This window comes from Pseudomonas sp. MPFS (genome assembly GCF_022537035.1).
GTDB lineage: Bacteria > Pseudomonadota > Gammaproteobacteria > Pseudomonadales > Pseudomonadaceae > Aquipseudomonas > Aquipseudomonas sessilinigenes.
Window position 1 is genome coordinate 2,714,314 of the sequence record NZ_CP066123.1, and the last position, 110,200, is coordinate 2,824,513.

109 protein-coding genes, 1 pseudogene and 1 riboswitch (1 of these 111 cut by a window edge) are annotated in these 110,200 nt (G+C 64.2%); of the genes and pseudogenes, 63 read left to right on the top strand and 47 right to left on the bottom strand.

What is annotated here, in order from left to right:
* The 5 genes from I9018_RS12800 to I9018_RS12820 all read left to right on the top strand — a co-directional run.
* Positions 1-684, top strand: partial view of a DEAD/DEAH box helicase gene (locus I9018_RS12800; protein ID WP_241109669.1) — the end only. Its footprint begins 1,428 nt before the window's first position; only the last 684 of its 2,112 coding nucleotides appear in the window; the start codon falls outside the window, past its left edge; its stop codon occupies positions 682-684.
* Positions 677-1,867: a GIY-YIG nuclease family protein gene (locus I9018_RS12805; RefSeq protein WP_241109670.1), complete on the top strand. Its 1,191-nt coding sequence runs from the start codon at positions 677-679 to the stop codon at positions 1,865-1,867. Before I9018_RS12800 ends, I9018_RS12805 begins: the two co-directional genes overlap by 8 nt.
* A 54-nt stretch (positions 1,868-1,921) precedes the next feature.
* A complete protein-coding gene (locus tag I9018_RS12810; protein ID WP_241109671.1) occupies positions 1,922-4,141 on the top strand; it encodes a GNAT family N-acetyltransferase in 2,220 nt (739 codons plus the stop codon).
* Complete coding sequence (locus I9018_RS12815; RefSeq protein ID WP_241109672.1) at positions 4,134-4,553, top strand: ASCH domain-containing protein; 420 nt, start codon at positions 4,134-4,136, stop codon at positions 4,551-4,553. The genes I9018_RS12810 and I9018_RS12815 overlap by 8 nt, the downstream gene beginning before the upstream one ends.
* A 127-nt stretch (positions 4,554-4,680) precedes the next feature.
* Positions 4,681-5,133, top strand: a complete 453-nt coding sequence (locus I9018_RS12820; protein WP_241109673.1) for a hypothetical protein — start codon at positions 4,681-4,683, stop codon at positions 5,131-5,133.
* 360 nt (positions 5,134-5,493) lie between these two features.
* On the opposite strand, the gene I9018_RS12825 is transcribed toward I9018_RS12820, so the two are convergent.
* The 7 genes from I9018_RS12825 to I9018_RS12855 all read right to left on the bottom strand — a co-directional run bounded on the left by I9018_RS12825 (position 5,494) and on the right by I9018_RS12855 (position 11,334).
* Positions 5,494-5,775, bottom strand: coding sequence for a fructose-bisphosphate aldolase (locus tag I9018_RS12825; RefSeq protein WP_241109674.1), 282 nt, complete (start codon positions 5,773-5,775; stop codon positions 5,494-5,496).
* Positions 5,776-6,171: 396 nt separating this feature from the next.
* Positions 6,172-6,522 (bottom strand): YkvA family protein, encoded by a 351-nt coding sequence (locus tag I9018_RS12830; RefSeq protein WP_241109675.1) that lies wholly within the window; start codon positions 6,520-6,522, stop codon positions 6,172-6,174.
* Positions 6,523-6,729: 207 nt separating this feature from the next.
* Entirely contained in the window at positions 6,730-7,689 is a 960-nt protein-coding gene (locus I9018_RS12835; protein WP_241109676.1) for a DMT family transporter, read from the bottom strand.
* 40 nt (positions 7,690-7,729) lie between these two features.
* Entirely contained in the window at positions 7,730-7,918 is a 189-nt protein-coding gene (locus tag I9018_RS12840; protein ID WP_241109677.1) for a hypothetical protein, read from the bottom strand.
* Between the two features lie 403 nt (positions 7,919-8,321).
* Positions 8,322-9,149: a sulfite exporter TauE/SafE family protein gene (locus I9018_RS12845; protein ID WP_053128943.1), complete on the bottom strand. Its 828-nt coding sequence runs from the start codon at positions 9,147-9,149 to the stop codon at positions 8,322-8,324.
* On the bottom strand, positions 9,146-10,423 hold the full coding sequence (locus I9018_RS12850; protein WP_241109678.1) for an FAD/NAD(P)-binding oxidoreductase: 1,278 nt from the start codon (positions 10,421-10,423) through the stop codon (positions 9,146-9,148). Before I9018_RS12850 ends, I9018_RS12845 begins: the two co-directional genes overlap by 4 nt.
* Before the next feature lie 26 nt (positions 10,424-10,449).
* Positions 10,450-11,334, bottom strand: coding sequence for an MBL fold metallo-hydrolase (locus I9018_RS12855; protein WP_068578323.1), 885 nt, complete (start codon positions 11,332-11,334; stop codon positions 10,450-10,452).
* A gap of 253 nt (positions 11,335-11,587) precedes the next feature.
* On the opposite strand from I9018_RS12855, the gene I9018_RS12860 reads away from it, so the two are divergent.
* Positions 11,588-12,901 (top strand): sigma 54-interacting transcriptional regulator, encoded by a 1,314-nt coding sequence (locus I9018_RS12860; protein ID WP_022643956.1) that lies wholly within the window; start codon positions 11,588-11,590, stop codon positions 12,899-12,901.
* Between the two features lie 135 nt (positions 12,902-13,036).
* Here I9018_RS12860 and I9018_RS12865 read toward each other — a convergent pair whose 3' ends face one another.
* The gene (locus I9018_RS12865; RefSeq protein ID WP_241109679.1) at positions 13,037-13,567 is read right to left on the bottom strand and encodes an N-acetyltransferase; all 531 of its coding nucleotides are present in this window, start codon (positions 13,565-13,567) and stop codon (positions 13,037-13,039) included.
* A 178-nt stretch (positions 13,568-13,745) separates the two neighbouring features.
* On the opposite strand from I9018_RS12865, the gene I9018_RS12870 reads away from it, so the two are divergent.
* From I9018_RS12870 to I9018_RS12885, 4 genes are all read left to right on the top strand, one after another.
* On the top strand, positions 13,746-15,245 hold the full coding sequence (locus tag I9018_RS12870) for a helix-turn-helix transcriptional regulator (RefSeq protein WP_241109680.1): 1,500 nt from the start codon (positions 13,746-13,748) through the stop codon (positions 15,243-15,245).
* A gap of 135 nt (positions 15,246-15,380) precedes the next feature.
* Complete coding sequence (locus I9018_RS12875) at positions 15,381-15,632, top strand: CsbD family protein (protein ID WP_022643959.1); 252 nt, start codon at positions 15,381-15,383, stop codon at positions 15,630-15,632.
* A gap of 1 nt (position 15,633) precedes the next feature.
* Positions 15,634-15,894 (top strand): DUF1652 domain-containing protein, encoded by a 261-nt coding sequence (locus I9018_RS12880; protein WP_053128959.1) that lies wholly within the window; start codon positions 15,634-15,636, stop codon positions 15,892-15,894.
* Positions 15,895-16,039: 145 nt separating this feature from the next.
* Complete coding sequence (locus tag I9018_RS12885) at positions 16,040-16,657, top strand: trimeric intracellular cation channel family protein (protein ID WP_068578340.1); 618 nt, start codon at positions 16,040-16,042, stop codon at positions 16,655-16,657.
* 57 nt (positions 16,658-16,714) lie between these two features.
* Here the strand turns inward: I9018_RS12885 and I9018_RS12890 are convergent, their stop codons facing one another.
* Both I9018_RS12890 and I9018_RS12895 read right to left on the bottom strand, forming a co-directional pair.
* On the bottom strand, positions 16,715-18,106 hold the full coding sequence (locus I9018_RS12890) for a HAMP domain-containing sensor histidine kinase (RefSeq protein WP_068578312.1): 1,392 nt from the start codon (positions 18,104-18,106) through the stop codon (positions 16,715-16,717).
* Positions 18,084-18,767, bottom strand: coding sequence for a response regulator transcription factor (locus I9018_RS12895; RefSeq protein ID WP_053128966.1), 684 nt, complete (start codon positions 18,765-18,767; stop codon positions 18,084-18,086). Before I9018_RS12895 ends, I9018_RS12890 begins: the two co-directional genes overlap by 23 nt.
* A 180-nt stretch (positions 18,768-18,947) precedes the next feature.
* On the opposite strand from I9018_RS12895, the gene I9018_RS12900 reads away from it, so the two are divergent.
* The 11 genes from I9018_RS12900 to hcnC all read left to right on the top strand — a co-directional run bounded on the left by I9018_RS12900 (position 18,948) and on the right by hcnC (position 29,581).
* Positions 18,948-19,298 carry a hypothetical protein gene (locus I9018_RS12900; RefSeq protein ID WP_068578310.1) on the top strand — a complete coding sequence of 117 codons (351 nt, stop codon included), beginning with the start codon at positions 18,948-18,950 and terminating at the stop codon, positions 19,296-19,298.
* A gap of 40 nt (positions 19,299-19,338) precedes the next feature.
* A complete protein-coding gene (locus I9018_RS12905; protein ID WP_068578307.1) occupies positions 19,339-19,734 on the top strand; it encodes a hypothetical protein in 396 nt (131 codons plus the stop codon).
* An 854-nt stretch (positions 19,735-20,588) separates the two neighbouring features.
* Entirely contained in the window at positions 20,589-21,122 is a 534-nt protein-coding gene (locus I9018_RS12910; protein WP_346780101.1) for a spore coat U domain-containing protein, read from the top strand.
* Between the two features lie 49 nt (positions 21,123-21,171).
* A complete protein-coding gene (locus I9018_RS12915) occupies positions 21,172-21,687 on the top strand; it encodes a spore coat U domain-containing protein (RefSeq protein WP_124346573.1) in 516 nt (171 codons plus the stop codon).
* 55 nt (positions 21,688-21,742) lie between these two features.
* On the top strand, positions 21,743-22,225 hold the full coding sequence (locus tag I9018_RS12920) for a spore coat U domain-containing protein (protein WP_241110139.1): 483 nt from the start codon (positions 21,743-21,745) through the stop codon (positions 22,223-22,225).
* 20 nt (positions 22,226-22,245) lie between these two features.
* Positions 22,246-23,028 (top strand): molecular chaperone, encoded by a 783-nt coding sequence (locus I9018_RS12925; protein WP_241109681.1) that lies wholly within the window; start codon positions 22,246-22,248, stop codon positions 23,026-23,028.
* Between the two features lie 11 nt (positions 23,029-23,039).
* Positions 23,040-25,409, top strand: a complete 2,370-nt coding sequence (locus I9018_RS12930) for a fimbria/pilus outer membrane usher protein (RefSeq protein ID WP_241109682.1) — start codon at positions 23,040-23,042, stop codon at positions 25,407-25,409.
* On the top strand, positions 25,406-26,353 hold the full coding sequence (locus I9018_RS12935) for a spore coat U domain-containing protein (RefSeq protein ID WP_241109683.1): 948 nt from the start codon (positions 25,406-25,408) through the stop codon (positions 26,351-26,353). Before I9018_RS12930 ends, I9018_RS12935 begins: the two co-directional genes overlap by 4 nt.
* Before the next feature lie 258 nt (positions 26,354-26,611).
* The gene (hcnA, locus tag I9018_RS12940) at positions 26,612-26,929 is read left to right on the top strand and encodes a cyanide-forming glycine dehydrogenase subunit HcnA (protein WP_068578303.1); all 318 of its coding nucleotides are present in this window, start codon (positions 26,612-26,614) and stop codon (positions 26,927-26,929) included.
* A complete protein-coding gene (hcnB, locus tag I9018_RS12945; RefSeq protein ID WP_241109684.1) occupies positions 26,926-28,335 on the top strand; it encodes a cyanide-forming glycine dehydrogenase subunit HcnB in 1,410 nt (469 codons plus the stop codon). Before hcnA ends, hcnB begins: the two co-directional genes overlap by 4 nt.
* Positions 28,328-29,581, top strand: a complete 1,254-nt coding sequence (hcnC, locus tag I9018_RS12950; RefSeq protein ID WP_241109685.1) for a cyanide-forming glycine dehydrogenase subunit HcnC — start codon at positions 28,328-28,330, stop codon at positions 29,579-29,581. The genes hcnB and hcnC overlap by 8 nt, the downstream gene beginning before the upstream one ends.
* Positions 29,582-29,756: 175 nt before the next feature.
* Here hcnC and I9018_RS12955 read toward each other — a convergent pair whose 3' ends face one another.
* Entirely contained in the window at positions 29,757-30,977 is a 1,221-nt protein-coding gene (locus I9018_RS12955; RefSeq protein ID WP_241109686.1) for a multidrug effflux MFS transporter, read from the bottom strand.
* Positions 30,978-31,068: 91 nt separating this feature from the next.
* On the opposite strand from I9018_RS12955, the gene I9018_RS12960 reads away from it, so the two are divergent.
* The 3 genes from I9018_RS12960 to I9018_RS12970 all read left to right on the top strand — a co-directional run bounded on the left by I9018_RS12960 (position 31,069) and on the right by I9018_RS12970 (position 33,789).
* Positions 31,069-32,535, top strand: coding sequence for a PLP-dependent aminotransferase family protein (locus tag I9018_RS12960; RefSeq protein ID WP_241109687.1), 1,467 nt, complete (start codon positions 31,069-31,071; stop codon positions 32,533-32,535).
* 76 nt (positions 32,536-32,611) lie between these two features.
* Entirely contained in the window at positions 32,612-33,544 is a 933-nt protein-coding gene (locus I9018_RS12965) for a DHH family phosphoesterase (RefSeq protein WP_241109688.1), read from the top strand.
* 2 nt (positions 33,545-33,546) lie between these two features.
* Positions 33,547-33,789, top strand: a complete 243-nt coding sequence (locus tag I9018_RS12970; protein ID WP_241109689.1) for a hypothetical protein — start codon at positions 33,547-33,549, stop codon at positions 33,787-33,789.
* Between the two features lie 16 nt (positions 33,790-33,805).
* On the opposite strand, the gene I9018_RS12975 is transcribed toward I9018_RS12970, so the two are convergent.
* Positions 33,806-34,726, bottom strand: coding sequence for a MurR/RpiR family transcriptional regulator (locus tag I9018_RS12975; protein WP_241109690.1), 921 nt, complete (start codon positions 34,724-34,726; stop codon positions 33,806-33,808).
* A 309-nt stretch (positions 34,727-35,035) separates the two neighbouring features.
* Here I9018_RS12975 and iolC point away from each other — a divergent pair, with 309 nt between their 5' ends.
* From iolC to I9018_RS13040, 13 genes are all read left to right on the top strand, one after another.
* On the top strand, positions 35,036-36,973 hold the full coding sequence (gene iolC, locus I9018_RS12980) for a 5-dehydro-2-deoxygluconokinase (protein WP_241109691.1): 1,938 nt from the start codon (positions 35,036-35,038) through the stop codon (positions 36,971-36,973).
* A 68-nt stretch (positions 36,974-37,041) separates the two neighbouring features.
* Positions 37,042-37,947 (top strand): myo-inosose-2 dehydratase, encoded by a 906-nt coding sequence (gene iolE, locus I9018_RS12985; RefSeq protein ID WP_241109692.1) that lies wholly within the window; start codon positions 37,042-37,044, stop codon positions 37,945-37,947.
* Complete coding sequence (gene iolB / locus I9018_RS12990; protein ID WP_241109693.1) at positions 37,944-38,753, top strand: 5-deoxy-glucuronate isomerase; 810 nt, start codon at positions 37,944-37,946, stop codon at positions 38,751-38,753. The genes iolE and iolB overlap by 4 nt, the downstream gene beginning before the upstream one ends.
* Positions 38,754-38,783: 30 nt before the next feature.
* Positions 38,784-39,605, top strand: coding sequence for a TIM barrel protein (locus I9018_RS12995; protein WP_241109694.1), 822 nt, complete (start codon positions 38,784-38,786; stop codon positions 39,603-39,605).
* Between the two features lie 40 nt (positions 39,606-39,645).
* Positions 39,646-41,583, top strand: a complete 1,938-nt coding sequence (gene iolD, locus I9018_RS13000) for a 3D-(3,5/4)-trihydroxycyclohexane-1,2-dione acylhydrolase (decyclizing) (RefSeq protein ID WP_241109695.1) — start codon at positions 39,646-39,648, stop codon at positions 41,581-41,583.
* 33 nt (positions 41,584-41,616) lie between these two features.
* Positions 41,617-42,627, top strand: coding sequence for a Gfo/Idh/MocA family oxidoreductase (locus I9018_RS13005; protein ID WP_241109696.1), 1,011 nt, complete (start codon positions 41,617-41,619; stop codon positions 42,625-42,627).
* Between the two features lie 200 nt (positions 42,628-42,827).
* Positions 42,828-43,010 carry a hypothetical protein gene (locus I9018_RS13010; RefSeq protein WP_068595973.1) on the top strand — a complete coding sequence of 61 codons (183 nt, stop codon included), beginning with the start codon at positions 42,828-42,830 and terminating at the stop codon, positions 43,008-43,010.
* 52 nt (positions 43,011-43,062) lie between these two features.
* Positions 43,063-43,989 carry a sugar ABC transporter substrate-binding protein gene (locus I9018_RS13015; RefSeq protein ID WP_068578275.1) on the top strand — a complete coding sequence of 309 codons (927 nt, stop codon included), beginning with the start codon at positions 43,063-43,065 and terminating at the stop codon, positions 43,987-43,989.
* A 66-nt stretch (positions 43,990-44,055) separates the two neighbouring features.
* The gene (locus I9018_RS13020) at positions 44,056-45,603 is read left to right on the top strand and encodes a sugar ABC transporter ATP-binding protein (protein WP_103326107.1); all 1,548 of its coding nucleotides are present in this window, start codon (positions 44,056-44,058) and stop codon (positions 45,601-45,603) included.
* A gap of 70 nt (positions 45,604-45,673) precedes the next feature.
* Positions 45,674-46,696, top strand: a complete 1,023-nt coding sequence (locus I9018_RS13025; protein ID WP_068578214.1) for an ABC transporter permease — start codon at positions 45,674-45,676, stop codon at positions 46,694-46,696.
* A 353-nt stretch (positions 46,697-47,049) separates the two neighbouring features.
* Positions 47,050-47,454, top strand: a complete 405-nt coding sequence (locus tag I9018_RS13030; protein ID WP_022643977.1) for a TraR/DksA family transcriptional regulator — start codon at positions 47,050-47,052, stop codon at positions 47,452-47,454.
* A 314-nt stretch (positions 47,455-47,768) separates the two neighbouring features.
* Entirely contained in the window at positions 47,769-49,391 is a 1,623-nt protein-coding gene (locus I9018_RS13035; protein WP_124346590.1) for a methyl-accepting chemotaxis protein, read from the top strand.
* A 120-nt stretch (positions 49,392-49,511) separates the two neighbouring features.
* A complete protein-coding gene (locus I9018_RS13040; protein WP_068578216.1) occupies positions 49,512-49,730 on the top strand; it encodes a hypothetical protein in 219 nt (72 codons plus the stop codon).
* A 51-nt stretch (positions 49,731-49,781) separates the two neighbouring features.
* On the opposite strand, the gene I9018_RS13045 is transcribed toward I9018_RS13040, so the two are convergent.
* Positions 49,782-50,012 (bottom strand): hypothetical protein, encoded by a 231-nt coding sequence (locus I9018_RS13045; RefSeq protein ID WP_068578218.1) that lies wholly within the window; start codon positions 50,010-50,012, stop codon positions 49,782-49,784.
* A 660-nt stretch (positions 50,013-50,672) separates the two neighbouring features.
* Here I9018_RS13045 and I9018_RS13050 point away from each other — a divergent pair.
* Both I9018_RS13050 and I9018_RS13055 read left to right on the top strand, forming a co-directional pair.
* A complete protein-coding gene (locus I9018_RS13050; protein ID WP_083235648.1) occupies positions 50,673-51,143 on the top strand; it encodes a hypothetical protein in 471 nt (156 codons plus the stop codon).
* A 5-nt stretch (positions 51,144-51,148) separates the two neighbouring features.
* On the top strand, positions 51,149-51,346 hold the full coding sequence (locus I9018_RS13055) for a hypothetical protein (protein WP_083235649.1): 198 nt from the start codon (positions 51,149-51,151) through the stop codon (positions 51,344-51,346).
* A 187-nt stretch (positions 51,347-51,533) separates the two neighbouring features.
* Here I9018_RS13055 and I9018_RS13060 read toward each other — a convergent pair whose 3' ends face one another.
* A complete protein-coding gene (locus I9018_RS13060) occupies positions 51,534-53,669 on the bottom strand; it encodes a TonB-dependent receptor (RefSeq protein WP_241109697.1) in 2,136 nt (711 codons plus the stop codon).
* Between the two features lie 88 nt (positions 53,670-53,757).
* Positions 53,758-54,144, bottom strand: coding sequence for a DUF2946 domain-containing protein (locus I9018_RS13065; RefSeq protein WP_241109698.1), 387 nt, complete (start codon positions 54,142-54,144; stop codon positions 53,758-53,760).
* A gap of 93 nt (positions 54,145-54,237) precedes the next feature.
* Here I9018_RS13065 and I9018_RS13070 point away from each other — a divergent pair, with 93 nt between their 5' ends.
* Positions 54,238-54,675: a DUF3995 domain-containing protein gene (locus I9018_RS13070; RefSeq protein ID WP_068578227.1), complete on the top strand. Its 438-nt coding sequence runs from the start codon at positions 54,238-54,240 to the stop codon at positions 54,673-54,675.
* A gap of 40 nt (positions 54,676-54,715) precedes the next feature.
* Here the strand turns inward: I9018_RS13070 and I9018_RS13075 are convergent, their stop codons facing one another.
* Genes I9018_RS13075 through I9018_RS13100 form a run of 6 tightly spaced genes read right to left on the bottom strand, consistent with a single transcriptional unit; the run spans position 54,716 to position 60,788 of the window.
* Positions 54,716-55,084, bottom strand: a complete 369-nt coding sequence (locus I9018_RS13075; protein ID WP_124346593.1) for a Na+/H+ antiporter subunit G — start codon at positions 55,082-55,084, stop codon at positions 54,716-54,718.
* Complete coding sequence (locus I9018_RS13080; RefSeq protein ID WP_068578232.1) at positions 55,081-55,359, bottom strand: K+/H+ antiporter subunit F; 279 nt, start codon at positions 55,357-55,359, stop codon at positions 55,081-55,083. The genes I9018_RS13075 and I9018_RS13080 overlap by 4 nt, the downstream gene beginning before the upstream one ends.
* On the bottom strand, positions 55,356-55,844 hold the full coding sequence (locus tag I9018_RS13085; RefSeq protein ID WP_068578234.1) for a Na+/H+ antiporter subunit E: 489 nt from the start codon (positions 55,842-55,844) through the stop codon (positions 55,356-55,358). The genes I9018_RS13080 and I9018_RS13085 overlap by 4 nt, the downstream gene beginning before the upstream one ends.
* On the bottom strand, positions 55,841-57,529 hold the full coding sequence (locus I9018_RS13090; protein WP_241109699.1) for a monovalent cation/H+ antiporter subunit D: 1,689 nt from the start codon (positions 57,527-57,529) through the stop codon (positions 55,841-55,843). Before I9018_RS13090 ends, I9018_RS13085 begins: the two co-directional genes overlap by 4 nt.
* Positions 57,526-57,870 carry a Na+/H+ antiporter subunit C gene (locus I9018_RS13095; RefSeq protein ID WP_011060906.1) on the bottom strand — a complete coding sequence of 115 codons (345 nt, stop codon included), beginning with the start codon at positions 57,868-57,870 and terminating at the stop codon, positions 57,526-57,528. Before I9018_RS13095 ends, I9018_RS13090 begins: the two co-directional genes overlap by 4 nt.
* A complete protein-coding gene (locus I9018_RS13100; RefSeq protein WP_124346595.1) occupies positions 57,870-60,788 on the bottom strand; it encodes a monovalent cation/H+ antiporter subunit A in 2,919 nt (972 codons plus the stop codon). Before I9018_RS13100 ends, I9018_RS13095 begins: the two co-directional genes overlap by 1 nt.
* 198 nt (positions 60,789-60,986) lie before the next feature.
* Here I9018_RS13100 and I9018_RS13105 point away from each other — a divergent pair, with 198 nt between their 5' ends.
* On the top strand, positions 60,987-61,358 hold the full coding sequence (locus I9018_RS13105) for a hypothetical protein (RefSeq protein WP_241109700.1): 372 nt from the start codon (positions 60,987-60,989) through the stop codon (positions 61,356-61,358).
* Between the two features lie 10 nt (positions 61,359-61,368).
* Here I9018_RS13105 and I9018_RS13110 read toward each other — a convergent pair whose 3' ends face one another.
* Positions 61,369-62,391: a DMT family transporter gene (locus I9018_RS13110; RefSeq protein WP_241110140.1), complete on the bottom strand. Its 1,023-nt coding sequence runs from the start codon at positions 62,389-62,391 to the stop codon at positions 61,369-61,371.
* Between I9018_RS13110 and I9018_RS13115 the strand changes: the two genes are divergently transcribed.
* From I9018_RS13115 to I9018_RS13140, 6 genes are all read left to right on the top strand, one after another.
* The gene (locus I9018_RS13115) at positions 62,386-62,949 is read left to right on the top strand and encodes an XRE family transcriptional regulator (RefSeq protein ID WP_068578273.1); all 564 of its coding nucleotides are present in this window, start codon (positions 62,386-62,388) and stop codon (positions 62,947-62,949) included. The genes I9018_RS13110 and I9018_RS13115 overlap by 6 nt on opposite strands.
* A gap of 199 nt (positions 62,950-63,148) precedes the next feature.
* Positions 63,149-64,351 carry an SfnB family sulfur acquisition oxidoreductase gene (locus tag I9018_RS13120; RefSeq protein ID WP_241109701.1) on the top strand — a complete coding sequence of 401 codons (1,203 nt, stop codon included), beginning with the start codon at positions 63,149-63,151 and terminating at the stop codon, positions 64,349-64,351.
* Positions 64,352-64,362: 11 nt separating this feature from the next.
* Complete coding sequence (locus tag I9018_RS13125; RefSeq protein ID WP_241109702.1) at positions 64,363-64,824, top strand: acyl-CoA dehydrogenase; 462 nt, start codon at positions 64,363-64,365, stop codon at positions 64,822-64,824.
* Positions 64,824-66,254 (top strand): LLM class flavin-dependent oxidoreductase, encoded by a 1,431-nt coding sequence (locus I9018_RS13130; RefSeq protein WP_241109703.1) that lies wholly within the window; start codon positions 64,824-64,826, stop codon positions 66,252-66,254. Before I9018_RS13125 ends, I9018_RS13130 begins: the two co-directional genes overlap by 1 nt.
* A gap of 46 nt (positions 66,255-66,300) precedes the next feature.
* The gene (locus tag I9018_RS13135; protein WP_241109704.1) at positions 66,301-67,212 is read left to right on the top strand and encodes an acyl-CoA synthetase; all 912 of its coding nucleotides are present in this window, start codon (positions 66,301-66,303) and stop codon (positions 67,210-67,212) included.
* Between the two features lie 174 nt (positions 67,213-67,386).
* The gene (locus tag I9018_RS13140; RefSeq protein ID WP_241109705.1) at positions 67,387-68,820 is read left to right on the top strand and encodes an FAD/NAD(P)-binding protein; all 1,434 of its coding nucleotides are present in this window, start codon (positions 67,387-67,389) and stop codon (positions 68,818-68,820) included.
* Positions 68,821-68,876: 56 nt separating this feature from the next.
* Here I9018_RS13140 and I9018_RS13145 read toward each other — a convergent pair whose 3' ends face one another.
* From I9018_RS13145 to I9018_RS13170, 6 genes are all read right to left on the bottom strand, one after another.
* A complete protein-coding gene (locus tag I9018_RS13145; RefSeq protein ID WP_241109706.1) occupies positions 68,877-69,983 on the bottom strand; it encodes a Gfo/Idh/MocA family oxidoreductase in 1,107 nt (368 codons plus the stop codon).
* A 277-nt stretch (positions 69,984-70,260) separates the two neighbouring features.
* Positions 70,261-71,028, bottom strand: a complete 768-nt coding sequence (locus I9018_RS13150) for an SDR family oxidoreductase (protein WP_068578258.1) — start codon at positions 71,026-71,028, stop codon at positions 70,261-70,263.
* 38 nt (positions 71,029-71,066) lie between these two features.
* Positions 71,067-72,134: a phosphotransferase family protein gene (locus tag I9018_RS13155; RefSeq protein WP_022644001.1), complete on the bottom strand. Its 1,068-nt coding sequence runs from the start codon at positions 72,132-72,134 to the stop codon at positions 71,067-71,069.
* A gap of 170 nt (positions 72,135-72,304) precedes the next feature.
* Positions 72,305-73,261 carry a 2-hydroxyacid dehydrogenase gene (locus tag I9018_RS13160; protein WP_241109707.1) on the bottom strand — a complete coding sequence of 319 codons (957 nt, stop codon included), beginning with the start codon at positions 73,259-73,261 and terminating at the stop codon, positions 72,305-72,307.
* 15 nt (positions 73,262-73,276) lie between these two features.
* Complete coding sequence (locus tag I9018_RS13165) at positions 73,277-73,663, bottom strand: VOC family protein (RefSeq protein ID WP_241109708.1); 387 nt, start codon at positions 73,661-73,663, stop codon at positions 73,277-73,279.
* A gap of 128 nt (positions 73,664-73,791) precedes the next feature.
* The gene (locus I9018_RS13170) at positions 73,792-74,331 is read right to left on the bottom strand and encodes a cysteine hydrolase family protein (protein ID WP_241109709.1); all 540 of its coding nucleotides are present in this window, start codon (positions 74,329-74,331) and stop codon (positions 73,792-73,794) included.
* Between the two features lie 495 nt (positions 74,332-74,826).
* Between I9018_RS13170 and I9018_RS13175 the strand changes: the two genes are divergently transcribed.
* The 3 genes from I9018_RS13175 (at position 74,827) to I9018_RS13185 (ending at position 78,601) form a co-directional block, all read left to right on the top strand.
* The gene (locus I9018_RS13175; protein ID WP_241109710.1) at positions 74,827-76,107 is read left to right on the top strand and encodes a serine/threonine transporter; all 1,281 of its coding nucleotides are present in this window, start codon (positions 74,827-74,829) and stop codon (positions 76,105-76,107) included.
* A gap of 174 nt (positions 76,108-76,281) precedes the next feature.
* Positions 76,282-76,899 carry a ParB-like protein gene (locus I9018_RS13180; protein ID WP_068578267.1) on the top strand — a complete coding sequence of 206 codons (618 nt, stop codon included), beginning with the start codon at positions 76,282-76,284 and terminating at the stop codon, positions 76,897-76,899.
* On the top strand, positions 76,889-78,601 hold the full coding sequence (locus I9018_RS13185; RefSeq protein WP_241109711.1) for a SulP family inorganic anion transporter: 1,713 nt from the start codon (positions 76,889-76,891) through the stop codon (positions 78,599-78,601). Before I9018_RS13180 ends, I9018_RS13185 begins: the two co-directional genes overlap by 11 nt.
* A 4-nt stretch (positions 78,602-78,605) precedes the next feature.
* Here the strand turns inward: I9018_RS13185 and I9018_RS13190 are convergent, their stop codons facing one another.
* Together I9018_RS13190 and I9018_RS13195 are read right to left on the bottom strand one after the other, a co-directional pair.
* Positions 78,606-79,898: an FAD-binding oxidoreductase gene (locus tag I9018_RS13190; protein WP_241109712.1), complete on the bottom strand. Its 1,293-nt coding sequence runs from the start codon at positions 79,896-79,898 to the stop codon at positions 78,606-78,608.
* 53 nt (positions 79,899-79,951) lie between these two features.
* Positions 79,952-81,091 (bottom strand): tyramine oxidase subunit B, encoded by a 1,140-nt coding sequence (locus I9018_RS13195; RefSeq protein ID WP_241109713.1) that lies wholly within the window; start codon positions 81,089-81,091, stop codon positions 79,952-79,954.
* A 261-nt stretch (positions 81,092-81,352) separates the two neighbouring features.
* On the opposite strand from I9018_RS13195, the gene I9018_RS13200 reads away from it, so the two are divergent.
* On the top strand, positions 81,353-82,456 hold the full coding sequence (locus tag I9018_RS13200) for an AraC family transcriptional regulator (protein WP_241109714.1): 1,104 nt from the start codon (positions 81,353-81,355) through the stop codon (positions 82,454-82,456).
* Positions 82,457-82,659: 203 nt separating this feature from the next.
* Here I9018_RS13200 and acnB read toward each other — a convergent pair whose 3' ends face one another.
* Positions 82,660-85,269, bottom strand: a complete 2,610-nt coding sequence (gene acnB / locus I9018_RS13205; RefSeq protein WP_068583956.1) for a bifunctional aconitate hydratase 2/2-methylisocitrate dehydratase — start codon at positions 85,267-85,269, stop codon at positions 82,660-82,662.
* A gap of 408 nt (positions 85,270-85,677) precedes the next feature.
* Between acnB and I9018_RS13210 the strand changes: the two genes are divergently transcribed.
* The gene (locus I9018_RS13210; RefSeq protein WP_068583959.1) at positions 85,678-86,148 is read left to right on the top strand and encodes a DUF1289 domain-containing protein; all 471 of its coding nucleotides are present in this window, start codon (positions 85,678-85,680) and stop codon (positions 86,146-86,148) included.
* Between the two features lie 39 nt (positions 86,149-86,187).
* Here I9018_RS13210 and I9018_RS13215 read toward each other — a convergent pair whose 3' ends face one another.
* A complete protein-coding gene (locus I9018_RS13215) occupies positions 86,188-87,051 on the bottom strand; it encodes a universal stress protein (protein WP_241109715.1) in 864 nt (287 codons plus the stop codon).
* A gap of 230 nt (positions 87,052-87,281) precedes the next feature.
* On the opposite strand from I9018_RS13215, the gene miaE reads away from it, so the two are divergent.
* From miaE to I9018_RS13230, 3 genes are all read left to right on the top strand, one after another.
* Positions 87,282-87,887 (top strand): tRNA isopentenyl-2-thiomethyl-A-37 hydroxylase MiaE, encoded by a 606-nt coding sequence (gene miaE, locus I9018_RS13220; protein ID WP_068583968.1) that lies wholly within the window; start codon positions 87,282-87,284, stop codon positions 87,885-87,887.
* A 170-nt stretch (positions 87,888-88,057) separates the two neighbouring features.
* On the top strand, positions 88,058-88,768 hold the full coding sequence (locus I9018_RS13225; RefSeq protein ID WP_068583971.1) for a winged helix-turn-helix domain-containing protein: 711 nt from the start codon (positions 88,058-88,060) through the stop codon (positions 88,766-88,768).
* The gene (locus I9018_RS13230) at positions 88,769-90,061 is read left to right on the top strand and encodes an ATP-binding protein (protein WP_241109716.1); all 1,293 of its coding nucleotides are present in this window, start codon (positions 88,769-88,771) and stop codon (positions 90,059-90,061) included.
* A gap of 99 nt (positions 90,062-90,160) precedes the next feature.
* Here I9018_RS13230 and I9018_RS13235 read toward each other — a convergent pair whose 3' ends face one another.
* Positions 90,161-90,958 carry a MipA/OmpV family protein gene (locus I9018_RS13235; protein ID WP_241109717.1) on the bottom strand — a complete coding sequence of 266 codons (798 nt, stop codon included), beginning with the start codon at positions 90,956-90,958 and terminating at the stop codon, positions 90,161-90,163.
* A gap of 6 nt (positions 90,959-90,964) precedes the next feature.
* The gene (locus tag I9018_RS13240; protein WP_241109718.1) at positions 90,965-92,788 is read right to left on the bottom strand and encodes a serine hydrolase domain-containing protein; all 1,824 of its coding nucleotides are present in this window, start codon (positions 92,786-92,788) and stop codon (positions 90,965-90,967) included.
* A 178-nt stretch (positions 92,789-92,966) separates the two neighbouring features.
* A riboswitch (yybP-ykoY riboswitch) is annotated at positions 92,967-93,137 on the top strand.
* A 5-nt stretch (positions 93,138-93,142) separates the two neighbouring features.
* Between I9018_RS13240 and I9018_RS13245 the strand changes: the two genes are divergently transcribed.
* The gene (locus I9018_RS13245) at positions 93,143-93,715 is read left to right on the top strand and encodes a manganese efflux pump MntP family protein (protein ID WP_068583983.1); all 573 of its coding nucleotides are present in this window, start codon (positions 93,143-93,145) and stop codon (positions 93,713-93,715) included.
* Between the two features lie 80 nt (positions 93,716-93,795).
* Positions 93,796-94,029 carry a zinc ribbon domain-containing protein gene (locus tag I9018_RS32730; protein ID WP_277398113.1) on the top strand — a complete coding sequence of 78 codons (234 nt, stop codon included), beginning with the start codon at positions 93,796-93,798 and terminating at the stop codon, positions 94,027-94,029.
* A 15-nt stretch (positions 94,030-94,044) separates the two neighbouring features.
* On the opposite strand, the gene I9018_RS13255 is transcribed toward I9018_RS32730, so the two are convergent.
* From I9018_RS13255 to I9018_RS13305, 11 genes and pseudogenes are all read right to left on the bottom strand, one after another.
* Positions 94,045-94,611 carry a GNAT family N-acetyltransferase gene (locus I9018_RS13255; protein ID WP_241109719.1) on the bottom strand — a complete coding sequence of 189 codons (567 nt, stop codon included), beginning with the start codon at positions 94,609-94,611 and terminating at the stop codon, positions 94,045-94,047.
* 191 nt (positions 94,612-94,802) lie between these two features.
* Complete coding sequence (locus tag I9018_RS13260) at positions 94,803-95,132, bottom strand: hypothetical protein (protein ID WP_068583988.1); 330 nt, start codon at positions 95,130-95,132, stop codon at positions 94,803-94,805.
* Positions 95,133-95,185: 53 nt separating this feature from the next.
* Entirely contained in the window at positions 95,186-96,649 is a 1,464-nt protein-coding gene (locus I9018_RS13265) for an amidase family protein (protein ID WP_241109720.1), read from the bottom strand.
* 103 nt (positions 96,650-96,752) lie between these two features.
* A pseudogene (locus I9018_RS13270) lies at positions 96,753-97,860 on the bottom strand (polyamine ABC transporter substrate-binding protein).
* Between the two features lie 105 nt (positions 97,861-97,965).
* On the bottom strand, positions 97,966-98,997 hold the full coding sequence (locus I9018_RS13275; protein WP_241109721.1) for an AraC family transcriptional regulator: 1,032 nt from the start codon (positions 98,995-98,997) through the stop codon (positions 97,966-97,968).
* Between the two features lie 142 nt (positions 98,998-99,139).
* Positions 99,140-99,415 carry an Ada metal-binding domain-containing protein gene (locus I9018_RS13280; protein WP_068584000.1) on the bottom strand — a complete coding sequence of 92 codons (276 nt, stop codon included), beginning with the start codon at positions 99,413-99,415 and terminating at the stop codon, positions 99,140-99,142.
* On the bottom strand, positions 99,412-100,029 hold the full coding sequence (locus I9018_RS13285; protein WP_241109722.1) for a DNA-3-methyladenine glycosylase: 618 nt from the start codon (positions 100,027-100,029) through the stop codon (positions 99,412-99,414). Before I9018_RS13285 ends, I9018_RS13280 begins: the two co-directional genes overlap by 4 nt.
* 89 nt (positions 100,030-100,118) lie before the next feature.
* The gene (locus I9018_RS13290) at positions 100,119-101,036 is read right to left on the bottom strand and encodes an alpha/beta hydrolase (protein WP_241109723.1); all 918 of its coding nucleotides are present in this window, start codon (positions 101,034-101,036) and stop codon (positions 100,119-100,121) included.
* Between the two features lie 20 nt (positions 101,037-101,056).
* Positions 101,057-103,300 carry a TonB-dependent siderophore receptor gene (locus tag I9018_RS13295; protein WP_241109724.1) on the bottom strand — a complete coding sequence of 748 codons (2,244 nt, stop codon included), beginning with the start codon at positions 103,298-103,300 and terminating at the stop codon, positions 101,057-101,059.
* 121 nt (positions 103,301-103,421) lie between these two features.
* The gene (locus I9018_RS13300) at positions 103,422-104,759 is read right to left on the bottom strand and encodes a sensor histidine kinase (protein ID WP_124346621.1); all 1,338 of its coding nucleotides are present in this window, start codon (positions 104,757-104,759) and stop codon (positions 103,422-103,424) included.
* Positions 104,759-105,451 carry a response regulator transcription factor gene (locus I9018_RS13305; RefSeq protein ID WP_053130591.1) on the bottom strand — a complete coding sequence of 231 codons (693 nt, stop codon included), beginning with the start codon at positions 105,449-105,451 and terminating at the stop codon, positions 104,759-104,761. The genes I9018_RS13300 and I9018_RS13305 overlap by 1 nt, the downstream gene beginning before the upstream one ends.
* Before the next feature lie 194 nt (positions 105,452-105,645).
* Between I9018_RS13305 and I9018_RS13310 the strand changes: the two genes are divergently transcribed.
* The 6 genes from I9018_RS13310 to I9018_RS13335 all read left to right on the top strand — a co-directional run bounded on the left by I9018_RS13310 (position 105,646) and on the right by I9018_RS13335 (position 109,051).
* Positions 105,646-106,341, top strand: a complete 696-nt coding sequence (locus tag I9018_RS13310; protein ID WP_124346623.1) for a PAS domain-containing protein — start codon at positions 105,646-105,648, stop codon at positions 106,339-106,341.
* Positions 106,342-106,346: 5 nt separating this feature from the next.
* Positions 106,347-107,132 carry a PhzF family phenazine biosynthesis protein gene (locus tag I9018_RS13315; protein ID WP_241110142.1) on the top strand — a complete coding sequence of 262 codons (786 nt, stop codon included), beginning with the start codon at positions 106,347-106,349 and terminating at the stop codon, positions 107,130-107,132.
* 98 nt (positions 107,133-107,230) lie between these two features.
* Positions 107,231-107,875, top strand: a complete 645-nt coding sequence (locus I9018_RS13320; protein ID WP_068583819.1) for a hypothetical protein — start codon at positions 107,231-107,233, stop codon at positions 107,873-107,875.
* Positions 107,872-108,351, top strand: a complete 480-nt coding sequence (locus I9018_RS13325; protein ID WP_241109725.1) for a surface-adhesin E family protein — start codon at positions 107,872-107,874, stop codon at positions 108,349-108,351. Before I9018_RS13320 ends, I9018_RS13325 begins: the two co-directional genes overlap by 4 nt.
* 10 nt (positions 108,352-108,361) lie before the next feature.
* Positions 108,362-108,670, top strand: coding sequence for a hypothetical protein (locus tag I9018_RS13330; protein ID WP_241109726.1), 309 nt, complete (start codon positions 108,362-108,364; stop codon positions 108,668-108,670).
* A gap of 36 nt (positions 108,671-108,706) precedes the next feature.
* Positions 108,707-109,051, top strand: a complete 345-nt coding sequence (locus I9018_RS13335; protein ID WP_124346625.1) for a hypothetical protein — start codon at positions 108,707-108,709, stop codon at positions 109,049-109,051.
* Positions 109,052-109,096: 45 nt separating this feature from the next.
* Here I9018_RS13335 and I9018_RS13340 read toward each other — a convergent pair whose 3' ends face one another.
* Positions 109,097-109,651 (bottom strand): UPF0149 family protein, encoded by a 555-nt coding sequence (locus tag I9018_RS13340; RefSeq protein WP_068583826.1) that lies wholly within the window; start codon positions 109,649-109,651, stop codon positions 109,097-109,099.
* A gap of 71 nt (positions 109,652-109,722) precedes the next feature.
* Positions 109,723-110,124: a hypothetical protein gene (locus I9018_RS13345; RefSeq protein ID WP_068583830.1), complete on the bottom strand. Its 402-nt coding sequence runs from the start codon at positions 110,122-110,124 to the stop codon at positions 109,723-109,725.
* Positions 110,125-110,200 lie beyond the last annotated feature (76 nt).

Below are 110,200 nucleotides of genomic sequence, written 5' to 3' on the forward strand. Positions count from 1 at the left end.
GGCCAGTACCATGTCGAAATCAACGGCCTGACCACGCCGCAAAGTACAGAAGCCACACGCATCTGCAAAGAAGACTTGAACGAAGTAGTAACCAGCTTCCTGCAGGACAAAACTGTATTGGAACGCGGCCTATTCGACATGGAAAATACCCTGCCCGAAGAGCTGACCCAACTGCGCATGGGCAAGATCGTGCGCGAGCGTTACCCTGACTTGAGCGACGTCGACCAGGAAGCCATCCGCCAGCATGCCATTGCTGCCATGAACATTACCCAGCAGGCCAAGTTGATGTTGGCTCAGGCCGATACTAACGAGAGTGACACCTTACAAGGCAGTACCGCCCTACTGGAAGGCGTGCGCAAGTTCGTTAACGTGCGCGAGCTTGACATTGATCTGATCGACCGTATCAACCCTTTTGAAGCCGCCTATGCGGTGCTTGCTAAGGCGATGGATGAAAAATCCCTGCGCCAGGTGCAGACCAGCATTGCTGCCAAGAAGGTGAGCATTCCCGAAAACGAAGCACGAGACCTAGCAATGCGCGCCCTGCAGTTCAAAAACGAGCGTGGCCGGCTGCCAGACATCAACTCCGCCGATGCTTGGGAGAAACGAATGGCTGAAGGTGTGGTTGCGTTCGCACGTTATCGCGTCCAAGCCAAAGCGGCACAGGAGGAATCCACCAATGGCTAAAATGAACGATGACGACCTGCTAAATGCGCTAGGGGTAGAAGTACCCTCGCTAAAGACAGCCACTCGGACTCCTCGCGAAGAACGCATCATAGCTGGCTTCGAGGATATTCAGCGCTTCTATCAAGCCCATGGCCGCGCCCCACTGCATGGTGAAGACCGCGAGATCTTTGAGCAGTTGTACGCTGTACGCCTGGATCAGCTGCGAAAGTTACCAGAAGCACAAACCCTACTGGCAGGCTTGGATAGTCACGGCCTACTGTCAGGTGCTGCGCTAGCCGCGGTAAATGTGGATGATCTGGATGAAGACGCCTTGCTCGCCGAGCTAGGCATCGGCAGTGAGTCCGTCGACCAGGACGACATCACAGTGCTGCGGCATGTGCGTTCCAGTGCTGCAATAAAAGCGGCAGAAGAAATTGCCGCTCGGAATCCATGTAAAGACTTCGAGCAGTTCAAGCCTCTGTTTGATGAGGTGGCCGCGGGCCTCAAGCAACAATTGTGGGTAACCAAGCCCTTTGGCAAGAACGCCAGCATCGAGACCGGGGACTTCTTCATTCTGAGCGGACTCATTGCCTATGTCGCTGAGGTGGGTGACACCTACAAGACGCCGAATGCGGAGACGAATGGGCGCTTGCGCGTCATCTACTCCAATGAGACGGAAAGCGATCTGCTATTACGATCCTTGCAGCGGGCGCTCTATAAGGACAGTGACGGGCATGCCGGGTCTCGGCTCATCAAGGTAGATTCTGGCCCACTGTTCAGCGACATAGCCGAGCCGGACGACATCGAGACTGGCACTATTTATGTGTTGCGCAGCCTGTCCAACCATCCCTACGTAGCCGAGCATCGCGAGCTGATCCACAAAATCGGCGTGACCGGCGGTAAAGTGGAGGCGCGCATTGCTAATGCGGAAAAGGATACGACCTATCTGCTTGCCGATGTGGAGGTTGTCGCCACATACAAGTTGCATAATTTGAACCGAACTAAGCTGGAAAAAATATTTCACCGTTTGTTCGGTGGGGTTCAGCTCGACTTAACCATCGAAGATCGTTTCGGTCATCCGGTTAGACCAAGAGAGTGGTTCCTCGTACCACTCAATATAATTGATGAAGCGGTAGGGCGAATTCGGGATGGGTCGATTGCTGATGTGTTCTATGACCCCCGTTTGGCTCGCTTAGTCAGTTAAGTTTCTTGAGGAAGGTAAGTGGTCAATATGATGAGTGGTCAAGATTGTATGTGAATGACATTGATGTGGGTGGCACATTTGAAGTCTATTTTTGTATTTGTAAAAGATTTCAAATGTGCTCGTAGGTGGTTTGATTTTTTGTTAAATAAGAATGGATATTGGCTCGCAATGGAATATGCAATTTTAAAAAAATCTAATGAAACTTTAGGTTATGTTGCTCAGGTTTCTGCTATTGCGGATAAAAATAAGGGGGCTTTTGGTTTTTTATCCAATTCAGCATACGATCAAATGGCCTCGAAGGGGCAGTTGTGGATTGCCGTTAATTCTGCGGGGATGTTGAAAGGGTATTTAATGTTTGGTGGTACTATGCCAACCCTTAAGGTCTTTCAGATATACGCTTGTGAAACGACTAAAGGACATGGGGTTGGTAAACAGCTAATAGATGCATTGAAAGAATTTGCAGGTAGTAAAAATTATCACTCTATTGTAGCAAGAGTTGCCTCAGATTTACCTGCCAATAGTTTCTGGGAGAAAGTAGGCTTTTCAGTATATGGGCAGGTTAAAGGCGGGGAGACAACGAAGCGAATAATAAATATTAGGGGGTATGCGCTTGAAGATAACGATCTTTTTGGTGGGGTAGGTAAAGAGCAATCAGGTGTCCAGCCGATCGGGCCAGTATTAGAACGCCCAATTTATGCGTTGGATCTTAATTTATTGCTTGATGTGTTCAAGGCAAGACCTGGTTATAAGAAAGTAGTAAAAATAATGCAGATTGGTTTTCAGGGTGGATTCTCAATTTGTATTACACCTGAATTTAAAAAAGAGCTTGAACGTCAATCAGCTAACTTTTCAGATGATCCTATTTTGAGGTTGGCGGAGGTTTTTCCTGAACTGAAGGCCGATTTTGATATAGCTGGGATTGCCGAATCTTTAAAGTCCATTGTTTTTCCCGCGCGAGCACCGAATCGTAAGTCCGCACAGAATGATGAGTCTGACCTAATGCATTTGGGGTATTGTATATCGGCAGGCATAGGTGGTTTTATTACGCGAGAAAAAGCCTTGTTAAGGGCTTGTGATGAAATTAAAGATAAGTATGGTATGGCAATTATTTCTCCTGATGAGATCATTTTAGATGATAGTGAGTTGTCAGGTGTTTCCAGTCCATTAAATTCGGATTTTTCGTTTGCTATTTCATTACTGACGGATGAGGTGAAAGGCTTCCTTGGTGGCTTCTCGCTGCAAGATGCTATCGCTGACTTGTTAGTTTCTGCCTCTCCTATTAAGTCGGCAGCTAGTGTCTATGAAGCACGATTGGATGGTCGCCTATTTGGAGTTTACTTCTTTCAGAAGCCATTAAAGGTAAAAGGTGTTGCAGTGGCTGCTCTGTACATAGATGAAAGCTGCCCGCAATCTATTGCTGCTATAGACCATTTCTTGGAAATGGCTTTGAGATATAAGTGTGGGTTTTCTTACCGTTTGGATCTCTATATAGGGAAAGGTCAAGATCTAACAGAGGGAACTCTTCTAAAGAAAGGTTTTTTTAAGTCTTCTGATCACTTCGTAAAATTAATTAGTATTGTGTTTTTAGATGGAAAAAACTGGGGGCGCTTTACAAAAGATGTCAAGTCGCTTTGTGGTTTTTCTATGCCGGAAAAGCTTCCATCAAAAAAGGAGCTGCAAAATACTGGGATTTGCCTTGCTGACTCCAATAATAAAGTTGAAGTGTTTTCCTGGTTCGATTTTGAGAGTGTTATTGGGCCAAGATTTATATTGACCTCTGATCGAGACTGTATATTGGTTCCCATTCGAGAGAATTTTGCTAATGGCTTGATTGGGAATGTCAAAAATCAGCTATCTCTACTGTCTAGTCATGACAAAGTTCTTTTGCTTGAAAAAGCATACTTTCGCTCATCTATTAAGGCGTCAAGCTTTAAAAAAGGGGGGGTTGTTGCTTTTTACGTTTCTGGTAGTAAGAGCATTCAAGAACTCATTGGGTTTGCGCGAATCACTTACTCAGATGTAATTAGCATTGATGAGGCAACCGTTAAAGTGGATAGGCAGGGTGTCCTATCTCGTGGTGAGCTTGCTAGTATTGTTGATAGTTCTGGTAAGGTGCATGTGTTTACGTTTGATAATTTTTTAGAATTTGATAGAAGAGTCCCGTTTTTGAGGGCAAAAAAACTCGGGTTGATCAGTGATGCAAATCTTGTTTCTCCTGAAAAAATAAGCTTTGAAAAGTTAAAGGTTCTTATTGGAGAAGCTTTTAATGATTGATGCAATTATATCCATCAAGCCTAGACATGTGGAAAATATACTGTCTGGAAAAAAAACGGTAGAACTTAGAGTGAGGAGCATGAATTTGCCTGCTGGTTCTCGGCTATGGGTTTACTCTACGCTTCCTGTTGGTAAGGTGGAAATGTTTGCAGAGGTTGATTTTGTTGAGTTGCTACCACCGAAGGATATGTGGAAAAAATACGGAAAGAACATATGTATACCAAAAAAAGAATTCGATGAGTACACGAGGTCGCGTGACCTTGTGGCAGCTATAGGATTGAGAAATATAAAAATGCTGGAGAAAGATATTTGTTTGGAAACGATGCGAAAATATGAGAAGGGCTTCCAGCCGCCTCAGTTTTTCTCAAAGCTTTACCCAGGAAGGGCTTTATGCTCAGCCTTTTGTATATAGTCTATTTTTACGGCCAAACATTCATATTTACGCCGAATTATTAATTTATAGAGGCTTTTAAGGTAATTGTTCTGTTTCTATAGAGAGTGGTTTTGGGCTGATTAATGTTCATCAGTTGAGGGTGTACATGAAGGAATATTATTTGGCTCAAGGCTTTATGGCAGAAGAAAGGATGCAGTTCCTTGTTGAACTAGATGAACAGCTTCTTCAGGGTGGGGTAATAATATCAGAGTGGGCTGCTTTTTTGATAAGGGATGCAGATGTCGCTTTTGTTAATGAGGTAAATTTATCATGTGTCATTGTTTCCTTGGCTGCGATAGAAGCGTATTTGCGATCAGAAGATGTTTCTGGTAGTAAGCGATTTGTAGATTTAATTATTAGTTCCAATCTTGATGAAGAGATTAAGGCGGAACTGCATGAGCTGCGAAAATATAGAAATAAATTGGTTCATGTTGCTGCCCCGTGGGAAGATAAACTCTTGCTTGACTCGCCCGAATTATTTGAGAAAGAAGTCGAGCAAATAGCTCGTCGTAGTATAGTTGCTCTTCGTCGCACCCTTTATTCAAACCCCTTCATATAAGGTCTGAGATATCTGCACTGATCTGATGAAAGACTGGTCTGGCAGCAATTGTTATGCGAGAATTTTTTTAGCTCTTTACTTCCTGAGTTTTTGCTGGGGTGTTACAGATATAAGGGTGGGTCTAGTTAAAATATCAGTATTCAAGAGCTTCAGAATAGACCTGTGGTAAGCAGGTGGTAATAGTTTGTCGACTTCTCAAGTGTATGCTCATAACCTAAACGATATTTTCTCTGTGATAGCCATGAGGCCTAGATGTTACTGGGGAATTATGAATGTTTTGAGAAGCTTGGTATGACATTTGTTGCAATAACTTCAATAGAGCAAAAAAGCCGGCCAAGAGGCCGGCTTTTTTATTTCTGATCAGGTGAGAAAAGCTCGCGTCTCAATCACCGCCAACACATCCCGCACATCCTGCAGCAACAGTCGGGCGGTGTTGGTCACGGTGCCAATGTCCTTGTCGCTGGAGTCGCGCAGTCCAGCGCAGGCCATCAAATTCAGATAATCCAGCGTAGTGAGCAACCGCTCGCTGGCGCATGCATGCAGATCCTCTAGCGGGGCGTGGCTGTCGACAAACAGCACTGGTCCATCGCTGGCGATCGGGGTCAGGGGAATAAAGCGTTCAGAGTGATCCTGGGGATTCATGGTGTCGTCCTTTTCAAAAAATAGAAAAGTTGCCACCTACTGCTGCGAATCAATGGGGTGGCAGCTGTACGCGGGTTCGCAGACCGAGGAAAAGAGTAAACCCGGCAGGCCCGAAGGCCTCCCACGCACAGCCGCCATAAAGCGAAACGCAGGTGAGTGTGCCTGAGTTGTCATTGACGGTGTAGTTCGACTTTTCCGCTGAGGCTGCGAAACCCCATCACCGGCCAGGCCGGCGACGCCAAAAACTATAGGGATGCCGCGCACCAGGAACAACGGCGCCGCTGTAGGACGGATCCTGATTTGCGGTAGGGGCGGGCTGAGTTGCTGAGCTTGCCATGCATTCGATGCTGGCTCGCCTTGGCGCAGGTGCGGTGCGCTCCACTCCGCAGCGCCAGCTCAATCCCCCAACTCCCCAAACCACTCCACCAGCCGCCCAGCCGCTTGCTGCTTGACCTCCTGATTGATATGCGCCGCCACCGCCGCGATCGACAGGCTCAGCACGCCGAGGTCGTCGGCGTAGCCGATGCCGGGCAGTACGTCGGGGATAAGGTCCAGGGGCAGGACGAAGTAGCCCAGGGCCCCGTAGATGGTGCTTTTGGCCCAAGCCGGGGTTTCTGGGCGTTGGGCGGCGTAGTACAACCATAGGGCCTTGGTGATCAGGCTGCGGCCGACATGCAGGGCGTAGCGGCCGATCTTGCGCCAGAGGCAGCGGTGGAAGCTTTGTTCCAGGGCGGGGAGGGTGGCCATGGTGGACTCCTTGCGGGTAACGGGCGCCAGGTCATGGTGGCTGCTGCGTCTGTGCGCTGGCAGCGGAGAGGCTTTCCCTGGGAAGTCCCGGCAGCCAATGTTCTTCAGATGGATCTGGCGCAAGCCCGCTGCTGACTCTGTAGGTCCCGCGCCCATCAAAAACCGAGCCCCTGCGCCAGCCTGTTCACCGTGGGCGGCTGCTCGCCGCTAGGCCCGCACGCTCGCTCCCGCCCGTTGATGTTGCGCCATGACCCTGACGGCAATCGAGGCGCCGCTCAGCAAGGCGATGATGCCCAGGGTTTCAAGGCCCGTGGGTAAACGCTGCTCGGCGATCAGGCCAAACGCCGCGGCAAAGAGGGTTTCGACCGAGATCAGTTGGCCGGACAAGGCCATGGGTAACCGCTGGCTCGCAAAATTCCAGGCCCAGGCGCCACCCACGGACGCGACACAAGCCAAGGCCGAGGCGGCGGCGAGCACCGGCAGGGTATTGTCCAGGCGCCACTGTACATCGGGGGCGCTGTACAGGTTGAACGTGAGCCCGAAGGGCACGAAGAGCACCACGCTCAAACCCGCCCCCACCATCATCAGCCCGGTCCAGAGGCCTGAGGAAATGTACGGCAGCCGTATCAGGAGCACTTGGTTCAAGAGGCAGAAGATCAACCAGGACAGGGTGGCGCCAACCGCGTAGCCGACCGCTTGCAGGTAGGTGGACAGATCGCCGTCCAGTACCCCCGCGAAGGCGCCGTAGTTGGTGGCGACCAGCCCCAGCACCGCCAGCAGCACCGGTACGCAGAGGGCGCGCCAGGAGACCGTGGGCTCGATCAGGTTGCCGATGAGAGCGACCATGATCGGCGCCGCGCTTAAAAACGCTGGCGCGATGATCGCGCCGCCGTTGAGCACACTGCCCATGACGCACCCGATATACAGGGTGTAGCCCACCACCCCGAGCAGCGCGGCGGTGACCATGGCGCGTCCGTTCAAGCGCGCAAGGCCTTGCCGGTAGAGGCGCAGCATCGCCAGGCCAATGGCGCCGGAGACGATGAAGCGCAAGGTGATGAAGTCGAACGTGCCGAAGTCGCCCATCAGGTAGGGCGACAGAAAGTTCAGCGCCCAACTGAAGGTGGCGAAGAGGGCTGCGGCCACGCCTATGGCATAAGACTTCGACATTCCTGCTCCTCGAGGATGACTGACCACGATCGGGGCGTTGCTAGATAATCGGGCCGCAATGCCTGGAGGTGCGAATTTCCTCGCCGTCGTCGATATCGGTGAACGGCGAGCCGCAGGCCGTCTGGGTGGGTTTGCCCCAGTTGACGCCCATTCCCAGGCCGCCACCGCTTTCAGACTCTCCTTCGAACAGGGTTTTGTCCAGCCGTGAGCGCCAATCCAGAAAGCGCATGGTCACCGCCAACCGCGCCTGGAGTGGTCCCGGCAACAGCGGCTCGGAGCGGTGCCACAGGCATTTGCTGAAGAACAGTACATCGCCCAGCGCGAAATCGTCCTGGGTCTGATGTTCCTCGAATATTTCCGTCAGCAGGCTCGGTGTGTTGAAGATGCCTCTTAGGTGCGCAGAGAAATCCTCGACCTAGAGGTTAGCGGCCATCTTCCTTCACTAGGCAATGATCTGTGTCTTAAGTCAGGGCAAGCATTGTCGTCTCCTTTCGAATCTCCAGGCTCAAGGGTGCGGCATTCTGGGCTTGGCTATTAGACCCACGGCGACTGTTTTGCGCACTGAGGCGAATTTGCCGGTAATGACCGAGCCAGCCCGCCACAGGCCATCACCCGTGGCGGGCCGGGATGCTTCAGTGGGGCAACAGGCCCAGGGCCCCGCCGGCCAGGAGCAGGGCGGCGCAGATGCCGGTGACGGCGAACAGTTGCTGCAGCCGTGGCCCGGCCAGGTGGCTGGCGATCTGGCGGCCGAGCACCAGGCCCAGCACCGCGCCGAGGGCGAAGGGCGCGCCCACCGCCCAGTGCATCACGCCGCTGAGGCTCGCGGTAACCACGCTGCCCAGGGACACCAGGGCGATCACCGCCAGGGAGGTGGCGACGATGCTCTTGCTGTCCAGGTTGGTGTAGCGGCTCAACGCCGGGATGATCACGAAACCGCCACCGACCCCCAGCAGCCCCGAAAGCAGGCCGGAGAGCAGGCCGGTGAAGGTCAGCGCCCGGGCGCAGGGCAGGGTCCAGCGCAGTCGGCCCTGGGCCGGGTTGAGCACGCAGGGCTGGAACGCCGGGCGCGGCGCCGGCCGGCCCTGTTTCAGCTCCAGGCTGGCCTTGCGCAGAATGCGCCCGCAGGCGTACAGCAGCACCAGGGCGAACAGCAGGGCCAATGGCAGGTTCGGCAGGCGATGGGCCAGCCACAGCCCCAGCGGCGCCATGAGGATGCCGATACCGGCGACGAACCCCGCGGCGCGATAACGCACGATGCCCTGGCGCAAGCCGAGGATGGCCCCGACGCTGGCGGCCAGGCCCACCGCCAGCAGGCCGATGGGGGCGGCCTCGACCATACTCAGGCCGAGGCCGAACACCAGCAGCGGCACCGCGAGGATGCCGCCGCCGGCCCCGGTCAGGGCCAGGATCGCGCCGATGATCGCCCCCAGGCCCGCACCCAGCAGACTGTGTTCATTCATGCTTGGGAGGTGTCCGTGGCCAGGGTCGGGTGCGCGAGCCATTCGTGGCCCTTGAGCATGCCGCGCCAGTACAGCGGCGGCAGGATCATCTCCTTCAGCCACCAGGCGCGCCGGGTCGGCTGGCGCCCGTCCAGCAGCCAGGCGGGAAAGCTGGGGGCCAGCTTGCCGCCGTAGGTGAATTCGGCGAGGACGATCTTGCCCCGTTCCACGGTCAGCGGGCAGGAGCCGTAGCCGTCGTAATGTGCCAGCCGGGTCAGGCGCTTGAGGGCCACCAGCACGTTGTTGGCCACCACCGGCGCCTGCTTGCGCGCGGCCGCGGCGGTCTTGGCATTGCTGGTGTTGGTGGCGTCGCCCAGGCCGTGGATATTGGCGAAGCGCTTGTGGCGCAGGCTGTGGAGGTCGACGTCGACCCAGCCGGCGGCGTCGGCCAAGGGGCTCTGGCGAATGAAGTCCGGGGCGCACTGCGGCGGCACCACGTGCAGCATGTCGAATGGCCGTTCCAGGGTTTCCTGGGTGCCATCGGCCAGGGTGCGGACGAAGGTCGCGCGCTGGGCCGGGCCGTCCACCGCTACCAGGTTGTGGCCGAAGTCCAGGTCGATGGCGTACTTCTTCACGTATTCCATCAACGCCGGCACGTAGTCGGCGACGCCGAACAGTACGCCGCCGGCGTTCATGAAGCGCGGCTTGATCGCGCCCAGGCGGCCCTGGCGCAACCAGTGATCGCAGGACAGGTACATGGCCTTTTGCGGCGCGCCGGCGCACTTGATCGGCATCGGCGGCTGGCTGAACAGCGCCTGGCCCTGTTGCAGTTGCTGCACCAGCTCCCAGGTGTAGGGCGCCAGGTCGTAGCGGTAGTTGGAGGTCACGCCGTGCTTGCCCAGGGCTTGGGGCAGGCCGTCGATGGCTGCCCAGTCGAGCTTGAGGCCGGGGCAGACGATCAACTGGTCATAGGCCAGCACGCGCTCGTCGGCCAGCACCAGGGCATTGTGCTCGGGCTCGAAGCGGCTGACCGCCTGGCGCAGCCACTTGACCCCCTTGGGCATCAGCGAGGCCATGTCGCGGCGGGTGGATTCGGCGCTGAACACCCCGGCGCCCACCAGGGTCCAGCCGGGTTGGTAGTAGTGGGTGTCGGCGGGGTCGATGATCGCCACGTCCAGGTGGGGATCGCGGGACAGCAGGCTGGCGGCGACGGCGATACCGGCGGCACCGCCGCCGACGATCAGCACCTGGTGGCTGCCGTCGACGGCACGCGGGGCAGGGTGGATGGGACGCATGGCAAGGTCTCCGTATGGAGTAATCGTTATAGGGTGTTCAGGGGGATCTTCAGGTAGCTCACGCCGTTGTCCTCGGGCTCGGGGAAGTGCCCGCTGCGCATGTTGACCTGCACCGAGGGCAGGATCAGCACCGGCATGTCCAGGGTCGCGTCACGGGCTTCGCGCATCTTCACGAAGCTGTCCTCGTCAACGCCCTGGTGGATGTGGATGTTGTTGGCCCGCTGTTCGGCCACGGTGGTCATGTATTGCAGCTCGCGGCCGTTGGGCAGGTAGTCGTGGCACATGAACAACCGCGTTTGCGGTGGCAGGGCCAGGATCTTGCCGATGGAGCGGTACAGGGTTCGCGCGTCGGCACCGGGGAAGTCGCAGCGGGCGGTGCCGTAGTCGGGCATGAACAGGGTGTCGCCGACGAAGGCCACTTGCTCTTCGCCCACCTGCACCAGGTAGGTCATGCACGCCGGGGTGTGCCCCGGGGTGTGCATGGCCCGGGCGGTGAGCTGGCCAATGGCGAACTCGCTGCCGTCGGCCAGCAGCACGTCGAACTGGCTGCCGTCGCGGGCGAACACCGGGGCTTCGTTGAACAACGCGCCGAAGACTTTCTGCACGCGGGTGATCTGGTCGCCGATGGCCACCTGGGCCCCGAGCTGCTCCTTGAGGTAGGCGGCGGCCGAGAGGTGGTCGGCGTGGACGTGGGTTTCCAGAATCCAGTCGACCTGCGCCTCCAGCTCGCGGACCCGGGCCACCAGGCGGTCGGCGGACTCGGTGCGGGTGCGGCCGGACTTGGGGTCGTAGTCCAGCACGCTGTCGATCAGGGCGCAGCGGCGCGTGGCGAGGTCCATCACCAGGTAGCTGATGGTCCAGGTGTGGCTGTCGAAAAAGGCTTCTACACGCAGCGTGTCGCTGATGATCATGGGGCACTCCGGCAATGAAGGGCGAGGGCAGTCTGCGCTGCCGCTCCTGCCTTGGACTGTCAATAAACGTGCCAACCCGGCATAGCGCCGGCCGGCACCCGTTACTGGGTGTGCAAGCTTGCCAAGGCCCTGCTCCGGGGCTTTGGGCGGGGTGACTGTCACCCGCAAGTGGCAGTGAGTTGGCAGTGAGTGGCAGAAAATGGCAGTGGCGGGCGCCTTGCTTTAAGCTTTCGCCATTGCCCTGGAGCCTGTCATGTCCCTGATCGCCACCGACCTTGCCAATTCGCGGATGTCTGCCCTGGTGTCCTACCTGGAGCACGATCCTCAACCGAGCATAGTGCTGGACACCGACTACAACATCATTGCCGCCAACGCGGCCTACCAGCGCCAGTTCGGCGTGGCCGGCAAGCCCCATGTGGGCGCCAAGTGCTACCGGGTGTCCCACCAGTTCGCGGTGCCGTGCGACCAGGCCGGCGAGCACTGCCCGATGCGCAAGGCCCACGACAGCCGAGTGCCGGAACGCATGCTGCACATCCACCACACCCCGCGCGGGCCGGAGCACGTGGATGTGGAGCTGCGGCCGATCATCGATGCCAGCGGGGCGGTGGTGGCCTATGTCGAGCGCTTGAGTTCGGTGGCGGTGGCCTCGGTGCAGCCACAGCAACATGGCCTGGTGGGGCGCTCGCCGGCATTCAATGAAGCCCTCGGCGCCCTGCAGCGGGCGGCGCCGGCGCCGATCCCGGTGCTGCTGCAAGGCGAATCGGGCACCGGCAAGGAGTTGTTCGCCCGCGCCCTGCATGACGGTAGCCCAAGGGCCGGTGGGCCGCTGGTGGTGGTGGACTGCACCGGCCTGACCGAGAGCCTGCTGGAAAGCGAGCTGTTCGGTTACGAGAAGGGCGCCTTCACCGGGGCCCTGCAACGCAAGATCGGCCTGGCCGAAGCGGCCCACGGCGGCACGCTGTTCCTCGATGAAATCGGCGAGGTGCCGCTGGCGATGCAGGTCAAGCTGTTGCGGTTGATCGAGTCCGGCAGTTTTCGTCCGGTGGGCAGCCTGCGCACCGTGCATTCGGACTTTCGCCTGGTGGCCGCGACCCACAAGCCGCTCAAGGAAATGGTCGCGGCCGGCACCTTCCGCCAGGACTTGTACTACCGCATCAGCGCCTTCCCGATCCGCCTGCCGGCCCTGCGCGAGCGCAGCGACGACCTGCCGCTGTTGATCGACAGCCTGCTGCGCCGGCTCGACCCGGGGGCGATGCTGCGGCTCGATCCGCCGGCCCTGGAGCAACTGCGGCTGTACGCCTTCCCGGGCAATATCCGCGAGTTGCGCAATATCCTGGAGCGGGCGCGGTTGTTCAGCGACGACGGGGTGATCCGCCTGCAGGACCTGCCGCCGGAGCTGCGCAGTTCCCAGCCTGCGGCCCCGGTGGCCCGGCGTCGCGGCGGCAAGGACCTGGAGCAACTGGCCCACGCCCTGGAAGTGTTCGACGGCTCGCGCGCCGAACTGGCCAAGGCACTGGGCTTGAGCGAACGCACCCTGTACCGCCGGCTCAAGGCCTTGGGCCTGTAAGCCGCGAGACATCGCTTCGTGTAGCCGCTGCCGCAGGCTGCGCATGGGCGCGTAGCGGCCGTCAGAGGGTGGTTGGCCAGGCGCTGGCTGGAAGGCCCGGCGGGCCTTGGCGCAGCTTTGCAGGCTCAGCAGCGGCTACAGGCTGGGGGCGGGGAGGTCGCGGGCCATGACCCACATGCCGATCTGTTCCAGGTCGGTGCTGAAGGGTACTTCGCCAACCTGGCGCAGGCCGGCGCTTTCATAGAAGCGCCGGGCGCCGGCGTTGCTCTTGAGCACGTCCAGCCACAGGCAGCGCGCGCCGCCCTGGCTGGCCCGTTGCAACACGTGGTCCAGCAGCACCCGGCCATGGCCCTGGCCGGCCTGGGACTTGAGCAGGTAGATCTTCTGCAGCTCGGCCCCGATCCTATCGCTGCCGGGCATGGGCCGGTTCCAGTTGAGCTTGGCGAAGCCGATGGGCACCTGCTGCGCGTCCAGGGCCAGCAGCCACAGATGCTGGTGCCGGGCGGCCAGGGATTGCTCCAGTGCCTGGGGCGCGAAGTCCTGGTCGAGAAAACGCTGCATGCCCTCGGCGCTCCAGATCGAGGCGAAATGTTCGCGGTAGGTGGCGCGGCCTATGGTTTGCAGGGCTTCCAGATCGTGCTGCTCGGCTTCTCGGATGGTGATCATGCTGCACTCCTTGCCAGGTCGGGGTGGCGCAGCTTACTTCGAGCCAGCGTGCCAGGGCCAGAGTGATGGACCAGAGTGCCAGGGCGCAATGCCGGGGCACGATGGCGCCGGCCCGTGGTCGTAATGGCAGTTGCCCTTGTCCCTTGCCCGGCCATTGCCGTGGCCTTCAGGAGATGCCATGAGCCAGGCCGTACTTGCCACCGAAACCAATCGCCGCCAATTGCAGCAGATCATCTCGGGCCTGTCCGACGGGGTGATCCTGATCGAGACCGACAAGGCCAGGAGCCTGCTCTGGGCCAATGAGGCGGCACTGGCCATGCACGGGGTCAGCCAAGTCAGCCAGCTGGGCGCCAATGCCCGGGAATACGCCAAGCGTTATGCCTTGCGCTATCGCAACAACCATCCCCTGGCCCTGGACAGCTACCCCATCAGCCGGGTGGCCGCCGGCGAGACCTTCAGCGATGTGGTGGTGGAGGTCCAGGCCGAGATCGAGGGTGAAGCCAGGCACTGGGTGCACCGGGTGCGCAGCATGATCCTCAGCGACCGCGGCGGCGCCCCGGAATCGCTGGTGCTGATTCTCAGCGATGCCACCGACTGGGCCAGCGCCGAGCAGCGCTTTGAGAAGACCTTCAGCGCCAACCCGGCGCCGGCGGTGATCTGCCGCCTCAGCGACCTGCGCTACATCAAGGTCAACCAGGGTTTCCTGGAAATGACCGGCTACGCCCGGGATCAGGTGATCGGCCGTTCAGTGTACGAGCTGGATGTGCTGGAGGACGCCGAGCACAAGGACCTGGCCATCGAGCGCCTGGGGCAGGGCGCGACCATTCCGCAGATGCAGGCCGAACTGCGCCTGCCCGAGGGCGGCAGCAAGCTGGTGATCGTCGCTGGCCAGCCGCTGGATATCAACGACGAAGACTGCATGCTGTTTTCCTTCATGGACCTGGAGCCGCGGCGCAAGGCCGAGGTCGCCCTGCGCCAGAGCGAGGAGCGCTTCGCCCGCTCGTTCCGCCTGACCCCGGTGCCGACCCTGGTGTGCAGCGCCGAGCAGCAGATCGTCGACGTCAACGAAGCCTTCCTCAACACCTGCGGCTACAGCAGCGAGGAACTGCTGGGCAAGACCCTCGACAGCATCGGTTTCATCGCCGAGCAGGCGGCGGCCCGGCAGTTGTTCAGCCAGCTGGAGAAGAGCGGCCACGTCATGGGCCAGGACCTCAAGGTGCGCAAGAAGGGCGCCGAGCTGATCGACTGCGTGGCCTACGCCGACACCGTGGTGATCCAGGACCAGCCCAGCTACCTGCTGGTGCTGATGGACATCAGCGATCGCAAGCGTTCCGAACTGGAGCTGGTGGGCGCCATCGAGGAGGTGATGCGCGACGCTTCCTGGTTCAGCCAGACCCTGATCGAAAAACTCGCCAATGTCCGCAACAGCCGTGGCCCCGGCGCCCCGGGCACGTCCTCGGCCGACCTGACCGCCCGCGAGCGTGAAGTCCTGGGGTTGCTCTACCAGGGCCTGGCGGACAAGGAGATCGCCGCCCAGTTGCAACTGGCCCTCAATACCGTGCGCAACCACGTGGCGACCCTGTATTCCAAGCTTGGCGTGCACAGCCGTGGCGAGGCCATCGTCTGGGCCCGGGAGCGCGGGTTGTTCGCTGGCACTCTGGTGGGTGGGCCGCGTTGAGCTGGTGCGCATGCACTAGTGCGGCTAGTGCATATGCGCCTTTTGCCAGGTGTTACGGGTTCTTAGGCTGTGAGTGTGCGCAGGTCCGTTGTTGGAATCTGGCGCCCGATCAACCACAGCGAAAGGACAATCGACATGGCTAGCGAACAGCTCAAGGGCAAGGTGGACAAGGCGGCAGGCAAGGCCCAGGCGATGGTGGGTGAACTGCTGGACGATGAGCCGATGCAGGCTCGGGGCATGGCCCGGGAAGCGGCGGGCCAGTTGCAGGAGCACTACGGCGAGGTGCTGGACCGGGGCTTGCGTTGGGCCCGGGAGCGCCCGCTGGCCAGCGTGGCGTTGTTGGCGGGTGTCGGCCTGCTGGCCGGTCTGTTGCTGCGGCGCCGCTGAGGTGCCCGGGGTGATTACCCAGGCGCAGCTACGGGCCTGTATCGAACAGCGCCTGGCGCCACTGGCTTGCAGCTTCACCACGGCGGGCGACGGCACCCTGACCCTGCGGGTGTTCGAGCCCCACAGCGGCCGGGTCGACCTGGTGGCCAGCGGGCTCAGCCTCAAGGCCCTGCGCAGCGAGGCCGATGTGGCGAAGATGATCGACGAGCTGCTCTATGAGCTGGACAGCAACTCCCTGGGGCGCATCGACCTGACGCCCTGAGCCTTCTCGATGGCGGCGCCGCCGGCGCTGGACTATAAGCAAAGGGTCGCTGGCCGCGCTCGCGGCCGGCCTTGCGAGTTGGCCCCATGCCCGCAACCTTTCCCTGCTCCGATCGTAGTGAACCGTGAACGCCCGGGTTCAGGGTGTGCCCGGTCGTTTGGACAATATCGTCCTGGTGGCGGATCTGGCCGGTACCGCGGTGTTCGCCGTGGAAGGCGCGATCAGCGCCATGCGCGCCCAGCTCGATCTACTGGGGGTGATGGTGATCGCCTTCATCGTCGCCCTTGGCGGTGGCGTCACCCGTGACCTGTTGATCGGCGCCAGCCCGCCCAAGGCGGTGGCCGACTGGCGCTATCCGGCCCTGGCCCTGGTGATGGGTGGGCTGGCCTTCGTGTTCCATGAAGGGGTGCTGGGGATTTCCGAGCCGTTGCTGATTCTGCTGGATGCGGCGGGGCTGGGGCTGTTCGCCGTGGCCGGCACGCAGAAGGCCCTGAACGTCGGCATCTCGTCGTTTGTGGCGACCCTGATGGGCACCGTGACCGGGGTCGGTGGCGGGGTGATCCGCGACATCGTGCTGGCGCGCATTCCCCTGGTCTTGCAGGTGGATTTGTACGCCAGCTCGGCCTTCATCGGCGCTGCCACCCTGATCCTCGCCCGACGCCTGGGGCTGGCGCCCATGGCATGCGCCTGGTTGGCCGGCAGTGCGTGTTTCGCCCTGCGCATGCTCTCGGTGCACTACGGCTGGCAATTGCCCCGGGCCTGATTGGCGTAGATCGCTGTGTGTAGCCGCTGCCGAAGGCTGCGCATGGGCGCGCAGCGGCTATTCGGTGATCAGGTTGGGGTGGCAGTCCAGGCTCAGGCGGGCGCCGCCGCGTTCGCTGGTGCCGACGTCGAGCTTGAAGCCGTGCAGGTCGACGATCGCCGCGACGATCGACAGGCCCAGGCCAAAGCCGCCCTGGGCGTTGTTTTCGTCGACCCGGTAGAAGCGCCGGAACACCGCGGCGCGCTCCGCCGGGGGAATCCCCGGGCCGGAGTCGAGCACTTCCAGGCGCGGGCTGCCGCCGTCGTCCAGGCCACGCAGGATCACCTCACCACCCGGCGGGGTGAACTTGATCGAGTTGCTCAACAGGTTGGCCAGGGCCTCGAACAGCAGCGCCCGGTCGCCGACCATGCGCGGCAGGCTTGGCGGCACCTCCAGCACCAGGCTCAGGCGGCCTTCCTCGGCCAGGGGCAGGTAGAAATCATGCAGCTCTTGCAGCAGCGGCAAGGGGTCGAGTTCGAGAAAACCCGAACGGCGCCGACGGTCTTCCAGTTCCGAGATCCGCAGCAACCCGCGAAAACGCGCCATCAGGGTGTCGGCTTCCGCCAGCAACTGGTCCATCTGCAACGCCTGGGGCGAGCCTTCCTCGGCCTGCTGCTGCAGGCGATAGAGCTGGGCCCGCAGGCGGGTCAACGGGGTGCGCAGATCGTGGGCGATGTTGTCGCACACACCCTTGACCTCATGCATCAGCCGCTCGATGCGTTCGAGCATGGCGTTGACGATGGCCGCCAGCATGTCCAGCTCGTCGCGCCGATTGGACAGCGGCAGGCGCCGGGTCAGGTCGCCGGCGACGATGGCGTCGGCACTGGCCTGGATCTGCCGGATGCGCCGCAACGGCCGGCGCCGCAGCAGGTGCCAGCCGGCCGCGCCGGGAATGATGGTCAGGGAAATCCCCCAGAGCAGGGCGTGGAGGATGATCCGGGTCACCGCGAACAGCGAGCCGTTGTCGCGCACCAGCACCAGCCAGCGGCCGTCGCGGGTCAGGGTGGCCACCGCATCGCAACTGTCCCGGGGCAGGCTCGGGTCGTCGGAGTCGATGCAGTTTTTCAGCTCGTGGATCTTGCCGTCCAGGGGCAGGTCCTCGGGGATCTCGCGGATTGGCCCGCTCAGTGGCCGGCGCTGGGCGTCGAACAGGCCGTAGGCGTCGATGGCGCGCATGTCGAAGGTCATGCTGGTGGCCAGGGCTTCCACCAGCTGCTCGCCCTCGAAGCGGGCGAACAGGTGCTGGCGCTGCATCAGCGAGTGCTTGGCCAGGCTGTCCAGGTAGTTGGAGACCTCGTAGTACAGCACCCCCATGAGGATGCAGCTCCAGGCCACGAACAGCGAACTGTAGAGCGCCAGCAGGCGGCTGCTGGAAGAGCGCCAGCCCTTAGAGGGGTTCAGCGATGACATAACCCGAGCCTCGCACGGTGCGGATCAGCGGGGCCATGCCGGGTGGGTCGATCTTCTTGCGCAGGCGGCCGATGTGCACGTCGATCAGGTTGGTCCCCGGGTCGAAGTGATAACCCCAGACCTCCTCGAAGATCATCATCCGCGAGAGGATCTGCCCGGTGTTGCGCATCAGGAATTCCAACAGCTTGTATTCGGTGGGCAACAGGCTCAGCAGTTGCTCGGCGCGGGTCGCCTCGCGGCTGATCAGGTTCAGCTCCAGGTCCGCCACCCGCAGGCTGGTGTCAAAATCCTTGACCGTGTTCTTGCGCCGCAGCAGCACCTCGACCCGGGCCGCCATCTCGTCGGAGGCGAAGGGCTTGGTCAGGTAGTCGTCGCCGCCGGCGCGCAGGCCGCGCACGCGTTCGTCGACATCGGACAGGGCGCTGATCATCAGGATCGGCGTCGACACGCCGATGGTGCGCAGGGTGGTGACGATGGCCAGGCCGTCCAACTCGGGCAGCATGCGGTCCAGGGTGATCAGGTCGTAGTCGCCGCTGACGGCGCGCACCAGGCCTTCGCGGCCGTTGTCCACCCAGTCCACGTCCAGGCCGTGGCTGCTCAGTTCAGCGACGATTTCCCGGGCCGTTACGGCGTCGTCTTCAATGGTCAGAATGCGGGTCATGGGCGAAGCACCTGTTGCAAGGGGTCATGGCACAGGAGGGCATTCTGCCAAGAAACCGCAGCCTGGATTCTAAAAAAACTTTCATCTATCGCACTCACCCCATCATGGCCAGTGAAATCCAGCGTCACTGGGCCAGAACGCTGATATCATCTGGCCACTTTTTTGCCAGGAGGCACGAGCATGGGCAGGGTGATCCAAATGGGCAGCAAACCCGCTTCATTGCTGTGCCTGGGCCTGCTCCTTTTGCTGGGCAGCAGCGTTGCGCTGGCGGGCAACCAGCCCTGTTCCGGGCGCAAGGGCGGCATCGCCCGCTGCGATGGCGAGTTGTTCCTGTGCCGCGACGGCTCCATCAGCGCCTCGAAGAAAAACTGCGCGCTGATGTTCGGCGAACCTGCGCCCAGCCCCCGGGCGCAACCGTTGCTGCGCGACGCCGAGGGTTGCAGTTGCGGCTCCGGCAGCTTTTGCACCGGGCCCAGGGGCGGGGTCTACTGCCTGACGCCCAGTGGCAATAAAAGCTACAAGCGGCGCTAGCCAAGCCGGCGCCGGATTCTTCCACTCGAGATTGTCGACGATGAACAAGACCTCCCGTTTCAAACGCCTGGGCCGGCTGCTGCTGGTGAGCCTGGTACTCAACAGCCTGAGCCAGATCCTGCTGGCATTACCCGCGGCCATCGCCCTGGTGGGCGCCGTGCCGCATTATGCCTGGAGCCTGTTGGTGACCACGGGCGTCAAGATCCTCCTGCTGACGCCGCTGACCGCCGTGATCCCGGGCCTCTTGATGCTCTTCGGCCTGCGCTTTGGCGCCTGGGCCTGCCTGCCGATGTGCATCCTGCTGATGATCCTGGGGCCCTGGCCTGGAACCAGCATCGGCCAGTTCCTGCTGGGTTACTGGATCATCGCCTTGCTGGGCCGCTTTGCCTGGCTCAAGGGGCGCGACCTGTACTACTACGCCCGCGCCAAGTCTTGATTCGTTCCGGGTTATCAAGCCGCTGCCAGCGAGTGTTGGGGGCGGCTTTTTTGTTTCGGCGCCTCGCTTGAGTCTCAAGGTTTGATGAGCGTGGGAGTGGAGCTGAAACTACCCGCCATCCGCTATCCAGTTGGCAACTTTCGGTGAGCGAAGGCTTCCGGGTGTTCAAATAAATTTAATGATCAGTGAGTGTAACTTTACAGTGCGCGTTCTTGTGCGCTGGGTAGACATTGTTTTGATGTTGTTTTTTTGTTGTGGGTGTTATTTGAGCATGTTGGTTTTCATGTAAAGAACGGTCCGGAAGATGGCGATTAAGAGCGTGGAAAGATAACAATCAGATAACATTTCAATAACATCGGCTTTGATTTTTTCATTGATTTTTTATCGTTTTTCGCTGCGAGTGATTGACCGTCCTGGCCCTGTTGGGCTGGATCAAGGGCTTGCGAGGGTATCGCATAAAGTGCTGGTCCAGTGATGAGCAATTGATTTATCTCTATGTTTTAAAAGCGAATTACCTGTTTGCCCAGGTGCTGTCCGCTCTCGGGATAAGTTGTGCGTTATGGCTTCGCGGGCGATGGTGAGTATTGGACGGGCGACGTCCACTCGATAATAAAATTCATGGGTGCACTATCGTTTATTCGAAGTAAGGCGTGTAGAGTTTTCGGGCGAACATTCCCGCTACCCATGTATCGTGGAGTGGGTGTCTTCGTTATTTTTTAGTCGAGGTCTTTACAGGTGTCGGCCACTGCGCATGCGGCTTCTCTGTGGGCGAAACATAATAAAAAGCTTATTGGACAACAATAAAGTTGCGTATTGACTTCCACTGTATAAAGAGGATCAAGGAGATGAATGGAGTGCTTCTGCCGATCATATCCCTGGGGGCGTTCCTGGGCCTGGTGTCGTTGCCTTCACTGGCGGGAACCCTGGTCGGCCAGGTCGGCGTGCGAATGGTCATCGGCGCCGGCTGTACCATTATCAACGGCAGTGTCAATGGCGGCGTCAACCAGTGGGGCACGCTCGATTTCGGCAGTCACGCCGATCTCACCAACGTGGTCGATGCCCAGACCGTGGGGGCTAATGGCAACATCCAGATCAAGTGCAGTACCGGCCTGACCCCAAGGCTGACAGTGGATGCCGGGCTGTATGCCAGCGGTGCCCAGCGCTTCATGCGCAGTACCACGACCGCCGCCAGTACCATCGCCTATGCCCTCTACTCGGACAGCGCCCGCAGTTCACCGATCCAGGTAAACATGCCGGTGAACATCGTCACCAGCGGCGCAGCCATCGACATCCCCCTCTACGGCCGCGTGGCTCCCACCGGACAGAGCACCACCACCCCAGCGGCAGGCACCTACACCGATACCTTGCTGGTCACCGTCGCCTGGTAGGACGCATCCACCGGGTCGCCAACGGGACCTGGGGGTCCAAGGAGGAGCGATGAACCTGAACCCTGTTCATCTGGCAGCCGTGTCCTGCCTGATTGGCTGGAGCCCGACCCAGGCCCAGGTTGCCACCATTACCCTGAAGGCCACGTTGCTCCCGGCCTGTGAGGCGGGGGCGGTCGACAGCGGCGGCCCCATCGGCTTCGGTACCCTGGATTTCGGCCAGTACGCTTCGCTGGACAACGCCATCAGCGTGACGGGGCAACAAGGGGCCGGCTCGATCCGGGTCAAGTGCGTCACTGGCCAGTCCTATTCCATCCGGCTCGATGGCGGCCTTCACGGCACGGTTGCCCAACGCAGGATGGCCAATGCGGCCAACGCCTCCAGTACCCTGATCTACAACCTGTACTCCGACCGGCCTGGGGGCACCGTCTGGGACGATGTGGTGGGCGTCAATGCTGTCGGCAATGGCAGTGACCAGTGGTATCCCATTCATGGGGTGGTGCCTGCGCAAGCAACGCCTGGCGCGGGTACCTATCGCGACACCGTCAACGTGACCATCGGCTGGTGATGCGATGTCCGGCCGTCGTCTGGCGCTGCTGGCGTTGCCGGCCTTGTTGGCCTCCATGGCCGTATGGGGCGATCCGTCGCCGATCAGCCGCGCCTTCCGGGTCCAGGCCATGGTCACCAATGGCTGTGCCTTCGGCACCCGCCTGAGCAACAACAACTACGACCTGGGGTTACTGGATTTCGGCACGCTGGGCAGCCTCGCCAGGCCGGTGGACATCGCCAGTGCCGCAGGAGCCGGCTCCATCGTGTTGACCTGCACCCCGGGCATGACGGTCTCGGTGGCCCTGGACAATGGGCTCAATGCCAGTGGCAGCCAGCGCTACTTGAAACACATCAGCGCCAACCAGAGGCTCGCCTATCAGTTGTATCAGGACCCGGCCTATTCCCGGGTCTGGGGTAGCGGGGCCCAGGCCCGGACCATCGTCGATTTCCCGCCCGGCACCCAGGTCTACCAGGTCTATGCCCGGCTCCTGGCCGCGGCCCGCATGCCGCCCGCCGGCAGCTACCACGACACCGTCACCGTCACCCTGGCGTTCTGAACCGTCCTGGAGGAGAGCCCATGCCCCGTTGCCCATTGGTGTCGAGCCCCGGTCATTGGCTGTTGGCCGGGCTGTTGCTCCTGTGCGGCCAGGCCCAGGCCGCCAGTGCAGTGCTCATCTGGCCGGTCAACCCGGCCATCGAGGCCGATCAGGGGGCCACCGCCTTGTGGCTGGAAAATCGCGCCAGCCAGCCGGTGACCTTGCAGGTGCGGGTGCTGGCCTGGACCCAGGAGCAGTTCCAGGACGTCTACCGCAGCCAGCAGGTGGTGATTCCCAGTCCGCCTTTCGCCACGGTCGAGGCCGGGCGCCGGCAATTGATCCGGCTGATTCGCCTGGGCGCCGCGCCCAGCGTGTCGGAGCAGGCCTACCGGGTGCTGATCGATGAAGTCCCCGACGGCTCCGGACCGGCGCCCAAGCAAGCTGGCCTGGCCTTGCAGTTCCAGATGCGCTACTCGATACCGCTGTTCATCAGTGCCGCAGGGATCTGGACCCAGCCACGGGCCGACCTGGACCGCGATCCCGCCAGCGCCACCCGGCCGCAGCTGGCCTGGCGCCTGGTGGAGGAGGGCGGCCAGCGTTACTTGCAGGTGCGCAATGACGGGGCGGTGCATGCACGGCTCAGCCGCGTGCGCTGGGAGGGCGCGGGGCGCAGCCTGCCGCTGCTGGATGGCTTGCTCGGCTACGTGCTGCCCGGCCAGCAGATGCGTTGGTTGCTGCCACCGGGATTGGCCCCGGGCAAAGGCATGAGCCTGATGCTGCAGTTGTCCGATAACGACGCGGTGGTCCGCGTTCCTGGTTACTGAGGCTGGCCAGCGTGGTTGCCCCGGTCGCTGTGCAGGCTTGCCGTCACCCCTCGCTGTTCGTCGGGTTGGCGCTGTTGTCTTGCGCGCAGGCTGCGCTGGGTTCGACGGGCTTGCCCCCCGCACCACGGGCCCTGGCCGACCCGGGAACCGTCCGCTACCACCTGGAGCTGGTCATCAATGGCCGCCACAGTGGGCAGGTGGTGGCCGTCAACGCCAGGGATGGGCGTTACCTGCTCGACGCTGCGCTGCTGCGCGATGCGGGCGTGCGGTTGCCTGGCAACCCCGTCGGGTCGATCGTGCTCAATGAATGGGCGGATGTGCGGGTGGACTACGACAGCGCCAGCCAGCAGCTGCGCCTGCAGGTGCCGACCGATTGGCTGCCCCGGCAGCGGATCGAGGACCCGGGCCTGCTTGCGCATATTCCGGCGAGTAGCAGCCTGGGAGCGCTGTTCAACTACGACCTGTATTACTCGGCTCCCGCCAACAACGCCACCCCCTATCTGTCGGCGTTGCTGGAGCAGCGCGCCTTCGATGGTTTCGCCACCCTTTCCAACACCGGGGTCTATAACCATTACTTCGGCGGGACCGACAACCCCGGCAACCGGTACCTGCGCTACGACACCTACTGGCGCTACAACGACGAGCAGGCCCTGCGCAGCTACCAGTTGGGCGACTACATCAACGGCGCTCTGAACTGGACGAACCCGGTGCGCATGGGTGGCTTGCGATTCTCGCGCAACTTCGAGGTGCGCCCCGACCTTGTCACCTACCCACTGCTCAGGTACGACGGCCAGGCCGCGGTGCCCAGTACCGTCGATCTGTTCATCAATGGCTACAAGGCCAGCAGCAGCGACCTGCAGCCCGGTCCCTTCGCCATCAGCAACGTGCCGTACATCAGCGGGGCGGGGGAGGCGACGATCGTGACCACCGATGCCCGGGGGCGGCAGGTGTCGACCAGCCTGCCGTTCTACGTCTCCAATACCTTGCTGGCCCAAGGCTTGAGCGATTTCGACCTGTCCCTGGGGCGCTTGCGCGAGGACTATGGACGGCGCAGTTTTGCCTATGGCGACACAGCCTCCAGTGGCATCTACCGCTATGGCCTGAACGACCAGCTGACGCTTTCCGGGCATGCCGAGGCAGCCGCGGACCTGCAATTGCTCGGGGCCGGCAGCGATATCGCCCTGGCCACCTTCGGTACCCTCAGCCTGGCGACCAGCGCCAGTGCTGGCCAGGGCGACAGCGGCCAGCAATACCTGCTCGGGTACTCCTACTATTCGCGGCGCATCGGTGTGAACTTGCAGCACATCCAGCGCAGCGACGGCTACCACGACCTCAGCTCCCTGGGCGGTTATCGCTTGAGCCGGCGTGCCGACCAGATCAGCGCCAGCCTGAGCCTCGACGGGCAGGGCAGCCTCGGTGCCGGGTATTTCGACATCCAGGCCCGCGACGGCAATCGCACGCGGCTGCTCAACCTGTCCTACAGCCGTTCGCTCGGCAGCCGCAGCAGCGTCTACCTGGCGCTGAACAAGGACCTCGCCGACAGTGGCTACAGCGTGCTTTTACAGTGGGTGCTGCCCTTCGAAGTCCATGGGTTGCTGAACGTTGGCATGACCCGTGACAGTCGGGGTCGCTACAGCGAGCGCGTGGTCTGGAGCCGGGCCGCGCCCAGTGAGGGTGGGTTTGGCTGGAACCTCGGACAGGGCGGCGGCTCCAGTCGCTACCAGCAGGCGGACCTGACCTGGCGTACGCAGAACGTGCAGTTGCGAGCCGGGCTCTATGGCGAGGCTGGCAACCACACGCGCTGGGCCGATGCCAGCGGCTCGCTGGTATGGATGGACCGTGCGCTGTTCGCCAGCAACCGCATCAACGATGCCTTCGTGCTGGTCAGCGCCGGTGGGTATGCCCAGGTGCCGATCCGCTATGAGAACCAGCGGGTGGGCCAATCGGATGAGAACGGTCACTTGCTGGTGCCCTGGGTCGCGGCCTACCACCCGGCGAAGTTCCAGGTCGACTCCCTGGGCCTGCCGGCCAACGTCCGGGTGGCGGATGTCGAGCAGCGGGTGTCGGTGCGCCAGGGCAGCGGGGCCTTGCTGGATTTCCCGATTCGCACCGTGGTTGCCGCCAGCATCAGCCTGGTGGATGAGCAAGGTTCACCGCTGCCGCTGGGGAGTCGGGCCGAGCACCTGGCCAGCAGGCAGCAGGCCATCGTCGGTTGGGATGGCCAGGTGTATTTCGAAGGCCTGCAGGCCGACAACCAGCTGCGAGTGCGGCTTGGCGATGGTGGTCTGTGCCAGGTCAGTTTCCGGCTGGACATCCACAAACCCACCGTCAGCCAGATCGGCCCGTTGCCCTGCCGGGCACTCAGTGGAGGTAGCCCATGAACCGATATCTCTCATGCGTCGGCCTCTGCGGCCTGCTGGCCCTGTGCGCCAGTCCGTCGCTGTTCGCGGCCTGCACCACCAGCTCCAGTCGAGGTGATTTCGGCAGCTTGAGCTCCTTTACCGTGGCCAGCACGCCCCAGGCCATCACCTCGACCTCGGGTTTCAAGTGCACCGGCAGCCTGCTGTCGATACTGAGCACCAACACCATCGAAGCCACCATCGCCAGCACCGCCCACGCACAGGGCTCCAGCCCCCGGCTGTACAACGCCAGCGGTAATGCCTACCTGCCTTACGTCATCTGCAGCGACAGCAGTTGCGGCACCCTCTACAACGTCGGCTCCACGGTCCGTTGGAGCAAGACCACGTTCCTCGGCATCCTCGGGTTGTTCAACGGCCCTGACGGCAGCTTGCCGCTCTACCTGCGCACGGCCACCCGGATGAACCTGCCGGCCGGAACCTACAGCGACACCATTCTCCTGAGCTGGCGTTGGTACCTGTGTGCCGCGGGCGCCCTGGGGGTCTGTATCTACGACGAGGGCAGTGCCACCAGCAGCATCAACGTGACGCTGACGGTGCTCAAGGACTGCTTCATCGACAGCGCCCCGGATGTCAGCTTCGGCAGCGCCGCACTGGTGTCCGGCTTCACGGCGGTGAACCAGAGCATCGGTGTGCGTTGCACCTTGAACGCCACCTATAGCCTGGGCTTCGACAACGGTAATCATTTCAGTGGCGGTTGGCGGCGCATGGCCAACGGTGCCCATGCCATTGGCTACAACCTCTACAAACCCAGCGACTCGACGGTCTGGACCACCCTCAATACCCAGCGAGGAGTGGGCAGCGGAGCGCTCCAGGGCGTGCCTTACCGGGTCATGGTCAATCCCGCCCAAAACGATGTGCCAGCCGGTGTCTATAGCGACACGGTGCGGGTGATCCTGACCTACTGATCACCGCCTGGGAGGGCCAAGCCCCTGGTCGCGCTGGCCCATGAGCCGGGGGCAGGGGCGACGCTATTCTGGCGCCACGCAACCGTTTGCTTGGCCCAGGTCAATACTCGTGTCCGACAAACCGACTAGCTTGGCCCACGCTCGGTTCTGACAGAGCTTTCGGAACCGCGGTGTTGCCGCGTCTCCATTTCCGGACCGTCGGGACCCGGACGGCAGGATGCCGGCAATCGCTTTTCACCTCTTCACGGATGAACCGCAATGCGTCAGATAGACCGCAACTTCGATATCCAGCCGCTGCAGCATGCGGACATGACCATCAGCCTCAATGGCCAGCCGGTCACCGCAGCCCTGGGCGAAACCGTCCTCAGCGTGATCCAGGCCACCGGCCTGCGTCAGGTGGCGCGCAACGACCATGGGCAACTGGTGGGCGCCTACTGCGGCATGGGCGTATGCCATTGCTGCCTGGTACAAATCGATGGCCGGCACAAGCGCCGGGCTTGCCAGACCCTGGTCAAGCCGGGCATGCAGGTGCAGACGCTGGCCAACCGCATCAGTGAAACGGAGCCCAACTCATGAGCCTGAATCCGGTGATCGTCGGCGGTGGGCCGGCGGGTATGGCGGCGGCCATCGAACTGGCCGAGCACGGGGTGCACAGCACCCTGGTCGAAGAGGCCTCGCGCCTGGGCGGGGTGGTGTATCGCGGACCGCTGCGCGATGGCGTGCAGCTCGATTACCTGGGGCCTCGCTATTGCGAAGTGCTGGCCAAGCTGCATGGCGCCTTTGGCGACCATGAACAGATGATCGACGTGCGCCTCAACAGCCGGGTGATCGGCGCCGAGGGCAGCCACAGCCTGATGTTGCTGGATGCCGAGGAGCAGGTGCAGGAGGTGCCCTATGGGCAACTGGTGCTGGCCGCCGGTTGTCACGAACGCAGCGTGCCGTTCCCCGGCTGGACCTTGCCCGGGGTCAAGCTGCTGGGCGGCTTGCAGCTACAGATCAAGAGTGGCGTGGTCAAGCCGCAGAGCCCGGTGGTGATCGCCGGGACCGGCCCCTTGCTGCCGCTGGTGGCGTGTCAGTTGCACGCTTGCGGGGTGCGCGTGGCCGGGGTCTACGAGGCCAGCGCCCTGGGCAAGATCGCCAAGCAGAGCCTGGCCATGCTCAACAAGCCGCAACTGTTCCTCGACGGCCTGAGCATGCTGGCCTACCTCAAGCTCCACGGCATCCCCCTGCGTTATGGCTGGGGCGTGGTGGAGGCCCAGGGCCAAGGTGCCCTGGGGGTCGTGACCGTGGCGCCGTATTCCAGCGACTGGCAACCGGACATGTCCAAGGCCCAGCGCATAGCCGCCCAGACCCTGGCCGTCGGCTATGGCTTCATTCCCAGGACCCAGCTCAGCCAGCAGATGGGCCTGGAGCACAGTTTCAGCGACGACGGCTACCTGCGGGCCGACGCCAACGTCTGGCAGCAGAGCAGCGAGCCGCACATCCACCTGGCCGGCGACATGAGCGGCATCCGCGGTGGCGAGGCGGCGATGCTCAGCGGGCGTATCGCGGCCTTGTCGATCCTCATGCAGCGCGACGTGCTGAGTAACGAAGAGGCCCTGCAACGGCGCCAGGGCTATGAGCGCAAGTTGGCCTCGATCCTGCGTTTTCGCGGTGCGGTGGATCGCTACACCGCTCGCGGTGTCGGGCAGGTAGAGCTGCCCAAGGGCGATACGGTGATCTGCCGTTGCGAGCACACCACCCGCAACGATATCGAACGGGCCCTGGCCCAGGGCGTCGAGGACATGGCCAGCCTGAAGATGCGCACCCGGGTGAGCATGGGCGATTGCCAGGGGCGGATGTGCGTGGGCTATTGCAGCGACCGCCTGCGCCAGGCCACGGGCCGCAAGGACGTGGGCTGGATTCGCCCGCGCTTCCCGCTGGACCCGATTCCATTCTCTGCCTTTGCGCCGGCCGACCAGGAGGTCTCCAAGCATGACTAAGCACTATGACGTGGTTATCGCCGGTGGCGGTGTGATCGGGGCGTCCTGCGCCTACCAGCTGTCCAAGCGCAAGGGCCTGAAGGTGGCGTTGATCGATTCCAAGCGCCCGGGCAATGCCAGCCGCGCCTCGGCCGGCGGCCTGTGGGCCATCGGCGAGTCGGTGGGCCTGGGGTGTGGAGTGATCTTCTTTCGCATGATGTCGGCCAACCGCAAGCGCGAGGCCCAGGGTTCGGCCGTGGTGGTGGACTCCAGCACGCCGCATATCCTGCCGCAGTCGTTCTTCGATTTCGCCTTGCAGTCCAACGAGCTCTATCCGCGCCTGCACCGGGAACTGATGGGCCTGCACGACATGGACTTCAAGTTCGAGCAGACCGGGCTCAAGTTCGTCATCTATGACGATGAAGACCGCCTGTACGCCGAGCATATCGTCGGCTGCATCCCGCACCTGGCCGATCAGGTGCGCTGGCTCGACCAGGCGGCGTTGCGCGCCAGTGAGCCGAATATCAGCCACGAGGCCCAGGGTGCCCTGGAGTTCCTCTGCGATCACCAGGTCAATCCATTCCGCCTCACCGATGCCTACACCGAGGGTGCCCGGCAGAACGGCGTGGACGTGTACTTCAATACCAATGTCACCGGGGTGCTGCACCAGGGCAACCGGGTCAGCGGCGTACAGACCGCCGAGGCCGGGTTGTTCCATTGCTCGACCCTGATCAACGCCGCCGGTGCCTGGGCCGCCGAACTGAGCCTGCAGGCCACGGGCGTGGAGATCCCGGTGAAGCCGGTGAAGGGCCAGATCCTGCTCACCGAGCGCATGCCCAAGCTGCTCAATGGTTGCCTGACCACCAGCGACTGCTACATGGCGCAGAAGGACAACGGCGAAATCCTCATCGGCAGCACCACCGAGGACAAGGGCTTCGACGTCAGCACCACTTACCCGGAAATCAACGGCCTGGTGCAGGGCGCGGTGCGTTGCATCCCCGAGCTGGCCCAGGTCAACCTCAAGCGTTGCTGGGCGGGGCTGCGCCCCGGTTCGCCGGATGAACTGCCGATCCTCGGGCCGATGGAAGGGGTGGAGGGTTACCTCAATGCCTGTGGGCACTTCCGTACCGGCATCCTGACCTCGGCCATCACCGGGGTGCTGTTGGACAAGCTGGTCAACGACGAGGCCCTGCCGCTGGACATCACGCCATTCCTGGCCCGGCGTTTTGCCCTGGAACCGCAGAAGAAACAGGCGCTGTTCGCCTGATCGATCCGCTTGCCCGGTGGTGCGCCGAAGGTCCTGCGGACCTGGCGCAACCACGTGGGCTCGGTAGCGGCCACCGGGGCAGGCCATGCCCGGTGGAGCCGCTGGCGCAGGCTGCGCACGGGCGCCAGGGTACCTTTGCCTGGCCCTGTGCTGGAGCCTGGCGTGGGCTAGGCGGCTACGGTCGCGGGCGCAGGCCATACCAGGCCACGCCAAGGGCGAGGCTGAACAACCCCGTCAGGGCTTGCAAGGAGCCGGCGGCGCTGTCGACCAGGGCATCGGCCAGCAGGCCACACAGGGCGGTCATGCCCATCTGGATAAAGAAGAACAGTCCCGAAGCGCTGCCTGCCACATCGGCATAGGGTTGCAGGATCGCCAGTTGGCAGGCCGGAATCGCCAGGCCCACCGCCAACATGATCGCCAGCATGGGCAGGACGATGGCCAGCAGGCTGTCTGGCCAGAAGCCGCGGGCGATCAGCAGCAGGCCGGCGCCTGCAAGGTTGAGCAACGTGGCCCGGGCGATCAGGCGGTCGGCACCCTGGCGTGGCGCCAGGCGCTGGAACCACCGCGACCCCAATAGATAACCGGCCACTGTGGTGGCGAAGACCAGGGCATAGGCGCTCGAGGAGAGCCCCAGTTGGCGCTGGAGCAAGGCGGGCGACTGCAGGATAAAGGGAAAGTAGGTGCAGTACAGGCAACCGATGGCCAGGGAATAACGCATGAAATAGCGGCTTCGCAGCAGCCGCAAGTAGAGCCGTGGCAGGTTCTGGCGGGGCATCTGGGCCACCTCGGGCGAACGGGTCTCGGCCAGCTTGGCCAGCATCAGCAGCCACACGGCGGCGGCCAAGAGGCTCAGGCACAGGAACAGGCCGCGCCACCCGAGCCAGTGGCCGAGCAGGCTGCCCAGTACAGGTGCGAGCATGGGCGACAGGGCGATCCCCATGGATAACAGGCCCAGGAGCCGCGCCTGTTCGGCAGGCGTGCAGCGATCCCGGACCATGACCCGGCCCACCAGCGTGCCGCAGCAACCGCCCAGGGCTTGTAGCAAGCGAGCGGCCATCAATACCTCGACGCGGGTGGCGAGCATGCAGGCCAGGCTGGCCAGCAGGTACAGCGCCATGCCCCAGAGCAGCACCGGACGCCGGCCAAAGCGATCGCACAGGGGACCTCCCAGCAGCATCGAGAAGGCATAGCCGAGCATGTACAGGCTCAGGGTCAGTTGCAGCTGTTGGTCGCTGGCGCCCAGCGCGTCGGCTATGGCGGGCAAGGCCGGCAGGTACAGGTCGATGCTGATCCGCGGCAGGCAGACCACGATCAGCAACAGCAGGGTCCAGAGCCAGGGCGCCAGCGCTTGTGGGGCCGTAGAGGCAAGGAGCGGGGTTTCGGTGGTCGGTTTCATGGATGGCTCGGCAGGTAGGGCATGGGCAGAAAACTAAGGCCTTTATGGTTTAATGCCGAGAGCCATTTATACCTGTATCGAGTGGACCACTATGAGTCGTGGAAAACACCCTGTTCCGCTGGACCTGCCGCTGCCCCAGGCCCTGGGCGAGGGCCTGGGCAAGCAGGACAGTGCCTATGGCGCCCTGCGCCAGGCGATCCTGGAGAAGCGCTTGCCGGCCGGCTGCCGACTGCCGTCGACCCGGACCCTGGCCCAGCGCTGGTCCCTGTCCCGAGGCACCCTGGAAGCGGTGTTCGATCGCTTGCGCAGCGAGGGCTACGTCAGCCGCGTGTCCGGTTCCGGGACCCGGGTCTGCGCGGTGGTGCCGGACCTCTACCTGAAGGCACTGCCCCCTGGGGCGCCACGGCCCGAACAGCCTGCGGGCCCGCGCCCCCGAGCCCAGGGCGTACGTGCCGGGCAACCCTTCGTCGCCCGGCTCGCCGACCCTACGCTGTTTCCCCTGGCTCTGTGGGCCCGCACCCTGACCCGGGCCCTGGCTGCGGCCCCGGCGCAATTGCTGTGCGATCCCGATCCGGCTGGCTTGCCGCTGCTGCGCCAGCAGATCGCCCAGTACCTGGGGCAGCACCGCGGCATTGTCTGCGACCCGGACCAGGTGATGGTCACCACGGGCATTCGCCATGGCCTCGATCTGTTGGCCCGCAGCCTGCTGCACCGGGGCGACAAGGTCTGCCTGGAAGACCCCGGCTACCTGTCGGCCAGGGAGTTGTTCACCCTGGCCGGTGCGCAATGGGTGCCGGTGCCGGTCGACGAGGAGGGGATCGACGTGGAGTACCTGCATCGTCATCGCGATGCGCGCATGGTCTACGTGACCCCGGCGCACCAGGCCCCCCTGGGCATGAGCATGCCGGTATCGCGGCGCCTGGCACTGCTGGAGTGGGCGCGCGCCAGCCAGGCCTGGATCGTGGAGGACGACTACGACAGTGAATTCAATTACCAGAGCGCCCCCCTGGCGGCCCTCAAGTCCCTGGACCTCGATGACCGGGTGATTTACTGCGGCAGCTTCAACAAGACGCTGTTCGCCGGCCTGCGGGTGGGTTTCATGCTGGTGCCGCAGGCGTTGCGCGAGCGGTTGCTGGCGACCTTGCAGAACACCGGGCGTTCGGTCGGGGTGATCGAACAGGTGGCCCTGGCCGACTACATCGCCAGCGGTGCGTTCCTGCGGTATCTGCGGGCCGCCCGCCAGGCTTACCAGGAGCGTCGCGACCTGCTGCTGCAGATCCTGGCCCGGGAGGCGCCGGACTGCTATCGCATTACCGGGCAGCAGGCCGGCCTGCACCTGCTGTTGCAGCTGCCGGCCGGTAGCGATGAGGCGCGTTTTCGCCAACGCGCCGCCGAGGCTGGCATCGACCTGCAGGGCCTGGCCGAGCATTGCCAGCGACCCGGTCGGCCAGCGGCCGTGATCATCGGTTATGCGGCCCTGAGCCCGGCGCAGATCCGCTACAGCGCTGCGCGTCTGGCAAGCCTGCTGGTGGCCGAGGCCGGCCTGGTCAGGTGCTGATTGTCATGCTTTGGTCATATTCGCCCGCCATGCTCGGCACCCCGGCCCGCGGGTCTTCGTACACCACAGGGATGTCATGATCATTGTCACCTCCGGCGCGGCTTACCTGGACATGGATGCCTACGCCGGCTGTATCGCCTACGCCGAATGGCTCAACCTTCGCGGCCGTCCGGCCCGGGCCCTGAGCAGCGCACCACTGAACGAAAGCATTCCCCAGGCCCTGCGCCATAACTGCAAGGGGCTGGATGCACCGGTGCCGATCGGCGACGACGATGTGTTCGTGCTGGTGGACGTTTCCAATCACCTGCACCTGGACCCGCTGGTGGCGCTGGAGCGGGTGGTGGAAGTCATCGATCATCATCCGGGGTTCGAGCCGTTCTGGATCGAGCGCCTTGGCCCCCGTGCGGATATTCGCCGGATCGGCGCCGCCTGTACCCAGGTCTACGAGCGTTGGCGCGACTCGGGGCTGTTGCCGCAGATGAGCCGCGACAGTGCGCAGTTGCTGGCAGCCGGGATTCTCGACAACACCCTGAACTTCACTGCCCAGGTCTGCACCGATGCCGATCGCCAGGCCTATGCCGTGCTGGCCCGGCACGCCGGGTTAGACGAGCAATGGCCTGCACGCTACTTCGACCAGTGCCAGCGCCAGATCGAGGAACAACTGGAGCAGGCCCTGCACAAGGACCTGAAAGTCCTCGGTGAAGAGAGCAACCTGCCCAGGCGTTTCGCCCAGTTGACCTTGTGGAATGCCGATCGCTTGCTGCGCCAGCAACGGCCCTTGATCGAAAGGGTGCTGGGGCAGTGGGGCGATGACTGGCTGCTGAACCTGATCAGCCTCGGCGAGGGGCGCAGCTACTTGCTCAGTGGTGGAGCCGCGAGTGCGCAGAAGCTGGACCGGCTGCTAGAGTGCCCGGCCGTGAATGGCCTGCACTGCCTGGAACGGCCGATCTTGCGCAAGGAGTTGCTGCGCATGGGCCTGGCCTGGCAGGCACCGATGACCCCGAGGTAACCGTGGACCTGGATCAAGCCTTGCAGCAAGTGGTGGATGAGCGCAGTTTCCTGGCGTTCGTCCAGGCCTTGAGTGCCGATCGACGCCAAGCCAGCGACTGGCAGAACGACTCCATCGAGGACTTCCTCGACTCCGCCCATGCCTGGGCCGAAGCCAGTGCCATGGGCGCCAGCCAGGGGTTGGCCGACGCCTCACCGTGGAAGTGCTTCGCGGTGTTCCTGTACTGCGGCAAGATCTACGAATGAGGCGCCCGCTGCGCGGCTAATCCTCGAAGCCGCTTTGCTCGTGGATTTCATCCATCTTCAGCTCCAGGCGGTAGGCCACGGCGATGAACAGCGCCTGGCACAGGCACAAGGTGGCGCTCAGCGAACGGAAGGCGAACGAGCTGCCCTCGTTGACCAGCAGCACGCTGTTGGCGCGCTTGGCCAGGGGCGAGAGGGTGCTGTCGGTGATGATCAGGGTCTTGGCCTGGTGGTGCTGGGCAATCCGCAGGCAGTGCTGGGTTTCCTTGGCGTAGGGGGTGAAGCTGATGGCGATCACCAGGTCGCCGGGGCGGATGCTGCGCATCTGCTCGCGGTAGCTGCCACCGAGCCCCGAGACCAGGTGGATGCGCTTGTTGGTGTGCTGCAGGTTGTAGACCAGGTAGTCGGCCACCGCGAAGGAGCGCCGCACCCCCACCACGTAGATGTTCTCGGCATTGACCACCAGGTCCACGGCTCGCTCCAGGGCCGCCTCGTCCAGCTCCTGTTCCAGGCGCTCGATCCCCGAGAGGGTGGCGCCGATGCAGTCGCGAGCCAGGTCGGCGCTGCTGGCCTTCTGTGATTTGTTGGCGATCAGGCTGCGGATGCGCTGCTGGTAGTTCTGCACCGGCGTGGCCTTGTGGGTATAGGCCTCGCGGAACAACGCCTGCATGTCACTGAAGCCACGAAAGCCCAGGCGCTGGGAGAAACGCACGATGGCCGAGGGATGCACTTCGCATTCGCGGGCGATGTCGCTGATGCGATCGACCATGATCCGGTCGCGCTGCTGGCTCATGTAGCTGGCGATACGCTTGAGCTGGCGCGGCAGGCTTTCGTATTCCTGGGCGATCAGCTGTAGCAGGCCCTCGGCATCGAGCGGGCGAGTGGCGAGGTCGCTGTCCGGGGTGCCTTCGGACAAGGCCGGCTGATCGGTCTGGGGCATGGTCAATCCTTCTTACGGGTGCTGATGGGGCGAGCCTGGGTATCGCCCCTGAGACTAGGCGGACTGCGGGCAGTCTACAGGGTCGGCGCCGGGAAAATCTTGCCGGCCGGGGCCTGCAGCGCATTGCTGAATCGATGCAGGGCACAGATTCCGGCGTGCAACGAACTTTAGTGGAAAAAATATTCCATGTAAAAATAATTAGAATAAATATTGATTTGGCAGTGAAAGCCGTTCTAGGCTGCACCCACCAAGAGTGCTTGCCGAGGAACCGGCGGCAGGCAGCGGCTGATAACAATAACAGGAGCCAGCATGGGCCAGGATCGCTTTGCCAGTGGGCGTCAATTGGATCTGATCTGCCTCGGACGCCTGGGCGTCGACCTCTACGCGCAGCAAGTGGGGGCCCGCCTGGAAGATGTCGCCAGTTTTGCCAAGTACCTTGGCGGCTCGTCCGCCAACATCGCCTTCGGTACCGCGCGCCTGGGCCTGAAGTCGGCGATGCTGACCCGGGTCGGCGACGACCACATGGGGCGCTTCCTGCTGGAGTCCTTGCAGCGCGAAGGCTGCGACACCCGCGCCGTGCGGGTCGATCCCGAGCGCCTGACGGCCCTGGTCCTGCTGGGCCTCAAGGATCGCGAGAGCTTTCCCCTGGTGTTCTATCGCGAGAACTGCGCCGACATGGCCCTGGCCGCCGAGGACATCGACGAGGCCTTCATCGCCTCCAGCAAGGCGCTGCTGATCACCGGCACGCATTTTTCCAGCGACCAGGTCTACCGCGCCAGCATCCAGGCCCTCGACTATGCCGAGCGCCATGGGGTGCGGCGAGTACTGGACATCGACTATCGGCCGGTGCTCTGGGGCCTGGCGGCCAAGGCCGATGGCCAGACCCGCTTCGTCGCCGACCGCCAGGTCAGCCAGCATGTGCAGGGCATTCTGCCGCGCTTCGAACTGATCGTCGGCACCGAGGAGGAATTCCTGATCGCCGGGGGCGAGCCGGATTTGCTGGCGGCCCTGCGCCGGGTGCGCGAGCTGACGGCCGCGACCCTGGTGGTCAAGCTCGGCCCCAGGGGCTGCACGGTGATCCATGGGGCCATTCCCGGCCATCTGGAGGCGTTGCAGGTGCACCAGGGCGTGCAGGTCGAGGTGCTGAACGTGCTGGGCGCCGGCGATGCGTTCATGTCAGGATTTCTCAGTGGCTGGCTGGAGGGGGCGGACGATGAGCGCTGCTGCCAGCTGGCCAATGCCTGCGGTGCCCTGGTGGTCTCGCGCCACGCCTGTGCCCCGGCAATGCCGACCCGTGCCGAGCTCGACTACCTGTTCGGCAGCCCGCGGCCCATCACCCGTCCGGACCAGGATCCGACCCTGCGGCGCCTGCACCAGGTCAGCGTGCCGCGCAAGGCGTGGCGGCCGCTGTTCATCTTCGCCTTCGATCATCGCGGGCAACTGGTGGAGCTGGCCCGCCAGGGTGGGCGCGAGCTCAAGGTCATCGAACAACTCAAGCTGCTGTTCGTCGAGGCGGTGCAGCGGGTCGAGGCTGATCTGCGACGCCAGGGCGTCGAGGCCGATGTCGGCGTGTTGGCGGACCAGCGCTTCGGCCAGGATGCACTGAACGCCGCCACCGGTCGTGGCTGGTGGGTGGCACGCCCGGTGGAACTGCAGGGATCGCGGCCCCTGGTGTTTGAGCAGGGCCGGGCCATTGGCAGCAACCTGATCGCCTGGCCCCAGGAGCAGATCATCAAGTGCCTGGTGCAATTTCATCCCGATGACGAACCCATGCTGCGCCTGGAGCAGGAGGCGCAGATCCGCGCCCTGTACCAGGCGTCCCAGGCCAGCGGCCATGAGTTGCTGCTGGAGGTCATCCCGCCCAAGGACTTGCCCGGGGCCCATCCCGAGGTGCTGTACCGGGCCATCAAGCGCCTCTACAACCTGGGCATCTACCCGGCCTGGTGGAAGATCGAGGCCCAGGATCGCGAGCAGTGGCAGCGCCTGGACCAGTTGATCCAGGAGCGTGATCCCTACTGCCGTGGGGTGGTATTGCTGGGGCTCAACGCCTCGCCCCAGGCCCTGGCCGAGGGCTTTCGCCAGGCCGCCGGCAGCAGCAGTTGCCGGGGCTTTGCCGTGGGTCGCACGATCTTCCAGGAGCCCAGTCGTGCCTGGCTGGCAGGGGAGATCGACGACCAGCAGCTGATCGAGCAAGTACAGGGTACGTTCGTCCAGTTGATCGAGGCCTGGCGCAGCGCCCGCCCGTGAACGCCCCAGGCCTTGGTGGCGAGGCGGTTTTTTAGAGTGCGATCCGAACAACAATAAAAGGTGCAGCCATGCCCGCGATCCGAATTGGCATCAACCCGATTTCCTGGAGCAATGACGACCTGCCGTCCCTGGGGGGCGAGACACCCCTGGACACGGCGCTGGCCGAAGGCAAGGCCATCGGCTACGAGGGCTTCGAGCTCAACGGCAAGTTCCCCAAGGATGCCCAGGGGGTGGCCGAGGTGCTGCGGCCCTACGAGCTGGCGCTGGTTTCCGGCTGGTACAGCGGCCAACTGGCGCGGCGCTCGGTGGCCGAGGAGATCGAAGCCATCGCCGCCCATGTGCAGTTGCTGGCGCACAATGGCGCCACGGTGCTGGTCTATGGCGAGGTGGCCGACTCGATCCAGGGCCAACCCATCGCCCTGGTGGAGCGCCCGCGCTTTCATACCGAACAGGCCTGGCAGGCATATGCCGACAAGCTCACCGAGCTGGCCCGTTTCACCCTCTCCCAGGGCGTGCGCCTGGCCTATCACCACCATATGGGCGCCTACGTCGAATCACCGCAGGACATCGACCAACTGATGCGCCGCAGCGGCCCCGAGGTGGGCCTGCTGTTCGACTCCGGGCATTGCTACATGGGCGGTGCAGAGCCGCTGGAGGTGTTGCGCCGGCATGTCGGGCGGGTCTGCCATGTGCATTTCAAGGATGTGCGCAAGCCGGTGGTGCAGTTGGCGCGCAACCAGCTCTGGAGTTTTCCCGACTGTATCGTCAACGGCACTTTTACCGTGCCCGGTGATGGCGACCTGGATTTTGCCGCATTGCTGCAGGTGTTGCTGGGCGCGGGTTACCAGGGCTGGCTGGTGGTGGAGGCCGAGCAGGACCCGGCGGTGGCCCCCAGCGAGGTCTATGCCCGCAAAGGCTACGACACCCTGCGCGCCTTGCTGGCCAGTGCCGGGCACGGGAGGGCTGCTCAATGAGCCTGCTGGTCAAGGGCACGGGCGCGGGCCAGGAGCTGGTGCGACTCGAGGAAGGCCGTTTGCAGTACGTGGGTTTCGCCGCCTACCGCCTGGGCCCGGACGAAAGCCTGCCGGTCAGTGCCGGTGAACGCGAGCTATGCCTGGTGCTGCTGGCCGGGCATGTGCGGGTCGAGGGCGAGGCACCGGGGCATGGTGCATTCCGTTGGGAGGGGATCGGCGAGCGCCAATCGGTGTTCGAGGACCTGGCGCCGTTCGCCGTCTACCTGCCGCCGGGCAGCCAGGCCCGGATCACCGCGCTGGACCCGGTGCAGCTGGCGGTCTGCGCAGCCCCCGGTTGCCGCGAGGCCGGGCTGGCGCCGCGGCTGATCCGCCCGCAGCAGTGCGCGCACAGCGTACGGGGCAAGGGCGCCAATACCCGTTACGTCTGCGACATCCTGCCGGCCAGCGAGCCTGCGCATTCGCTGCTGGTGGTGGAGGTGCGCACGCCATCCGGGCACTCCTCCAGCTACCCGCCCCACAAGCACGACACCGACGACCTGCCGCACCAGAGCTTTCTCGAAGAGACCTACTACCACCAGGTCGACCCGCCCCAGGGCTTCGTGTTCCAGCGGGTGTACACCGACGATCGACGGCTGGACGAAGCCATGGCCGTGGAGCACCACGACCTGGTGGTGGTCCCCGAGGGCTATCACCCTGTCTGCGTGCCGTACGGCTACCAGTCCTATTACCTGAATGTCATGGCCGGGCCGAAACGCGCCTGGCAATTCCACAACGATCCGCAGCACAGCTGGCTGCTCGATCTCTGAGAGCGCCACGCCATAGGGAGAGTCAGCCACATGCCCCGGCCCTTGCGTTTTGCCTTGAACCGGATGGTCGCGCCGAGCTTGTCGCTGGTGGAATTCCTCGACCTGGCGCTGGAGTTGCAGATCGATGCCATCGAGTTGCGCAACGACCTGCCGGGCGTGGAAATCACCGATGGCACGCCGCCGGAGCGGGTTCGCGAGCTGTGCGCGAGCCGTGGCGTGCGGGTGTTGTCGATCAATGCGCTGTACCCCTTCGATGTCTGGAACCCGGAGCGCGAGCGGCAACTGCGGCAATTGGCCGAGTATGCCGTGGCCTGCGGTGCCAGGGGGCTGGTGCTGTGTCCGCTGAATGAGGCCGGGGACCCGCGCGATGCCACGCAGCGGGCGCTGGCGCTGCGCAGCGCCCTCGAGGGAATCGCCCCGGTACTGCGCCGGCATGGCCTGTATGGCTTCATCGAGCCCCTGGGCTTTGAAGAGAGCGCCTTGCGCAGCAAGCGCCTGGCGCTGGAGGCCGTTCGCGATACCGCCAGCCTGGATGTCCTGCGCCTGCTGCACGACACCTTCCATCACCGCCTGGCTGGAGAGCAGGAGCTGTTCGCCGAACTGACCGGCTTGGTGCACATCTCTGGGGTCGAAGATGCGCAGGCGCCCCTGGGTCTGTTGCGCGATGGCCATCGGGTGCTGGTGGGCGCGGCGGATCGGCTCGGCAACGTGGCGCAACTCAAGGCGCTGTTGCACCAGGGCTACACCGGCTACCTGTCGTTCGAGCCTTTCGCCGCCTGCGTCCATGGCCGGGTGGATGTCCGCCAGGCCCTGGGCGCCAGCATCGACCATCTGCGCCAGGCCCTGGAGTGAGTGCCCGGCGCCATGCCCCTATCCCTTGTAAGGAGCTGAAATGAGCACGCTACGCCTGACCATGGCCCAGGCCCTGGTGAAGTTCCTCGACAACCAGTACGTCGAGGTGGATGGACAACAGAGCCGCTTCGTCGCCGGAGTCTTCACCATCTTCGGCCACGGCAACGTGCTGGGCATCGGCCAGGCCCTGCAGCAGGACCCGGGTGGCCTGCAGGTGCACCAGGGGCGCAACGAGCAGGGCATGGCCCACGCGGCCATCGGTTTCGCCAAGCAGCGCCTGCGCCGGCAGGTCTATGCCTGTACCGCCTCGGTGGGGCCTGGCGCGGCGAACATGCTGACCGCGGCCGCCACCGCCACGGCCAATCGCATCCCCTTGCTGCTGTTGCCCGGCGATGTGTTCGCCAGCCGCCAGCCGGACCCGGTGTTGCAGCAGATCGAGCAGTTCCATGACCTGGGCATCAGCACCAACGATGCCTTCAAGGCCGTGAGCAAGTACTGGGACCGGATCAACCGTCCGGAACAATTGATGAGTGCCGCATTGCAGGCCATGCGGGTGCTGACCGACCCGGCGGAAACTGGCGCGGTGACCCTGGCGCTGCCCCAGGACGTACAGGCCGAGGCCTACGACTATCCCGAGGCGTTCTTCGCCCGCCGGGTCCACCGTATCGATCGGCGCCTGCCCACCGCGGCCATGCTGGCCGATGCCGCGGCGCTGCTGCTGGGCAAGCGCCGGCCGCTGATTATCTGTGGCGGCGGGGTCAAGTACTCCGCTGCCGGCGAGGCGCTGCAGGCGTTCGCCGAGCGTTTCGCGATTCCCGTGGCCGAGACCCAGGCGGGCAAGAGTGCGCTGCTCTCGAGCCATCCGCTGAACGTCGGCGGCATTGGCGAGACGGGCTGCCTGGCGGCCAACCTGCTGGCCCGGGAGGCCGACCTGATCATCGGCGTGGGGACGCGCTACAGCGATTTCACCACGTCCTCGAAATGGCTGTTCCAGCATCCGCAGGTGCAGTTCCTCAATCTCAACGTCAACCCCGGCGATGCCCTGAAGCTCGATGGGGTGCAGTTGCTGGCCGATGCGCGGGCCGGCTTGCAGGGCCTGTCGCAGGTCCTGGTGGAGCGTGACTATCGCGCCGGCTGGGGCGAGCAGGTGGCGGCGGCCAAGGCGCAGTTGGCGGCCGAGGTGCAGCGCCTGCATGGCGTGCAGTATTCGGCGCAGGCCTTCGTGCCCGAGGTCGACGACTCACTGGACCCGGCGGTGCTGCGCGAGTTCATCGAGCTCACCGGCTCCTGCCTGACCCAGAGCCAGGTCCTGGGCGTGCTCAACCAGGTGCTGGACGAAGATGCGGTGATTGTCGCCGCCGCCGGCAGCCTGCCCGGTGACCTGCAGCGCAGCTGGGCCAGCAAGGGGCTCAACAGCTACCACGTGGAGTACGGCTATTCGTGCATGGGCTACGAGGTCGGCGCGGCCCTGGGGGTCAAGCTCGCCGAGCCTGGGCGCGAGGTCTATGCGCTGCTGGGGGACGGCTCCTACCTGATGCTACATTCGGAGCTGGTCACCTCGCTCCAGGAGCGACGCAAGATCAACCTGGTATTGCTGGACAACATGGCCTTCGGTTGCATCAACAACCTGCAACTGGGCCAGGGCCAGGACAGCTTCGCCACTGAATTTCGCTATCGCGACCCGCTCACGGGCCGGCTCGACGGCGGCCTGATCCCGGTGGACTACGCCATGAGCGCCGCGGCCTACGGTTGCAAGACCTACCGGGTGACCAGTCTCGAGCAGTTGCAGGCGGCCCTGGCGGATGCCCGCCGGCAGACGGTCTCGACCCTGATCGACATCAAGGTCCTGCCCAAGACCATGCTCCACGGCTACCAGTCCTGGTGGCATGTGGGGGTGGCACAAGTCTCTGACAGCGAGCGGGTTGCCGCCGCGTCCCGGGCCATTGCCGCCGAACTGGCCAGGGCCCGCCAGTATTGATCCTTTGCCACGAACAACCACAGGAGTACATCCATGTCTTTGCAGCTAGGCGTTATCGGGACCGGGGCCATCGGCCAGGATCACATCCGGCGTTGCAGCCAGACCCTGCAGGGCAGCCGGGTCGTGGCCGTGACCGACATCGATCGGCAACAGGCGGCGCGGGTGGTCGACGACCTGCAATTGCAGGCTGAAGTCCATGCAGACGGCCATGCCTTGATCCGCTCGCCCCAGGTGCAGGCGGTGCTGGTCACCTCCTGGGGCCCCAGCCACGAGGAATTCGTGCTGGCGGCTATCGCCGCCGGCAAGCCGGTGTTCTGCGAGAAACCCCTGGCGGTGACCGCCGAGGGCTGCCGGCGCATCGTCGAGGCCGAGCTGGCCCATGGCAAGCGCCTGGTCCAGGTGGGCTTCATGCGCCCTTACGACGCGGGTTACCAGGCGCTGAAGGCCGTGGTGGACAGCGGTCGGATCGGCACGCCGCTGATGCTGCACTGTGCCCACCGCAATCCGCGGGTAGGGTCGAACTACAAGACCGACATGGCCATTACCGACACCCTGATCCACGAACTGGACGTGCTGCGCTGGTTGCTGGACGACGACTACGTCTCGGTGCAGGTGCTGTTCCCCCGGGTTTCGAGCAAGGCCCATGGGCAACTGCGCGACCCGCAGATCGTGCTGCTGGAGACCGCCCGTGGGGTGCGGATCGATGTGGAGATTTTCGTCAACTGCCAATACGGCTACGACATCCAGTGCGAGGTGGTGGGCGAGAGCGGGATCGCGCGCTTGCCCGAGCCGCCCCAGGTGCAGCTGCGCAGCGCGGCCAACCTGTCCAGCGCCATCCTCATGGACTGGAAGGAGCGCTTCATCGCCGCCTATGACGTCGAGCTGCAAGCCTTTATCGATGCCGTGGCGGCAGGGCAGGTGGGTGGCCCCTCGGCCTGGGACGGCCTGGCGGCAGCGGTGGCTGCCGACGCTTGCATCCAGGCCCAGCAGAGCGGGGCCATCGTGCCGGTGCACTTGCCGCCGCGCCCCGCATTCTATGGCTGAGAGGCCCGGGCCAAGGCCCTGGGCAGGCCCTCGAATGGGGCTTGAACAGGGCTTGCAACAAAATTCTAAAATGAGTTGATATAGAAAATATTTTCCAATAGAGTCGTTTCCAGGTTGCCGACTACCCAGGCTGCCGGGGTCTTCAGGTTCTGCCTGGTGTCCTGGCCAGCCATCCAACAAAAACAACACAGGTGCCGTCGATGAAGATCCCTCGCTCTGCCACGCCATTGCCCTCCCGGGCAGGTGCCACTCTCCCTCGCGAGATGCCTCGCACTCCCTGGTCCTCCCGCTTGCTGTCGCTGCTGGGTTGCCTGTGCGTCGAACACCAAGGTTCGCTGCTGGGCTGCATGCCCGGCGCCCCGGTCCTGTATTCACGCGCCTGAGCCGCGGCGGCGCCCGAGCCGCCAACCGACAACAACGTGGAGAGCACCCTTGATGAATATCCAGACCCGAGTGGTTTCCCTGGCCCTGGCCTTGCTGCTGTCCAGCGGCGTGGCCCAGGCCCAGGTGCGGATCGGTGTGAGCATGTCGCAGTTCGACGACACCTGGCTGACCTACCTGCGCGAGTCCATGGACCAGAAGGCCAAGTCCATGCCCGAGGGCGTGCAGTTGCAGTTCGAGGACGCCCGCAGCGACGTGGTCAAGCAGTTGAGCCAGGTCGAAAGCTTCGTCAGCCAGAAGGTCGACGCCATCGTGGTCAACCCGGTGGACACCGCCGCCACTCGCAAGATCACCGAGGCGGCGGTCAAGGCTGGGATCCCGCTGGTCTACGTCAACCGCCGCCCGGATGACCTGGCGCTGCCCAAGGGGGTGGTCACCGTGGCCTCCGACGACCTGGAGGCCGGGCGGATGCAGATGCAGTACCTGGCGGACAAGATGGGCGGCAAGGGCAGCGTGGTGATCCTGCTGGGGGACCTGGCCAACAACTCCACGGCCAATCGCACCAAGGGCGTCAAGGAGGTGCTGGCCAAGTACCCGGGCATCCGGGTCGACCAGGAGCAGACCGGGGTCTGGCTGCGCGACCGCGGCATGACCCTGGTCAACGACTGGCTGACCCAGGGCCGCGAGTTCAACGCCGTGGTGGCCAACAACGACGAGATGGCCATCGGCGCCGCCATGGCCTTGAACCAGGCCGGGGTGGCGCGCGGCAGCGTGCTGATCGCCGGGGTCGACGGTACCCCCGACGGGCTGCGCGCGGTGCAGCGCGGCGAGCTGGCGGTGTCGGTGTTCCAGGACGCCAAGGGCCAGGCCGAAGGGTCGGTGGAGACCGCGGTGAAGATGATCAACCAGCAGCCGGTGGAGGCTGCGGTGTGGATCCCGTATCGGTTGATCACTCCGGACAACGTCGCCCAGTTCAAGTAGCCGGGCCTCATTCACCGAGCAAGCCGACCGGGCGCCCTGGGTGCCTGGCGGCGGGAGTAGCTGAGCATGAACGCCTGTGCGTCCGTTTCGAATCCGGCCGGGATCACCCCCGTCATCGAGCCTTACCTGCTGGAGGTGATCAATGTCAGCAAGGGCTTTCCCGGGGTGGTGGCCCTGTCAGAGGTGCAGTTGCGGGTACGTCCCGGCACTGTGCTGGCGTTGATGGGGGAGAACGGGGCCGGCAAGTCGACCCTGATGAAAATCATCGCCGGGATCTACCAGCCCGATGCCGGCGAGTTGCGCCTCAAGGGCCGGCCGGTGAGCTTCGCCTCGCCACTGGCGGCCCTGGAGGCGGGGATCGCCATGATCCACCAGGAACTCAACCTGATGCCGCACATGAGCGTCGCCGAGAACATCTGGATCGGCCGCGAGCCGCTGGGCCGGCTGGGCCTGGTCGATCATCGGGCGATGCATCGGGCCACCGCCGCGCTCTTGGCGCGCCTGCGCATCGAGCTCGATCCCCAGGAACAGGTGGGCCACCTGAGCATTGCCGAGCGGCAGATGGTGGAGATCGCCAAGGCGGTGTCCTATGACTCCGATGTGCTGATCATGGACGAGCCGACCTCGGCCATCACCGACAAGGAAGTGGCCCACCTGTTTTCGATCATCGCCGACCTCAAGGCCCAGGGTAAGGGCATCATCTACATCACCCACAAGATGAACGAAGTGTTCGCCATCGCCGATGAGGTGGCGGTGTTCCGCGATGGCACCTACATCGGCCTGCAACGGGCCGAGAACCTGGACGGCGACAGCCTGATCTCGATGATGGTCGGGCGCGAGCTGAGCCAGCTGTTTCCCACGCGTGACCAGCCCATCGGCGAGCGCTTGCTGCAGGTGTGCGACCTGCGCCTGGACGGGGTGTTCGAGGGGGTGTCGTTCGACCTGCATGCCGGCGAGATCCTCGGTATCGCCGGGCTGATGGGCTCGGGGCGGACCAACGTGGCCGAGACCCTGTTCGGCATCACCCCGGCCGATGGCGGGCAGATCATCCTCGATGGCCAGGTGTTGCGCATTGGCGAGCCCCACGTGGCCATCAGCCAGGGCCTGGCGCTGCTCACCGAGGATCGCAAGCTCAGCGGCTTGTTTCCCTGCCTGTCGGTGCTGGAGAACATGGAAGTGGCGGTGCTCAAGCACTATGCCGGGGCGGGGTTCGTCAAGCACAAGGCCCTGCGTGCGCTGTGCGAGGACATGTGTCGCCAGTTGCGGGTCAAGACCCCGTCGCTGGAGCAGTGCATCGACACCCTGTCTGGCGGCAACCAGCAAAAGGCCCTGCTGGCCCGCTGGCTGATGACCCGGCCGCGGATCCTGATCCTCGACGAGCCGACCCGGGGCATCGATGTCGGGGCCAAGGCCGAGATCTACCGCCTGATCGCCACACTCGCCGGCGAAGGCATGGCGGTGCTGATGATCTCCTCGGAGCTGCCCGAGGTCCTGGGCATGAGCGACCGGGTGCTGGTCATGCACGAGGGGCAGCTGATGGGCACCCTGGACCGTAGCGAAGCGAGCCAGGAGCGGGTGATGCAACTGGCCTCGGGCCTGGCCCTGGAACACTAGCGGCGACACGCGACATTCAACCTGGGCCGGCCGCCGCCAATGGCGCCGCCCCTGATCAAGGTGGACGGTGATGAACGCAATACTGGAAAACAAACCGGCCCTGGCACCGGCCAAGAGCCGTCGGCGCCTGCCGACCGAACTGAGTATCTTCCTGGTGCTGATCGGCATCGCCCTGGTGTTCGAGCTGTCCGGCTGGGTGGTTCGCGAGCAGAGCTTCTTGCTCAATTCCCAGCGCCTGGTGCTGATGATTCTCCAGGTCTCGGTCATTGGCCTGCTGGCCATCGGCGTGACCCAGGTGATCATCACCACCGGCATCGACCTGTCCTCGGGCTCGGTGCTGGCCTTGTCGGCGATGATCGCCGCCAGCCTGGCGCAGACTTCCGACTTCAGCCGCGCGGTGTTCCCCGGGTTGACCGATCTGCCGGTATGGATCCCGGTGCTGGCGGGGCTGGGAGTGGGCCTGCTGGCGGGGGCGATCAACGGCAGCATCATCGCCCTCAGCGGCATCCCGCCCTTTATCGCTACCCTGGGAATGATGGTCTCGGCCCGTGGCCTGGCGCGCTACTACACCCAGGGCCAGCCGGTGAGCATGTTGTCCGATTCCTACACCGCCATTGGCCACGGGGCGATGCCGGTGGTGATCTTCCTGGTGGTCGCGGTGATTTTCCATGTCGCCCTGCGCTACACCCGCTACGGCAAATACACCTATGCCATTGGCGGCAACATGCAGGCGGCGCGCACGTCGGGGATCAACGTCAAGCGCCACCTGGTGATCGTCTACAGCATCGCCGGGCTGCTGGCCGGGTTGGCCGGGGTGGTGGCCTCGGCCCGGGCCGCCACCGGGCAGGCGGGGATGGGCATGTCCTACGAGCTGGATGCCATTGCCGCTGCAGTGATCGGCGGCACCAGCCTGGCCGGGGGCGTGGGGCGCATCACCGGCACGGTGATCGGCGCGCTGATCCTGGGGGTGATGGCCAGCGGCTTTACCTTCGTCGGTGTCGATGCCTATATCCAGGACATCATCAAGGGGCTGATCATCGTGGTGGCGGTGGTCATCGACCAGTACCGCAACAAGCGCAAGTTAAAACGCTGATGCCGATGGCGGAAGGGGGAGGGAAAGGGCGGTAATCTGTCGCAGAAATAGCCAAATCCGCCGTCCGGTACTGCCGTTTGTCTTCTAAAAGAGCGGTGCCCATTGAATTTTTTGTTATAAAAGCACTCCGATCATCCGCCCCAAAGCCCGCAATTGCGGGCTTTGTGCGGTTTGTCGGACAGATTCGCTGTCATTTCAGTTGCTGCGCCCTCAAACCGGCCTTAGACTGCCGCCCCTCGTAAATTGAGTGCCGGGTGGCGCTTGGAAGGTATGGCGCCTTTCTGATGACCTGACGGGTCAACCGGAAACAGTTTGAATTCGCCTTAATGCACGTATTTTTTATAGAGAAATCAATGACCAAGGAAAAGTTGCTGGCCATGCCGGCGGATGACTACATGAATGCCGAGCAACACGCTTTTTTCACTGAGCTGTTGCAAGCCATGAAGGTGGAAACCCACGAGCGCATCGAGCAGAACCGGATCGCCATTGAAAGCCTGGATACCCCGGCTGACCCGGCCGACGCCGCTTCCGTCGAAGAAGAGCGCACCTGGTTGGTCAACGCCATCGATCGCGACCAGCGCATGTTGCCGCAGCTGGAGCAGGCCCTGGGCCGGATCAGTGACGACAGCTTCGGCTGGTGCGACGACAGCGGCGAGCCGATCGGCCTCAAGCGCCTGCTGATCAGCCCGACCACCAAGTACTGCATCGAAGCCCAAGAGCGCCACGAGCAGATCGACAAGCACCAGCGCCAAGCTTAAAGGCAGCTGCAAGCTGTCAGTGTTTCAAGTGCATTCTTGCCTCCAGGGGCGCAGCCTAGCCAGCGCTGCGCACTGGAGGGCGAACCTCCCCCCTCGCGGTAATCCTGTGCGATATCCGCAGCTCGTCTTCCATTTCCCTTGATCTACTGCAACATCCCTCCCGGAAGACTCTGAATAATACCTCCCCAAACGTCTCTTGCCGTTTATGGCTGCAAGCTTGCCGCTGCTCTGATTCCTACTAAGGGACCATGGATAATGGCCTTCTAGTGGCGTTTAATGCCGGAAAACAATTAGAACGATATGGGGTGACCAAGATGTCAAGAGAAGGATCTCTCGCGGCGCCTGTCGCGCAGCCGCTGGCCAGCGACGATGGGGGACGTTGGTGGGCGCCGACCCTGCAGAGCGCAGCCTTGATGGCGTTGTTCGCGGGCCAAGCCCTGGGGGGCTGGCCGCTGTACCTGTGCCTGCCGCTGGCGGTGCTGGTGGTCTGGCTGCCTCGCTGGCGCACGCGCAAGGCGCTGGAGACCACGGCGGTCGCGGCCGATACCGAGCTGTCGGCACTGACCCGCGATCTGTCCTACGGCACTACCCACAACGCATTGTCCGCCGCCGCCGTGGCGTACTCGGTAACCCAACTGGCCGGCAAGTTGCAATCGCAGTTGGATGCCGCAGTGAGCATCGTCGGTAACGCCGAGGTCATGATCAAGACCGAGCAGGTCACCTCGCAGCTCAGCCTCCAAGCCCTGGGCGCCGCCAGCGAAGCCCATGCCAGCAGCGCCGAAGGGCGCAGCGTACTGGGCGAGTCCATCACCCGCATGCACCTGCTCAGCCAGCGGGCCAATGACAGCCGCGAGCTGATCGAGGCCCTGAGCCAGCGCAGCGAAGAAATCCAGCGGGTGGCGCTGGTCATCCAGTCCATCGCCAGCCAGACCAACCTGTTGGCGCTCAATGCCGCCATCGAGGCCGCTCGCGCCGGCGAGCATGGCCGTGGTTTCGCCGTGGTCGCCGACGAGGTGCGCGGCCTGGCCGGGCGTACCGCCACCGCCACCGATGAGGTCGGGGTGATGGTGGCCGATATCCAGCAGCGCACCAGCGATGTGGTGGAGCAGATTCGCCAGCTGTCCGACGATCTGAGCCAGGGGGTCGAGCAGGTGGAACACACGGGACGCCACCTGGACAACATCGCCCGCCTGGCTGCCGGGGTCGAGGAGCAGGTCAGCGAGATTGCCCGGGGGGCGCAGACCAATCGCGAGCAGCTCGACAGCCTGTTCCATGCCGTAGAGCAGATGCGCAGCGACCTGGCGGTCAGCGACCAGCAGACCCGCAGCCTGGCCCAGGCAGCGGTACAGATGGAAGGGCAGGCGGAAACCATCAGCGAGCGCCTGGCCGTGGTGGGCCTGGACGATTATCACCAGCGCATCTATGACCTGGCCCGCGAAGGTGCACGGCGTATCGCCGAGCAATTCGAAGCGGACCTGGCAGGCAAGCGCGTTGCCCTCGATGATTTGTTCGACCGCCACTATCAGCTGATCGCCAATACGGAGCCGGCCAGGTACCAGACCCGCTTCGACCGCTATACCGACCAGGTGCTGCCGCCGATCCAGGAGTCGCTGTTGTCACGTCATGATGGCCTGGTGTTTGCCATCGCCTGTACCCAGGAAGGTTATGTGCCAACCCATAACAAGGCGTTTTCCCAGCCGCTGACCGGCGATCCCCAGGTGGACAACCTGCATAACCGCAGCAAGCGCAAGTTTGCCGACCGTACGGGCATCCGCTGTGGCAGCCACCAGCAACCGTTGCTGCTGCAGACCTATACCCGCGACACCGGTGAGCTGATGCATGACCTGTCGGTGCCGATCATGGTCCTGGGCCGGCATTGGGGTGGGTTGCGCTTGGGCTACAAACCGGAGCAGGCGCCACCGCAACGGGCTTCATGAGGCCCGTCATTGTTACCGATGGTGCAATTGTGCTGTGCAGAATCAGGCATGTCGCGTGGAGCGGGAAATTATTAGCATGAGACATCATTAGTCAGCTAACTATTTTCCGGAGAAGACTCCATGCACGGCAAAGTCGATGTGGCGGTGATGATTGGCAGTGGAGTGCCCGCTTCGTTGCGGGCCTTGGGACGCAAGGTGTGCTGGGTGGTGCTGGTCAACGGTGAGCAGCGTGGTACTGCCTTTGCCACGCGCGCCGAAGCCCAGGAGTGCCAGTTGGCCTGGGTGGAGCAGCTGGCGGTGCTCAAGCCGGGCCGGAGGCCGCTCAAGCACTCGGCTTGAACGCTGCCCCGGGTACTGTCGGACTTGCGGGCCGGGTTCCGGCTCAATGACTCAAGCGTCCAGCGCGCCCTGGTCGATGGCCTGCTTGAGGGCCCGGGCCGATGCCCTGGCGGCGGCTGCGGCTTGTGCTGGGGTCTTGAACCAGCGGTCGCGCTCGACCTGGTACAAACCGACCCGATTGCTTGGCGGCTTGGCCCGCAGGGCGATCACGGCCTGGAATTCGCCCCTGACTTCCCGGCACTGGCCGCGGATGAAGAATTCGCCAATATCCAGCTCGGTCATTTCCTGCCTGCTCCCAGGGTGAATGAGTATCAAAGGTCCGCAGGATGCGGTCGAAAAGTTCGCTGTCGAGTATGGCGCGCGGTTTGCTGCCAGATCTTGAGTCAGGTCATGTCCTACTCAGGTTGTAAATGTTCTGACGAGCAGAGTTGACATTTCTTACGACTAATCTTGTCCATGCCTAGCCGTATCAAGGAGAGGGGAGAGTTAGAATCGCGCCTTGTCGAAGGAGGTGTCCAAGGCAGTATTACCTGCTGCATGGCTGCGCGGCTGTTGTGCTTGACTGGGCCTGTATGCAGCGGAAGATCGCTTTGAATGGTCGAAATGCCCAAAGTTGCTCTAGAATTGCCTGTGCCGCCCGAAGTGGCTGCCGATCCAGGGATTCATGTTACTAGACGTATTGGGCCTGCAAGCCTGTTCCAGCATCCATTCCTGATTGCGCAAAGCCATGTTTTTCGGGCCCTGAGCCTACTTTCCTGCCTTCGACACGAGCCTGCCGCATCGGCGAAATGCCCTTTGCCCAGCGCCCGTGGCTGCAGCGGTACCAGGCTCATATGGGTGACTTTTCCGGTTGATCGTTCGAGGTAAGTACGCCGCCATGGCGGTTTTTTGTGCTGTCCATTTTTTCAAGGGCAGCATTATTTGAGTATCGGGGAGCTTTCCTTGGCAGTAAGTAATCTTGAAATGCATGCGTTGTTTGTTTTGGGTGATTTGCGCGCAAAGCTGGTCAAGCAGTTTCAATCTCGTTTTGTCTATGTCACCGAACAATCCGCCGAAGGCATCTACATCGCCGAACTCGATACCGAGTCGGCGATGGTGGTGGACGATAAGCCGCGCCTGGAACTCAAGGTCGGCGATCATTTTCGGGCGGCGGTGCTGCCCAGTCGCGAAGGCGGCAAGATGGAAATCCGCTTTCGCGAGATCAAGCTGACGGTCTATGGCCTGGGCGACTACGCCTTCGTCAGCAGCCCGCTGGGGCAGGGGATCGTGTTCCGGGAAGGCCAGTCGGTGGTGATGGTGTTCGCCGCCAACGAACAGTTGCAGGAAGGCCTGACCAAGACCCTCAAGGCGGTGTCCGCCAAGGCCGCCAAATGGCGCAAGGGCGAACTGATCAGCTTCAAGGCCAGCGAGTGACGAGCCTGAGCCGCGCCGAATTCCACCAGCAGCATCTGGCTGACGCGCGCAACGAGGCCCTGCGCCTGTTCCAGCAGAAGACGGTCTTGCAGGGCGCCTGGCTGAACTGGGTGGCTGCACAGATCTACAGCTTGCGCCCGGCAGCCTACGCCAGCATGGTGCGGCGCGAGCTGCAACGCCTGCAGGAGCCGGAAGGCCCGTGACAACCGTGATACCCGCGCCCTAGCACAGCCCGCTCGTTCCATCGGCCAGCCCCGGACGCAGGTGCGGCGCACCATGGCCCGGCTTGCAAGTTCCTCCATTCGTTGACGAACCAGGCGCAATCGCCCAGGTCTGGGTGTACCCGAACCCTTGGCAAAGTCATTCGGGCCACCACCTTGCAGAGGCGTTTCAGAAGCGGGTTTGCACCGCCACTTCGAAGGTTCGCGGGGTGCCCAGGTAGTAGGCCGGGGACACGTGGGCGAACTGGCCGTAGGTTTCGTTGGTCAGGTTGCGCACCCGCCCGGTAATGCTGGTGTGGCTGTCGAGCTGGTAGCGCAGGAAGCTGCCATACAGGGTGTAGGCGGGCATGGTCAGGGTGTTGGCATTGTCGGCGTAGACCGAGGCCACGTAGCGGGCATCGACCCCGGCCTGCCAGTCGCTCGCCAAGTCATAGGTCAGCCACAGGTTGGCCAGGCGCGAGGGCACGTTGGTGGGGGTATTGCCCTTGCGCGAGACCACCGCGCCGCTGGCGAGCTTTTCATTGAACGCATCGTACTCGGCATCCACCCAGGCGAAGTTGCCCTGGGCCAGCAGTCGCGGGGTGATGCGCAGCGAACTGGCCAGCTCGATGCCCTTCGACGTCTGCTGGCCCACCGGAATGCTATTGGCCGGGTCCAGTGGATCGGTCACGGCGAAGTCCTTGCGTTCGATGCGGTAGGCCGCCACGGTGGCCGAGCCACGACCGTCCAGGTAGTCGAACTTGCTCCCCACCTCCCACTGCTTGCCGGTGGATACGTCGAAGTTCTGGGTACCGCTGGGCTGTTCGGCGGCGGTGCTGTATTGCACATAGACGTTGGCGCTGGGCAAGAACTGCCAGGTCAGGCCCAGGCGTCCCGTGACCGGTTCCCAGCTGCGCTTGAAGTGGCGCGGGTTGCTGGCGGTGATGGCCCGGTGGTTGGTCACGTCCAGGTCGATGGCGTCGTAGCGCAAACCGCTGAGCAGCGACAGCTCGTCGGTCAGGGCCAGGCGGTTCTCGACGAACAGCGCGCGGGTGGTGACCTGGTTGGTCTTGTCCTTGACCCAGCCCTGGCGGGTTCCTTCCAGTTCGTAGAAGTGCCCGGGACGGTAGCTGTTCGGGTCGACCCTGTTGCGGGCCGGTACGTTGTTCGGCGAATTGGTGGTGCTGTTGACCTTGTACTCGAAACCGGCGGCCCAGGTGGTGTCGAGGCCCAGTAGTTGGTCTTCGTGGCGCACCTCGAACTGGTTGCCCACCTGGTTGCCCTGGTGCCGCACCAGGTAGGCGGTGGAGCGGTTCACCAGCCGGTTGTCGGGGCTGTACTGGTAGGTCTCCAGGTTGCGGTAGTCGCGCTGGCTGTCCAGGTGGTAGAGGGTATTGCGCAGGCTGGTGCTGTCGTTGATCCGGTAGTCGAGGATCGAGCGCAGCCAGACGGTGCGCTGTTCGTACAGGCCATCGGCGACGTTGTAGTTATTGAAGCGGTTGTGCTTGTCGATCTTCAGGTCGCCGGCCTTGGGGTTGAGCACTGGCGTGCCCCAGTAGGGGCTGTCCTCGTGCTCGTCCTGATACTCCACGGCCAGGGTGTGGGACAGGTCCGGGGTCAGGTCGCTGAGCAGGGAGAATGCCAGGCTCCAGGCGTCGCGCTCCTGGCGGTCGATATAGCCGTTGCTGGTGTTGTGACTGACATCCAGCCGCGCGAAGTGCTGCACATCGGCGCTGGCCGGGCTCAGGGCATGGTTGACCCCGAAGGCGGTCTGGGTGGTGTCGAAGCTGCCATAGCCGAGCAGGCCCTCGGCGGCCCGTTCGCGGCGTTCGGCCAGCTTGGTCACGTAGTTCAGCGAGCCGCCCACGGAGCCTGCGCCATTGATCAGCGACGACGGGCCGCCCACCAGTTCCACCCGATCATAGATCCAGGCGTCCACAGGGCGGGCCAGGCCGGTGGCGACATTGATGCCATTGAACATCTGGGTGATCTGGCCACTGGTGAAGCCACGATAGGAAACGAAGCCGCCGAACCCCGGAGGAGCGCTGGCATTGACCCCGGGCAGGGCATTGGCGGCGTCCTGGAAGGTACGATCGCCCCGGCGTTCGATGTCCTGGCGGCTGCTCACCGCCACCGAGGCGGGGGTTTCACGCAGGCTCAGGCCCAGGCGCGAGGCCATGCCGCTGGACCGATCGAGCGATAACCCGGGTTCGGCATCCGCTTCGTCGGCACCGATGGTCGTGGGGGCCAGTTCGAGGCCCGGTTGGCCCCAGGCGCTGATAGACAGGCAGCCCAACAGGCTCGCCAGTAAAGGAAGGTGTTTCATTGAAAGGTCCTGAATTCTTGACTAGGAAACAGCCCACGGCCACGCGCCACGCAGAGGGCGCGGTGGAGAGGGCGGATAGGGGCAGGAATCAGGCGTGGGGCGGTGCCCGGGGATGGGCGGTGGGCCAGCTATCGTGGGCAGGGAGGTCGATCTGGGCTACGGCGAGCAGCGGTGGTGCTTGGGGCTGCGGCAGGAAGGCCAGGCCAAGGCTGGTGTTCAGCGCCGGGTCCATGCCGCCGGTGGAGCACAGCGGGCAACCGAAGGCCTTGGCCAGGGTCGGCAGCGAATCCTGGTCGGTGGGGGCCTGCACGGGCGCCTGGGTGGCCGGGTCGACGCTACAGAACTGCCCGCCGATGCCGTTGAGCTGCATGCCCAGCATCTGGCCATGGCCGATACTGCAGGCGAACACGTTGAACAGGACGCAGCAATACAGCATCCAGGCAACGAGCGAGCGATCGGAACGGGCGAATTTCATGGGCCGGCACTTTAGCATCGAAGACGACGAACGTACTTACCAAAACGTGCAATCAGGTCCATTCTTCAGCGAAATTTTCCAGGGACGTCCAACATGACTCATCTGCTTGCACAGGGAGTGGCCGGAACCTTTTTATCGATCAGCCTGTTGCACCTGTACTGGGCCGCTGGCGGCAAGCGCGGCAGCGAGGCGGTGATCCCGCAGGTGCCGGGGCCTGTACCCGGGCAGAGCCAGCCGGCCTTCCAGCCCCCGGCGCTGGCGACCTTGCTGGTGGCGCTGGCCCTGTTGCTGGTGGCGCTGCTGGTGTGCCTGCGGGTCGGGCTCCTGTTGCCGAGCGTGAGCCATCCGGCCTTGCAGTGGGTCATCAGCGCCATGGCCTTGCTGATGTTCGCCCGGGCCATTGGCGACTCGGAACTGGTGGGGTTCTTCAAGCAGGTGCGCGGCTCGACGTTCGCCCGGCTCGATACGCTGTTCTATTGCCCCTTGTGTGTGGTGCTGGGGGCCGGGCTGCTGGTACTGGCCTGGGCCTGACCAGCCCCGCAAGGTAGGCGCGGGGCAAGCCCGCGCCGCCTCAGTTGCCGGTTTCCTGGCGTTTGCTGCTGACTTCCGCCGGCACGTCGTCACCGGCCATGCGTTTGCGGAACAATGCGGCGCGGGCCAGCAACAAGGTGGTCACCGGTACAGTGATCGACAGCAGGATCGGGATCAGCCAGGCATGCAGCACCGGCCCCGACTTGAGCGCCGAGAAATACAGGATCGAGGCCAGGGCCACGCTCCACGAGCCCAGGGTCGAGGCCAGGGCCGGCGGGTGCATGCGCTGGAAGTAGCTTTTCATGCGCAGGATGCCCACGGCGCCGATCAGGGCGAACAGGCTGCTGAGCAGTAGCAGCAGCGCCACCAGGATTTCCACCCACAGGGGCAGTTGTTGCAGGTCGTTCATTCGATCACCTCGCCACGCAGGAGGAATTTGGCCAGGGCGAAGGAGCCGACGAAGCCGAACAGGGCGATCAGCAGCGCCGCCTCGAAGTAGGTATCGCTGGAGTAGCGGATGCCCAGCACCAGCATCATCAGCATCGCCAGGATGTACAGGTAGTCCAGCGCCAGGACCCGGTCCTGGGCCGAGGGGCCCTTGAACAGGCGCACCAGGGTCAGGACCATGGCCAGGGAAAAGATGAACAGGCTCAGCAGGATCGCGTTATCCATCAGTGCACTCATTCGAAGATCTCCATCAGCGGACGCTCGTAGGTGGTCTTGAAGTGCTGGATGAATTGCGCCTCGTCCTCCAGGTCGAAGACGTGCAGCAAGAGGATGCTGCGATCCAGCGACAGCTCGGACCAGACCGTACCCGGCACCACCGTGGTGATGGTCGACAGCGCCGCCAGGCCGTTGGCATCGCGCAGGTCCAGGGGCACCTTGACGAAGGCCGAGCGCACCGGGCGCCGACCGTTATTGAGCACGCCCCAGGCCACCAACAGGTTCGACACCAGCACATCGCGCCCCACCAACAGGAACAGGCGCAGGATGGTCCACGGTCGGCGGATGCGGATCGGCTGCGGGCGCAGCGGGCGCATCAGCAGCGGCGCGAGAAAACCCAGCATCGCGCCCAGCAGCAGGTTGCCGGGGCTGACGGAGAGGTTCAGCAGCAGCCACAACAACCACAACGCCAGGGACAGGAAGGGCGAGGGGAACAGGCGCTTCATGGCTGCACCTCCATCGACAGTGCGGCCTTGGCCTCGGGGCTGAGCACCGTGCGAGTCCCCAGTACCGCCATCACATAGTGCTCGGGCTGGTTGAGGTTGTTGGCGGTGTCCTGGGTAAAGCGCAGCAGCGGCTCGGCCTTGATGCTCAGCAGCACGCACAGCGCCAGCAGGATCACGATCGGCATGCATTCCAGGCGCCGTAGTACGGGCGAAGGCCGCTCCTCCGGGGTCCAGAAGCGGCGGATGCCCAGGCGTGCAAAAGCGACCAGCGAGGCCAGGCCCGACAGGATCAGCAGCACCAAAAAGCACCAGCCCGCCACTGGAACCTGGGCATCGGGACTGCTGCCCAGGCCCTGGGGATTGAGCAATGCGGCGATCAGGTTGAGCTTGCCGATAAAGCCCGACAGCGGCGGCATGCCGATGATCAGCAGGGCACAGGCGATGAAGCTCAGGCCCAGGAACGCCATGGTCCAGGGGATCACCTGGCCGACCACCACTTGCTGTTCGTCGTCGAGGTTGCTGCCCCGTGGCGGGTTTCGCGAACCCACCGGTTGCGGCAGGATTTCACCTTCATCCTCCAGTGGGGCTTCGGTGGCCGAACGCGAGCGCTCGATCAGCTCGGCCAGGAGAAACAAGGCGCACATCGCCAGGGTCGAGCTGAACAGGTAGAACAGCGCCGCGCCGGTGAGGGCCGGGTCGGCGAAGCCGATCACCGCGAGCAGGATGCCCGCCGAGACCAGGATACTCAGGCTGGCCATGCGTTCCAGGCGCTGCGCCGCGAGGATCGCCAGCGCCGCGCAGAAGATCGTCGCCAGGCCGCCGTACACCAGCCATTGGCTGCCGAAGTAGGCCGAAGCCCCGGCTTGCCCGGAGAACAACAGGGTCCACAGGCGCAGTACGGTATAGACCCCGACCTTGGTCATGACCGCGAACAAGGCCGCTACCGGCGCGCTGGCCGAGGAGTAGGCCGGCACCAGCCAGAAGTTCAGCGGCCACATCCCGGCCTTGGCCAGGAAGGCGATGGCCAGGATCGCGGCACCGGCGTGCAGCAGGCCGCGATCGGCCTCGGGCACCAGGGGGATCTTCATCGCCAGGTCGGCCATGTTCAGGGTGCCGGTGACCCCGTAGATCATCGCCGTACCAATCAGGAACAACGACGAGGCCAGGAGGTTGATGGTGATGTAGTGCAGCCCCGAGGACACCCGCGCCCGTCCGGAGCCGTGCAGCATCAGGCCATAGGAGGCTGCCAGCAGCACCTCGAAGAACACGAACAGGTTGAACAGGTCGGCGGTGAGGAAGGCGCCGTACAGGCCCATCAACTGGATCTGGAACAACGCATGGAAGCTCGCGCCGGCCCCGTCCCAGCGGGCCATGGCGAACAGCAATGCGCAGGTACCGATGATGCCGGTCAGCACCAGCATCAGCGCCGACAGGCGATCGACCACCAGCACGATGCCGAACGGCACCTGCCAGTTGCTCGGCAGGTACACGCCGAAGGAGCCGGTGGCGCCCTCGGCCTGGGTCCAGTACAGCAGGTACAGCGCCAGGCCCAGGCCCAGCAGGCTGGAGAACAGGTTGATCCGGGCCTTGAGCGGGCGGTGTTTCTCCCCCAGCAACAGGAGCAGGGCCGCGGTCAGCAGCGGCAGCAGGATGGGGGCGACGATCAGGTGCGACAACAGGTTCATTCCTTGGGCTCCCGACCGTCGACATGGTCGGTGCCGGTCAGGCCCCGGGATGCCAGGAGTACCACCAGGAACAGCGCAGTCATGGCGAAGCTGATGACGATGGCGGTGAGCACCAGCGCCTGGGGCAGGGGATCGGTGTAGTGCAGCAGGTCCTGGGGCACGCCGTCCTTGACGATCGGCTCCTTGCCGATGAACAGGCTGCCCATGCTGAAGATGAACAGGTTGACCGCGTATGACAGCAGGCACAGGCCCATCACCACCTGGAAGGTCCGGGGGCGTAGCACCAGCCAGACCCCCGAGGCGGCGAGGACACCAATGGCGATTGCAATGACTTCTTCCATCAGGCGGCTCCGCTCTTGATCAGGGACTTGGACTGGCTGGCAGGCTTGTGGGCCCGCACCGACTGGTGCGCCAGGGCGGTGAGGATCAGCAGCGTCGCACCCACCACCACCGCGTACACGCCAATGTCGAAGAACAGCGCGCTGGCGATATGGATATCGCCGAACAGCGGCAGGTCCAGGTGCAGGGTGTGGGTGGTCAGGAACGGATAGCCCCAGGCCAGGGCGCCCAGGCCCGTGGCCACGGCGAACAGCAGGCCGGTGCCCATCCAGCGCAGCGGTCGCAGGCTCATCTGCGCCTCCACCCACTGGGTGCCGGCCACCATGTACTGCAGGATGAACGCCACCGACATCACCAGCCCGGCGACGAAACCGCCGCCCGGCAGGTTGTGCCCGCGCATGAACAGGTAGAAGGACACCACCAGGGCGATCGGCAGCAGCAGGCGCACCAGCACCGCGGGCACCATCATGAAACCCAGGGCGGTGTCGCTGGCCTGGCGCGGGTTGACCAGGTCGGTGACCACGTCCGGTGCCAGCAGGCGCTGCTGGGCCGGTAGTTGCATGCTCTCCTTGGGCGGGCGGAAGCGTCGCAGCAGGGCGAACACGGTCAGGGCCACGGCCACCAGCACGGTGATCTCGCCCAGGGTGTCGAAGCTGCGGAAATCCACCAGGGTCACGTTGACCACATTGGTGCCGCCCCCCTCGGGCAGGGCCCGGCTCAGGTAGAACGAGGAAATGTCGTTGGGCGTCGGCCGAGTCAGCATGGCGTAGGACAACAGCGCCATGCCCAGGCCCACGGCGACCGACAGGCTCAGGTCGCGCAGGCGGCGGATACGCGCCTTGGGCACGCTGCTGGGCAGCGGCGAGACGTCTTCGATCCGCCGTGGCAGCCAGCGCAGGCCCAACAGGATCAACACCGTGGTCACCACTTCCACCACCAATTGCGTCAAGGCGAGGTCGGGAGCGGAGAACCAGACGAAGGTCACGCAGGTCATCAGCCCGCAGACGCTGACCATGGTCAGGGCCGCCAGGCGGTGGTACTTGGCCTGCCAGGCGGCGCCCAGGGCACAGGCGATGGCCAGCAGCCAGAAAGTCACGAAGACAATGGAACCGGGGATCTTCGGCCGGTCGCCCCAGGTCAGGCTGCTGTAGAGCATGGGGATCAACCCGGCGATCACCGCCGCCAGCACCAGCAGGAACAGCTGGCTCTGCAGGCGCTTGGTGCTCAAGTGCCGTTCAAGGCTGCGGGCCTGGCGAGTCAGGGCCACCAGGCAGCGTTCGAACAGGCGCTTGCCGTTGAAGCGGCCCACGCCCGGCGGGTAGGCGAAACGGCCACGCACCAGCGGCTTGCGCAGCAGCAGGTAGAGGACGATGCCGCAGGACATGGCGATCAGGCTCATGATCATCGGCGCGTTGAGGCCGTGCCAGATCGCCAGGCTGTACTCGGGCAGGGTCCCGCCCACCACCGGCCGTGCGGCGGCGGCCAACAACGGCCCGATGATCTGGGCCGGGAAGATCCCCACCAGCAGGCAGGTGAACACCAGCAGCTCCACCGGTGCGCGCATCCAGCGTGGCGGCTCGTGGGGCGTGTGGGGCAGGTCGGTGGCCGGCTTGCCGAAGAACACATCGACGGTGAAGCGCAGGGCATAGGCGACGCTGAAGGTCCCGGCGATGGTGGCGATCACCGGCAGGGCGATCTCGACCCAGGCGCTGGAATTGATGAACACCGTCTCGGCGAAGAACATCTCCTTGGACAGGAAGCCGTTGAGCAGCGGCACCCCGGCCATGGAGGCGCTGGCCACCATGGCCAGGGTCGCGGTGTAGGGCATCAACTTGATCAGGCCGTTGAGCTTGCGGATGTCGCGGCTGCCGCTCTCGTGGTCGATGATCCCGGCGGCCATGAACAGCGAGGCCTTGAAGGTGGCGTGGTTGAGGATGTGGAATACCGCGGCCACCGCTGCCAGCGGGCTGTTCAGGCCCAGCAGCAGGGTGATCAGGCCCAGGTGGCTGATGGTGGAGTAGGCCAGCAGACCCTTGAGGTCGTTCTGGAACATCGCGCAATAAGCGCCCAGCACCAGGGTACAGGCGCCGGCGCCGCCGACGATCCAGAACCATTCCTCGCTGCCGGACAGCGATGGCCACAGGCGGGCCAGGAGAAACACCCCGGCCTTGACCATGGTTGCCGAGTGCAGGTAGGCCGAGACCGGGGTCGGTGCGGCCATGGCGTGGGGAAGCCAGAAGTGGAAGGGGAATTGTGCGCTCTTGCTCAGTGCACCGAGCAGGATCAGGGGAAGCAGGACAGGGTAGAGGGCATGGGCCCTGATCTTGTCGCCGGCAGCCAGTACCTGATCCAGGTCATAGCTGCCCACCACATGGCCGAGCAGCATGACCCCCGCCAACAGGCATAATCCCCCGGCCCCGGTGACCATCAGCGCCATGTAGGCACCACGGCGGGCGTCGGAACGGTGATGCCAATAGCCGATCAGCAGGAACGAGAAGAGGCTGGTCAGTTCCCAGAAGAACACGATCTGGATCAGGTTGCCGGAGATCACCAGGCCCAGCATGGCGCCCATGAACGCCAGGAAAAAGGCGAAGAAGCGCGGCACCGGGTCCTGGGGCGACATGTAGTAGCGGGCATACAACGACACCAGGGTGCCGATGCCCAGCACCAGCAGCGAGAACAGCCAGGCGAAGCCGTCCAGGCGCAACACGAAGTTCAGTCCCAGGCTGGGCAGCCAGGCATACTCCTCGCGAATGATCCCGCCATCGGCGATCTGCGGGTACAGCAGGGCCACCTGGACGGTGCCGATAAGGGCAACCAGGCCGGCCAGCAAGGATTCGGTATTACGTGCGTTGTGCGGCAACAGGGCCGCCAGACAGCTGCCCATGAACGGCAGAAGCAGTAGAACTATCAGGGACATAGGCTTCTAATCTGCGGAAAAGTATGACGCATAATACGTGCCAGGCCCTGGATCACCAACCGCCAAGCGCGGCCAGGCAGCCATCAGAAATGTTACATGCGCTTTCAAAGGTAGGAGACAAATGCCTGCTTCGCCCGTTCCCGGGTGTTTGTACAAGGTTTGCCCTGCACGCAACTCATCGGACAAGGATCGACACGGATGCACCCAGCCCAAACCACCACCCGCCGATTTCTCCGGCGTGGCTGCTTTGCCCTGCTGTTCACCTGCCTGGGCGCCGCGTTGGCCATCGGCCTGGAGCGGTTGTACCCGCCGGCCCAGGAGATGATCAGCACCCGCAAGGCCCTGGTCATCGACGGCCCCCCGGACGACGGGCACAGTTACCTGTTGCCGCCGGGCACCGTGCTGTATTACGAAAAGGCCATGCCGGAGGGGCATGTCCGCTACCGGGCCTATTTCTATTACAAGGGCAAAATTGAAGGTGATCCGCTGCCGCTGGAGCCCAAGCACCATGGGTCCTTGATCGCCCCGGGCTGGCTTTCGGGCCCTGAGCCTGACGCGTCGTCCTTGTAGGTGGCCGGGGTCAGGGCGGTGTCGACTCACCGCCCAGGGTGGCTTCTGGCCTGTGCGTCGATCTACGGTTGATCTTCAGCTCGCTGACGATCACCGCCAGCACGATCATCGCCCCGCCCACTAGGGCCAGGGCGGGCAGGCGCTCACCGGCGATGCGCCCGACGATCCCGGCCCAGACCGGTTCGCCGGCATAGATCAGCGTGGCCCGGGTCGGCGAGACGCTCCTTTGCGCCCAGTTCATCGCCACCTGGATCGCCGCGCTGGAGGCTCCCAGGCCCAGGGCGATGACCAGCAGCAGCCAGGAGAATTCCGGCAGTGTTTCCCCGGTCGGCACCACCATGGCAAAGGCCAGTACCGAGGTCACCGCCAATTGCACCACCGTCACCCGGCGCACGTCCACGCGCCCGGCGAAACTGCTGATGAGGATGATTTCCGCGGCGATCGCCACGGTGCTGATCAGGGTTGCGATCTCTCCGGGGCTGAAATCCAGGGAAGCGCCATTGGGCCCGGACAGCAGCATCAGCCCGGTGAATGCCAGCATGATCCCCAGGCTGGGCAGCAAGCCTGGGCGCTTGCCCATGAACAGCCATTGCAGCAAGGGCACGAAGGGCACGTACAACGCGGTGATGAAGGCCGACTGGCTGCTGGGGATGGTTTGCAGGCCCACGGTCTGCAAACCGTAGCCGAGCACGATGGCGACCCCGATGAAACTGCCGGCGCGCAATTCGAACAGGGTCAGCCCACGCAGGCGCGACCCGGAAAACAGCGCGACGATAGCGGCCGCCGCGGCGAAGCGCAGGCCGACGAAGAACATCGGGCCACTGACGCTCATGGCCTGTTGCACCAGCAGGAAGGTAGCGCCCCAGATCATGGTGATCAGCACCAGCACGGCCTCGGCCTTGCTGAGCTTGTAGGAAAAAGTGCTGGGAGCCTTGGATGTCATGGTCTTGCGTGCTACCTGAGGGGAACGCACAATGCGCCGAAAGTTGAGCAGTATACTGCGCAGGTACCAGGGGTGAGCAATATAGTGCACAAGGAAAACACGCAACGGGCGTCAGTCCTGCAACACGTCAGCCTCAATGTCCGGCGCTTGCGGCATGCCGCAGGCTTGAGCCAGACCGCCCTGGCGGAAAAATCCGCTGTCAGTCGGCGCATGCTGGTAGCCATCGAGGCCGGGGAGAAGAACGTCAGCCTGGGCACCCTGGACCGGGTGGCCGAAGCCCTGGGCGTAGCCTTCAGCGACCTGATCCAGGCCCCGGACTCCCGGGACTCCACTCGTATCAATGAATTGGCCTGGGCCGGGGTGATTCCCGGCAGTCGCGCGATGTTGCTGGCCAAGGCCGACGCGACCCGTGAAGTGGAACTGTGGGAATGGCGCCTGGAGCCGGGGGAGGTGTATCGCTCCGAGTGCGATGCCGAGGGCTGGAGCGAGCAGTTGTACGTCTTCGAGGGCTGCCTGACGGTGTTCTTCGGCGATGACGAACGTCGCCTGGAGAGTGGCGATTTCTTCATGTTCGCCAGCCATGTTCCCCATGGCTATCGCAATGACGGCGAGCAGGCCACACGCTTCGTGCGCAATGTGGTGATCTGAGCGCCAACGTCACGGGCAACTGTTCGCCAGCCAACAGCAGTTGGGCATTTTGCCTGTTTAAAGTTCAGGTCATTTCTCTTGTTTGTTTTTTAGATTATTGATTTAAAAGAATTTTATTCTTAGGCACGGGTTCTGCAATTGTCCTGGCAGGAGTCACCTTCGGGTGTCGATCTCGATCATCAGGAAGCGGAGCCGGCCCATGACAGCCCCAGCCCAACCCCCCAGCAATGCCCATATCATCCAGAGCGATGCCGAAGCCATCAGTGTCGCCCGAGCCCTGGCCCGGCGCTTTGCCGTGGATGCCGCGGTACGGGATCGCGAGCGGCGCCTGCCGATCGCCGAACTGGAGGAGTTCTCCGCCAGTGGCCTGTGGGGCATCACCATTCCCCGCGAATACGGCGGTGCCGGAGTGTCCTATGTGACCCTGGTGGAGGTGATCAAGATCATCTCCGCCGCCGACCCGTCCCTGGGCCAGCTGCCGCAGAACCACCTGGGGGTGGTGGACATCCTGTTGCAGACCGCTAGCGAGGAACAAAAACACCATTACTTCGCCAAGGTGTTGCAAGGGTATCGTTTCGGCAACGCGTTCTCCGAGGCCGGCAGCAAGCATGTGGGGGCCTTCCAGAGCCAGATCCGCTTCGACGGCGACCAGGCGCGCATCGATGGCCAGAAGTTCTACTGCACCGGTGCCTTGTTCGCCCATATCGTCCCGGCAGTGGCCGTGGATGAGGACGGCCAGGCCCATATCGCCTTTATCGAGCGCGATGCCCCGGGGTTGACGGTGATCGACAGCTGGGATGGCTTCGGCCAGCGCACCACCGCCAGTGGCGGGGTCAGCCTGCAGGCGGTACAGGTGCCGCGCAGCGCGGTGATCCCTGCCCATCGAGCCTTCGACCAACCCACCGCCGACGGGCCGATCTCCCAGGTGATCCAGGCCGCGGTGGATACCGGCATCGCTGTCGCTGCGCTGGAGGACACCAAGCAACATGCCCGGCAATCCCGGCCCTGGATCGACAGCGGCCTGGATCATGGCTGGCAGGACCCGTACACCCTTGCCGCCATTGGCGACCTGGAGTGGCGCGTGCACGGCACTGAGGAAATCCTCGTCCGGGCCGCCCAGGCCATCGACCAGGCCCTGGCCAGGCCTGACGCCGATAGCGTCGCCCAGGCCTCGGTGGTGGTGGCCCAGGCCAAGGTGCTGTCGGCAGAAAGCTCGCTGCTGGCGGCGAGCAAACTGTTCGAGCTGGCGGGCACCCGCTCGGTCTCGGCCAAGTACAACCTCGACCGTCACTGGCGCAATGCCCGGACCCATACCCTGCATGACCCGGCCCGCTGGAAGCTCCACCTGCTCGGTAACTTCCTGCTCAACGGGGTCAAGCCGGCCCGCCACGCCTGGAACTGAAGGACTGCCCCATGAATGCACTGACCCGTCCCGAGAACCCCGAACAGGCCCTGGCCCAGGGCGTCGAACACCTGCAATTGGCACGCCGTCTGTTGCAGCAGACCCTGGCGTTTGTCCGCCACCAGGCGTTGCCCTGGCCCGGTAGCGGCCTGGCCCGAGCCAGCGACGACCCTTATGTGATCAGCCGCTTTGGCGACCTTCAGCTACGCATCGACGTGGCCTCGGCCTTGCAGGACCGTGCCCGGCGCCACTTGCAGTCAGGCCAGGACCCGGCCGAGACCCAGATCGCCCTGGCCGAGGCCGCGATTGCCGCCGGCGAGGCGCTGCTGGTGGCCGGCAATGCCGAGTTCGAACTCACCGGCCAGCGCAGTCCGCAGCCGTCGACGCTGCACGATCCGCTGCGCTGGAAGTATCAGCTGATTGGCAATTACCGCCTCAATGGCGTGGCACCAGGTTCCAGGAGTGCCGTGTGATGCCTCGTGAAATACGTCTCAACGCTTTCGACATGAACTGCGTCGGCCACCAATCCCCGGGGCTCTGGGCCCATCCCCGGGACCGCTCCTGGCAGTACAAGGACCTGGAATACTGGACCGACCTGGCGCGAATCCTCGAGAGGGGCAAGTTCGACGGGCTGTTCATCGCCGATGTGCTGGGCCTCTATGACGTCTACAACGGCAGCGGCGAGACGGCGATCCGCCAGGCGGCCCAGGTACCGGTGAACGATCCGTTGCAACTGATTCCGCCCATGGCCCTGGTCACCGAGCACCTGGGTTTCGGCCTCACGGCCTCGCTGTCCTTCGAACACCCGTATCCCTTCGCCCGGCGCCTTTCCACCCTCGACCACCTGACCAAGGGCCGTGCCGGCTGGAACATCGTCACCTCGTACCTGGAGAGCGGCGCGCGCAATATCGGCCAGCAAGCCCAGACCGAGCACGACGCCCGCTACGACTATGCCGAGGAGTACCTGGAGGTCTGCTACAAGCTTTGGGAGGGTAGCTGGGAGGACGGCGCGGTGCTGCGCGACCGCGAGCGGCGGATCTTCAGCGATCCAAGCAAGATCCACGAGATTCGCCACCAGGGCAGGCACTTCCAGGTGCCGGGTATCCATTTATGCGAGCCTTCGCCGCAGCGCACCCCGGTGCTTTACCAGGCCGGGGCCTCCAGCCGGGGCAAGCAGTTCGCCGCCGAGCAGGCCGAATGCGTGTTCGTTGCGGCGCCCTCCAAGGTGCTGCTGAAAAAGACCGTGGCCGATATCCGCCGCCGCGCCGCCGAGGCCGGGCGCGATCCGTCGAAGCTGCTGATCTTCAACCTGCAGACGGTGATCCTCGGCGAGACCGACGCCCAGGCCAAGGCCAAGTTCGAGGAGTACAAGCGCTGGGTCAGCTACGAAGGCGCCATGGCCTTGATCAGTGGCTGGACCGGTATCGATTTCAGTCGCTTCCGCCCTGACGAGCCGCTGCAGCATGTGCATACCAATGCCATCCAGTCGGCGGTGGAGGCCTTCTCCACGGCGGATCCGAACAAGGTCTGGACGCCCCACGAATTGGCAGACTGGGTGGGTATCGGTGGTTTCGGCCCGTTGTTCGTCGGTGGTCCCGAGACTGTGGCCGACCTGTTGCAGGAGTGGGTCGAGGAAACCGATGTGGATGGCTTCAACCTGGCCTATGCCCTGACTCACGAAACCTTTATCGATGCAGTGGACCTGCTGGTGCCGGAGTTGCAGAAGCGCGGGGCGTACAAGACCGACTATGCGCCAGGCACCTTGCGCGAGAAGTTGTTCGGCGCAGGCCCAGGGTTGCCCGAGAGCCATCCGGGCAGCGCCTGGCGCAACCTCGGTGCCCAACGCCAGGTGGTGGCCGCTGCCGAGCCGGAGCGGCTGCGGTCGGCCGCGCAGCCGTTGTAGTTCGTAGCTTGCACTGGCAGTTACGGGGCGCCACCAGGGAGCGGTCATGGACAGGTACGAATCGCTGCGACACTGGGCCCGGATGCGGCCGTTGGCCAACGCCCTGCGCCACAAGCGCGGGGGGCAGTGGTACGCCTGGCGCTGGATCGATGTGCTGCGCGATGTCCAGCGCCTGGTCGATGGCTTGCGCCAGCATGGCCTGGGCTATCGCTCCCGGCTGATCCTGAGTGGGCCGTTCGAACCGGACCTGCTGCTTTTGGCCCTGGCGGCGCGCAGCCTGGGGGCCGAGGTGGCGAGCCTTGGCGACCAGTCGCCCATCGAGGCCTTGCGTCAATGCCTGTGGCGCTGGCGGCCCAGCCACGTGTTCATCGACTCCGGCCCGCAACTGGCGTGCTGGTTGGCGGCGGGGGAGAACGGCGTGGCCCCAGGCCTGCTGATCGTCCGTGAGCCAACAGTCGACTTGGCGAGTTCGCGTCAGCCCTGGCTGGCCTTCAGTCAGTTGCTGGGGCCCGGCAGTGGCTCCCGGCGCCAGGCAGCTTGGCGCCAGCGCAACGCGGCCGTGCAGTTGTGGAGCGAGGAGGGGACCCAATGGCAGGGCGGGCTGGAGGTGCTGCTCGGGCAATGGCTGGGTAGCGGGCACAGCCTGGCGTTTCCTGAGAGCCAGGGTTCGGCGGCCCGTGACCGGCGCGAAATGGCTCCCAGCGACCTGCTGCTGTCACCGCGGCGTTTGCAGGGCCTGGCAGAGGAGATCGAAGGCCACCTGGGCCCCGTCGGTAGCTGGCGCCGGCGCTTGTGGGGCTGGACCATGCGCCATCCGCGCAGCACCCTGGCGCGGCTGCTGGAGCGCCAGGTGCGGCGTGTTCTGGGCCTTGCCCGTCTGCGTTTCATCTGGCAACCGATGCCCTCCCAAGGAGCGCTACCGGGCTGGATCGGCCGGTTCGAACGCCGCCCCGGATAGGTCGCCGCGGATGGCGTCCTACTTTGGTACTGCCTGGCGAATCCGGTCGTGGCGCAGGCCTATTATCTTGCTGGGGATGTTCCAGATGCCGGGCAAGGTATTACCCTGCTGCCCGGGGATGTGCCCCATGCCCTCCGGGACAGGGTCCCGGCCAACACTGACCATGAGCCTTGCATGAACCAGACCCCTATCGGGCAGCCGGATCCTGCCCCTTGCGATGCCGAAGTACTGATTATCGGCGGCGGCCTCAGTGGCGCCTTGCTGGCCGCACAATTGCTACGCCTGCCGGGCGCGCGCCGCATCCTGGTGATCGAGCCGCGTGCCGAGTTGGGGCGCGGCGAGGCCTACAGTGCCACCGAGCTGGGGCACACCCTCAATGGCAATGCAGCGCGCATGAGTGTCGACCCGGACAACGCCGACGACCTGACCCAGTGGCTGACCCAGCACATTGCCGAAGGCGGTTGGCCCGAGTCGGCCCTCCAGCCTGTGCCCATCAGCGAGCTCTTCCCGCCCCGGGGGCTGTTTGGGGTCTACGTCCAGCAGCGTTTGGCCGAGGCCCGGGCGGTGGGCCTGGCGCAGGGCTCCTCGGTGGAGCATGTGCACAGTGAGGTGGTGGACCTGCAACATAAGGACGGCGGGATTTCGCTGGTCCTGGCCGATGGGCGCCAACTGCAGGGCGCGCGGGCGGTACTGGCCACGGGCATGTTCCCCGCCGCCCGTACCCGGCAAACCCATTCCAGCGGCCTCAACGCTGCCGCCCTGGACCCTTGGGATGTGAATGCCATGGCGCGCCTGGACCCGAGGTCCAGGGTGCTGATCATCGGCTCCGGGCTGACCATGGTGGACGCTGTGGTGTCCCTGGAGCAGGCGGGGCACCGGGGCCCCATCGAAGTATTTTCCCGCCACGGGCTGCTGCCCCATGTGCGGCGCCAGCCGCCAGCCTGGATCGATTTCCTGGGCCAGGACCCGGGTATCCGCAGCCCCCGTCAATTGCTCCACGAGCTGCGCCGCCAGTGCCGCCAGGCTCTGGCCCAGGGCATCGACTGGCAAGCGCCCTTGGACACGGTGCGGGTGCACATCCCGCGCTTGTGGAGCCAGGCCAGCGATTTCCAACGGCGCCAGTTCGTGCGGCATGTGCGGCCCTGGTGGGAAAGCCATCACCATCGTTCGCCGCCCTTGAGCGATGAGCTGGTGAGGCGCCTGCATGCCCAGGGGCGTTTGCGCATCCATGCCGCCAGCTACCAGGGATTGGAGCCGGACAGCGAGGGCCGCCTGGCGATTCGCTTGCGCTATCGCGGCAGCCGGGAAAGCACGCGGGTGGCGGGCGATGCCTTGATCAACTCCAGCGGCATCGAATACGACTGGCGCCGGGTGGACCGGCCCTTGCCCCGGCAGCTCCTGGCCCGGGGCCTGGTGCAACCGGGGCCGCTGGCCCTGGGCATCAGTGCCGAGCCCGACGGCGCCGTGCACGACGCCCAGGGGCGGGCCAGCGAATGCCTGTTCGCCATGGGCCCGCCATTGCGCGGCCTGTGGTGGGAAAGCACCGCGGTCACCGATGTGGCCCTGCAGGCCAAGGCCCTGGCTGCGCGCCTGGCCGCCTCGTTGTAGGCGCTGAAGGGCATTGGGCTTGGTGTGATGAAGGCCTCGTCCTGGCCCGGCAGCGGTTACAAGGTGATCCAGCGTTGCTCCCGGGCGGCCAGGCGGATCGCTGCCGCCAGCCGTTCCACTTCCCAGGCTTCCTGGAAGTCGGTGCCGTCTCGCCCCTGGCCGCAGATCGCCATGAGCAGCTCCTGCACTTCCAGGGTCTTGAGTTCGTTGTAGCCCAGCTGGTGCCCTGGCGCCGGGCTGAAGGCCGCGTAGCCGGGCAGGGCCGGGCCGGCCAGCAGGCGCTGGAAACCCGGTTGGCCGGCCCGATACAGGCGCAGTTCGTTCAGGCGTTCCTGGTCGAAGGCCAGGGTGCCCAGGGTGCCGCTGATCTCGAAGGCCAGGTGGTTCTTGTAGCCGTGCTTGATCCAGCTGCTGCCCACGCTGCCCCGGGCGCCATTGGCGAAGCGCAGCAGCGCATGGGCCTGGTCGTCCACGGCGATGGCGCGGCGTTCAGGGGCGCCGGCCCGAACGGGGCGCTCCTGATGCACGGTGTGGGTATCGGCGCACACGGCGGCCACCGGCCCCATGAGAAAACGCGCCATGGCCAGCAGGTGGCTGCCCAGGTCCGCCAGGGCGCCGCCCGCCTGTTGCGGGTCACAGCGCCAGGTCCAGGGTGAGTCCGGATCGGCCATGAAGTCCTCGCTGAATTCGCCCTGGAAACTCACCAGTTGCCCCAGTTCGCCATTGCCGATCAGCTCCCGGGCCAGGACGATCAACGGATTGTGCTGGTAGTTGTAGCCGACCCGGGTCACCACCCCGGCCGCCTGTGCGGCTTGATGCATCTGCCGGGCCTGTTCGCTGGTCACGGCCAGGGGTTTTTCGCAGTACACCGCCTTGCCCGCCGCCAGGGCAGCCATGGCCATGGGAAAGTGCAAGTGATTGGGGGTGGTGATCGCCACCAGGCCGACCTGGGGATCATCGATCAACTGGCGCCAATCCGCGTAGGCGCTGGCGAACCCCCAGGCCTTGGCACAGTGCGCGGCGCGTTGCCCATCGGCATCGGCCAGGGCCGCCAGGCGCAGGCGCACTGGCAGTTCGAATACCGCACCGACACTGCGAAAAGCCAGGGCGTGGGCGCGCCCCATGAATCCGGTTCCGATCAGCCCAACGCCCAGTTCATCCATCGCCGCACCTTTAGAGTTGTTGTGGTAGGGATGAGTATTTATGGAATAAAAATTCTCTAAATTCAATAAAGAGAATAAATATTCATTAACGAGGCAAAACTCCGCAGGAGCAAGGCTTGCCCGCGATGAACCCGAGGGCGCCGCGTTCCGTCAGGCAATGCACATCATCGTTAACGACCCTCGCGCGCAATCGAGCGTCCACCGGCTGCTCCTGCAGGTTTATGTAGGGCATGAAAAAGGCAGCCCACAGGCTGCCTTTTTGTACGGCGCAGGTGGCTCAGGACAGGAAGCCGCCATCCACGTTCAGCGCAGTGCCGGTGGTGTAGCTGGAAGCGTCGCTGGCCAGGTAGAGCACCGCACCGGCCATCTCGCTCGGGTCGGCCACGCGCTTGAGCGGGATCTGCGCCAGGGCGGCGTTGCGAATGCTGTCGTTCTTGACCAGGGCCGAGGCGAACTTGGTGTCGGTCAGGCCCGGCAGCAGGGCGTTGCAGCGGATGCCGAACTGCGCGCACTCCTTGGCGAAGACCTTGGTCATGTTGATCACCGCGGCCTTGGTCACCGAGTAGATGCCTTGGAACAGCCCTGGCGATACGCCGTTGATCGAAGCCACGTTGATGATGCTGCCGCCGCCGTGTTCGCGCATTAGCTTGCCGGCTTCCACCGACATGAAGAAATAACCGCGGATGTTCACGTCCACGGTCTTCTGGAAGGCGCCCAGGTCAGTGTCCAGCACATTGCAGAACTGAGGGTTGGTGGCAGCGTTGTTGACCAGGATGTCCAGGCGCCCGAACTGCTCGCGGATGGCGGCGAACACCTGCTGGATCTGCTCCATTTCACCGATGTGGCAGGCAATGGCGGTGGCCTTGCCGCCGGCGGCGACGATGGCATCGGCCACCTGCTGGCAGCCTTCGAGCTTGCGGCTCGAGACGATCACATGGGCGCCTTGTTGGGCCAGCAGCTTGGCAATGGCCTCGCCGATGCCACGGCTGGCGCCGGAGACGAATGCGATCTTGCCGTCGAGGTCGAACAACTGAGTCTTGGACATGGTTTTTCCTTGTTGGGCGGTCAGGCGCCGAAGCGCACTCAGAGGCTGGATTTGCCGATGACTTGCAGGCTCATCTGCTCCAGCAGCTTGTTCATGTGGATGAACTGCGCGAAGCGTTTGTCCTGGGTCTGGCCGTGGTAGAAGCGGTAGTAGATCTGCTGCACGATGCCGGCCAGGCGGAACAGGCCGTAGGTGTAGTAGAAGTCGAAGTTGCCGATCTGGATGCCGGAGCGCTCGGCGTAGTAGTCGACGAACTGCTGGCGGCTGAGCATGCCCGGGGCGTTGCTTGGCTGGCGGCGCATCAGTTGTACCGGCCCCGGATCGCTGGCTTCGATCCAGTAGGCCAGGGTGTTGCCCAGGTCCATCAGCGGATCACCGAGGGTGGTCAGTTCCCAGTCCAGCACGCCGATGATCTGCATCGGGTTCTGCGGGTCGAGGATCACATTGTCGAAGCGGTAGTCGTTATGCACGATGCTCGAGGTCGGATGGTCGGCGGGCATCTTGTCGTTGAGCCAGGCCTTGACCACCTCCCACTGCGGGGCATCGGGGGTCAGGGCTTTCTCGTAGCGGTCGCTCCAGCCCTTGATTTGGCGCTGCACATAACCTTCGGGCTTGCCCAGGTCGCCCAGGCCGCACGCCTGGTAGTCGACCCGGTGCAGCTCGACGAAGCGGTCGATGAAGCTCTTGCACAGCGCCTGGGTGTGGCTGGCGTCGAGGTTCAGTTCCGCTGGCAGGTCGGAGCGCAGGATGATGCCCTTGACCCGTTCCATCACATAGAACTCGGCCCCGATCACCGATTCGTCGGTGCAGTGCACGTAGGCCTTGGGGCAGTACGGGAAGCCGTCCTTGAGTTGGTTGAGGATGCGGAACTCGCGGCCCATGTCGTGGGCCGACTTGGCCTTGTGGCCGAACGGCGGGCGGCGCAGGACGAATTCCTGCTCGGGGTATTCCAGCAGGTAGGTGAGGTTCGAGGCGCCGCCGGGAAACTGGCTGATCCGCGGCGTGCCGGTCAGGCCGGGAATCTGTGCCTTGAGGTATGGGTCGATCAGAGCGGCGTCGAGTTCTTCACCCGAGCGGGTGCGGGTGGACTGGTCTGTAAGCGCCATGCTTATCCCTTCTGCTTATTCTGGAGGCCAGAGATTATTGACTAATCTAATGTGCCCGCTGGCCCCCCACAATCGTGGCGGGCCTTTATAGGTGCGAGTGTTGCCGGGCAATCATTGTTTTTGATACAGGCGTTTGAATCGCCCCAGGGAGCATAGCCGTCAGCCGGGATTCAGCTGCGGCTGGGCAGCGGCAGGGCCAGAGGGGTCAGCAAGGGTTGGCCACTGAAGTGGGCCAGCAGGTTGCGGCCGACCATGTCCATGCTGTCGCGGCTGGCCTGGGGCGAGAGCCCGGCGACATGGGGGGTGAGCACCACGTTGTCCAGATGCTTGAGGCGTTCCGGCACCCCTGGTTCGGCATCGAACACGTCCAGGGCCGCACCGGCGAGCTTTCGTTGCTCCAGCGCCAGCAGCAGGGCCTCGGTGTCCACCACGCTGGCCCGGGCCACATTCACCAGGAAACCCTCGGGCCCCAGGGCCTCTAGCACCTCGTGGCCCACCAGGTGCCGGGTCTCGGCGCCGCCGGGGGTGGCGATCATCAGCAGGTCGGTGTCCCGGGCCAGTTCCAGCACGGTCGGGCAAAAACGATAGGGCTGGTCCGGCCGGGGCTGGCGGCTGTGATAGCTGACCTGCATGTCCAGGCCCAGGGCACAGCGCCGGGCGATGGCCTGGCCCACCGCGCCGAGCCCGAGGACGCCCAGGCGCATGCCGGTCAGCGCCGGGCGCATGACTTTCGGCCAATGCCCCTGGCGCACCGCCGCGTCCGCCTGGGGGATGCCGCGCACCAGGGCCAACAGCAGTGCCAGGGCGTGGTCGGCCACCGACGAGGCATTGATCCCGGCGCCAGTGGTCACGGCAATCCCCCGGTTGCTCGCCGCTTGCAGGTCCACCTGCTCGTAGCCGGCGCCAATCACGCAGATGATCTGCAACCGGGGCAGGGCATCGATTTCCTGTGCGCTCAGGCCCAGGGGGCCGCGGGTCAGCACGGCGTCGATCTGCCCGGCGTGGTCGGCGATCGCCCGGGCCCGGGCAGCGGGCGTCTGGGCCAGGATCAGCTCAAAGCCCAGCGCTTCGAGTCGTGGCAGGTAGGCGTTGAAATTTTCAATCAGGACCAGGACGGTAGCGGGCATGGCGAACTCCTTGGGTTATTGAGGCAGGGTTTGCCGCAACTGGAAGATATTGCCTTCCGGATCGATGCCGTCGCAGACCCGGGCGCCCTTGAACGGCCATTCGCGCTCGGGTTCGTACAGCCGCCCGCCGGCACTGGCGGCGCGTTGCCGGGCCTGATCCAGGTCGCTGATCCAGAACACTGGCTTGCAGGCAGAGTCGCTGCGGGGCAGGGGAGGATCTTGCAGGACGATGCGCGCGGCGATCGCCGCCGGCACCTGGATCAGCGTCAGCTCCATGCCCTGGTGTTGCAGTTGCAGGTAGTCGGGCTGCTGATCGCTGATGGGCCAGCCCAGGAGTGCGGCGTAGAACCGCGCCAGGGCCTGTGGGTCAAGGCTGTAGAGCACGAAGCCGGCAACACTCATGGGCAACTCCAGCAAAACAATGGCGAAGGCTCAAGGGTGCGCATTAGCCGGGCGTTTGGCAATGCCCGAAGCAGCCGTTGCCGGGGAGTGGCGCCGTCGTCGGCGCGTCCCGGGCGGTGATGGCAGGATCAGAAGGTGATGTCGGCGGTCCTGGCCAGGGTGACGAAGGCGCCGTCCAGGGTGGTGTTGTGATGATCGATGATCTTGCGCGCCCCCAGGTATGGGGTGTCCATGCAGGTGTGGGCATCCTCCACCAGCCGTGCGGCAAAGCCCAGGTCGCCGGCGGCACGGCAGGTGGCATCGACGCAGTACTGGGTCTTCATGCCGACGATCACCAGCTCGCTGACCTGGGCCTGGCGCAGGCGCTCGGCCAGCCCGGTGCCGGTGAAGCAGTTGGGACGGGTCTTGTCCAGTACGCAGTCTTGCTGCTCGTCCACCTCCAGGGTCGGCAGCAACTGCCAGAACGGGCTGCCGGCGGCGATGGGCGAGTCGGCGGCGCCGGTGTGGCGCACAGCGAAGATCGGGGCCTCGGCCTGGCGGGCGCGACGGATCAGCTGGTTGATGTTGTCCAGGACCTGTTCGCGCTGGTAGGGCTTGTCCGGTCCGTTGAACAGTCCGACCTGCATGTCGATGACCAGCAGGGCGCGCTTGGCGTTGGGTAAAGGCATCTTGTCTCTCCTTGTTGTGCCAGCCGGACGGAGAAACAAAAGGCCCCGTCCATTGCTGGCGGGGCCTTGGTTGTCACTGTGCTCGCTTCATCCTGCACAGCCACCACGCGACCCGCCGGAGGCAGTCGTGGTGCTGGTGGTCGAGATGAGCGGATAGGCATTCATGGGCCCGATCATGCCGTTCGTCGCCAATTGCTGTCAACGCGGGCGCGGGCCGAGCGGGATTCACCAGGGGTGAGGCGATAAGCCGCTTTGACGGGCCGATCGGCACCTGAGAAAAAACCGCAGGACCAGGGAGAGGGCCGGGCCAGACGCTTTGCGACAAAAACGGACAAGATTGCCGCAACGCAGGTGCCATTCCTCCGCTGAGTCTATGCAGCGTCCTTGGAATCCCGGACAATCGCGCCCCCTCTGTTTGCTCGGGGGTTTGTCTGTCGGGTATTCCGGCGCGCTCCGAGCCAACGGCAAACGACCGGAATGTGGAGATCCCACCGGATGAATGATCAGGCCAACAGCGTTGATCAACGCTTTGAAACGGCGGCCCCAGCGACCCTGACCAGCTGGAACCGCCAAGACACCACTTGGATGCTGGGCCTGTTCGGCACCGCCATTGGTGCCGGTACCCTGTTTCTGCCCATCAACGCTGGCCTCGGCGGCTTCTGGCCGCTGCTGATCCTGGCGCTGCTGGCCTTCCCCATGACCTTCTACGCGCACCGCGGCCTGACCCGCTTCGTGCTCTCCGGGCGTGAGGGCGCCGACATCACCGAGGTGGTGGAGGAACATTTCGGGATCAAGGCCGGGGCCCTGATCACCTTGCTCTACTTCTTCGCCATCTTCCCCATCCTGCTCATTTACAGCGTGGCCCTGACCAATACCGTCGGCAGCTTCATGGAACACCAGCTGCACATCGCGCCGCCACCACGGGCGATCCTGTCCCTGGTGCTGATCCTCGGCCTGCTGGCGGTGGTGCGCTGTGGCGAGCAGGTGATCGTCAAGGCCATGAGCCTGATGGTCTACCCGTTCATCGTCGCCTTGCTGTTCCTGGCGGTGTTCCTGATTCCGCACTGGAACGGCGGCATCCTCGCCACCGCCGGCGACATCCCGGCGCCATCGGCCTTCCTGCACACCCTGTGGCTGGCGATTCCGGTGATGGTGTTCTCGTTCAACCACTCGCCGATCATCTCGGCCTTCGCGGTTGACCAGAAGCGTCGCTACGGCCAGCACGCCGAGCAGCGCAGCTCGCAGATCCTGTCCCGCGCCCACCTGCTGATGGTGGCCATGGTGCTGTTCTTCGTCTTCAGCTGCGTGCTGACCCTGTCGCCGGCCCAACTGGCCGAAGCCAAGGCGCAGAACCTGTCGATCCTGTCCTACCTGGCCAACCACTTCAGCAACCCGACCATCGCGTTCGCCGCGCCGCTGATTGCCTTCGTGGCCATTGCCAAGTCGTTCCTGGGCCACTACATCGGTGCCAGCGAAGGCCTCAAGGGCTTGATCGTCAAGAGCGGCCGGCGCCCGGGCGCCAAGACCCTGGACCGGGTGACCGCGGCCTTCATGCTGGTGATCTGCTGGGCCGTGGCGACCTTGAACCCGAGCATCCTGGGCATGATCGAGACCCTGGGCGGCCCGGTGATCGCGGCCATCCTGTTCCTGATGCCGATGTACGCCATCCGCAAGGTGCCGGCCATGGCCCGCTACCGTGGCCAGGCGTCCAATGTGTTCGTGACCCTGGTAGGCCTGGTGGCCATCACCGCGCTGGTGTACTCGCTGGCTTCCTGAGGCCGGGCTGGCCTGGCGCCAGGCAATAGTTGAAATCAACGCCGCCGATGCTGCCCAGCACCGGCGGCGTTGTCGTTCAGGGGCCTGCCGAGCCTGAAGGCAGGCGGGTGGATGGAGAGGGCAAGCGTCGGGCGATTAGCGTCTAAGCTGATGATTTTTGCCTGGAGTCATTTCATGGCCCGTGCCCACCCGCAGTTGATCCGCGCCCGGCTGGACAGCCTGCACCCCACCCAACTCACCGTCGGCCTGGCCGAAGTCCAGGCCAAGCGCGAGCAATGGCAACAGCTCAAGCGCAAGGCCCGGGCGGCAGCCCTGGACGACCACTGGTTTCCCTGTGTACTCGGTCCCCGGCAGCGCTACTACATCGTCGATCACCATCACTTTGGCCTGGCCCTGCTGCAAGAGGAGGTCAAGGAGGTGCCATTGCTGGTGCTCAAGGACCTGTCCTTTGTCGAGCCGGGCAGTTTCTGGGAGGTGATGGGTTTCAACCAGTGGGCCCATCCCTACGATGCCCAGGGCGTTCGCCGTTCCTTCGAGCGTATCCCGGGGCGCATTCTCGATCTGCAGGACGACCCTTACCGCAGCCTGGCCGGGTTGCTGCGCCGCGCCGGTGGCTTTGCCAAGGACGCCACGCCCTTCAGTGAGTTCCTCTGGGCGGATTTCTTTCGCCGGCGGATCGCCATCGAGGCGCTGGGCAAGCTGGGCGCCAAGGTCCAGGCCCGGGCCATGAAGCTGGCGCGCAGCCAGGACGCTCGTTACTTGCCGGGATGGGTGGGCCAGATTGTCGACTGATCGAGGGCAGGGACCTGCCACTGCGCTCCCCACACGAGCACGGGATCTGCTGGCCGGACTGTCCATCGCCGGGCTGTTGTTGCCGGAGGCGGTGGCCTATTCGAGCATCGCCGCCTTGCCGCCCCAGGCCGGGGTCATCGCCCTGTTCGCCGGCTTGCTGTGCTATGGCCTGCTGGGCAGCAGCCGTTTCGCCATCGTGTCGGCGACCTCGTCATCGGCGGCGGTACTGGCCGCCGCGACCCTGTCGCTGTCGGATGGTGATGGGCAGTTGCGCCTGGGCCTGGCCTTTGCCCTGGTGCTGCTCACGGGGGCGTTCTTTGTCCTGGCCGGAGTGTTCCGCCTCGGTGGCGTCACGGCCTTCATCGCCAAGCCGGTGCTGCGTGGCTTCGCCTTCGGCCTGGCGCTGACCATCATCCTCAAGCAGTTCGCCACGGTGGTCGGGGTGCACCTGAGTACCGGCAACCTGGTGCGCTTTTTACCGCAGTTGCTGGAGCAGTGGCCGCACTGGAACTGGGCCGGTGCCGCCGTGGCGGCCGCGGCTCTGCTGGTGCTGGCGATCTGTTCGCGGATCCCCTATGTGCCCGGTGGGTTGGTGGCAGTGGTCATCGGCATCGTCGCCGGGCAATGGCTGGACCTGCCGGCCCATGGGGTGGCGCTGATTGGCGTCATCGAGCTCAAGCTGGAGGTACCGAGCCTGCCGGACCTGCCGTTTGCCGATTGGATGCGCCTGGGGGAGCTGGCGTTCGCCCTGGTGATGATCCTGTATGCCGAGTCCTATGGCTCCATCAGCTCCCTGGCGCTCAAGCATGGCGATCGGGTGTCGTCCAACCGCGACCTGCTGGTCCTGGGGGTATCCAACCTGGTGTCCGGGCTGTTCCACGGCATGCCGGCCGGTGCCGGTTACTCGGCCAGCTCCGCCAACGAGGCGGCTGGAGCCGGTTCGCGCCTGGCGGGGTTGACCGCCGCGGCGGTGATGCTGTTGATCGTGCTGACAGTGTTGCCCTACATCGCCCTGACTCCGGAGCCGGTGCTGGCGGCGATCGTCATGTATGCCCTGGGCCATGGGCTGAGCCTGCAACCCTTGGGGCGCTACTTTATCTGGCGCCGGGATCGCCTGCTGGTGATCTGCGCGGTGGCCGCGGTGCTGGTGCTGGGGGTGCTCGATGGCCTGCTACTGTCGGTGGGGGTGAGCATCCTGCTGATGTTGCGCCAGATGTCGTCGGCGCAAATCCAGATCCTCGGCCAGTTGGGCAGCGGCCACGACTTTGTCGACCTGAGCCGTCATCCCCAGGCGCGGCAGGTGCCCGGGGTACTGATCCTGCGTCCGGGAGAGGCGCTGTTCTTCGCCAATGCCGAGCGCATCCTGGGGGGCGCGCTGCACTTGATCCGCCATGTCGAGGCACCGATCCACAGCATCATCCTCAGCCTCGAGGAGTCGCCGAACCTGGACGGCACCAGCATCGAGGCCCTGGACGAGTTCTTCCGCCAGGTCAGTCAGGAGGGCAAGCACCTGGCCCTGGCCCGGCTCAAGCACGACGTCAACCAGGCCCTGGTGGCGCTGCCGTCGAGCCGTCGGTACCAGGTGTTGCTCAGCGGTACCAGCGTCGACGATACCCTCCAGGAGGGGCGGCGGGGCGGGCGCGAGCCGGCGACTGGCGAGCATGCCGATCATCAGGCACCGGGCTCCGGCCCGCGGCGGTAGAGGGCTAGAACCGCTCCAGCCGATAAGGCCTCGGATCGACAATGGGCCGGGTGGCGCAGATCAGGTCGGCGGCGAGCTGCCCGGCTGCTGGCGCAGTACCGAAGCCGTGGCCCGAGAAACCGCTGGCCAGTGTCAGGCCGGGGATCTTAGCGACAGGGCCGATCACCGGCAGCGAGTCGGGGGTGACATCGAGCGCGCCGCTCCAGGCTTGCTTCACCACGACGTCCTTGAACATCGGCCAGGCCGTGGCCAGGTTGCGCAGCGCTTCGGCGTTCACCCTGGGGTCGGCAGGTGGGTCCAGGGTACGCACCCTTTCGAAAGGCGATACCTGGTCGGCTCGCCAGCGTCGTCCCAGGAGGAGATCGTCGAACAGCTCGCGGCCGATGGACGGTTGCAGGTTTTGCCATTGTCCGCGCAGCGCACCCAGGTAACGTCGCCCTAGCAACAGGCTGTCGAGCGTCAACGGTGCGTTCAGGACGCCGCGATGGCTGATGGTGAAGCCACCGTCCAGGCGTTTGCGAAACGAGAAGTCCGGGGCGCCCACGGTGATATCACAGGGGCCTTGCACAGGTGCGGTGCGCAGGATCGACGCCACCAGGGGCAAGGTCGGCAGGTCGATGCCCTGGTTGCCGAGAAAACGTCGCGACCACAGGCCGCCCGCCAGCAGCACCTGCTCGCAGCGGATCTCGCCGCGTTCGCTGACGACCCCGGCGATCCTGCCGGCGGCCAGCGACAGGGTCCGTACCGCGCAGTGCTCGACGATCACGGCGCCCTTTGCCATGGCTGCACGGGCGATCGCGCTGGCCGCCAGGGTCGGTTCGGCGCGTCCGTCCGAAGGTGTGTAAAGGCCGCCTGCCCAGTGGCCGCTGCCGCCTGGCGCCAGGAGCCCGATGCGCGATGCGCTGATCTGGCGCGAGTCCAGCGCCAGGTCTTGTACCGAGTCGAGCCAGTCTTGGTGCAGGGCCAATTCGGATTCGTTGCGGGCCAGGTACAGGATGCCGGCGCGGCGGTAGCCGACATCGGCACCGACACGGGCCGCCAGGCCGTTCCATAGTGGATCGGCGGCCATGGCCAGCGGGACATCTGGCGCCGAGCGGCTCATCTTGCGAATCCAGCCCTGGTTGCGCGAGGACTGTTCGCCAGCGATCCGGCCTTTTTCCAGTACGACCACGGGTGTGCCGCGTTCGGCCAGGACCAGGGCGGCGACCAGGCCAATGATGCCGCCGCCTATGACCACTACGGTGGTCGCTTCGGGTAGGTCCAGCGAGGTCTGGACTGGAGTGATCAGGGGAGCCACGGCTCGTCTCCTTCAGCTTGGACATCACCCGGGCCGCTGCTCGCGACCCGGTCTCAGCGCAGGGCGGGCTGCTCCCACAGGTTGAGCCTGACGCCGATCCCGCGCTCCAGGGCATTGCGATAGACCACCGTGCCCCAGGCCACGTCTTCTACGGGCATGCCGCCCACCGACAGCATGATGATGTCGTCCTCGGAGCGTCGGCCAGGCGCCTGGCCAGCGACAATCGCACCCAGGTCCTCGAGCTGCTCGCGTTGCATCCCGCCTGTGGCGAGCAGGTCCATGAAGCGCATGCCGATCATCGGGACAGTGGCGTGGGAAGGCTTGGGCACTTCGTCATACCAGGCTTCGTAGAGCGCGGTGTGGTCCAGCACCTTGCGAATGTCCGCGGCCTCCATGGCCTGGTCCATGTTGCAGGTGGCCGGCATCGACAGGAAGGTTCCGGGCCGTAGCCACTCGCGCCGGACCGTGGGGTAGGTCGAAGGGTCGCTGACCACGCCGGAAGCGCAGAAGGTCACGATGTCGCTGTCGCGTACCAGCGCTTCCAGGCTGTCGACCACCTGCACCCGGGTGATCTGCGGGAAGGTCTCGGCGACCCAGGCCAGGAAGGCCTGGAGGTTGTGCTGGCCGCGCCCCTTGATCTTCACCGTGTCGATCTGCGGGCATACCGCCATGAAAGCGGCCAGCGAGGTCCGGGCCATGACGCCCGGGCCGAGGATCCCGACTACCCGGGAGTCCTGGCGCGCCAAGTGCCGGGCACCAACCCCGGCCACGGCACCTGTTCGGTAAGCCGACAACAGGTTGGCCGACATGAAGGCCAGCGGAGCGGCGGTATCGGCGTCATTGAGCATGAACATCAGGATCGAGCGGGGCAGGCCCTTGTCGCGGTTCTCGGCATTGGAACCGTAGCATTTCATGCCGACCATGCGAAAACGCCCTCCCAGATAGGCCGGCATCGCCATGTAGCGGCGGTCGGCGGTGGGCTTGGGCATATCGGGAAAGGGCGAATTCTCGGGGAACACCATCAGTGCGCCATGGGAGCTATTGTTGGCGCCCGCCATGCGGTAGTCATTGTGATAGAGCAGGCCGAACACTTCTTCGATGGTGTCCACGCAGCTGGGCATGTCGGTCACACCGGCCCGGACCATGTCCGGTTCGGACAGATAAACAAAGTCGATCTTCGTCGAGGCGTTCATCTCTCACATCCTTTCAGGCGTTGTTGTTGTTGTTGTTGTTGTTGTTGTTGTTGTTGGACGGATCTTGCCGTGGGCCGGAACCGCGGTAAATTGCAAAACCGGATGCAAAATTTGCAGAATCGGCCAACACCGATTCGGTTCTGGCAGCCTGCGAGAAAGAGCGGAAACTGATGTCCCTGCGTGGTGTGCCGTTAGGGGCCAAGCCGATAGGAGGAGGGCGCGATCGACTAACGCCAGGATGGCCTGCGAGGGGTGATGCGTATGAAGGAACTGCTTGAGGTAACTCATGAGTGCCGTCCGGATACCGGTGAGCCGGCGACGATCCGTACCCTGTACCTGATCACGCTGCTCAAGGCCCTGGCCAATGTGGGCAAGCGGCTGGATCCGTTGTTGCGTGAGCACGGCCTCTACCGATCCCAGGCCGCGACGCCCTATGAGCGCATAGCACTGGGGCGCTATGTGTCGTTGCTCGAGCAGGCGGCGCAAAGGTTCGACCGGCCTTTTCTTGGCCTGGACATGGGAACGCAGTTCGGGCTCGAGGAGCTGGGGCCTTTTCATGCTTTGTTCAAGGCCTGCGCCAACCTGCACGATGCCCTGGACTACGTCATTAAGTTCCAGATGCGCTGGCAGACCCACTCGTTGCTGGAGCTGGCTCGTGGCCCGCAAACGAGCGTCCTGAGCTATCGGATCCAGGACCCGGGTATCTGGCCGCGCCGCCAGGATGCGGAATTCGCCCTGTCCGGGATCGCAGGCTTGATCAAGCAGTTGCTGACGACGCAATGGGCGCCGGTGCAGGTGCATTTCGAGCACTCGATAGCCGGCAAGAAGCAGCACCTGGAGCGTTTTTTCAAGGCGCCGGTGCGCGGCCACCAGGGCGCCAACCAATTGGTGTTGCTCAACAGCGATCTCGAACGCCCGTTCTCCCGTACCGCAGGCGGGCACGATATCGGGCTCAAACGCGTCCTGGAACGCCACCTGCTGGACTTGCTGGGCCCGGAAAACACCACGACCAGGGGGTTGGCCATGCAAGCCCGCGAACTGATCGCCCGCCGGCTGGGATGTGCCTCGGTGGATTGCGATTCGATTGCCGCCGCGCTGGACCTTTCCTCACGGTCCTTGCGCAGGCGCCTGGTCGAAGAGGGGAGCTCCTTTCGCAGCCTGTTAAAGGAGGTGCGCCAGGCGAAGGCGCAAAACCTGCTCCAGGCTTGCGACATACCGCTTTCGGCAGTGGCCCAGGACCTGGGCTATTCCGACCAGGCGACATTCTCCCGGGCGTTCAAGGCGTGGACCCGGGTCTCGCCGCGACGCTATTCCAGGCACCGCTATCAGCCCGGGGCGAGCGATGTCGATGACTCGGCGCTCTAGCGGACCCCGTAGCGTCGACGGCGGCCTTGGGGCGGGCGCCCGCGTCCAGGCAGAAACCCCGGAAGCCTGTGGCCGTTGCGGCCTTTTCAAGGGCCAGGGTCAATTGCGCCACGAAGAGGACGGAGGTCCGCCACTGGATCACGGGCAATAAAAAACGCCGCGTATCGTGGAATACGCGGCGTTCTTTCTACAACGCTAGAGCCTTAGGCTTGTATCACCGGGATCTTGGCGTTGGCGGCCGCTTCGCGGAACTCGGCGATCTGGTCGAAGCTCAGGTAGCGGTATACGTCCGCTGCCATGCTGTCGATCTTGCCGGCGTATTCCATGTACTCCTCGACGGTCGGCAGGCGACCCAGGATCGAAGCCACCGACGCCAGCTCGGCCGAAGCCAGGTAGACGTTGGCGCCATCGCCCAGACGGTTCGGGAAGTTACGGGTCGAAGTCGACACTACGGTCGAGTTCGGCTCTACACGTGCCTGGTTACCCATGCACAGCGAGCAGCCCGGCATTTCCATGCGCGCGCCAGCCTTGCCGTAGATGCCGTAGTAGCCTTCCTCGGTCAGCTGGTGGGCGTCCATCTTGGTTGGCGGCGACAGCCACAGGCGGGTTGGCAGTTGGCCCTTGACCTGATCCAGCAGCTTGCCGGCTGCACGGAAGTGGCCAATGTTGGTCATGCACGAACCGATGAACACTTCGTCGATCTTCTGGCCAGCGACGCTGGACAGCAGGCGAGCGTCGTCCGGGTCGTTCGGCGCGCAGAGCACAGGCTCCTTGACGTCGGCCAGGTCGATCTCGATGACTTCGGCGTACTCGGCGTCCTTGTCGGCACTCATCAGCTGCGGGTTGGCCAGCCAGGCTTCCATCGCTTGAGCACGACGTTCCATGGTGCGGGCATCGCCGTAGCCTTCGCCGATCATCCAGCGCAGCAGGGTGATGTTCGACTGCAGGTACTCGGCGATCGCCTTCTCTGGCAGCTTGATGGTGCAACCGGCAGCGGAACGCTCGGCGGAGGCGTCGGACAGTTCGAACGCTTGTTCGACGGTCAGCTCGTCCAGGCCTTCGATTTCCAGGATGCGGCCGGAGAAGGCGTTTTTCTTGCCTTTCTTCTCGACGGTCAGCAGGCCTTTCTGGATGGCGTAGTAAGGGATGGCATGAACCAGGTCACGCAGGGTGATGCCCGGTTGCAGTTTGCCCTTGAAGCGCACCAGGATCGATTCCGGCATGTCCAGCGGCATGACGCCGGTGGCAGCGGCGAACGCGACCAGGCCAGAACCGGCCGGGAACGAGATGCCCATCGGGAAGCGGGTGTGGGAGTCGCCACCGGTGCCGACGGTGTCAGGCAGCAGCATGCGGTTCAGCCAGCTGTGGATGATGCCGTCGCCCGGACGCAGGGAAACGCCGCCGCGGGTCATGATGAAGTCGGGCAGGGTGTGGTGGGTGGTCACGTCGATCGGCTTTGGATAAGCCGCGGTGTGGCAGAAGGACTGCATCACCAGATCAGCGGAGAAGCCCAGGCACGCCAGGTCCTTGAGTTCGTCACGGGTCATCGGGCCAGTGGTGTCCTGGGAGCCGACGGTGGTCATCTTCGGTTCGCAGTAGGTGCCAGGGCGCACGCCTTTGCCTTCCGGCAGGCCGCAGGCCTTGCCAACCATTTTCTGTGCCAGGGTGTAGCCCTTGCCGGTATCGACAGGAGCTTCTGGCAGCTTGAACAGGTTGGTTGGGCCCAGGCCCAGTTCGGTACGGGCTTTCTCGGTCAGGCCTCGGCCGACGATCAGCGGGATACGGCCGCCAGCACGAACTTCGTCCAACAGGACCGGAGTCTTCAGTTCGAAAGTGGTGATGACGTCGTCGGTGCCGTGCTTGCAGACTTTACCAGCGTGCGGGTAGACGTCGATCACGTCGCCCATGTTCAGGTTCGAAACGTCGAACTCGATAGGCAGTGCGCCAGCATCTTCCATGGTGTTGTAGAAGATCGGGGCGATCTTGCTGCCGAAGCAGAAGCCACCGGCGCGCTTGTTCGGCACGTACGGGATGTCGTCGCCGAAGAACCACAGCACCGAGTTGGTTGCCGATTTACGCGAAGAACCGGTACCGACCACGTCACCGACGTAGGCAACCGGGAAACCCTTGGCCTTGACTTCTTCGATCTGCTTGAGCGGGCCGATGGCGCCTTGTTGCTCAGGCACGATGCCGTCGCGGGCCATTTTCAGCATGGCCAGGGCGTGCAGCGGGATATCAGGGCGCGACCAGGCATCCGGGGCAGGGGACAGGTCGTCGGTGTTGGTTTCGCCTGGGACCTTGAACACGGTCAGGCTGTACTTGTCGGCGATGGCTGGCTTGTTGGTGAACCACTCGCCGGCAGCCCAGGACTCCAGCACGGCCTTGGCGTGGACATTGCCAGCCTTGGCTTTTTCAGCCACGTCGTGGAAGGCATCGAACATCAGCAGGGTGTGCTTGAGTTGTTCGGCGGCGACGGCGGCCAGTTCGGCGCTGTCCAGCAGCTCCACCAGGGTGGCGATGTTGTAGCCGCCTTGCATGGTGCCCAGCAGTTCGACGGCACGTTTCTTGTCGATCAGAGGGGAAGTGACTTCGCCTTTGGCGACGGCGGAGAGGAAACCGGCCTTGACGTAGGCAGCTTCGTCAACGCCTGGTGGAATGCGGTTGGTGATCAGGTCAACGAGGAAGGTTTCTTCGCCAGCCGGGGGATTCTTCAGCAGCTCGACCAGGCCTGCAGTTTGTTCGGCGTTTAGCGGCTGGGGAACGATACCCAGTGCTGCGCGCTCTTCGATATGTTTGCGGTAGGCTTCAAGCACAGTTATTACCCTCATCAGTGGTCCCAAATGGGTGTCCGGGACGCTCATCCCGAAATTGCCGTACTCATGCGCTGCGTGGCGTTGTGGGCCACTTAGCCAGAATTACCGACAATTCCTTACAGAAGCTGCTTTCAAAGTTTTACGCCTGCAGAACGGGAGCTGATGAGGGTTGGCGCTGGATTTTTCCCCGCTGGAAAAACCCCTCGCCAACACCGCTCTGAAGGAACGACTGTGCTCGTGACGCTTTGAAAACAGCTTCAAACGGACATTGGCGCCTAAAAAGGCTGGCTGATTCTACGGCAAAAAAAAACTAAACGTAAGTTGGCGGATTAAAGTTTGAGGGGTGATCAATGTTAGACAAAGGGCTAACATTGCGCCCTGTTTTGCTTTTGCGTGTGCTGTCTATCTATGCCCAATCAGACCATCAAGACTCCCTGCGTCGGCCTTTGCTCCACCGTTTATGGCGACCTGGTGTGCCGTGGCTGCAAGCGTTTCCATCATGAAGTGGTCAACTGGAATGGCTACAACGAGGATGAGAAGCGGGCGGTGTGGCTGCGCCTGGAGCAACTCCTGGTGCAGGTGATGGCGGCCAAGCTGGAGGTCTTCGACCCGGCGCGGCTGCGTGGGCAGCTCGAGCAACGCAAGATCCGTTTCGTTCCGCATCAATCCGAATACTGCTGGGCCTACCAGCTGATTGCCCGCGGCGCCCGGGTGATCAACCAGCTCGATGCCTATGGGATGGCGCTGTTGCCGGAGTTTCGCGATTGGGGCCTGCCGGAACTGCGCGATGCGATCGACCGGGAGTTCTTCCTCCTGTCGGAAGCCCATTACCAGCGCTACATCGCTCCGGGCTTCCTCAAGGACGCGCTGGGTTCCTGAGCCCCGGGCCTTGAGGGAGCGAACTCCCTCGCCCGGTCTTCAGGCCCTGGCAGCCAGCTCTTCCAGGTGATCCATGATGTCCGCCGGCTTGAGCACCAGCACGTCGCTGTCCAGGGAGTCGAGCACCACCTCGGCGGTATTGCCGATCAGTGCCCCTGACAGGCCGGTACGGGCCACGGTGCCGATGATGGTCAGTGCGGCCTCGAGCTTGTTGGCCATGTGCGGGATCAGTACGTCGGCCGGGCCTTCCTCGATATGCAGGTGGTTATCGTCGATGTCGAACTCGCTCTGGAATGCCTTGCACGCCTCGCGGTAGCGCTTCTCGATGGTCTCCTTGAGCTGGAATACCGGATCGGCCGCCGACAGCATCGGCGATGGATGGGCGCTGATCACGTGCAACTGGGCCTTGGCCAGGCTGGCGATATCGAAGCCATGGTCGACGATGCTCGAATGCAGGATGCGATGCTCGCCGTCCAGGTTGCCCACATCGATCGCCGCCATGACCACGCCACCGGACCAGGGGGTAGCACTCTTGACTAGCAATACCGGGGTTGGGCAGTAGCGCAGCAACTTCCAGTCGGCGGGTGTCAGCAAGGCCTTTTTCAACGGGCTGTCCGGCAGGTGCTGCTTGATCACCAGGCCACAGCCTTCGGCCTGCTGCACGTCGATGATGGTTTCATGCAGGCTCTCGTTCCAGGCCTGCTCGGTGGTGACGCTGTAGCCTTCGCCGGTCAGGCTGCTCTTGAGCACGCTGAGCAAGGCCGAATGCTCATGCTTCTTGTCGCAGACCAGCAAGTGCAGGTGCGCCTGGGTGACCCCGGCAATCAGCTTGGCGCGCTTGAGGGCCAGGCTTTCTCCAGGCGTGGGGTCGATGACCACCAGGATACTGCGGATGCTTTGCATGCTCGGGATCTCCAGGAAGGGATGAACGACTACTGTGAATAACTATAGTTGCTGGCACCTTCGAGGGATGTTGATGCATATCAAGCGCCGTCGCTGGTGGTCTGTGGCGTGGCCGGTATAATCGCGCCTTTGGCTGCAAAGCCCTCCTGTCCCGTGAGCCCCATGTTACCGATCACCCCTAGCGCCGCCCGTCACCTGCGGGCCGCAGCGGATTGCCTGGATACCCGCCGATGAACTTCCCGCCGATTGCCGAATTCCTCGGCTGCCAGACTCCCGATGCCTGGGTCCAGGCCGCCCTGGCCGATCAGGAAACCCTGCTGATCGACCACAAGAACTGCGAGTTCAAGGCCGCCAGCACGGCCTTGAGCCTGATTGCCAAGTACCACTCCCATATCGACCTGATCAACATGATGTCGCGCCTGGCGCGTGAAGAACTGGTGCACCACGAGCAGGTCCTGCGCCTGATGAAGAAGCGCAAGGTCGAACTGCGCCAGCTCTCCGCCGGTCGCTATGCCTCGGGCCTGCGCAAGGTGGTGCGCAACCACGAGCCGGTAAAGCTGGTGGACACCCTGGTGGTGGGGGCTTTCATCGAGGCGCGCAGTTGCGAGCGTTTCGAGGCCCTGGTGCCGCACCTGGACGAGGAGCTGGGCAAGTTCTACTTCGGCTTGCTCAAGAGCGAAGCCCGGCACTACCAGGGCTACCTGAAGCTGGCCTATCAATACGGTGACGCCAAGGACATCGCCCAGGTGATCGACAAGGTGCGAGTCGCCGAGCAGGAACTGATCCAGTCGCCGGACCAGGAGTTCCGTTTCCACAGCGGTGTGCCGGCCTGGTGAGCAATGGCCCCCGGTTTACTGGGGGCAAATTGTAAAAAACTCTTAAAAAGATGAAATCTTGCATGCAACCCTGCAGCTTTTGGATTTTGTGCTGCGCGTTAGCCTTTCTTTAATCCCCTGCCGCTTATACTGCGCGCACTTAAAAATCGTGCGTTCGCAGACTGGTATCTATGGAAAACCTGGGTCTTGGCAAAGTATTGCTGGTGGAAGATGACGAGAAGCTCGCCGGGCTGATCGCCAACTTCCTGTCCCAGCATGGCTTTGAAGTATTGACGGTCCATCGGGGCGATGTAGCCCTGTCGGCTTTTCTCGAATTCAAACCGAAACTGGTGGTACTCGACCTCATGTTGCCGGGCCAGAGCGGCCTGCATGTGTGTCGGGAAATCCGTGCGGTATCGGACACCCCGATCGTGATCCTCACCGCCAAGGAGGATGATCTCGATCACATCCTCGGCCTGGAGTCCGGCGCCGACGACTACGTGATCAAGCCGATCAAGCCGCCGGTGCTGCTGGCCCGCCTGCGGGCCTTGCAGCGACGCCAGGTGCCTGAGCCGGCTGCCCAGCGCGGGGCCCTGGAGTTCGGCGTACTGAACATCGATCGCAGCAGCCGCGAGGTTCGCCTGAGCGGCGAGCCGATCGATCTGACCACCATGGAGTTCGAGCTGCTGTGGCTGCTGGCCAGCGCCGCGGGCAAGACCCTGTCCCGGGACGACATCCTCAACCGCATGCGCGGCATCGAGTTCGACGGTCTCAATCGCAGCGTGGACGTCTACATCAGCAAGCTGCGCCACAAGCTCAAGGACAATCCTCGCGAGCCGGCCTGCATCAAGACCGTGTGGGGCAAGGGCTACCTGTTCAATCCGTTCGCCTGGGAGATCTGAATGCTGCGGCTGTTTCTGGGGCTCTACCTGTTCCTGGTCCTGGGTTTCGCCGGGTCGATGGCTGCAGTGCAACACATCTTCCTCAACTACCTGGCGGCCGACCTGATCGAGTCCTACAACCGCGAGGCGGTCCGGGGGCAGGCCTACAGCCTGGGTGAACAGCTAAGACCGCTGGACGAATCCGGACGCCAGCGCCAGCTGGAGGCGCTCAAGCCTCACTATGGGCTGTTGCTGGCGCTGGTGAAGGCCGATCAATTGAACCTGACGCCTCGCGAGCAGGCCCTGCTGGACTCCAGTCAATTGGTGGTGCGCGGCGATGAGTACGACGAGTTCATCTCCAGTATCGACGGCGGTCCGCAGCTATTGAGCATCAAGCTGCCGGAAGAGCAGCCAATGACCCTGCACTACAACATTGCAGGCTATGCCTTGCTGGGCGCGCTGCTGGGCATCGTCCTGTACTTCTGGGTACGGCCGCACTGGCGTGACCTGGAGCGCCTGCGCCTGGCCGCCGAGCGTTTCGGCAACAACGACCTGGGAACCCGCCTGCATCTGTCGCGCAGTTCCAACATCCGTGACCTGGCCCAGCACTTCAACCGCATGGCCGCACGCATCGAAGGCCTGATCGCCAACCAGCGCGAGCTGACCAATGCCGTGTCCCACGAGTTGCGCACGCCCATTGCCCGGTTGTCCTTCGAACTGGACCAGCTCAAGCAGAACCCGGACCCGCAGGAAAGCCAGGAGCTGATCTGCGACATGTATGCCGACCTGGGCGAGCTGGAGGAAATGGTGTCCGAACTCTTGAGCTACGCCAGCCTGGAGCACGGCGCGGCGACGATCAATCGCGAACAGATCCAGGCCCAGAGCTGGCTGGACAGCGTGATCGGCAGCGTTGCGCTGGAGGCCGAGGCGGCAGGCGTGCAGTTGCTGATTCGCTCCTGCCAGGTGGAGTACATCAGCATCGAGCCGCGCTTCATGGCCCGGGCCGTGATCAATCTGTTGCGCAATGCCATTCGCTACGCCGAGCGGCGTGTGGAGGTGTCCCTGGTGCGTCTGGAAAACGGCTACGAGGTGCGGGTCAACGATGACGGCCCGGGTGTGCCGGTAGAGGGGCGGGAAAAGATCTTCGAGCCATTCTCCAGGCTCGATGCCAGTCGTGATCGGCGTACCGGTGGTTTCGGCCTGGGCCTGGCCCTGGTGCGCAGGGTCTCGCAATGGCATGGCGGCAAGGTCGAAGTGATGGACTCGGAGTGGGGCGGTGCCTCGTTCCGCATGACCTGGGCCAGCACGGATTGACGCTGCGCCAGGGCCGAGCACAAAAATGACCAAGCCCCTCGCGGGGCCTGGTCTTTAATACCCTACGGCCCGTGATCACGGGCCGTATTTTTTGCGGCCTTAGAAGCTGTACTCGATCTGGGTAGAGAGGACCGTCTGCAGGCGCCGATCGACGAGCGGGCTGTCGGCGGCCTTCTTGCCCAGGTAGTCCATCGACAGCTGGGTGGACAGCTTGGTCTGCTCGTTGAGCGGCAGGCTCCAGGTCAGGTCCGCACCGCTGCTGACCAGGCCGCCCTTGGCGTTATAGGCACCGAAGCGGCTGTTGGCCGCCTGGGTGCTGCTGACGCCGTACCAGGTCTGCATGTAGTCGGCGTTGCCGAACAGGGTGTTGACGCTGGCATCCAGGCTGCCGTAGCTGCCTTCGTACAGGTTGGTGCCGATGCTCAGCTCCAGCTGGCTGTAGGCCCGGCCGGTATCGCGGTTGCTGTTTTTCTTCACGGCATGGGTCACGGTGGCGCCCAGCTCGAATGGGCCCAGGTCATAGCCCAGGTGAGCGCCGTACTGGGCGCGGGTCTTGATGTCACCCATGCCCTTCAGGCGCTTGGAGCCCTGGCCCATCCGGTTCTTGTCGTGGCGCGATTCGCTCGGGCCGACCCAGGTACTGAACGACAGGTCGCCCCATTTGTTGCCCCAGCCCAGGCCCTGCTCGGTGTTGAGGAAGATGCCGTAGGGGCTGACGACCTCGGCACCGAGGATCGGCATCACGGCGCGCTGGTCGCTACCGCTGTAGCGTGGAACGCTGGCCACCCCGGCATTGACGCCGAATTTCCAGTCCTCGGCATGGGCCACGGCAGAAGCCGTGGTCAGGCCCAGGGTGCCGAGCCACAGCGCGGTGGTGGTGCGTTTCAGGGTTTTCATATCGGTTTAGAACCTCAGGTGGTTGGAGTTATAGGTACGTTTGAACGAGTAGCCCAGGACATTGACCCCATTGATCTGGCGTCGCACGGTGTCGCCCAGGCCGGGTCCATGGCCGGCAATCACCGCATGGGCGTTGTCTACCGGGGCCAGGATGTAGTCAGTCAGGGTGCGTCCCTGCTGCAGGCTGCGAATCATCAGGAAACCGTCCTCCAGAGCGATGTCGACGCCGCTCATGGGGGTGTTGGCTTCGTCGTCGTTGAGCGCTGTGTAGGTGCCGACCGTGGCCAGCCAGTTATCGGGCAGGGGCACCGGGTCGATGCGCTCCCCCACGGCCAGCAACTGGCCATGGCTCTTGGCGGTGAACACCCGGTGTCCCTGGACGCTGACGACATCCAGTTGCACCCGACCCAGGTCGCCCAGGTCCTGGAGCCAGAAACCCAGGAGTTTCTTCTGTGCCCGTAGCCAGCCGTGTTCATCACGCAGCAGCTCGAAACGAATGCCGCCCACCTCGCCGAACAAGCGTTGGCCCTGGTCCCTGATGCGCAACACGCCGTAGGCGGTGGCGTAGAACCCGGCCAGTTGCTGGCGGTCCGCCGCCTCGGGTACCCGGCGCCGCGCCGCCAGTTGCCGGGCGGGCTGGTTGACCTGTGCACCTTGTTCGCCGGGCTCCCCATGGGCCTGCAACAGCATCCGCAGGATCTGCGGTACCAAGGGTTGGGCCAGGGCTTCGCCGGTGCCGGAGTTACTCATGACGATGACTGCCAGTTGCTGCTCCGGCAGCACACTGATCTGGGCATGGAAGTTGTTGCCGCTGCCGCTGTGTTGCCAGGTACGGATACCCGGGCGCACCCACTCGTCGCCACAGGGCGAGAGAAACCAGCCCAAGCCGACCTGACAGTCGAAATCCATGACGTTGCCGGTGTTCTGTACCCGCACCATTTCATTGACGGAGTCCGCCGACAGCAGCTGGCGATGCTGGTATCGACCCTGGGCGAAAAGCATCCGTACGAAACGGCTCAGGTCCCGTGGACTGGTCCACAAGCCACCGGCGGGAACGTCGCGCACTGGCGCATTGACACTGACCGCGCCGTCCTCATAGCCCCGGGTGCGATAGGGCAGGTGGCTACTGTCACCGAGGAAGCTCGACTGGCTCATGCCCAGGGGGCGCAGCAGCCTGGTCTGCAACTGCTGTTCGAAATCCACGCCGCTGCTACGTTCGATGGCCGCTCCCAGCAGGGCGTAACCGAGATTGGAGTAGGCCGTTCGCGTTCCGGGCTGGTTGTTCAGCCAGACCCCGCTGACCTTCTGCGGCAACTCACCGAGGATATGCGGTGTGCGCAGGTCCCGCAGGTATTCGGCGGGCATCCCGGCCTGGTGGCTGAGCAGGCGTCGCAGGGTCACTGCCTGGTCGGCGGCGTTCTGATCGTCATGAAAGCGCGAGCGAACGTAGAACTCCTTGAGTGTGGCCTGCAGGGGCGAGTCCAGTTGCAGGCGGCCTTGCTCCACCAGTTGCATCACCGCCGTGGCGGTCAGCAACTGCGATAGCGCTCCTGCGCGAAACGCCGTGTTTTCCGTGACCTGCAGGCCACGATTCTTGTCGGCAAGACCAAAGCCCCGGGCCCAGATCAGCTCCTGGCCGTCCACCAGGGCAATGGAGAGCCCGGGGACCTGATGCTCGGCCATCTCCCGTGGAATGTGCTGTTTCAAATAGCGAATGATGCTGGCGTAGTCACCGGGTGCAACGGACGGCGGCGATGGCGGCTGACCATTGCAACCCAGGCTACCCAGCAGAATGCCCAGCACTGGCAGGCCGAGAAGTTTGGGGGACATGTAGCAAGCACCCGAGCGCAAATTGGATGGGTGAATGCTAGGGAGGGGCTGGTGGCCAGTCTTTGGCAGCTTTGTCAGGAAACTGTCAAAGAGTGTTAAACCGCTTCTTAACTCGAAGCGTGGTTGGCGCTGGGAAGTCCGGGCAGCCATGAAATTTTCACAAGGGCCCAGTTAAGCTGCGGCCTTCTTTGGGGAGTAACCTGCCACCGCTTGTCGCGGTGGAGCCCGTATCAACACTCTCGGCAACCTGCCGTGGTACGGGCACCGTTTCGGTTGGTGAGACCATCGACAGGCTTGCGCTGAAGTCGGGCGCGTGGGCATGTCGTGGACTCAAGCCCGACCGGAAGACTCAAGATGAATCCTGCCTCGATCATTTTCCTGGCCTTCGCCATGTCCACCGATGCCTTCGCTGCCGCGGTCGGCAAAGGTTCGGCCATGTTCAAGCCCCGCCTGCTCGAAGCCCTGCGCATTGGCCTGATATTCGGTGTCATCGAGGCCATCACCCCCGTGGTGGGCTGGTTTATCGGCCAGGCAGCGGCCCAATGGGCTGCCGCCTGGGATCACTGGATCGCCTTCGGCCTGCTGGTGCTGCTGGGCCTGCACATGATCTACAACGGCCTGCGCCTGGAGGCTGAGGCCGAGCCGGACAAGCCACGCGAGCATGGCTTCTGGTTGTTGGCGGTCACCGGGTTCGCCACCAGCATCGATGCGCTGGCCGTGGGCGTCGGGCTGGCTTTCGTCAACGTCAATATCTGGATCGCCGCCAGCGCCATTGGCCTGGCCACCATGACCATGGTCACCCTGGGCGTCATGCTCGGCCGCGCCATCGGCACGGTCATGGGGCAGCGTGCCGAGGCATTGGGCGGCCTGGTACTGATCATCGTCGGTTGCGCCATTCTCTATGAACACTTGTCGGCCATGGCTTGACCCTTTAGTAGCTATAGGGTTTTTACTGGCGATCACCTCAATACGGAGTGATCGAGATGAGCTTTTTCAAACGTTTGCTGATGGGGCACCACGGTTCTGGGCATGGCGGTTCCCGCAGTGGCCATCATGGTTCCGGTTCGTCCCAGGTCGGGGCTGGCAATGCGTGTGGGCAATGCCGCGCGATGAATGCGCCGGGCGCACGCTTTTGCCAGCAATGCGCGGCATCGCTGGGTGCAGCAGGGTGTGGGCAATGTGGTGCGCCGATGCAGGCTGGCGCGCGGTTCTGCGGACAGTGTGGCCGCGCCTCGGGCTGAGGCGCGGCGCGGGGGCTACAGCTCCAGGCTGTGGATCACCTGGGTGGCGTCGTCAGGATCGATGGCGCTGCGCATGCCCAGGAGCTTGGCCAGCCGGCGCATGCCATAGTTGGTGGCCGAATCGACCGAGTACATCTGCTGGAAGCCATTGTGGCGGGCCTCGTCGACCAGGTGCTGCATCAGCAGGCCACCCAGGCCCTTGCCCTGCCATTGATCGGCGATGGTCACGGCGAACTCGCAGCGCCAGGGCTGGTCGTCCACCTGGGCATAGCGACTGATGCCGACTTCGCGCAACTCGCCGTTGTCGTGGACCAGCGCCACGTAGGCCACCCGCTGTGGCGTGCCGACGTCCATCAACTGATCGAGCAATTGGTCGCCCACTTCCTTGACCTCGCCCAGGAAGCGCTGGTGCCGGGTGACGGGGGAGAGGTTTTCGATGAAGGCCTTCTCCCGCTGGCGATCCTGGGGCCGCAACGGGCGAATCAATACATGGCTGCCGTCGCTCAAGGCGTCGATCCAGTACTGGCCTTGCTGCGCCGGGAACGGCGGATGAGGGAGCATATCGAGAGCGCTGCTGGGCATGGTCAAGTCTCCTGGGAGGCAAGGAACGGGCTGCAACCACAGCCCTGATTGCCCTCAGGTTCACCTGTGTGGCGATTGGAGTGCTTGACCGGCATCAATATTCGCAACGGTGCATGGCAAGGGCTGATCACCGGTCATGTTCCAGCCAGGACCGAGGCATTGGGCCCGTACCCAAGGTCCGGGCCGGGACCTCAGTTGCTGTAGCTGGCCAGGGCGACTTCGGCGTTCTGCGCCAGCGGCTTGCGGCCACGGGTGCGCCAGTGTTCGATCAGCGCCCGGCCGTGGGCCATCCCGGCCTGCAGGGCGGCGTCGGTGCTGAGGTAGTCGTTGCCATAGGGCGGGCAGGCAAAATGCAGGGAAAAACATGGGTGCTGGCCCTGGCCGGTGAGGCGCCCGACATAGCTGTAGCTGGCGCCGGACTGGTGCGGGTCGAGGCTTGGCGAGCTGGGCTCGCGGATGATCATCACGTAGATGTCATGCTCGAATTGGGTGTCTTGGTACCAACTGCTAGAAGAATCCATGGTCCACCTCCTTGTCCGTCGCTGCCGTTGGGCGGCGGGTTGTGCTGTACGGGTTACTGGCCAGTGCCGAGGGTGTCTGTGGCGTCCAACAGCCCAGGGGGATGGGCGAACAGTTCCATGGACTGGCGTTTTTCCAGGGCCCGTGCGGCCCGTAGTACCAGGTCGTCGCGGCCGAAGCGGGCGACGATCTGCAAACCGATGGGCAGGCCCGCTGCGCTCAGGCCGCAGGGCATGCTCAGCGCCGGCTGGCGGCTGTAGTTGAATGGGAACGTGGTCGGCTGCCACATGCTGCTGGCTTGCTGCGGCCAGTCGGGCGGGCTCTGCAGTTCCACGGCGAATGGCTCGACCACCGCGGTCGGGGTCAGCAGCAGGTCGTAGTCGCAGAGGAAGTCATGCAACTGCTGCGCAACCTGATGCCGTTCCTGCACGGCATTGGCGTAGTCCAGGGCATTGAGCTGGCGGGCCCGCAATTGGGTCTGCTGGAGAAAGTCGCTCATCAGGTGCTGTTGCTCCCCGGGTATCTCCAGGTCCACCGCGCTGGCCGCCTCCACGGGCCAGGAACGCACGAAGCCGGGCGCCGGATTGCCGATGTCCGGCGAGGCCAGCACCAGCGTCGCGCCAGCCTCTTCCAGGCACCGCGCCGCGGCCAGGCAGGCGGCGGCGATCTGCGGGTCGACATAGGCGGCATAACCCAGGTCGGTGCTGAAGGCGATGCGCAAACCCTGGACGCCATCCTCGATCCGTTCCAGGAAGCCCAGGGGGGCATGGGGCCAGGCAAAGGGCTCGCTGGGCTCATAGGCGCTCATGTGCTCCAGCAGCAAGGCGATATCGCGCACATGGCGGGCAACCGGGCCTTCGGCCGACAAACCGCCTGGATCGATGGCCGGGCTGGTCGAAACCAGGCCGTGGCTGGGCTTGAGGCCGATCACCCCGCAGAAGCTCGCCGGGGTGCGGATCGAGCCGGCCGCGTCGTTGGCCGTGGCGGCCGGGGCATAACCGGCCGCCACCCCAGCGGTACTGCCACCGCTGCTGCCCGCGGCATGCAGGGCGAGGTTCCACGGATTGCGGGTGACTCCGGTCAGGGGGCTGTCGGTCAGGGGCGTACAAGCCAGTTCCGGCAAGGTGGTCTTGGCGATGAAGATCGCCCCGGCTTCGCGCAGGCGCGCCACCAGGGCGCAGTCGCGCTCCAGGGGCGGGCGATTGGCCAGCGCCCTGGAACCGTTGCGGGTCTGCCAACCCTGGATGTCATGGTTGTCCTTGACCAGCACCGCGATGCCGTCCAGGCGGCCCATGGGTTGCCCGGCGGCCCAGCGCTCGGCACTGGCCTGGGCGGCCAGCAACGCCGCCGCATCCTGGCGCGCGCACAGTGCGTTGAGCCGTGGCTCATGCTGCTCGATGCGGGCCAGCAGGTCGCGCAACAGGTCCACCGGGGTGAACTGCAAGGTGGCGAAACCGTGCAGCAAGGCCTCGATCGACAGCTGGTGCAGGGGCGGGTGGCTAGGCGTGACTGACGACATGGACAACTCTTCTTTCAAGGGCGCCGGCTGCGCTGGGCACGTCGGCGGCGAAAGCTTGCGGGCCGGTTGTGCACCAGCGCGCAAGGTGTTCGGGGTAAAGGGTTCAGCGTCCGCTGGTGACCTTGATCCAGGTCCGGGTCCGGGTGCGTTCGGCCTTGGCCGGCAGCGGCGCCAGGGGGAACAGGCGGGTCATGGTCTGGGCGTTGGGAAACAGGTCAGGGTTGTCCAGCAGCGATTGCTGGATGAACGCCTTGGAATCCGTGACGCCGTTGGGGTAGCCGACGAAATTGCTGATGGAGGCGATGACTTGCGGTTCCATCAGGTAGTTGAGAAATGCGTGGGCCGTGTCCACATGCTTGGCGCCGGTAGGGATGGCCACGGTATCGATCCAGGCCAGGGTGCCTTCCTTGGGAATGCGCATCTCGATGTGCACGCCGTTCTTGGCTTCGTTGGCACGGTTGGCCGCCTGCAGGAAACCGCCGGAGTAGCCGACCGCCACGCAGATATTGCCGTTGGCGATATCACCCATCCACTTGGCGCTGTGGAAGTAGCGCACATAGGGGCGCAGCTTGAGCAACAGGGCCTCGGCCTTGCGATAGTCCTCGGGGTTCTGGCTGTTGGAGTCCAGGCCCAGGTAGTGCAGGGCCAGGGGCAGCATCTCGGCGGGCGAGTCGAGGAAGGTCACGCCGCATTGGCTGAGCTTCTTCAGGTTCTCTTCCTTGAACACCAGGTCCCAGCTGTTGACCGGCAGCGTCGCTGCCCAGCAGTTCCTGGACCTTGTCGCGGTTGTAGCCGATCAGGTTGGTGCCCCACATGTAGGGGATCACGTAGCGGTTGCCGGGGTCGTTCTGCTCCAGCAACTTCATGACGGCCGGGTCGAGGTTCTTCCAGTTCGGCAGCTGGCTGCGGTCCAGGGGCTGGAAGGCACCGGCGTTGATTTGCTTGCTGACGAAACCGCTGGAGGGCACCACCACGTCGTAGCCACTGTTGCCGGTGAACAGCTTGGCTTCCAGCACTTCATTGCTTTCGAAGATGTCGTACTTGACCTTGATCCCGCTGCTGGCCTGGAAATCCTTGATGGTGTTGGGGGCGATGTATTCCGACCAGTTGAAGATGTTCACCGTCCGTTCAGGGGCGGCCATCGCGCTGGAAGAGCAGGTCAGGACCAGGCTCAGGGCCAGGCTGGTGAGGGCGGTATGCAGCGATTTCATGCGACGACTCCATGTCTTGAAGAAAGCGAAACGTTCCGGACGTCATTTTTCGCCGGAAGCGTTGCTCAGAGAATGTTGGTAACGGTCAATAGGGGATATTTGACGTCATTCTTGCGAACGGTCCGAAAGTGGACCGAGCTGACCGGCCAGTTGCCGGAACCGTCCTGGAGCGACACCGCTCCAGCGCAGGAAGGCATGGCGGAAACTCGCGGTCTCCTTGAACCCCAGGGCTTCGGCGATGCGATACACCGGCAGGCTGTGCTGTTCCAGCAACTGGCGGGCCCGGGTATAGCGCAGCTCGTCCAGCAATTGCTGGTAGCTGGTGTCCTGCGCCCGCAGGCGCCGGCGCAGGGTGCTGGGGGAGCAGTGCACCTGGCGCGCCAGGCTGTCGAAGTCCGGCACGGCGTGCAGCTGTTCGTTGAGGATGCGCCGCACCTGGTCGATCCAGGTCGGGCGGGCGCTGAGCTCCTCGTTCAGGCGGATGCAGCGTTGCAGCATGTCGTTCTGGGTCACCAGGTCCGCCAGGGGCAGGCGCCGGTCCAGCCACTCCGGGTCGAAACCGATGGCGTTGCGCCCGGCATTGAACTGCACCGGGCAATTGAAGGCTTGCTCGTAGCTGTCCAGGTAGGGCTGCGGCCCGTGCTTGAGGTGCACCTCGCGCAGTGGCAGCGAACAGCCCAGCAAGTCCTGGCAGGTGACCCGGTAGGACGACATGCAGAAATCGGTGTTGAACACTTCCAGCTCGCTCTCGCTGTACTGGTCGGCGGTGAGCCAGGCCAGGCCATCGCGCAGTTCCAGGTCGAGGTGGAAGAAGGTGCCCAGCAACAGCGGGTAGCGCAGCGCCAGGGACCAGCCCTCGCGCAGGGTGGCGCTGGTCAGCAGGGTCAGGCCGAACATGCCGTAGGCGCTGATGTGCAGGTTGCGTCCAAGCACCAGTCCCAGGTCCTGGCGAAAGGCCACGGCATTGCTGAATACGCGCATTTCCTGGCTGATATTGATCAGGCTGTTGGGCAGTTCCAGGTCCGCCAGCTGGATGCCGCTACCTTCGAGCAACACCTGGGTCGGGACGTCGCTGTCGCGAAAGGCGTCCAGTACTGCTTGGGTGGTGTGCAGGGTGGTCAGGCGAAGGGCAGCCATCGGCAATCTCGAAGCAGGAATCGGAAAGGCGTGACTTTAGGGGTTACGCGCCGGCGGTTCAATCGACGGTGCGACGTTCCACGACAGATACCGGCAAGTTCTCCTCCGGATCGCTGCCAGAGCCTGGCAGGTGCCTGCCGGTTCAGCGATTCACGGAGTGGCGCCAGGCCTTATAGAGCCTGGGCAGGCAGCGGGCGCAAGGCCGGTAGCCGGCGGCGAGCGCCGTGGCCTCGTCGAGGAAGAACACCCGGTGGCGCACGTAGCCGCCACGGGCGATGGCGGCCAGGGCGCAGGGGCAGTCCAGGCGGCCATAGATGCGGCTGCGCCGATGACCGCCCAGGGTCCCGGGGCAGGGGCTGGACCAGGGCTGGCCGTGGCGGTCCAGCAGGGTCCAGTGCCGCACTGCCGGGTCGCTCATGGCGCTGGCACCCGCCACAGGTACCAGGCGGCGGTGGTGCGCCAGGGGCTCCAGGCCTGGCCCAGTTCACGCATCTGGCGCGGGCTGGGCTGGTGTTCCAGGCCCTTGAGGCGCCGGTAACCCTCGCGCACGCCGAAGTCGTCCACCGGCAGCACATCTGCGCGCTCCAGGCTGTAGATCAACAGCATCTCCACGGTCCAGCGCCCGATCCCGGGCAGTTGCGTCAGCCGTTCGATCAGGTGTTGGTCGTCCAGCTCCCGTGCGGCGTCCGCCGACGGCACCAGGCCGTCCAGGGTGGCCTGGGCGATGCCGTGCAGGGTGGCCGCCTTGCGCGCGGAAAAACCGCAGCCGCGCAGCTGTTCAGTGCTGCTTGCGCAGAGCTGCCTGGGGCTGGGGAAGTCCTGGCCGGGAAACAGCGCCCGCAGCCGGGCGAGGATCGCGTCGCCGGCCTTGGCATGCAATTGCTGGTAGGCCACCGCGCGCACCAGCGCCTGGTAGGGCTCGCGTTCCGGCCGGGGCTGGTGCAGGCAGGGGCCGATGGCGGCGATATGCCGGGCCCAGTCGGCATCCAGGGCGGCGAGGAAGGTGCTGGCGAAATCGGGGCTGGCGGGCATCTGTGATCCGGGGCAAGGGTCGGGATGCCTGGCAGGTTAGCCGCTGGCGGCGGTCCTGGCACCCGGTCCCTTGCGCTGGAATTCGTGGTTCAAGGCTGGTCCGGGGGCAGGTACAGGCGCTCCAGCACATAGTGCAGGGACGCGGCCAGGGTCTGGCCATGGCCGAGCGTCTCGAAGGTATGGAAGTCCAGGGCCAGGCCGGGAACCGGCGCCAGTTGCTCGCGTAACTGCCGGGCCCGCAGGTCGGCCCCCGGGGCTGGGTACGAAGCCGGGGCCTGGCGTGGGTCTCCCGGCTCGGCATCACCGCGCATCAGCAGCAGCTGTGCCCGATGCCCCTGCATGCGCTCAGCCAGCCCCCGGGCCTGGTCGAGGATCAGCCCATCGCCCCACCACAATGAGGGGCTGGCGGCGGCGTAGTGACGAAACTCCCCGGGACGCTGGAACAATGCCTGCAGCACCAGCAGGCCACCATAGGAGTGCCCCCACAAGGTCTGCTGCGCAGGGTCGATCGCTACCCGGGCGGCCACCGCTGGGCGCAGGCGCTCGCGCAACAGTTGCAGGAACGCTTCGCCGCCACCGCTGGGTTGGCCGGTCAAGGGGTCCTGCTGCTCCTGGCGGCCGGGTTGGTACGGGGTGTAGTCGTAGGTCCTGGCCGTGCGCTCGATGCGTAGCGGGGTCTGGTAACCCACTGCCACCAGCAGTGGGGGTGGGTCCAGTTGCTTGAGCTGCTGCGCATCGAGGGCGCCGATGGCGGCGTTGCCATCGAGCATCCACAGCACCGGGTAGCCGTGCTCGGGGGCGGCCTTGAGCGGTTGGCCGATCCATAGCTGGTAGTGGCGCTGGCCGTCGGCGGAATCCAGTTGCAGGCTGCTGAAGCGATAGGGCAGGTCCTGGCGTTGCAGCAGGCTGCTGTCCATCCGCTGCTCGGGAGCCGGTTGGGCCGTCGCCAGGCCACTGGCGGCGGCCAGCGCCCAGCCCAGGGCCAGGCGCAAGGTCGTGGTTCTCATCAGGCTTTCTCGTTAGGGGCTTAGAACGACGCGCTCAGGCTGGTGTACAGGGTGCGGCCCGGTTCGTTGTAGTTGGCGGCGCCGGCCCCGGCGATGTCCACCACGCCCTGGGCATTGCCTTCGCGGTACAGGCGCTTGTCGAACAGGTTGTCGACCCCGGCGGTCAGGCTCAGGTTGCGGGTCAGGGCGTAGGTGCCGCTGATGCCGGCAATGGCGTAGGGGGCCAGTTGCTGGGTGGCGCTGCCGGTGACCCGGTCGCCGTGGTAGTCGAATTTCTTCGGCGTCTGCTTGCCGTACCAGGCCACGTTCATCTGCAGCGACAGGTCCTGGGTGGCTTGCCAATCGAGCATCGAGTTGAGGGTGAAGCGCGGGGTCACCGAGAGGTAGTCGCCGGTCTCCTTGTTCTTCGATTGCAGCATGTAGGTGAAGTTGTTGTTCCAGGTCAGCTGACTGGCCAGGGGCACGGTCAGGGTGCCTTCCAGGCCTTCGACCACGGCCTTGGGCACGTTTTCCCACTCATACACCGCGGCGTTCTTGTACAGCGCCGAACTGCCACCGCTGGCCCGGCCGGTGGGCGCCAGGCCCGACTCGACCTTGTTCTTGTAGTCGTTGCGGAAGTAGGTCAGGCCGGCCACCCAGCCGTCGGCCTTGTATTCCAGGCCCAGTTCCTTGTTGACGCTGGTTTGTGCCCCCAGCTTGTCGTTGCCCCGCAGGTAGCAGCTGGTGGTCTGGCCGTAGCAGCCCTGGCCACGGCTGTAGAGCAGGTAGTCGGGGTTGAGCTGGTACAGGTTCGGCGCCTTGTAGGCCCGGGCGATACCGGCCTTGAGGGTCAGGCTGTCGCTTAAGGCATGGGACAGGTTCAGCGACGGGCTCCAGTTGTCGCCGACGATGCTGTGGTGATCGAAGCGCAAGCCGGGGGTGAGCATGGTGCCGGGCGCCAGCTCGATGTTGTCCTCGGCGAACAGCGAGAAGATCTGCGCGCTGATCTGGCTGCTGCGGTTGTTCGAGGTCAGGCCGGGAATGGCGCCGGCCTCCTTGGTGTCCTGGGTGTTGGAGCTGGGGTCGTCGAGCTTTTGCTGCGACCACTCGCTGCCCAGGGTCAGGGTCTGCTCGAAGCCTGCGTGCAGCGGCAGGTTGAGTTCGCCATGGGCGCTCAGGTCGCGCAGCACCGAGGTGTAGAAGTTGGCGTCGCTGAAGATGCCTTCGGTGCCGCCGGCCAGGCCTTCGTTGATCCGGCTGTTGCGGGTCTTCTCGTATTGCAGGTAGGCCATGGAGCTGCCGAAGTCCCACTCGCCGCGGTGGGTCAGCGAGTACGTCTGGCGGTAGGTGCGGTTGGTCTCGTGGCCCAGGAGGCTCTTCACGTTCTTGTTGCTGTTGGTGTTCTGGGTGTCGCCGGTATAGATGTTGCCCTGGCGGCTGAAACCGGCTTCGAAGTCCAGGCTCTGGTCCGGGGTCAGCTGCCAGCTCAAGAGGCCGTTGAGGTCCTTGTTGCGCACGCCTTCGCGGCCGGCGGGCAGGGTGCCGGCCTGCTTGCCGGTGCGCAGCGACTCATGGCCGGCGTTGATGTCGGCGTCGTCGGAGTCGGTGCGGGCGACGTTGCCGTAGACCCGGTAGCTGAGTGTGTCGGTCAGGGGGCCGTTGAGGCCGAAGCTCATGCGCTGGGTCGCGCCTTCGTCCTTGTGGGCGGGGAACGAGCTGTAGAGCGTGGCATTGCCGTGGGTCTGGCTGCCGGCCTGCTTGGTGATGATGTTGATCACCCCACCGGCGGCGCCGTTGCCGTAGCGGGCGGCGGCCGGGCCACGGATCACCTCGATGCGCTCCACCTGGTCGGCCGGCACCCAGTTAGTGTCGCCCCGGGTATCGCGCTCGCCGCGCCAGCCATAGCGCACCGAGTTGCGGCTGCCCACCGGCTTGCCGTCCACCAGGATCAGGGTGTTCTCCGGGCCCATGCCACGGATGTCGATCTGCCGGTTGTTGCCGCGCTGGCCGCTGGTGGAGTTACCGGTGAGGTTGACCCCGGGCATGGTGCGGATGATCTGCGACAGGTCGTTGGCCGGCGGGCGCTTCTGGATGTCCTCGGCGGTGATCACCGAGACCCCCGGGGCCTGCTTGGTTTCTTCCTTGGCGGTGGCGACGATGCTCTGGGGCTGGAGTTCCAGGACCGGCTGCGGCACCTCGGCATTGGCCGCCTGGACGGCATGGCTGAGCAGGCAGCAGCTGGACAGCAGGAAGGGCGCGAAAGGACGCATCGAGCGCATGGACATCGGTGATCTCCGGGACGGAAGCTGGAACAGGAAGATCACGAATGATAATGAATGCTATTTGCGAGTAAAGCGCATTAACTTTCTAAACACTTCGGCGGTAACGGGGTGGCAGCGCCTGACTTCAGGCGGCCGGCAACAGCAAGTGCATGCACAATCCCGGATGGCCGTTGCTGGCCCAGATCCGCCCCTGGTGAAGCTCCACGGCGCGCTGGGCGATGGCCAGGCCCAGGCCGAAACCCTCGCCCTGGGCCGAGCCCAGGCGCTGGTAGGGTTGGAAGATCCGCTGCAGGTCCTGTTCGGCGACCCCCGGGCCCTCATCCTCCAGGCACAGGTGCCAGTGACTGCCCTCGCGCCAGCCGCGCAGGCTGACCCGGCCGCCCTCGGGGGAGTAACGGATGGCGTTGCGCAACAGGTTCTCCAGGGCCTGGGCAATGCTGTCCAGGTGCACCTGGACCCGGCAATCGGCGTCCAGCAGGCAGGGCAGGCGTTCCAGGTTCCAGCCGCTCTCGAAACAGGCGTCTTCGCGCAGGGCCTCCCAGATCGACAACACCTGTACCGGCTCGGTGGACAGTTGCGGGCGTTCGGTGTCGAGCCAGGCCAGGTCCAGGGTGTCCTCCAGCAGGCGCTGCATGTCGAGGATCTCGCGGTCCAGGCGCTGGCGCAGTTGCTCCGGCGGTAGCCGGCTGTCATGGGCGATGCGCAGGCGGGCCAGGGGCGTGCGCAGCTCATGGGACAAGGTCCGCAGCAGCAGGCGTTGCTGGGCCAGGCTCTGTCGCAGGCGCTCGGCCATGTGTTCGAAGGCCAGGGCCAGTTCGCCGAGTTCGTCGCTGCGCCGGGCCAGGGGCATACCCGGGCCCGGGCTCTCCAGGTCGTCGGCACGCAGGGCATCGGCGCGGTCGCGCAGGCGGTTCAACGGCAGCACCAGATGACGGTAGAGCAACAAGCCGAGCAGGGCGGCCAGCAAGGTCGGCACCACCCCGTGGCTGAGCACATGGGTCCAGGGCGTGAGGCCGCTGGGCAGCAGGCGTTCGGGCAGTTGCAGCACCAGCCGGCCCTGTTCGGGATGCTCCGGGAACTGGATGCTGACATAGGGCAACTCGTCCTGCAGGCGCCGGCTCATGGGCCAGTCCAGCTTGCGCATGAAGGTCAGGTGGCTGGCCTCCTCGGCGCTCAAGGGCGTACTGCCGAGGCTTTGCAGGCGCTCGCCGATCACCGCGACCCAGGTGTGTTCCCGGGCCGCCAGCTGGCGCTGGAAGGCATCGACCCCGGCCGCGCCGTCCTGTCGCCAGGCGCTTTCGGCCTGTTGTGCATAGCTGGCCAGGTACTGGCGGTCGGCCGGGTCAAGAAAGTAAGTGCTGCGTTCGGCCGACAGGCCCCAGGTCCAGATGATCCAGGTCAGCAGCAGGCAGAAGCCGATCTGCAACAGCGCCAGCTTCCACAACAGGGGGTGGCGGCGCATCAGCAGCGGTCCGCTTGTACCAGGATGTAGCCGGCACCGCGCACGGCCTGGATCTGCAAGTGCTGTACGCCAATTTCGGCCAGCTTGCGCCGCAGGTTGCAGACGTGCACGTCCAGGCCGCGATCCAGGCGGGTGTAGATGCGGTGCAGCACCTGCTGGTAGAGGAAGGGTTTGCTCAGGGTCTGCCCGGGATGCTCGCGCAGGGTCACCAGCAGGCGGTATTCGGAGCCGGTGAGGCCGGCGGCGCGGCCTTGGCTGAGCACGTCCTGGGCCTGGTCGTCGAAGGCGAGCAAAGGGTCCTGGCGTTGGCTGGGGGGCGGCTGGACCCGGGCCATGCGCCGCAGCAGCGCATCGACCCGGGCATCCAGCTCGGCCAGGCTGAAGGGCTTGGGCAGGTAGTCGTCGGCGCCCCGGGTGAACCCGGTGATGCGGTCCTGCTCGGCGCCCAGGGCCGACATCAGCATCACCGGGATGCCTTGTTCGTGGCGCAGGGTATCGAGCAGGGCCAGGCCATCGAGGCCGGGCAGCATGATGTCCAGCAGTACCAGGTCGAAGTGCCCGGCGCGCAGCGTCGCCAGTCCTTCGCGGCCATCGATGCAGGCGCTGACGGCGAAGCCGCGCTGGCGGAAATGCCGGTCCAGGTCCTGGCGCAGCCGGGCGTCGTCTTCCACGAGAAGCAGGTTGGGGGTCATGGGGTGGGGTACTTTGCGCAAGCGGCTGGAGAAAAGGCTTAAATGAGAACGTTTAACATCCGCGAATATTGCAGCAATGCCCCTGGCGATGCAATTGCCATGATGGCCAGGGCTGATCGAGGTCGGGTAAACAAAAAGTTGAATATTCAACATTGCGTTGATATTTTTCGCCGAAGATTTTTGCCGGAGTGTCCATGAACCAGCCTTCTTCCGCCGTCCTGGCCGAGCGCCAACTGGTCCTGCAGGTGCTGCGCAGTACCTTGCAGATGCTGGCTGGTGTGGTGGGGCCCCATGTGGAGATCGTCCTGCATGATCTTGACCAGCCCGAGCGCTCGATCATCGCTATCGCCAACGGCCATGTCACCGGGCGCCGGGTCGGTGGCCCGGTGCTGGGCGGACCGCGCCAGGACCTGGGCTTCGCCGCGGTGCTGCGGGCCTTGCACGACCGCTCCGGCAGCACTCCGCTGGTGCTGGAGAACTACCCGACCTTGGCGCCCGATGGCCGCGAGCTGCGCAGCTCCACCGTGGTCTTTCGCGACAGCGGCGGGCAACCGTTCGCCAGCCTGTGCAGCAACAGCGACCTGAGCGGGATCGCCGCGGCCCATGCCTGCCTGGGGCAGATGCTGGGCCTGGGCAGTGCGCCGGAGCCACGGGGCGATGAGCCCCAGGACATGGAGCAACTGCTGGCCCAGATCATCCAGGCGGCCTGTCCGGAGCCCGGGGCGCGGTTGACCAAGCAGCACAAGCTCGAAGCCGTGCGCCAGATGCAGGAGCGCGGCCTGTTCATCGTCAAGGGCGGGATCGAGAAGGCCGCTGCGGCCCTCGGCGTGACTCGCTACACCATCTACAACTACCTGGACCAGATCCGCGCCCAAGGCGCTGAGGAATGACCGCGATGCAGATCGATATCTTTCAAGTGGATGCCTTTACCTCCAGTGTCTTCGGCGGCAACCCGGCGGCGATCTGCCCGCTGCAGGCCTGGCTGCCGGACGTGGTGCTGCAACGCATCGCCGAGGAGAACAACCTGTCCGAAACCGCCTACTTCGTGCCCAAGGACGAGGGATTCGAGCTGCGCTGGTTCACTCCGACGGTAGAGGTCGACCTGTGCGGCCATGCCACCCTGGCAGCGGCCTGGGTGCTGTTCGAGCAATTGGGCGAACAGCGCGATGTGCTGCGCTTTTTCACCCGCAGTGGCGAGTTGCGGGTCAGCCGCGAGGGTGGCTTGCTGTCCATGGACTTCCCGGCCAAGCAGCCCGAAGCGGTGGAGATCCCCGCAGCCTTGTTGCAAGCCCTGGGCTTGAATCGGGCCGAGGCGCTGTATCGCACCGACGACTACCTGCTGGTGGTGGACGACGAGCGCCTGCTGGATGAACTCAAGCCGGACTTCGTGGCCCTGGCCCAGTTCGGCGTGCGAGGCATCGCGGTGACCGCGCCGTCCCGGGAATTCGATTTCGTTTCCCGCTGGTTCGGTCCCAGCGTCGGGGTCAACGAAGACCCGGTCACCGGTTCCGCCCACACCTCGCTGGCCCCCTATTGGGCCGAGCGCCTGGGCAAGAGTCAGCTGCGGGCGCAGCAGGGTGGGGCGCGCAAGGGCCAATTGCATTGCCAGGTGCTGGACAACGGACGGGTGATCATCAGCGGCCATGGCGCGCTGTACCTGCGTGGCAGCATTTTCCTCTGAGGCGGTTCCCGGGAGCCTGGGCTCCCGGGAGTATTTGTGTCGGAAGCTGGCGAGGTTTAGAGTCGCGATTTTTTCGCCTGACCCGGAAGCTTCTGACAATGGATTTGATTCGCGCCATCTCCCGCCATTCACCCAAGCCCCTGGCACTCGTGTTGAGCCTGTGGGCTGGTAGCTCGCTGGCGGCCAGCCTGAGCGACAGCCTGATGCAATGCCAGCCGGCGTTCTTCAAGGACCTGTACCAGCAGCGCGCCGAGCTCGGCCGGGTAGTGGCCCTCAAGCACGACGACCAGCAAGGCATCGCCTGGATTCCGGTACCCGACCGGCATGACAATGCGACCTCCACCGCCACCTTCTCCCGCCCGCTGCAAGACAAGGGCCTGAAGCTGACCGGCTACTACGACAGCGTGTTCGACCTGGGCAGCGAGGGCATCTACTACTTCTGGGGCCTGGAGATCGATGCCAGCCGGGAAGCGGTGATGGCCGCCATGCCCCAGGCCGGCTGGCAGGAGGCTGGCGAGTATTTCATCTCCCGGCCGCAGATCAAGCCCAGCGCCCAGGCGCCCTGGCAGGACAACCCGGCAGCGGTTTCCGAGATCGCCCCGGCCCCGGGCTCTGCGGAGAAGATCCTCATGCTCAGCGTGGAGGGCGGCAAGACCCGCATGCTCTGCTCGTTGCAAGGCAGCGTCGATGCCACGTTGTTGCGCCAGGAGCGGCCAGACATGGCCCAGGGAGCAGCGCAATGAGGCGCCTGTGGTGGCTGGGTGGCTTGCTCCTGCTGGCGGGCTGCGCCCATGACCAGGCCCGCGATGCTGGTGCGGCGCGCCCTGAGGCCATGTTCAAAGTGCTGGACACTCCGGAGTCAGCGACTTACTTCGCGGCCAACTCCCTGGCCCTGTACCAGAACAACCCGCATCTGCGGCAGTTCTACCTGATCAACAACTACAGCAAACCCACCGCCCCGGGCGATTCCAAACCCCTGATCCACAGCTCGCGGGTGGTGCGGATCATCAACTGCGAGCGCGATGAATCTGCGCAACTGGGCCGGGTGTATTTCTCCGAGCCCTTCGCCCAGGGCGTGGAGGTCATGCGCAAGGAGGCCCACGCGCAATGGGCGGCGTTTCCCCGGCAGTCGGTGATCGGCGAGCTGCGCAACATGGCCTGTGGCATCGATGCGGCACGCTTGGGCGCGCCGCCGTTCAAGGGCCCCCAGGGCGATTGAGGGCAGGGCGATGGCAGCAGGACCGATACGCGAGAACAACCGCAAGATCACGCTCACCGCAGACCAGGCGCTGCAAGCCCTGGCGCAGCTGGAGTTCATCATGCTGTCGTTGCACCGCATGGGCAGCCATTACGTGGACAAGCCCGTGGCGGACTACCAGCGCGCAACCACCGACTTCATCGACAACGAGCGCGTCACCGGGCGTTTGGCGCAGGTGCGCAGGATCCTCACCGAGCCCTTCGACCTGACCCTGGGCGAGGACGACATGGATGACATCGAGCGGCATCTGCAAGGTATCAAGCCCTGGCGCCCGGACTAGGGTCGAGCCCCACCGACTTTTTTGCAGGATCAGAGTATGTCCAGAATCAGTATCGCCTTGATGGCCCCCAGCACCGACCTGGCGCTGGTGAAATTTCTCCACCAGCGCCTGGGCATGTCGTTGCGCATCGCCCGGGAGCACTTGGGACAGGGGCCCCAGGGGGTGTTCTACAGCGCCTGGCTGTTCCACAACGACCATGTGCAGCGCGAGCAAGAAGTGCGCGACATCCTGGCGTTCTTCGGCGCCGCCCAGTTGCCCTTGCGGGTGCTGGAGTGCATCTCGGACCCGGACCAGGCCGGCCCCGTTGGCCTGGACGACGAGCAGATCGATGAGCAACTGCTACTCAACTTGCTGGAGGCCAGCGAGGGCTGCTTCCAGTGACGCTGCCCAGGCACGCCCCTGCAAGTGCAAGGGCTGGAGGCTTGGTTAGCGCTGGCTCGACCAGTACTGGTGCAATTGGCGGGCGGCGGGTTCGATGCTCGCCACCTGCTGCTGGTGCCGGGGGATGTCTAGGTCTGCCGGTAGTTCGAAGTTGTCCTGTTCGGCGCAGTCGATGATGGTCTGCAACAGGGCGATCTGTGGTGCCGGCAGGGTGGGCCAGTTGCCTACCGCCACTCCACGCAGGTAGCCGAAGCACCATTCCTCGGCCAGCAACAGGTTCTGCCCCTGGTGCTCGGTTTCCTCGAAGCGGGCCTTGAAGCCCCCGGCCTCGGTCTCGAGTTGCTCAGCCAGGCTGTTGATGTGGCGCACGCACAGGTCGATGAATTGCCGGCATTCCTGCGGGGTTTCCCAGGCCGGGTTCTCGCCGCCCCAGATCGCCGGGAACCATTCGGCGATATCCACCTGGGCCGGGCCCGAGACCAGGGCGGTGAAGTAGCCGTCCAGCTCGCAGGGGTTGAGCACCGAGTGGTCGTCGCCGTACTTGAGCAGGGTGTCTTCGATCGCCTCGAAGTCGGCGGCGTTCAGAGGGGTGTTTTGCATGATGGGCATTCCAGGAAAAAACAGCGGCGATTTTCAAGCCTTGGCGCCACGGCTGCAAGCGCCTAGGCCCCTTAAGTGCCGCGCAGCAGGTCTTGGGAATCGAGCAGGCGATAGGCGATTTCCGGGCGCTCTTCCATGGCTCGACGAATCGCGGCGGGAATGTTCTGGCGGGTCTTGCGGCACAGCCCCGGATGCTCGGCCAGGACGATGGTGATGCCGCGCATGCTGCGCACTTCATTGTCGCTGGGAGTGATCTCCAGGCGAATGCCCAGTTGCTGGTACATCCGCTGTTGCATGTGCTCCAGGTCGGCCAGGTCCTTGAGGTTCTCCAGGCGCTCGACCAGGCGCTTTTCTTCCTGGCGCGTGAGATTGAGGATGCGCAGGTCGGCCCCGGGGGTGTCCAGCAACTGCTCGCGCTCGCAGACACAAGCGCCAGGCGGACAAGGTTGGCGGATGGCGATGCTGGGATTCATGGTGATCCATCATAGCGATCTGGCCAGGGCTTTCAGAGAAAAATCTGCGTCCCGCAACCACCTTCGGCAGGCATGT

Coding starts and splice junctions, on each gene's coding strand:
- I9018_RS13035 (WP_124346590.1), top strand. CDS start 47,769: ATGTCAAGAGAAGGATCTCTCGCGGCGCCTGTCGCGCAGCCGCTGGCC.
- I9018_RS12870 (WP_241109680.1), top strand. CDS start 13,746: ATGAGCCAGGCCGTACTTGCCACCGAAACCAATCGCCGCCAATTGCAG.
- I9018_RS13280 (WP_068584000.1), bottom strand. CDS start 99,415: ATGAGCGACCCGGCAGTGCGGCACTGGACCCTGCTGGACCGCCACGGC.
- I9018_RS13135 (WP_241109704.1), top strand. CDS start 66,301: ATGGACAGGTACGAATCGCTGCGACACTGGGCCCGGATGCGGCCGTTG.
- I9018_RS13300 (WP_124346621.1), bottom strand. CDS start 104,759: ATGCGCCGCCACCCCCTGTTGTGGAAGCTGGCGCTGTTGCAGATCGGC.
- I9018_RS12920 (WP_241110139.1), top strand. CDS start 21,743: ATGGCCGTATGGGGCGATCCGTCGCCGATCAGCCGCGCCTTCCGGGTC.
- I9018_RS12855 (WP_068578323.1), bottom strand. CDS start 11,334: ATGATCATCAGCGACACGCTGCGTGTAGAAGCCTTTTTCGACAGCCAC.
- I9018_RS13285 (WP_241109722.1), bottom strand. CDS start 100,029: ATGCCCGCCAGCCCCGATTTCGCCAGCACCTTCCTCGCCGCCCTGGAT.
- I9018_RS13215 (WP_241109715.1), bottom strand. CDS start 87,051: ATGCAAAGCATCCGCAGTATCCTGGTGGTCATCGACCCCACGCCTGGA.
- I9018_RS13180 (WP_068578267.1), top strand. CDS start 76,282: ATGGCCCGTGCCCACCCGCAGTTGATCCGCGCCCGGCTGGACAGCCTG.
- I9018_RS13015 (WP_068578275.1), top strand. CDS start 43,063: ATGAATATCCAGACCCGAGTGGTTTCCCTGGCCCTGGCCTTGCTGCTG.
- iolD (WP_241109695.1), top strand. CDS start 39,646: ATGAGCACGCTACGCCTGACCATGGCCCAGGCCCTGGTGAAGTTCCTC.
- hcnA (WP_068578303.1), top strand. CDS start 26,612: ATGCGTCAGATAGACCGCAACTTCGATATCCAGCCGCTGCAGCATGCG.
- I9018_RS12900 (WP_068578310.1), top strand. CDS start 18,948: ATGGGCAGGGTGATCCAAATGGGCAGCAAACCCGCTTCATTGCTGTGC.
- I9018_RS13225 (WP_068583971.1), top strand. CDS start 88,058: ATGGAAAACCTGGGTCTTGGCAAAGTATTGCTGGTGGAAGATGACGAG.
- I9018_RS13315 (WP_241110142.1), top strand. CDS start 106,347: ATGCAGATCGATATCTTTCAAGTGGATGCCTTTACCTCCAGTGTCTTC.
- I9018_RS13010 (WP_068595973.1), top strand. CDS start 42,828: ATGAAGATCCCTCGCTCTGCCACGCCATTGCCCTCCCGGGCAGGTGCC.
- I9018_RS13090 (WP_241109699.1), bottom strand. CDS start 57,529: ATGAACCTGTTGTCGCACCTGATCGTCGCCCCCATCCTGCTGCCGCTG.
- I9018_RS13160 (WP_241109707.1), bottom strand. CDS start 73,261: ATGCCCGCTACCGTCCTGGTCCTGATTGAAAATTTCAACGCCTACCTG.
- I9018_RS13125 (WP_241109702.1), top strand. CDS start 64,363: ATGAATGCACTGACCCGTCCCGAGAACCCCGAACAGGCCCTGGCCCAG.
- I9018_RS13245 (WP_068583983.1), top strand. CDS start 93,143: ATGAATCCTGCCTCGATCATTTTCCTGGCCTTCGCCATGTCCACCGAT.
- I9018_RS13265 (WP_241109720.1), bottom strand. CDS start 96,649: ATGTCGTCAGTCACGCCTAGCCACCCGCCCCTGCACCAGCTGTCGATC.
- I9018_RS13120 (WP_241109701.1), top strand. CDS start 63,149: ATGACAGCCCCAGCCCAACCCCCCAGCAATGCCCATATCATCCAGAGC.
- I9018_RS12995 (WP_241109694.1), top strand. CDS start 38,784: ATGCCCCGGCCCTTGCGTTTTGCCTTGAACCGGATGGTCGCGCCGAGC.
- I9018_RS12905 (WP_068578307.1), top strand. CDS start 19,339: ATGAACAAGACCTCCCGTTTCAAACGCCTGGGCCGGCTGCTGCTGGTG.
- I9018_RS13045 (WP_068578218.1), bottom strand. CDS start 50,012: ATGACCGAGCTGGATATTGGCGAATTCTTCATCCGCGGCCAGTGCCGG.
- hcnB (WP_241109684.1), top strand. CDS start 26,926: ATGAGCCTGAATCCGGTGATCGTCGGCGGTGGGCCGGCGGGTATGGCG.
- I9018_RS13150 (WP_068578258.1), bottom strand. CDS start 71,028: ATGTCCAAGACTCAGTTGTTCGACCTCGACGGCAAGATCGCATTCGTC.
- I9018_RS13325 (WP_241109725.1), top strand. CDS start 107,872: ATGAGGCGCCTGTGGTGGCTGGGTGGCTTGCTCCTGCTGGCGGGCTGC.
- I9018_RS13070 (WP_068578227.1), top strand. CDS start 54,238: ATGACTCATCTGCTTGCACAGGGAGTGGCCGGAACCTTTTTATCGATC.
- I9018_RS12820 (WP_241109673.1), top strand. CDS start 4,681: ATGAAGGAATATTATTTGGCTCAAGGCTTTATGGCAGAAGAAAGGATG.
- I9018_RS12975 (WP_241109690.1), bottom strand. CDS start 34,726: ATGCCCCAGACCGATCAGCCGGCCTTGTCCGAAGGCACCCCGGACAGC.
- I9018_RS12890 (WP_068578312.1), bottom strand. CDS start 18,106: ATGTCATCGCTGAACCCCTCTAAGGGCTGGCGCTCTTCCAGCAGCCGC.
- I9018_RS13310 (WP_124346623.1), top strand. CDS start 105,646: ATGAACCAGCCTTCTTCCGCCGTCCTGGCCGAGCGCCAACTGGTCCTG.
- I9018_RS13320 (WP_068583819.1), top strand. CDS start 107,231: ATGGATTTGATTCGCGCCATCTCCCGCCATTCACCCAAGCCCCTGGCA.
- I9018_RS13005 (WP_241109696.1), top strand. CDS start 41,617: ATGTCTTTGCAGCTAGGCGTTATCGGGACCGGGGCCATCGGCCAGGAT.
- I9018_RS13305 (WP_053130591.1), bottom strand. CDS start 105,451: ATGACCCCCAACCTGCTTCTCGTGGAAGACGACGCCCGGCTGCGCCAG.
- I9018_RS12925 (WP_241109681.1), top strand. CDS start 22,246: ATGCCCCGTTGCCCATTGGTGTCGAGCCCCGGTCATTGGCTGTTGGCC.
- I9018_RS13345 (WP_068583830.1), bottom strand. CDS start 110,124: ATGAATCCCAGCATCGCCATCCGCCAACCTTGTCCGCCTGGCGCTTGT.
- hcnC (WP_241109685.1), top strand. CDS start 28,328: ATGACTAAGCACTATGACGTGGTTATCGCCGGTGGCGGTGTGATCGGG.
- I9018_RS13230 (WP_241109716.1), top strand. CDS start 88,769: ATGCTGCGGCTGTTTCTGGGGCTCTACCTGTTCCTGGTCCTGGGTTTC.
- I9018_RS13100 (WP_124346595.1), bottom strand. CDS start 60,788: ATGTCCCTGATAGTTCTACTGCTTCTGCCGTTCATGGGCAGCTGTCTG.
- I9018_RS12830 (WP_241109675.1), bottom strand. CDS start 6,522: ATGGCCACCCTCCCCGCCCTGGAACAAAGCTTCCACCGCTGCCTCTGG.
- iolC (WP_241109691.1), top strand. CDS start 35,036: ATGGGCCAGGATCGCTTTGCCAGTGGGCGTCAATTGGATCTGATCTGC.
- miaE (WP_068583968.1), top strand. CDS start 87,282: ATGAACTTCCCGCCGATTGCCGAATTCCTCGGCTGCCAGACTCCCGAT.
- I9018_RS12845 (WP_053128943.1), bottom strand. CDS start 9,149: ATGAATGAACACAGTCTGCTGGGTGCGGGCCTGGGGGCGATCATCGGC.
- I9018_RS13085 (WP_068578234.1), bottom strand. CDS start 55,844: ATGAAGCGCCTGTTCCCCTCGCCCTTCCTGTCCCTGGCGTTGTGGTTG.
- I9018_RS13340 (WP_068583826.1), bottom strand. CDS start 109,651: ATGCAAAACACCCCTCTGAACGCCGCCGACTTCGAGGCGATCGAAGAC.
- I9018_RS12860 (WP_022643956.1), top strand. CDS start 11,588: ATGTCCCTGATCGCCACCGACCTTGCCAATTCGCGGATGTCTGCCCTG.
- I9018_RS13020 (WP_103326107.1), top strand. CDS start 44,056: ATGAACGCCTGTGCGTCCGTTTCGAATCCGGCCGGGATCACCCCCGTC.
- I9018_RS13105 (WP_241109700.1), top strand. CDS start 60,987: ATGCACCCAGCCCAAACCACCACCCGCCGATTTCTCCGGCGTGGCTGC.
- I9018_RS12825 (WP_241109674.1), bottom strand. CDS start 5,775: ATGAATCCCCAGGATCACTCTGAACGCTTTATTCCCCTGACCCCGATC.
- I9018_RS13275 (WP_241109721.1), bottom strand. CDS start 98,997: ATGGCTGCCCTTCGCCTGACCACCCTGCACACCACCCAAGCAGTACTG.
- I9018_RS13075 (WP_124346593.1), bottom strand. CDS start 55,084: ATGAACGACCTGCAACAACTGCCCCTGTGGGTGGAAATCCTGGTGGCG.
- I9018_RS12960 (WP_241109687.1), top strand. CDS start 31,069: ATGAGTCGTGGAAAACACCCTGTTCCGCTGGACCTGCCGCTGCCCCAG.
- I9018_RS13095 (WP_011060906.1), bottom strand. CDS start 57,870: ATGGAAGAAGTCATTGCAATCGCCATTGGTGTCCTCGCCGCCTCGGGG.
- I9018_RS13080 (WP_068578232.1), bottom strand. CDS start 55,359: ATGAGTGCACTGATGGATAACGCGATCCTGCTGAGCCTGTTCATCTTT.
- I9018_RS13235 (WP_241109717.1), bottom strand. CDS start 90,958: ATGAAAACCCTGAAACGCACCACCACCGCGCTGTGGCTCGGCACCCTG.
- I9018_RS13195 (WP_241109713.1), bottom strand. CDS start 81,091: ATGAACGCCTCGACGAAGATCGACTTTGTTTATCTGTCCGAACCGGAC.
- I9018_RS12865 (WP_241109679.1), bottom strand. CDS start 13,567: ATGATCACCATCCGAGAAGCCGAGCAGCACGATCTGGAAGCCCTGCAA.
- I9018_RS13240 (WP_241109718.1), bottom strand. CDS start 92,788: ATGTCCCCCAAACTTCTCGGCCTGCCAGTGCTGGGCATTCTGCTGGGT.
- I9018_RS12875 (WP_022643959.1), top strand. CDS start 15,381: ATGGCTAGCGAACAGCTCAAGGGCAAGGTGGACAAGGCGGCAGGCAAG.
- iolE (WP_241109692.1), top strand. CDS start 37,042: ATGCCCGCGATCCGAATTGGCATCAACCCGATTTCCTGGAGCAATGAC.
- I9018_RS12840 (WP_241109677.1), bottom strand. CDS start 7,918: ATGCGCTTTCTGGATTGGCGCTCACGGCTGGACAAAACCCTGTTCGAA.
- I9018_RS12835 (WP_241109676.1), bottom strand. CDS start 7,689: ATGTCGAAGTCTTATGCCATAGGCGTGGCCGCAGCCCTCTTCGCCACC.
- I9018_RS13065 (WP_241109698.1), bottom strand. CDS start 54,144: ATGAAATTCGCCCGTTCCGATCGCTCGCTCGTTGCCTGGATGCTGTAT.
- I9018_RS13165 (WP_241109708.1), bottom strand. CDS start 73,663: ATGAGTGTTGCCGGCTTCGTGCTCTACAGCCTTGACCCACAGGCCCTG.
- I9018_RS13290 (WP_241109723.1), bottom strand. CDS start 101,036: ATGAGAACCACGACCTTGCGCCTGGCCCTGGGCTGGGCGCTGGCCGCC.
- I9018_RS13255 (WP_241109719.1), bottom strand. CDS start 94,611: ATGCCCAGCAGCGCTCTCGATATGCTCCCTCATCCGCCGTTCCCGGCG.
- I9018_RS12810 (WP_241109671.1), top strand. CDS start 1,922: ATGACATTGATGTGGGTGGCACATTTGAAGTCTATTTTTGTATTTGTA.
- I9018_RS13145 (WP_241109706.1), bottom strand. CDS start 69,983: ATGGATGAACTGGGCGTTGGGCTGATCGGAACCGGATTCATGGGGCGC.
- I9018_RS13330 (WP_241109726.1), top strand. CDS start 108,362: ATGGCAGCAGGACCGATACGCGAGAACAACCGCAAGATCACGCTCACC.
- I9018_RS13170 (WP_241109709.1), bottom strand. CDS start 74,331: ATGCCTTTACCCAACGCCAAGCGCGCCCTGCTGGTCATCGACATGCAG.
- I9018_RS13025 (WP_068578214.1), top strand. CDS start 45,674: ATGAACGCAATACTGGAAAACAAACCGGCCCTGGCACCGGCCAAGAGC.
- iolB (WP_241109693.1), top strand. CDS start 37,944: ATGAGCCTGCTGGTCAAGGGCACGGGCGCGGGCCAGGAGCTGGTGCGA.
- I9018_RS13260 (WP_068583988.1), bottom strand. CDS start 95,132: ATGGATTCTTCTAGCAGTTGGTACCAAGACACCCAATTCGAGCATGAC.
- I9018_RS32730 (WP_277398113.1), top strand. CDS start 93,796: ATGGGGCACCACGGTTCTGGGCATGGCGGTTCCCGCAGTGGCCATCAT.
- I9018_RS12935 (WP_241109683.1), top strand. CDS start 25,406: ATGAACCGATATCTCTCATGCGTCGGCCTCTGCGGCCTGCTGGCCCTG.
- I9018_RS12850 (WP_241109678.1), bottom strand. CDS start 10,423: ATGCGTCCCATCCACCCTGCCCCGCGTGCCGTCGACGGCAGCCACCAG.
- I9018_RS13155 (WP_022644001.1), bottom strand. CDS start 72,134: ATGGCGCTTACAGACCAGTCCACCCGCACCCGCTCGGGTGAAGAACTC.
- I9018_RS13295 (WP_241109724.1), bottom strand. CDS start 103,300: ATGTCCATGCGCTCGATGCGTCCTTTCGCGCCCTTCCTGCTGTCCAGC.
- I9018_RS13130 (WP_241109703.1), top strand. CDS start 64,824: ATGCCTCGTGAAATACGTCTCAACGCTTTCGACATGAACTGCGTCGGC.
- I9018_RS13200 (WP_241109714.1), top strand. CDS start 81,353: ATGAAGGAACTGCTTGAGGTAACTCATGAGTGCCGTCCGGATACCGGT.
- I9018_RS13175 (WP_241109710.1), top strand. CDS start 74,827: ATGAATGATCAGGCCAACAGCGTTGATCAACGCTTTGAAACGGCGGCC.
- I9018_RS13030 (WP_022643977.1), top strand. CDS start 47,050: ATGACCAAGGAAAAGTTGCTGGCCATGCCGGCGGATGACTACATGAAT.
- I9018_RS12815 (WP_241109672.1), top strand. CDS start 4,134: ATGATTGATGCAATTATATCCATCAAGCCTAGACATGTGGAAAATATA.
- I9018_RS12895 (WP_053128966.1), bottom strand. CDS start 18,767: ATGACCCGCATTCTGACCATTGAAGACGACGCCGTAACGGCCCGGGAA.
- I9018_RS12805 (WP_241109670.1), top strand. CDS start 677: ATGGCTAAAATGAACGATGACGACCTGCTAAATGCGCTAGGGGTAGAA.
- I9018_RS13140 (WP_241109705.1), top strand. CDS start 67,387: ATGAACCAGACCCCTATCGGGCAGCCGGATCCTGCCCCTTGCGATGCC.
- I9018_RS12965 (WP_241109688.1), top strand. CDS start 32,612: ATGATCATTGTCACCTCCGGCGCGGCTTACCTGGACATGGATGCCTAC.
- I9018_RS13060 (WP_241109697.1), bottom strand. CDS start 53,669: ATGAAACACCTTCCTTTACTGGCGAGCCTGTTGGGCTGCCTGTCTATC.
- I9018_RS13040 (WP_068578216.1), top strand. CDS start 49,512: ATGCACGGCAAAGTCGATGTGGCGGTGATGATTGGCAGTGGAGTGCCC.
- I9018_RS12955 (WP_241109686.1), bottom strand. CDS start 30,977: ATGAAACCGACCACCGAAACCCCGCTCCTTGCCTCTACGGCCCCACAA.
- I9018_RS13210 (WP_068583959.1), top strand. CDS start 85,678: ATGCCCAATCAGACCATCAAGACTCCCTGCGTCGGCCTTTGCTCCACC.
- I9018_RS13335 (WP_124346625.1), top strand. CDS start 108,707: ATGTCCAGAATCAGTATCGCCTTGATGGCCCCCAGCACCGACCTGGCG.
- I9018_RS12915 (WP_124346573.1), top strand. CDS start 21,172: ATGAACCTGAACCCTGTTCATCTGGCAGCCGTGTCCTGCCTGATTGGC.